The following is a 115,343-nucleotide window of genomic DNA, read 5'->3' as shown; positions in this document are numbered from 1 at the left end:
TTTTTTCTTCCATTTCGTAGATTACGCGGGCGAGAGGTGAGCGTGTTACACACAGTTGCTCTGCCGCACTGTTGATGCATTTCGCTTCAAAACAAACAATAAAGTATTTTAATTTTTTTGATATTAACAAATTCATCATTACCCCCGTTCAAAAGTTTCCTTCTTCAACAACATATTTGAAGATGATTGATGGGAAAATAATACCTTCCAGATCCCTCATATGTAGTAGCTGTCTGTCCGTGCTCCTGTGCAGGTCTCTCACAGGTAAGATACGCGATTAGCTATTATCCTTGGCTCAAAAATGGCTGACAGAATGCGCATTAATCGCACATTTCTGGATGGTAATAAGCAATGAGCGGCTCATGCTGATTCCGTCATTATTTTACCAGGCAAAATTTAGGGCGGCATACCAGAATATGATGTTGTTGTGCGTGTAATTTTTTATTTGATATTCGCTATTAGCAGGTACAGATAATAGCCGGTCTGTAGCAGGAGAGCAGTAAAATCAACCGCGGACATCTCTTTCTGACTGACTGTAATGTTTCAGGCGAGCAGACATGAAATCACAGGTATGCGTCAGTGTGCGACTGGCTATTTTTTGCCTAAAGAGAGGGGGTATTGACAGGAACGGGAAAGATAAACGCATCGGTCAGGATACGACAGATATAAAAAGAGCAAGTCTTTCGACTTGCTCTTTTCCGGGGTAATGTGCCACTCACATTGCTGCGGACTGGCGCATTTAAATTTTGGTCGGCACGAGAGGATTTGAACCTCCGACCCCTGACACCCCATGACAGTGCGCTACCAGGCTGCGCTACGTGCCGACGTGGAGGCTTATACTACCCGTTTTCACGCTGATTGCAAGCCGCGCCAGGCCGAGTGATTTATAAATAATCAATCAGTTAGCAATGAAGCGTTTTTCATCCGTCAGCACCTGCAGCAGCAGGCTGAGCTGCGGTTTATCGTCCTTCATTCGCTCGCCGCGCAGGTCATACATCCGGTAGTTGCCGTTGTTGTCCAGCACCAGCGTCATCTGCGGCGTCGTCACCGCCAGCGTATTGTTATCCGCGCTCACCACCCAGTTATTGCGGCGGGCAGGGGAGAAGAGATCTTCGCCCTGCGAATATTCATAAGCCGGTGTGCGCACATGCAACAGACGCTGCATCAGGGTCGTCATCACGTCCTGATGATCGGTCAGTTTCGTCACGCGCTGCGCAGGCGTGCCCGGCCAGTGGATAACCAGCGGCACCTGAATGCGCGAGCGATCCCAGCCGAAGCTCTCCTGCTGCTTGCCTAACGGAACGCCGCGGCCCGCCGTGATAATCACAACGGTATTATCCAGCTTACCGCTCGCTTTAAGCGACGCCAGCACGCGATCAATCTGCGTATCCACATTCCCCGCCGCGCGGGCGTAGCGGCGCGTAAAGGCCGCCTGCTGAGTATCTTCATCAATGTTGGTGCCATTGAAGGAGACCCATGAGAACCAGCGGTTATCTTCTGACGCGTATTTGTTGAGCCAGCTAATCCACTGCGACGCGGTTTGATCGTCGCCCTGCGGCTGTGTCGTCGGGAGTGAGAAGTCCGACAGCAGCGCCTGGCGGTACAGCGAACTGCTGAAACCATCTGACGCGAACAGGCCGAGCTGATACCCCTGCTGATTCAGCGCGGTGATCAGCGCCGCCGGAATACGGGCGGCCAGCACGCCATCCATGTAACCCGGCGAAATTCCGTAGAACAGGCCAAAAATGCCGCTATCGGTCAGATTCCCGGAGCTGAAATGCTGGGTGAAATTGATGTTGTCGTGCGCAAACTGCGCAAGCGACGGCATCTGTTTTTCAAAGCGCGAGTAGTTCAGGCCATCGACCGTAATCAACAGCACGTTATGCCCGGAGCCCATATCGCCGTAGCGCAGATCGCTCAGCGGATATTGTACGCTGACCGCCTCCGGATCGCCTTGCTCCACCAGACGGCGCTGATACTCCTGCGCGTCCAGCAGGCCATGTTTTTCCAGAAAACGGCGCGCCGTCATCGGGTAGGAGAGCGGGAGGTTCGCGCGCTGCATCGTGACCGGACGGTAGAAATTGGCATCGGCCCAGATATACATCACGTGCGTAGTCACAAACGAGGCGAAAAAGAGCGCGGCCACGGGGCGTGCGTACCGGCGGCGGCGCGTCAGGCTGCGCAGCTTCTGCCAGCTCCAGGTGGCGAACAGCATCTCGATAAGCAAAATCACCGGCACCGCGATAAACATCAGCTGCCAGTCGCGGGCCATTTCGCTTTGATCGGGGTTAATCACCACCTGCCAGACCACCGGATTGATATGCAGGTGGAAGCGGGTAAAGACTTCGCTGTCGACCAGCAGCAGCGTCATGCCGATGGTCGCGAGAATCGCCGACAGGAACCGCATCAGCCGTTGCGACATCACGATAAACGTGAGCGGGAACAGGATCAGCAGGTACGTGGCAAACACCAGAAAGCTAAAATGGCCCACCAGACTCACGTAGGAGTAAATCCGGCCCGTCAGGGTCGTGGGCCAGTCGGCGATAAACAGATAGCGGCTACCGAGGACAATGGAGAAGAGAATATTGAACAGGGCGAACCAGTGCCCCCAGCTGATCATCTGGGAGACTTTTTCGCGGTAGCGCTGACGGTTAGTCACCATAGCTTTTTAACGTTCTTCCTTAATGCGCGTTATCGTCGCGAATGGAGGACTGCAACGCCTCCGCGAAGGAGCGCGCCAGCGTCTTGCGCTGCGCGGGAGCCACGCTGTTATTGATAACATTGGTGACCATATTCCCAAGTACCATCAGGGAAAGGTCGGTCGGCGCCTTGTGCTTTGACAGCACGCTCGCCAGTTCAGTCAGTAATTCTTCAACGCGTTCGTCACTATAGCGGGATAGTTGTGGCATAAATCAACATCAGTTTGTTCAGGAAAGTCCAATATCTTACCGTAGCAGTGGCTTTATTTCCGCTTTTTTATCAGCGGTTGCGCAGGACGGCAGGCAGTGGTTGAATACGCCCCTGCCCAACAGGAGAGTTTATCATGAGTCTGGATATCAACCAGATTGCCTTACATCAGTTAATTAAGCGCGATGAGCAGAACCTGGAGCTTATCCTGCGCGACTCGCTGCTTGAACCTGGCAATACGGTCACGGAAATGATGGCCGAGCTGCATCGCGTCTACAGCGCGAAAAGCAAAGCCTACGGCCTTTTTAACGAAGAGAGCGAGCTTGCCGAGGCGCTGCGTCAGTGTCGTCGCGGCGATGAAGATTTCCTCGCGTTCAGCCGTGCGGCCACCGGCCGTCTGCGTGACGAGCTGGCGAAATACCCGTTCGCGGATGGCGGTATCGTGCTGTTTTGTCACTATCGTTATCTCGCGGTCGAATACCTGCTGGTGGCGGTGCTGAACAATTTAAGCAGCATGCGCGTTAACGAACAGCTGGATATCAGCACCACGCACTATCTGGATATCAACCACGCCGATATCGTCGCGCGCATCGATCTGACCGAATGGGAAACCAACCCGGAATCGACCCGCTACTTAACCTTCCTGAAAGGCCGGGTAGGGCGCAAGGTCGCCGATTTCTTTATGGATTTCCTGGGCGCGAGCGTGGGGCTTGATACCAAAGCGCAGAACCGCGGGTTGTTGCAGGCGCTGGATGATTTCACCGCCGAGGCGCAGCTCGATAAAGCCGAGCGCCAGAACGTGCGCGCGCAGGTCTACAGCTACTGTAACGAGCAGTTGCAGGCGGGCGAAGAAATTGCGCTGTCTGAGCTTTCCAAAGAGCTGCCGAGTTTTGGCGAGAAAAGCTTCCAGGAGTTTACGGCGGAGCAGGGCTATGAGCTGGAAGAGACCTTCCCGGCGGACCGCAGCACGCTGCGTCAGCTGACCAAATACGCCGGCAGCGGCGGAGGGCTTACGATTAACTTCGACGCCATGCTGCTTGGCGAGCGTATTTTCTGGGATCCGGCGACCGACACGCTGACCATTAAAGGCACGCCGCCGAACCTGCGCGATCAGCTACAGCGCCGGACGTCAGGCAAATAAACGTGAAATGAAAAAGGGCGGAATTTCCGCCCTTAATTTTTGCGCCTGAATTACAGGCAAAAAAAACGCCGCATAGCGCGGCGTTTTTTCTTCATTGCACTTACGCGCGAACGAAGTCGATGTGGTGCAGTTTCGGTTTGTACGGGTGACGCTGTACAGCCTGAACTTTTACTTTAACTTCTTTGCCATCGATAGCCAGAGTCAGCACTTCGCTGTAAAACTCCGGTTTAGCCTGCATGTTCATCACTTTGTCGTGGTCCAGTTCGATTGCAACCGGAGCCTCGGTGCCACCGTAAACGATAGCCGGGAACTTGTTGGCGTGACGCAGGCGGCGGCTCGCACCCTTACCCTGCTCTTTACGTACTTCAGCGTTGATAGTAAACATTGACATCTCTCTTAATAAAGAAACCTGTTACAGGCGACCCAGCAACAGGCAAATGACTGGCTTTGCGGATGCAAAAGCGGGCGGCATTATAGCTATTTGAGCGCGCAGGGGCAACGAAAACCGCCGCTACCCACGTAATTCATTGGCCCGGCGGAACCGCCCGTTATAATCGAACACCTTTTCACGCACCTGCCAGTACTGGCCTTTAAGCCTGGCCACCACGAAATCCGGATGACGCAGCAGCGCCTGCTGGGCCACGATATCATTAACCGTTATCCAGCGCAGCGGCACCCCCGGCGTGCGGGTGTGCGGGCGAATAAAAAGCTGTTCGAAGGCGGTGCGTTGCGCGGGCGTGTGCAGGCGAAAGCGTTCGCTGACGTCCGCGCCGTCCTCATCGTAATAGGTCACTTTCAGCCATTCGCCTTTCTCATCGGCGCCTGGCTGGAGCTGCATGCCGCCGCAACGCAGCACCAGCGCGTCTTTAAGCTTCAGCGCCGCTTTCAGCATGTCGTCCGGATCTACCAGCACCTTGTCGCATTCGCGGCAGCGCCGCGCAGCGATGTCGTTTTCCGCATTGCAGTGCGGACAGTTTTTAAAGCGGAAGCGGTAGTCGCACTGTTCACGGTGGCCCTCGTCATCTTCGAACCAGCCCTGGCAGCGGCGGCCGAAATGCTCGATAAGCGTGCCATCCGCCGTGGTTTTGCCCCAGAACGTATTGGCAAAACCGCAGGCGGGGCAGAAGACCTGCACCGGCACGTTGTCGCTTTTACCCTTCGGCGCGCCCACTTCCGGCGCGTAGAGATCGTGCGGGTTGCCCGCGTAATCAAGGATAAGGCAATCTTTTTTGCCCGGCGACAGCCGCAGCCCGCGCCCGACAATCTGCTGATAGAGGCTGACCGATTCAGTCGGGCGCAGAATAGCGATGAGATCCACATGTGGCGCGTCAAAGCCGGTGGTGAGTACCGCCACGTTGACGAGAAAACGCAACTGCTGGGCTTTAAACGCCTCAATAATCGCGTCGCGCTCGCGCCCCGGCGTTTCACCAGTGATAAGCGCCGCTTCGCCGGCAGGCAGCAGGCCGGTGATTTCGCGCGCGTGCTCGACGGTCGCGGCGAAAATCATCGCGCCGCGCCGGTCAGCGGCGAATTCCACAATCTGGCTCACGATATGCGGCGTGATGCGCTGCTGCTGTTTCAGCTCGCGGTTAAGGTCAGCCTCGCTGAACAGCCCGTTGCTCTGGGCCTGCAGGCGGCTGAAATCATATTGCACCACCGGCATATCGAGCCGCTCCGGCGGCGTCAGGTAGCCGTGTTTAATCATGTAGCGCAGCGGCAGCTCGTAGATGCAGTCGCGAAACAACGCTTTTTCATCGCCGCGCACCATGCCGTGATAATGAAACTGGTAAATCCAGCCTTTGCCGAGGCGAAACGGTGTCGCGGTCAGCCCCAGTAAGCGCAGGCGCGGGTTCTGCTTACGCAGGTGCGTGAGAATTTGCTGATACTGGCTGTCGTCATCATCGCTGATGCGATGGCACTCATCGACAATCACCAGCGAGAATTCTCCCTGAAAATGGTCGAGGTTGCGCGCCACCGACTGCACGCTGCCGAACACGACCTTGCCGTGGCTCTGTTTGCGTGCGAGACCGGCCGCGTAAATATCGGCCTCAAGCCCGAGCGCCAGATATTTCGCATGGTTTTGCGCCACCAGCTCTTTCACGTGGGCGAGCACCAGCACACGGCCGCGTGCGAGCCGCGCCAGTTCGGCGATCACCAGGCTTTTGCCTGCGCCGGTCGGCAGAACGATCGCCGCTGGCGCGTCGTGGCGGCGAAAATGGTTAAGGGTGGCATCCACCGCTTCGCGCTGGTAGGGACGTAAAGTAAAGGACATGGGGCCTGCAGAAATAGGGATCACGCTAATATTATGCCACGAATCATTTTCATCTTGTGAGCGGGCCATTGCCCGTTATACTGACGGCTCTGATTCCGCTTCAAGCATATTGACGGGCGCTTTGCCCGCCCCCGCGTCGGAACTGCATCAACAACAGGCTTATAAACGTAATGCGACTTGATAAATTTATCGCCCAGCAGCTTGGCGTCAGCCGCGCTATTGCTGGCCGTGAAATTCGCGCCAGCCGGGTCACGGTGGATGGCGAGATTGTAAAAGACAGCGCTTTTAAACTGCTGGCGGATCACGACGTCGAATATGACGGCAATCCGCTCATCCAGCAGAACGGCCCACGCTATTTTATGCTGAATAAACCGCAGGGCTACGTCTGCTCCACCGACGATCCGGATCACCCGACGGTGCTCTATTTTCTGGACGAGCCGGTCGCGCATAAGCTGCACGCCGCAGGGCGGCTGGATATCGACACCACCGGCCTTGTGCTGATGACTGACGACGGCCAGTGGTCGCACCGCATCACCTCGCCGCGCCACCATTGCGAGAAAACCTATCTGGTGACGCTGGAATCGCCGGTGGCGGATGACACCGCGGCGCTGTTTGCCAAAGGCGTACAGCTCAACAACGAAAAAGATCTCACCAAACCGGCGCAGCTTGAAGTGATCACCCCGACCGAAGTGCGTCTCACCATCAGCGAAGGGCGCTATCATCAGGTGAAGCGCATGTTTGCGGCGGTGGGTAATTACGTTGTCGGTCTGCATCGCGAGCGCATCGGGGCGATTGAACTCGATCCTGAGCTTGCGCCTGGCGAATACCGCCCGTTAACCGAAGACGAAATTGCCAGCGTTGGCATGCCGTCACGCTAATTTCAGGAGTCAACTGTGACCACCAGGCAGAATTCGTCGCTGGGTATTGTGTTTATTCTTGGCCTGCTGGCCATGCTGATGCCGCTCTCTATCGATATGTATCTCCCGGCGCTGCCGGTTATCGCCAGCGAGTTTGGCGTCGAGGCGGGCAGCGCCCAGATGACGCTCAGCACCTATATTCTGGGCTTTGCTATCGGCCAGCTTTTTTATGGGCCGATGGCCGACAGTCTGGGACGCAAGCCGGTTATTCTCGGCGGCACGCTGATATTCGCGGCGGCCGCCATCGCCTGCGCGCTGGCCCAGAGCATCGATCAGCTCATTTATATGCGTTTTCTGCACGGGCTTTCCGCGGCGGCGGCAAGCGTGGTGATTAACGCCCTGATGCGCGATATCTACCCGAAGGAAGAGTTCTCGCGCATGATGTCCTTCGTGATGCTGGTGACGACCATTGCCCCGCTGCTGGCACCGATGGCGGGCGGGGCGGTGCTGGTCTGGTTTAACTGGCACGTGATTTTCTGGATCCTCGCGGTGCTGGCGCTGCTCGCCTGCGCCATGATTTTCTTTCTTATCCGCGAAACGCTGCCGGTGGAGCGTCGCCAGAAGTTTCACTTTCGCACCACGCTTGGCAACTTCGCCACGCTGTTTCGCCATAAGCGCGTCCTGAGCTATATGCTGGCGAGCGGCTTCAGCTTTGCCGGCATGTTCTCGTTTTTAAGCGCCGGGCCGTTTGTCTATATCGAACTGAATCACGTTTCGCCGCAGCACTTCGGTTATTACTTCGCGCTGAATATCGTGTTTCTGTTCGTGATGACCATCATTAACAGCCGCTTTGTGCGCCGCGTGGGCGCGCTGAAAATGTTCCGCGCCGGGCTGTTTATTCAGTTTGCGATGGCCGTGTGGCTGGTGATTAGCGCGCAGTTTGATGTCGGCTTCTGGTCGCTGGTGCTGGGCGTGGCGGCGTTTGTCGGCTGTGTGTCGCTGGTGGCGTCCAACGCGATGGCGGTTATCCTGGATGAGTTTCCGCATATGGCGGGAACGGCCTCGTCGCTCGCGGGCACGTTCCGCTTCGGGATCGGGGCGATTATGGGCGCGCTGCTCTCTATGGCGACGTTCAACTCCGCCTGGCCAATGCTGCTTTCCATCTTCTTCTGCGCTACCTGTTCCATTCTTTTCTATCTCTACGCCAGCCGTCCTCGCCGACGCGCTGTCTGATCTTCTCGCGGGAGTATCACTCCCGCCTTTTAGTCACGCATTAAGTCCCTCTGGCGCGCTTTCTTGAGTCATTTTCGTTTCCTGAATGTAAAAATATATCGCGTAAAAAGTCACGGCCTTGTATTAAAAAAGGTTGTGTCGGGGCGCGTAACGGGGTACATATAGCGCCAAAATGCGAGCCAACGCACAAAATAACCGCCTCGCTGGTGAGGAAATAACCGGAGGATGCGGTGGCAATGAAACCGTTTTCTTTGTTGACACGATCACTTTTTGTCAACATGTGTTAATCTTTATGTGAATGACTTGTAAAATTTATGTTTCCGGGGACACTATCTTGAATACGCTACAACTCTCTATCGTTCATCGCTTGCCGCAGAGCTATCGGTGGCGGGCGGGTTTCGCCGGTTCAAAAGTTGAACCGATTCCGCATCAGGGCCCGGACTGCGACAACTGTCTGGTTGGCCTGCGCCTGTTAAGCCCGGACGGCGAAAAAGCCTGGCCGGTGATGCAGAAGCTCAGCCAGGCGCTGAGCGACATCTCGGTAGATTGTTCTGTTCTGGAGTGCGAAGGCGAGCCGTGCCTGTTCGTGAGCCATCAGGATGAGTTCGCGGCCACCTGTCGGCTGAAGAATTTCGGCGTGGCGATTGCCGAGCCGTTTTCCGGCCAGAATCCTTTCTGAGCCTCAGCGCAGCGTTAACAGCTCGCGCGTATAGGCCTCACGCGGGGCGGCGAAAACCGTCTGACAGTCGCCCTGCTCAATGACCTCTCCCTGACGCAATACTACCACCTGATGACACAGCGAGCGCACCACCTGCAAATCATGGCTGATAAACAGGTAAGCGAGCTGATGCTCTTGCTGTAGCTTTTTCAGCAGTGAAAGGATCTGCGCCTGTACGGTGCGATCGAGCGACGACGTCGGTTCATCCAGAATAAGCAACTCGGGTTTTAAGATCAGCGCGCGCGCGATGGCGATGCGCTGGCGCTGGCCACCGGAAAATTCGCTCGGGTAACGGTGGCGCGTTTCGGGATCGAGCCCCACTTCGCGCATCACATCAATCACCTGCGCCTCGCGCTCAACCGGGGTCAGCGCTGGCTGATGGACGCGCAGCCCTTCGGCGATAATGCTTTGTACGTCAAGACGCGGGTTGAGCGATGAGTTCGGATCCTGAAATACCACCTGAATGCGGCGGCGCAGCGGCAGCAGCGCGCGGCGGTTAAGCGTGTGCAGCGGATGCCCGTCGAAAACAATCTCGCCTTTTGAGGCGATAAGGCGCAGCAGCGCAAGCCCTGACGTACTCTTGCCCGACCCCGATTCGCCCACCAGCCCCAGGCTTTCGCCCGCATGCAACGTAAAGCTTAAATTTTTGAGCGCATGATGATAGCCCGCGACGCGCCGCAGCAGCCCGCGACGCTTCTCAAACGCCACGCTCAGCCCACGCACAGTGAGTAAAGGCACGGCAGGCTCAGGAAGCGGCACCGGAGAGCCGTCGGGTTCGGCGTTAATCAGGCGTCGGGTGTAGTCATGCGCGGGCGCGGCGAACAGCGCCGCGGCGCGGTTTTGCTCCACGCAACGCCCGTTCTGCATCACCGCCACGTTATCCGCCAGCCGTTTGACGATATTCAGGTTATGGGTGATGAACAGCAGCCCCATGTTGAGTTCGCGCTTAAGCTCCGCCAGCAGTTGCAGGATCTGTGCCTGCACCGTGACGTCCAGCGCGGTGGTCGGTTCATCGGCGATGAGCAGGGCCGGGCGGGTCAGCAGCGCCATCGCGATCATCACGCGCTGGCGTTCGCCGCCGGAAAGCTGGTGCGGGAAATCGTTCATCCGCTGCGATGCGTTGCGAATACCGACGCGCTCAAGGCAGGTGAGGATCTCAGCGCGCGCGGGCTCGCGACGCATTCCGCGGTGCAGCGACAGCACTTCATAAAGCTGTTTTTCTACGGTATGCAGCGGGTTTAAGGAAACCATTGGCTCCTGAAAAATCATCGCTATCTGGTTGCCGCGCACCGCGCGCAGTTCGCGTTCGCTGGCGTGCAGCAGCGACTGCCCCTGAAAGCGGATATCGCCCTGCGGATAAACCACCGGCGGCGACGGGAGCAGACGCAGCACGGAAAGGGCCGTGACGCTTTTTCCGGAGCCCGATTCACCCACCAGCGCCAGCGTTTCGCCCGGCTCAATAGCCAGCGACAGCGAATCCACCACCTGACGTTCAACGCCCCGCTGGCGAAACGCGATGGAAAGATTGTCGATGGAAAGCAGAGGGTGCGCCATATCAGACCGCCTTACCGGGATCGAAGGCGTCGCGAACCGCTTCGCCGATAAAAATGAGTAACGACAGTAAAATCGCCAGCGAGAAAAAGGCGGTGAGGCCAAGCCAGGGCGCTTCGAGGTTATTCTTGCCCTGCAACAGCAGTTCGCCGAGTGAGGGCGAGCCGAGCGGCAGCCCGAAGCCCAGGAAATCGAGCTCCGTCAGCACGGTAATTGAGCCGCACAGAATAAACGGCAGAAATGTCAGCGTCGCCACCATCGCATTTGGCAGCATATGACGCCAGATAATCGCGCGGTCGCTGACGCCAAGCGCCTGGGCGGCGCGGATATAGTCAAAATTGCGGGTACGTAGAAACTCGGCGCGCACTACACCTACCAGCGTCATCCAACCGAACAGCACGGTTATCAAAAGCAGCCACCAGAAGCCCGGTTGCACCACGCTTGAAAGAATAATGATCAGAAACAGCGTTGGCATGCCGGACCAGATCTCGATAAAGCGCTGGCCGAACAGATCGATTCTGCCGCCGTAGTAGCCCTGGATTGCGCCAACCGTAATGCCGATGGCGCTGGCGCAGAGCGTCAGCATTATCCCGAACAGCAAGGAGATGCGCGTGCCATACAGAATGCGCGCCAGCACATCGCCGCCGTTGGCGTCGGTGCCCAACCAGTTTTGCGCCGACGGCGGGGCAGGGAAGGGGTGATCCGACGCGAAATTAATCGCAGTGCCGCTAAAACGCACCGGCGCCCACAGCACCCAGCCTTTATCTTCCAGCCGCTGTTGCAGCCATGGGTCCTGATAATCGGCAGGCGTGGCGAGCGGCCCGCCAAAATCGCTTTCGCTGTAGTTATGGATAAGCGGGAAATACCAGCGGTCCTGATAATGCACCGCCAGCGGTTTATCGTTGGCGATAAGCTCGGCACAGAGGCTTAAGGCAAAAATTATCGCGAAAATCCACAGCGACCAGTAGCCGCGCCGGTTATGACGAAACCGCGCCCAGCGCGCCTGATTGACCGGATTGAGTCTTCTCATCCGCGCCTCTCGAAATCAATGCGTGGGTCGACAAGCGTATAAGTGATATCGCTCAGGATATTCAGCAGCAGGCCGACCAGGGTGAAAATATAGAGCGTGCCAAACATTACCGGATAATCGCGCGACACGGTGGCTTCGTAGCCCAGCAGCCCAAGGCCGTTGAGCGAGAAAATCACCTCAATCAGCACGGAACCGGTGAAAAACATGCTGATAAACGTGGCCGGGAAGCCCGCAATCACCAGCAGCATGGCGTTACGAAACACATGACGCCAGAGGATCTGCTGCTCGCCAAGCCCTTTGGCGCGGGCCGTTACCACATACTGTTTGCGGATCTCATCGAGAAACGCGTTGCGGGTGAGAATGGTGAGCGTCGCGAAACCGCCAATCACTGTCGCCAGCACCGGCAGCGTAATGTGCCAGAGATAGTCGGTAATTTTCTGATACCACGGCAGCGTGTCGAAATTAGCCGAGACCAGCCCGCGCAGCGGGAAGAGATCAAACCAGGTGCCGCCGGCGAAAACGACAATTAATAAAATGGCGAACAAAAAGGCAGGCACGGCGTAGCCGGTGATAATCGCCACGCTGCTCCAGACGTCGAAGCGGCTGCCGCTGTTCACCGCCTTGCGAATGCCGAGGGGAATCGACACCAGATAGATTATCAGCGTGCTCCACAGGCCGAGCGTGACCGAGACCGGCAGGCTGTTTTTTATCAAATCGATGACCGACGCGCTGCGAAACAGGCTGTCGCCAAAATCGAAACGCGCGTAATCCCACAGCATTTTCAGGTAGCGCTCATGTAGCGGTTTGTCGAACCCGTAACGGTGGGTGATTTCGGCGACCACTTCCGGGTCGAGCCCGCGAGCGCCGCGGTAGTGGCTTTCGTTAACGTTCATCACGCCGTTTTGCGGACGGCTGCTCTGCATCCCGCCGTTCTGAACGCCGGGGATGCCGCTGGCGCTGCCAAACTGGATAGCGGCAAGCGCCTGATCCACCGGGCCGCCGGGCGCTATCTGTACGATGAAAAAGTTAAGCGTGATGATGGCCCAGAGTGTCGGGATCAGCAGCAGTAAGCGGCGAAGCAGATAAGCGCCCATAATTCTCCTCAGCGCCGTGCTTCTGGCAGCGTGGCGGCTTTATTGACGTCATACCACCACGTATCAAAGCCAATCGTGTAGAGCGGGCTGGTGGCGGGGCGCGAGAATTTGTTCCACATCGCCACGCGATCCGCCGCGGCGTACCACATTGGGATCATGTAGTAGTTCCAGGTCAGCACGCGGTCGAGCGCGCGACCGAGTGGCAGCAGCTTCTGCTGATTGCCCTGGTTTGCGATAATCTGCGCTATCAGTTTATCCACCGCCGGGTTCTGTACGCCGGGGGTGTTCCACGAGGAGTCGATATAGTCCGAGGCCCAGCTTATCTGCAATCCGGTATCGGGCCAGGGCGACGCGCGATAGAGCGTCGGCATCATGTCGAAATCGCGTTTGCGCAGTCGGTTGGTAAGCTGCGAATTATCCACCTGACGGATGGTCATCGTAATGCCCAGCCGCGTCAGGCTGTGCTGGAAGGGTAACACCCACTGGTTATTGCCCTCCGAGCCCAGCAGCAGTACAAACGTAAACGGTTTGCCGGTTTCGCGGTTCACCAGCTTGTTATTTTTAAGCTCCCAGCCCGCGTCTTTCAGCAGCGCCAGCGCTTTGAGGAGATTCTCTCTGTCAAAGCCGTCGCCGCGCGACACCGGGGGCTCGTAGATGCGGGTAAAGACTTCAGGCGGCACCTCTTTTTTAAGCGGTGCCAGCAGGGTGAGCTCGTCGGCGTCAGGATAGTGGCGCGCCGCGTATTCGGTATTCAGAAAATAGCTGTTCGGCCGCCGCCAGGCTTTATAGAACAACACCTTATTCATCCATTCGAAATCAAAGGCGAGTGAAATCGCCTCGCGTACGCGGCGGTCGGCAAAGAAAGGCCGCTGAATGTTGAATGCCAGCCAGCGCGCGTCCTGCGCGGTGGTTTTTTCAAACTCGTCTTTGACGATATAGCCGCGGTCAAAATTACTGCCGGTATAGCGCGTCGCCCAGTTTTTCGGGCTGGTTTCCGGGCGGAAGTCATACGCGCCGGCTTTAAACGCCTCGAAAGCGACGTTGTCATCGAGATAGTAGTCGTAACGGATGGTGTCGAAATTCCAGCGGCCGCGGTTCACGGGCAGGTTAGCGGCCCAGTAATCCTTCACGCGGGAGTAGACGATATACTGCCCCATTCGCCACTGGCTGACGCGATAAGGGCCGTTCGCAAGCGGCGGTGTGGAGAGCGGATCGCTGAGCTTATGGTCGCGCCAGAACTTCTCCGGCATTACCGGCAGCGTCAGCAGACCGAGCATATTTTCTTTACCAGGCTGCCCGAGATCGATTCGCACGGTCAGTGGTGCGATGGCCTTTATCGTCGTGCCTTTGTAGTAAAGCCGGAACTGCGGCACGCCTTCGGTCATAAATTTCTGAAAGGTGTAGGCGACATCTTTTGCGGTAATGGACGAGCCGTCGTGGTTGCGCGCCTGCGGGTTTATCGTCACCTCTGCCCAGGAAAAGTCGTCCGGGTAGCGGATCATCTCGGCAATCAGCGGGTAGTAGCTGCCCGGCTCGTCGTCGGAACTGGTAAACAGTGAATCGTAGAGCGCTTCGGTGCGAACGCCGGGGTTGCCGCGCAGCGCGTAGCGGTTGAAGTTATCAAACGTGCCGATGGCGGCAAGCGTGATGCTGCCGCCTTTCGGGGCCGCCGGGTTGACGTAATCGAAATGGTTAAAGTTAACGACATATTTCGGCTCCCCGAGCACCGCCAGGGAGTAACTTTCATGAATGGTCTGCGCCTGACAAACAGCGCTGAACATCAGAACGAGCAAAACGAACGCGCGTGCAATCATTGAGGTGGTATGTCCTTCTCCGGGGCCTGAACGGGCGCGGTAACAGCATGGCTGCATAATAAGGGAGCCGCGCGCGATTGTGAAATAGCCCCGCGTTATGCGTCGGCTTCTTTCATGCTGGCAGGCAGATCGGCGGCACGCATCGGGCGACTGAAATAGTAGCCCTGTAAGAAGTTCACGCCACGCACGGTCAGCCATTTCGCCTGCTCCTGCGTCTCCACGCCCTCGGCAACTGTCGCCATATTCAGGCGTTTCGCAAGGCTGATGACGGCATCCAGTACCGGCGAGGTGATCGTTTCGGTGCCGATCGCATTCACAAACCCCCGATCGATCTTCAGGTAATCCAGTGTGAAGCGCTCAAGGTAGATAAGCGCGCTGTGGCCCGTGCCAAAGTCATCGACCGCGATTTCATAGCCTTGCTCATGCAGCCACTGAAAAAGATCCAGCGCTTCTTCCTCGCGGATCATGTCGCGCTCGGTTATCTCAAATACCAGCTGGAAATAATCCGGCGGCAGCGAGGCGCGCAACTTCTGAATATCCATTTTGAATTGCTCGGAATGAAGATGACCGGGCGCAATATTAATACCGAGCTTGGCACCAGGCGGTAGCGTCTGTTGCAGGCGTGGTACATCCTGGGCGATGAGCCTGAACAGGTGGCGGGTTAAGGGAACGATAAGTCCCTGGGCCTCGGCGAAATTAATAAACGCGTCCGGCGGTATCATGCCCGCGCTCGGGTGTTCCCAGCGCATCAGCGCCTCGACACCGCGGATCTGACGCGTGGCGGCGTCCACCACCGGCTGGTAAACCACGAAAAACTGATTGCGCTTGATGGCGCTGACGATCTCACGGCCCGATCGTGCGCGCAGCGCCAGCAGGATCACCGTCAGTGTGCCACCCAGCAGGCCAATTAATAAACCGAGCAGCAGTGCCAGATGGCGGTCTTCGGCGGGCATGGTGTCGCCATAGAGATAAAGCTTCAGCGGATAGCCCTGCACGCTTTCATTACGCAGCGGTGAGGCGGGCAGTTCATCTGGCGTCATGACCTTGCCAGAAAAAGTGGTCAGCGCCCTGTCTTTCGCTACCAGAGCCAGCCCGTTGAGATCGTTCTGGCGCGCGGTGTAGACCAGATACGGCGTGAGATTCACGTTAAGCGTAGTGACGATCCCACGGCCTTCCATCAGCGGATTGCCGAACCACATCACAATGGACGGTTTATCGGGCATCATTGGCGTGCCCGGAATAATGCTGATATCAACCGTTTTATGGGTGTCGATATCCGGAGCGAGATTGTGAAGCGGCAGGTGAAGCTTGCCGGTGGCGGAAGAGCAGTAGGCCGCGCCGTCTCTGACCAGTAAAAAAGCGCGTACGTTGAGGTTAAACGCCGCACGCGAAGTAAGCTCAGACGACACGGTGCCGCATTCCGCAAGGGTGAGCGGTTGCAGCGCGTCGGCGGAGGATTTCAGTTGTGCAAAATACGTATTGAGATAGTGATGAATATCCCGCGCCAGCAGATCGTACTGATTCTCACGCTGCTGATGCAGCCAGCCGCGGGCAGCGATTGTGATAATCAACGCCAGGGCCAGGCCTGTCGCAATACCGACCAGAATAATTTTACGGGGCGTGGACAGTGTTGATGCAAAAGGCGGACTGGATAACATCCTTTTTAGTTCCTGTGCGAGCAACTGGCGTGAAACCAGCTTAACAGAAAACCCGCCTGAGGTGAGGGGTTACAGAAGCGGCAAGAACAGAGACACAGACGAAAAAAACGCTGCATCAGCAGCGTTTTTTATTCAGTAAGGACGATCAAGGGAAATCGTCATACCGGATTAACTACGACTCAGTACGCGGCGCGCTTCGTTATAGCGCTTCTTCCAGTACGGTTCGTCCATATTGGAAATCATGACGCCACTGCGCGTGGACGCATGCACAAACTGATTGTTGCCGATGTAAATGCCGACATGACGGCCGGTAGATCCAGCGCGGAACAGCACCAGATCGCCGGAGCGCAACCGGGTACGATCGACCGGTTTGCCCATTTCCTGCTGCTCATACGTAGAGCGCGGGAGTTCTAAACCAAACTGTTCACGGAAAGTACGCTGCACAAAGCCGGAACAATCGATGCCGGTTTTAGTGCTGCCGCCGAGACGATAGCGCACGCCTTTCCAGTCAGCGTATTGATCCATAATGCGGGATTTCACATCCAGCGTACGGACCATCTGTTCGAATTCATCCTGAGAGGCTTGCAGTAACAGCCCGTCGTTTTCACCTACTGCATGCGTCTCAGAATGCATGTTTTTTGCGGTATTGGTGGAGCTACATGCTGAAAGCAAAACTGCCACAGCGACTGCGGGAATGGCCCGCATGATATATCTCAGGATTGGTTGAGATTTGACCATTATGTTTGTTTTCCCTTGAAGTCCTTAACGATAAAAATCGTTATAAAAAATGCTAAACGTGCCGAGACTAATGAGCTCTGGGGGGTAAGACAATTCCTGGTGAGCTAAATTGTGTGGTAGGCCACACTTTTTATTTGCATTACCAATAAATGCCCTTAAACCGCAAAACGCTCCTGAGATTACCTGAACAAACCCCATATGGCGAGTGGTTTTATTTATTTTTTTATAAGAAATTGTAATGCCCGGTATAGCAGTGGCAGAGAAAGGATAAGGAGTGATGAGTTGTTGTAAAAATAGACAACCTATTCATTTTTATGACGAATATATGAAAGTCTTGCGAAAGGCGTTCGGGAAGGTGTGTCTATAAAATAAACAGGGACCCTTAACGATCCCTGTTGAACATACTTTTAAAGTATTTATTAATTGTTATGAATTTGTTGTTTTTTTACCAGGCAGATGATTATTAAGCCAGGTAATTATTTTATCGCTAAGCGGCGTCAATAAAATCCACGGAAGACCAATAAAAACGATTGACAAAGAGCCAACGGCGATATCGGTAAACCAGTGCGCGCCAATCATCATGCGCGGGAGCGCGAAAACGCAGAATATCAGCAGGCCAAGCCCGAAAGCTTTAGCGCCGAAATAACGCCACATAAAACCCGCAAATATTAAAAGCATCATGCCGTGATCGCCCGGAAAACTGTCGGTCGAGGCGTCTTTGGTGGAGATCCCCACCATTTTGCCCACGCGCAGGCTGTCTTCAAAAGTCAGCGTCGGGCTCGGGCGCGACACCGGCAGCAGATGCCCAAGCTGGTTCAGCACCACCGCAGAAAGCAGCATCACAATGCCCATAATAATGATGTGGCGGCGGCCAGGCGGGGTGGCCTTGCGCCAGTACCAGAGCAGCAGCAGGCCCATCGCCAGCAGCGAGCAGCCGTCAAAGGCGCGATTATTCGTTATCGCCAGAAACCATAAAAAGCTGTGGCTGGTGGCGGCCAGCTGATTGAAAAAGTGGAAAATCCCGGCATCAAGGGTAAACCAGAATCCGGTCTGCGCCGGCGGATACCAGGAAAGAAAAAGGACGGCACCTGCCAGATTAAGCAGCAGGATCGCGGGGAAACGGGAAGTCATCATGGGCGTCTGAAGTTTCACAAAAGGGTAACGTTAAAGCGAGGTGTCTAAACGAAGCTTCAACAGAGCGGACTGAAGCGCGTTCCAGTCCGTTTCCGAAGCGGTAATCAGCTCAATGCGGCTGTCTGGCGGCGGCGCGCTCTGGGTTTCGATATGAAAATCCTGCCCCTGGCGGTTAATACGCACCAGCCCTTCAGGAATGCGCAGCACGCCTTTTACGCGCTCAGCCGGTGCCAGCCGCGCCCACTCCAGTATGCCGATAGTATCGAACACCGTATCGGCATCGAAAATCCAGCCGCAGGCGTGATGCCCCTGACCGCTGTTAAGACTACGACGCCAGCGCTGATTGCCCGGCAGGCTCAGCGCGGCAAGGCCGCTGCGTGTGGCATGTGAATGTGCATGATGCGCGCTGGCGGGCAGTTCGCGCAGGTTAAGACGCGGCTTATCAAGCAACGCCGGGTCGATTTCACCCTGGGTCGCGAACACCAGTTCCCGGTCGGCGGCATATTCGTCGCGCCAGGCGTTCAGCGCCGCAAGGCTTGCCGCATCGCTGCGATCCTGTTTATTGGCAACGATAATATCTGCCGCCGCCAGCTGGTCGCGGAAATTGTCATTGGCGACATATTTTTCATCCAGCAACTGACGCGGGTCGAGCAGGCAAAGCGTGGCGCGCAGATCAATGTAGGGTTCATATACCGCTGAGGTCAGCATATCGAGGATCTGCTTCGGATGGCCAAGTCCGGTTGGCTCAATCAGCAGGCGATCGGGTTTTCCCTGGCGCAGCAGGGTATTCAATCCAACCTGCATCGGCAGGCCGTTAACGCAGCACATGCAGCCGCCGGGGATCTCTTTTAACATCGCGCCGCTGTCGGCCATCAGCGCGCCGTCGATGCCGACTTCGCCAAATTCATTGACCAGGACGGCCCACTTTTCCGCAGGATCTTTATGGGCCAGCAGATGACGGATCGTGGTGGTTTTTCCGCTGCCAAGAAAACCGGTAATGAGACTGGTACGGGTCACGTGCGCTCCTGATAAATATCTGACGGGAATAAATCATCAGGCGACATTCTGGATAAAAATAATGGGCATGAGAAGAGAAAACGCGGACGGGCAGGCGCGCGTCCGCGTTAAAAGCATTCAGGGTTAAAAATCAGCGGCGTGCGAGCCGGGCAACCGCCTCTTTCGCGCCCAGACGGAACAGCGACTGCCAGGCGGCATTCAGCGTATGAATAAACAGCGGATGCTGCGGCAGATCTTCACCGAAGACTTCTTTGAGCGTCAGCAGCGCGCCGACGCGTTCATCTTCGCTGCTCGATTGTACCAGCGCCGCGATTTTTTCAGCGAGCGGGTCGCGTACGTCGACAGGCTGGCCGCGGTCATCTACGCCGCTGACGTAGCGCATCCAGCCCGCCACGCCAAGCGCCAGCAGCGACCATTCGCCCCCGTGCTGCAAATGCCAGCGCACCGAATCGAGCATACGCTGAGGCAGTTTCTGGCTGCCGTCCATGGCAATTTGCCAGGTGCGGTGCTTCAGCGCCGGGTTGGCAAAACGCGTAATCAGGCTGTCGGCATAGCCGGTAAGGTCAACGCCATTAATGCGCAGCGTCGGTGCCTGTTCGCGCAGCATCAACTGGCGCGCCGCGTCGCGAAAGTGTGTATCGTTCATGCAGTCGCTGATGTGCGCATAGCCCGCCAGATAACCGAGATACGCGAGAAAAGAGTGGCTGCCGTTCAGCATTCTTAATTTCATCTGCTCCCACGGCAGCACGTCATCCACCATCTGGACGCCCGCGTCCTCCCAGGCCGGGCGGCCCGCGACGAAATTATCTTCAATCACCCACTGAATGAATGGCTCACAGCTGATGGCGCACGGATCGGCAACGCCGAGAGCGTCGGCAATTTCCGCCAGCGATTCCGGCGTCGCGGCGGGTACGATGCGATCCACCATCGTGCCGGGAAACGTCACATGGTCGGCTATCCACTGCGCAAGGGCAGGATCGCGCTGATGCGCCATGCCGAGCACCGCTTCGCGCACCACATGGCCGTTATCAGGAATATTATCGCAGGAGAGCACGGTAAACGGCGCATGCCCGCGCTCGCGGCGGCGATGCAGCGCCTCAACCAGCAGACCAGGGGCAGATTGCGGCTGGTGCGGGTTTTCAAGATCGTGCGCGATGCGGCTGTTTTGCGTATCAAGCTGACCGGTCGCCGGATCGATGCAGTAGCCTTTTTCGGTAATGGTTAATGAGACGATAGCGACCTGCGGCTCGCAGAATTTCTCAATAATCGCGTCCATCCCGTCGAGCTTCGCGTTGAGGCATTCATTTACCGCGCCAATAATAATAGCCTGATTACCGTCAGCGCCTTTTTCCAGCACGGTATAAAGGTGATCCTGGGCGCGCAGCGCGCTCATCAATTCATCACCACTGAAAAGGCTTATCTCGCAGATGCCCCAGTCGCCGCCGTTCAGGTTAAGCACCCGGTCAGTCAGCAGTGCCTGATGCGCGCGGTGGAACGCGCCGAAGCCAAAATGCACGATGCGGGTTTGCAGGGCGCGGCGGTCATAAGTGGGGCGTTGGACCGAAGCAGGCAGCGTGGCGGAGGCGATATTATTCATTTCTCACATATCCTGATAACCATTATTTAACAAAATCAGTGTAAAGTTATATGACAACAAATTGAATTGGTGTGCCGTAAATATCCGGGGTTTGTGAGCTGGATCAATAGCGGACAGCATGTGGTTTGACGGCTTTAGGTAAACATGTATGGTAGTCATCATAGAGGTTAGTGATATTGGTATAACAACTTTTTAAGGAGAGGGCGATGGAACAAACCTGGCGTTGGTATGGGCCGAACGATCCGGTTTCGCTGGACGACATCAGACAGGCCGGAGCGACCGGCATCGTTACTGCGCTGCACCATATTCCCAACGGCGAAGTCTGGCCGGTGGGGGAGATCAAAAAACGTCAGGCGGAGCTGGCGCAGAAAGGCCTGACCTGGTCGGTGGTCGAAAGCATTCCGGTGCACGAAGATATCAAAACCCATACCGGCCAGTACGATCGTTACATCGCAAGCTACCAGCAGAGCATCCGCAATCTGGCGGCCTGCGGCATCGATACCGTCTGCTACAACTTCATGCCCATCCTTGACTGGACGCGTACCGATCTGGAATACACGCTGCCGGATGGCTCAAAAGCGCTGCGTTTCGATCACATCGCCTTCGCGGCCTTTGAACTGCATATCTTAAAGCGCGACGGCGCGCGTCATGATTACACCGACGATGAACAACGTCAGGCGCAGGACTATTTCAGCGCCATGAGCGAGGCGCAAATTGAGACGCTGACGCGTAATATCATCGCCGGTCTGCCGGGTGCGGAAGAGGGCTATACGCTGGATCAGTTCCGCGCCCGCCTGAGCGAATATGACCATATCGATAAGGCCGCGCTGCGCGACAACATGGCGTATTTTCTGAAAGCGATTGTCCCGGTGGCCGAAGAAGCGGGTGTGCGCCTGGCAGTCCACCCGGACGATCCGCCGCGCCCGATCCTCGGCCTGCCGCGCATTGTCTCCACTATTGAAGATATGCAGTGGCTGAAAGAGACCGTCGACAGCATTCATAATGGTTTCACCATGTGCACCGGCTCATACGGCGTGCGTGCGGATAACGACCTGGTGCGGATGGTTGAAACCTTCGCCGATCGCATTCACTTCACGCATCTGCGCTCCACCTGCCGCGAGGCGAACCCAAAAACCTTCCATGAAGCCGCGCATCTGTATGGCGACGTCGATATGGTCGCGGTGGTAAAAGCGATTCTGACCGAAGAGCAACGCCGTAAAAAAGCAGGCGATCTGCGCCCGATCCCGTTCCGTCCGGATCATGGCCACCAGATGCTTGACGATCTGCGCAAGAAAACCAACCCCGGCTATTCGGCGATTGGCCGCCTGAAAGGGCTTGCGGAAGTGCGCGGTGTGGAGCTGGCGCTGAAAAAAGTACTGTTCCCGGATTTGCTGTAACCGTCAGCGCCGCCATAAAAAAGCCCCGCACTGGCGGGGCTTTGTCTTTTCTCAGGGCGGCGATTACTCGGCGCGGCCCATATAGCGGCGCTCGGCGATATGCACGCGGATTTTCTCACCGGCGCTCAGGTATTCCGGCACCTGAATCACCACGCCGGTTGAGAGCGTGGCAGGCTTGGAGCGGGCGCTCGCGGAGGCACCTTTGATGCCCGGCGCGGTTTCGACGATTTCCAGATCCACCGTCTGCGGCAGTTCGAGCGCCAGCAGCTGGCCGTCCCAGGTCAGCACCTGCATGTCCGGCATGCCGCCTTCCGGCATAAACAGCAGCTCTTCTTCAATCTGGTCTTTGGTAAAGGTATACGGCGTATAGTCTTCTTTATCCATAAAGACATATTCGTTGCCGTCGACATAAGAGAAATCGACAAAGCGACGGGTCAGCGTAATGGTGTCCAGAATATCGTCGCCTTTAAAACGCTCTTCCACCTTCTGCCCGGTACGGACATCAGAGAAGCGCATTTTGTACAGCGTAGCCGCGCCGCGCGCGCTCGGCGACTGAATATCGATATCTTTCACAATCAGCAGTTTGCCGTTGTAATTCAGCACCATACCTTTTTTAATTTCATTCGCTCTTGGCATCGACGTGTCCTGTTAAGCTGGAATATGCAAAATATCGCGACAAGTTACTCGCGAGGCACGCGCCAGGCAAGCGGAATTACGTACATTGCGAGACGCACCGAAAAAGTCGCGCGCGGTGAGTTTTTCGACATCAGTGCTGTACCCGGCGAGGCAAAACGCTACAATGCCCGGCTTTCACGCGAGGAGCCGCCATGCCGAATTCCATCCGTCTCGTCCCGCCTGAAGAAACGGCTACCGTTTATCGTCTGATCCCGGAGTTTGCCGGACTGCATGATGCGCAGGTTATCCGCCAGCGTATCGGCGAGCGCGCCGCCTGCGCCCTGGTGGCGTATAACGGTGCAGAGCCGGTGGGCTTTACGCTCGGCTATGAATCGGCGCCAGGCTGATGCTGCTTTTCCGTAACGGTACCAGGTCATCGGGCTGGAAAAGAAGGGCGAGGTGGCAGACTACCGGCTGCTGCTTGAAAAATCACTGACCGACGCCTGAGCGTCGTCACGGAGAATGTATGGAATGTCGCCCCGACTGCGGTGCCTGCTGCACCGCACCGTCGATCTCAAGCCCGATCCCGGGCATGCCCGACGGCAAACCGGCCAATACGCCCTGCGTCCAGCTCGACGAACGCCTGCGCTGTAAGCTGTTCGGCTCGCCGCTGCGCCCGAAAGTCTGCGGCGGCCTTCAGCCTTCGAAAGAGATGTGCGGCGAAAGCCGCCACGAGGCGATGACCTTTCTTATTCACCTTGAGGCGCTGACCGCGCCTTAAACGTCCTTAATGCGCCACAAACACCAGACCGCGCCTGCGGTCATCGCCAGCGCCACATAAAACACCGCGTGGTAGTTGAGAATTTCCGCAATCACGCCCGCAAGCGATCCGGCGATGATCCAGCCCACGCGCGTGGTATTGGTGTACAGCGTGGTCGCCGCACCCGCCTGGCCTGGCATTAGATCCTGAAAATAGAGCATGCCGATACCGGCCAGAATGCCGATATAAATGGCATTCAGCAGCTGTAAAGCCAGCAGCAGCGCCGGGCTGTGCAGCGTCAGCATGCCGAGATAAAACAGCACGCCTGCCGCCACCGCGATCCGCATCAGAAAGCGTTTGCCGAATTTGCGGGCGTAGAAGCCTGCAATCAGCATCACCGGGATCTCAAGCCCGGCGGCCGCGCCCATCATCACGCCCGCCAGTTTTTCCGGCAGGCGCAGCTCGTTAATCAGATACAGCGGCATATTAATAATGTAGAGGCTGTTGGTGCCCCACATCAGCGTACACACCGAAAAGAGCAACAGCGCGTCGCGCCGGTTACGGCGCGGCGCTTCCAGCGGCGCGGCGGTCGCGAGCGGTTCTTTGCGCATCGACGGTAAAAAGCACCAGACCATCAGCGCGCACAGAACAAACGCCGCCGCGGCGCTGACATACATCACCTGAAAACCGAATCCCATCGCCAGCGCATACGCCAGCGGCGGCCCGACCACCCAGGCGAGCGACACCTGCGCGCGCAGCACCGAGCTGAACATCACCGCTTCGCGCCCGGTGCGATCGGCATGCTCGCGCGCCAGCGCGAACATCTGCGGGTTGGCGGTCGAACCAAAACTGCTCAGGAACACACCGACAAACAGCAAAATGAAATAGTTGCGGTTCCAGGCAAACAACAGGCACGCCAGCGCGCCCAGCAGGCAGCAGGCGAAAATCAGGGATTTACGGTCGCCCTTACGATCCGAGCGCCCGGCCAGAAACTGGCTGACGAAAATACCGATAATCGCGCTACCGGTAAAAAAGAAGCCGACCATCGCCGGACGCGCGTGTACCTCTTCCGTCAGAAACAGGCTCAGCGTCGGGGTTTGCAGCGCGCCCGCAATACCGGTGAGAAAAGCAACGATCAGAAACGAGGCTGATGTGAAATCGAGCGGACGCCGCGGGGCCGCGAGGGAGTCGTTTTGCATAGCGTAAGCAGTATCGGTAAAGAAGGGGCGGAGTTTACGCCTCTTGTCATTATTTGAACAGCAACCAGTCACCACGACGCCACAAAAAATCAAAATAGCATTTCATAATCATTTTGCCGCTTTGCTGAAGCGAGCTGAACCTTCCCGGAAAAAAGCTGAACCTGGCACCCGCCGCGTTTCACTAAGGGGTGAAATGTGCGGGATCTCTAATATTCAACATGTGAATAACGGCTTTTCTTGCACGCAGAGCGCGGAGAATGCAGACTTTCTTGAAACGTTTCAGCGTTGTCTCGTTTTGCTCATTTGGCGTGACAACGCTCTTTTTCTCACAACGGCTGAAACGATTCGGGTTCAGCAAGCGAGGAGACCATGTTCCAGTTATCTGTTCAGGATATCCATCCCGGCGCTCATGCCGGAGATAAAGAAGCCGCGATTCGTCAGGTTGCTGACGCGCTGGTGAAAGCGGGCAACGTCAGCGCCGGTTATGTTGACGGCATGCTGGCCCGCGAGAAGCAAACCTCCACCTTCTTAGGCAACGGCATCGCCATTCCCCACGGGACGACGGACACGCGTGACCAGGTGCTGAAAACCGGCGTCCAGGTGTTTCAGTTCCCGCAGGGCGTCGCCTGGGGCGACGATCAGGTAGCGTACGTCGCTATCGGCATCGCGGCCAGCTCCGATGAACACTTAGGCCTGCTGCGTCAGCTCACCCATGTGCTGAGCGACGATGCTATTGCTGAACAGCTGAAAACCGCGACCACCGCCGAAGAGCTGCGTGCGCTGCTCATGGGCGAGAAGCAAAGCGCGGGCATGAAACTGGACAACGACACCCTCACGCTTGACGTTGCGGCCACGAGCCTTGTGACGTTACAGGCGCTGAACGCCGGTCGTCTCAGCGAAGCGGGCGCGGTGGATGCGGAGTTCGTAAGCCACGTGATTAACGCTAAACCGCTGAACCTCGGCCAGGGCGTCTGGCTTGCTGACAGCGCGCAGGGCAACCTCGCCAGCGCAGTCGCGGTGAGCCGTCCGGCGCAGCCGTTCACGCAGGATGGCGAAAACGTCGGCCTGCTGCTGACGGTCGCGGTCGCTGACGATCAGCCGCTGCAGGTACTGGGCCGCGTCAGCGAACTGCTGATCGCGAACAAAGCTGACCGTCTGCTGAACGCCGACGCCGCCACGCTGCTGACGCTGCTGACCAGCGATGACGCGCCAGGCGAAGATGTGCTGAGCGCCGAATTCACCGTGCGTAACGAGCACGGCCTGCACGCCCGTCCGGGCACGGTGCTGGTGAACACCATCAAACAGTTCAATAGCGATGTGACTGTCACCAACCTTGACGGCACCGGTAAACCGGCGAATGGCCGCAGCCTGATGAAAGTCGTGGCGCTCGGCGTTAAGAAAGGCCATCGCCTGCGCTTTACCGCACAGGGCGACGATGCGCAGGCGGCGCTGGACGCCATCGGCGAAGCCATCAACGCGGGTCTCGGGGAGGGCGCAGCATGAGCAGACGTGTCGCCACTATTACTCTCAACCCGGCATATGACCTGGTAGGTTACTGCGCAGAGATTGAGCGCGGCGAAGTTAACCTCGTGCGGACCACCGGCCTGCACGCTGCGGGTAAAGGCATTAACGTCGCCAAAGTGCTCAAAGATTTAGGTATCGACGTCACCGTGGGCGGTTTTCTCGGTAAAGATAACCAGGACGGCTTTCAGCAGCTGTTCAGCGAACTTGGCATCGCCAACCGTTTCCAGGTGGTGCAGGGCCGTACCCGCATTAACGTCAAACTGACGGAAAAAGACGGCGAAGTGACCGACCTTAACTTCTCCGGTTTTGAAGTGACGCCTGCCGACTGGGAGCGTTTCGTTAATGACTCCTTAACCTGGCTTGGCCAGTTCGACATGGTGTGCGTCAGCGGCAGCCTGCCATCGGGCGTTTCTCCGGAAGCGTTCACCGACTGGATGACCCGTCTGCGCAGCCAGTGTCCGTGCATTATCTTCGACAGCAGCCGCGAGGCGCTGGTCGCGGGGCTGAAAGCCGCGCCGTGGCTGGTGAAACCGAATCGCCGCGAGCTGGAGATCTGGGCCGGTCGCAAACTGCCGGAACTCAAAGATGTTATCGAGGCGGCTCACGCGCTTCGCGAACAGGGTATCGCCCATGTGGTGATCTCTCTGGGCGCGGAAGGGGCGCTGTGGGTAAACGCGTCGGGTGAATGGATCGCCAAACCGCCGTCCTGTGACGTCGTCAGTACGGTCGGGGCAGGGGATTCCATGGTTGGCGGCCTGATCTACGGCTTGCTGATGCGTGAATCCAGTGAACATACCCTACGTCTTGCAACGGCGGTGGCGGCGCTGGCGGTCAGCCAGAGCAACGTCGGCATCACCGACAGGACACAGTTGGCCGCAATGATGGCGCGTGTCGACTTAAAACCCTTCCACTAACAGCAGGAGAGGCATAATGAAAACGCTGCTGATTATCGAGCCCGGGTGTGGACAGGCCCGCGCTTATATGGCGAAAACGCTGCTTGGTGCCGCCGCGCAAAAAGCACAGCTGGAATTAACCGATAACCCGAACGATGCGGAACTGGCGATTGTTATCGGCAGTGCCGTACCGGCAGACGCATCCCTGAATGGCAAAAAGGTTTACCTCGGCGATATTAATCGCGCCGTGGCGCACCCGGAGCTGTTTTTAAGCGAAGCGAAATCGAATGCGAAGGCGTATACCGCGCCTGTCGCCGCCGCGCCTGCGGCAAGCGTAAACGCCAGCGGCCCGAAACGCATTGTGGCGGTCACGGCCTGCCCGACCGGCGTGGCGCACACCTTTATGGCGGCGGAAGCGATTGAAACCGAAGCCAAAAAACGCGGCTGGTGGGTGAAAGTGGAAACGCGCGGCTCTGTCGGCGCGGGTAATGCGATTACGCCGGAAGAAGTGTCGCAGGCGGATCTGGTCATCGTGGCGGCGGACATCGAAGTGGATCTGGCGAAATTCGCCGGGAAACCGATGTATCGCACCTCGACCGGCCTCGCGCTGAAGAAAACCGCGCAGGAATTCGACAAAGCGGTGGCCGAAGCCAAACCGTATCAGCCGGCAGGCGCTGGCACTGTGGCGACCGATAAGAAAGAACAGGGCGGTGCAGGTCCGTACCGTCATCTGCTGACCGGCGTCTCCTATATGCTGCCGATGGTGGTGGCGGGCGGTCTGCTGATTGCGCTCTCGTTTGTGTTCGGTATCGAAGCCTTTAAACAGGAAGGGACGCTGGCGGCAGCACTGATGAAAATCGGTGGCGGCTCTGCGTTCGCCCTGATGGTGCCGGTACTGGCCGGTTATATCGCGTTCTCCATCGCCGACCGTCCGGGCCTCACGCCGGGTCTTATCGGCGGTATGCTGGCGGTCAGCACCGGTTCCGGTTTTATCGGCGGCATCATCGCGGGTTTCCTGGCCGGTTACGTGGCGAAAGCCATCAGCGGTAAAGTGAAGCTGCCGCAGAGCATGGAGGCGCTGAAGCCAATCCTTATCATTCCGCTGTTCTCCAGCCTGATTGTGGGTCTGGCGATGATTTACGTGATCGGTACGCCGGTTGCCAAAATCCTGGCGGGCCTGACCGCATGGCTGCAGGGCATGGGTACGGCGAACGCCGTCCTGCTGGGCGCTATCCTCGGTGCGATGATGTGTACCGATATGGGCGGTCCGGTGAACAAAGCGGCGTATGCCTTTGGCGTGGGGCTGCTGAGTTCTCAGGTCTATGCGCCGATGGCGGCGATTATGGCGGCCGGTATGGTTCCGCCGCTTGCGATGGGTATCGCTACCCTGGTGGCGCGTCGTAAATTCGACAAAGGCCAGCAGGAGGGCGGCAAAGCGGCGCTGGTGCTGGGCCTGTGCTTTATCTCCGAAGGCGCAATCCCGTTCGCGGCGCGAGACCCGATGCGTGTGATCCCTTGCTGTATCGTGGGCGGCGCGCTGACCGGCGCTATCTCCATGGCGATTGGCGCGAAACTGATGGCGCCGCACGGCGGTCTGTTCGTCCTGCTGATCCCTGGCGCTATCAGCCCGGTGCTGGGCTACCTGCTCGCCATTGTGGCAGGTTCGCTGCTGGCGGGTCTGGTGTATGCCTTCCTGAAACGTCCGGAAAGCGAACTGGCGGCGAAAGCGGCCTGATGCTGATAACTCCCTGCTCCGGCAGGGAGTTTTTTATCCCCCCTCTGTATTCCCCGTTACACGTCTTTTTTGCCCTCTGCGCCATTTGCGTCAACACTTAAGTCTTTGTATCGCTTAAAGGAGGACGCTGTGCTGCGCTCAATCGCCACGCTGTGTGTCGCCGGAACCCTGCCGGAAAAGCTGCGCGCCATCGCGCAGGCCGGTTTCGACGGCGTCGAGATATTTGAACCCGATTTCACGGAGTGGGGCGAAAGCCCGGCGCGGCTGGCTACGCTGTGCCGCGAGCTGGGCTTAACCATTTTTCTTTATCAGCCGCTGCGTAACGTTGACGGCGTGCCGCAGGAGGCGTGGCCGCAAACGCGCGAGCGCGCGTACCGCACGTTTGAGACGATGCGCGAAATGGGCTGCCGCAGTCTACTGGTGTGCAGCAATCTGGAGGCGGACAGCAGCGCCGATCCGGCGCGGCAGACGGAGGATTTAGCGCGCCTCGCGGAAATCGCGGCCGAGTTTGACGCGCGGGTGGGGTATGAGGCGCTCGCCTGGGGCCGCCATGTGAACCGCTACACGCAGGCCTGGGAGCGGGTGAGAGCCGTGGATCATCCGGCGCTCGGCCTGGTGTTAGACAGCTTTCACATGCTGGCGCGCGGAGATACGCTGGCGCTTAAGGACATTGCGCCTGAGAAAATCTTCTTTACGCAATTCGCCGATGCGCCGCATAAGGATTTACCGCTGGAGGCGTGGAGCCGCCACTTTCGCGCGTATCCGGGCGAAGGCAGCCTGCCGGTGGTGGATTTCGCGCGCACATTAATGGCGAGCGGATATCAGGGGCCGTGGTCGCTTGAGGTGTTCAGCGATGCGTGGCAGCGGGCACCCGCCGAAGAGAGCGCCCGCGCCGGGTTGGCTTCGCTGAACTGGCTTGCGGCGCAGCTTGAAGCGCCGCACCGCGAGGGAGAGGCGTAATTACGCCTGTGCGCCGCCCGTTTGCTGGGCCTTCAGCCAGGCGATTTCTTCATTCCAGATATCGGGATTAATGGTTTCCAGAATCAGCGGAATGTTGTCGAAATGCGGTTGCTGCATGATCCAGCGAAACGGCGTAAAGCCGATATTACCTTCGCCCAGGCTGTGGTGACGGTCGACGCGGCTTGCGAAAGTGCTTTTAGCGTCATTGAGGTGCATCCCGCGCAGATACTGAAAGCCGACGATGCGGTCGAACTCGGCGAAGGTTTTCTCGCAGTCTCCTTCGGTGCGCAGATCGTATCCCGCGGCGAAGGCGTGGCAGGTATCAATGCACACGCCGACGCGAGATTTGTCTTCCACCTGATCGATAATCGCCGCCAGATGCTCAAAGCGGAAACCGAGGTTGCTGCCCTGACCTGCGGTGTTTTCAATCACCGCCGTCACGCCTTCGGTTTTATCGAGCGCGATATTTACCGACTCGGCGATGCGCGACAAACACGCTTCTTCGCTTAACTGCTGGAGGTGGCTGCCGGGGTGGAAGTTCAGCAGCGTCAGGCCGAGTTGTGCGCAGCGCGCCAGCTCGTCGATAAACGCCGCGCGGGATTTCTCCAGCGCTTCCGGCTCCGGGTGGCCTAAGTTAATCAGAAAACTGTCGTGCGGCAGGATCTGACCGGGGCCGTAGCCATGCTGGCGGCAGGCGGCTTTGAACTCGTCGATGACGGCAGGCGTCAGCGCCGCCGCGCGCCACTGGCGCTGGTTTTTGGTAAACAGCGCAAAGGCTGTCGCGCCAATTTCTGCCGCGCGGGCCGGGGCGTTCGCCACCCCGCCCGATGCGCTGACGTGCGCGCCTATAAACTTCATCGTTTTCTCCTGTCATACCCGCAAAAGGGGGAACGTTTTATCATAGCGGACAGAGCAGGGAAAGGCGTGCCGCTTTATGCCAGCAGATGCGTGACCGCGAGATTAATCGCGCCACCGCCCACAATCAGCCAGACGAAGAGCACCAGCGCCATCAGCAGCGGACGCACACCGGCGTTTTTCAGCGCGCTGACGTGCGTCGTAAGGCCGAGCGCCGCCATCGCCATCGCGAGCAGAATGGTATCGAGCGTCACCAGCGTCTGCACGACCACCTGCGGCAGCAGATGCAGGGAGTTAAACGCCGCGACCACAATAAACAGCAGAGCGAACCACGGAATGGTAATCTTGCCCGCTTTCTCGCCATTGCGTGGAGAGAGCTGTTTTACCCGGCCTGCCAGCAGCAGAAGGAACGGGGCCAGCATCATCACGCGGAGCATTTTGGCGATTACCGCCGCGTTTTCGGTGTCCGGGCTGACCGCATGGCCTGCCGCGACCACCTGCGCCACTTCATGCACCGTTGAGCCGATATAAACTCCAAAGGTCTGCTCGCTAAACCACGGCGAAAGCCACGGCCACAGCAGCGGGTAGACAAAAATCGCGAGCGTACCGAAAATCACGACCGTTGCCACCGCCACGGTGACTTTGCTCGCCTGCGCTTTCACCACCGGCTCGGTCGCCAGCACCGCGGCGGCACCGCAGATGCTGCTGCCCGCGCCAATCAGCCAGCTGGTTTCACGGTCAAGCTTAAAGACTTTCTGCCCGAGCCAGCAGGCGAGAGTAAAGGTGCTGGCGAGCGTCAGGATATCAACAAGAATGCCGCTCGCACCCACATCGGCTATCTGCCAGAAGGTGAGACGAAACCCGTACAGAATAATGCCCAGGCGCAGCAAATGCTGTTTGGCGAACAGCACGCCGCCGTCGCAGTGGGTATGGATTTTCGGGTACAGCGTATTGCCAATAATCATGCCGCCGAGAATAGCCACGGTCAGCGCGCTAAAACCCGCGTTACCTACGGCCGGAATCGCGCCGATCCAGATAGCGGCGGCGGTGAGTAAACCGGTCAGCGCCAGACCCGGCAAGAAATGCATAAGCCCATGATGGCGTTCGGAATAAGTCAGTGTGGTCATAGCGTCCTCCTGTTATGGAATAAGCTTATGCCGTTCTGGTATAAAATTAAAATTGATTATATATTTATAATTAATCTTAATAAGTGGTAAGCACGGTTGCGTTCGCACGAGGTCATCATGCACATCACCTTACGCCAGCTGGAAGTGTTCGCCGAAGTCCTGAAAAGCGGCTCGACGACCCAGGCCTCTCAGATGTTGTCCCTCTCCCAGTCCGCCGTCAGCGCGGCGCTCACCGATCTGGAAGGCCAGCTCGGCGTACAGCTTTTTGACCGCGTCGGCAAGCGGCTGGTCGTCAATGAACACGGGCGGCTGTTATATCCGCGCACCGTGGCGCTGCTGGAGCAGGCGGGCGAAATCGAACGGCTGTTTCGCAATGACAATGGCGCTATCCGCGTTTACGCCAGCAGCACCATCGGCAACTATATTCTGCCGGAGATAATCGCCCGCTATCGCCGCGACTTTCCGGATCTGCCGCTGGAGATGAGCGTCGGCAACAGTCTCGACGTGGTGCAGGCGGTGTGCGATTTTCGCGTGGATATCGGGCTTATCGAAGGGCCGTGCCATATGGCAGAAATCGTGGCGCAGCCGTGGCTTGAGGATGAACTGGTGGTGTTCGCCTCGCCCGCAAGCCCGTTGCTGGAAGGCGAAGTGACGCTGGAACGGCTCGCCGCCATGCCGTGGATTTTGCGCGAGAAAGGCTCCGGCACACGCGAAATTGTCGATTATCTGCTGCTGTCACATTTGCCGCAGTTTCGCCTCAGCATGGAGCTTGGCAACTCGGAGGCCATTAAACACGCGGTACGCCACGGGCTTGGCGTGAGCTGCCTGTCGCGGCGGGTGATCGCCGAGCAGCTGGAAACCGGCTCGCTGGTAGAAGTGAAAGTGCCGCTGCCGCCGCTGGTGCGCACGCTTTACCGCATTCATCACCGACAAAAACATCTCTCCAGCGCGCTGGCGCGTTTTTTGCGCTATTGCGAACTCTGATTTCGCGGAGCGCGTCACACGGCGCGCTCATCATCAGTTTTTTTCCTCTCAACGCCCCGATTCGCTGCTTTACTTATAATCCTCGAGCGATCATGAAGCTCTCTTATAACCGCGTATTTCCACCAGGCGCTTAGCGGCAACTCTGCTACAATCGCGCCTCTTTTGATGGATGGGCATTATTTTTATATGGTTTCCGAATCTAAAACCACACAAGCGCCTGGGCTGCGTCGCGAATTGAAGGCGCGCCACCTGACCATGATCGCCATTGGCGGCTCCATCGGCACAGGGCTTTTTGTCGCTTCCGGTGCGACCATTTCTCAGGCGGGCCCGGGTGGCGCGCTGTTGTCCTATATTCTCATCGGTCTGATGGTCTATTTCCTGATGACGAGCCTCGGCGAGCTGGCAGCCTATATGCCGGTCTCCGGCTCGTTTTCCACCTACGGCCAGAAATATGTCGAAGAAGGCTTCGGCTTCGCGCTCGGCTGGAACTACTGGTACAACTGGGCGGTGACCATCGCGGTTGACCTCGTGGCATCACAGCTGGTGATGAGCTACTGGTTCCCGGACACGCCCGGCTGGATCTGGAGCGCGCTGTTCCTCGGCATCATGTTCCTGCTGAACGTCATCTCCGTGAAAGGCTTTGGCGAAGCGGAATATTGGTTCTCGTTAATCAAAGTCGCCACCGTGATTATCTTTATCCTGGTGGGCATCGCGATGATCGTCGGTATTTTCAAAGGGGCAGCGCCGGCCGGCTGGAGCAACTGGGCTATCGGCGATGCGCCTTTCGCGGGCGGTTTCTCGGCGATGATAGGCGTGGCGATGATTGTCGGCTTCTCCTTCCAGGGCACCGAGCTTATCGGTATCGCGGCGGGTGAATCAGAGGAGCCAGAGAAAAACATTCCGCGCGCGGTGCGTCAGGTATTCTGGCGTATCCTGCTGTTCTATGTGTTCGCAATTCTGATAATCAGCCTGATTATTCCGTACACCGATCCGAGCCTTTTGCGTAACGACGTGAAAGATATCAGCGTCAGCCCGTTTACGCTGGTGTTCCAGCACGCCGGTCTGCTGGGCGCGGCGGCGATTATGAATGCGGTGATCCTGACGGCGGTGCTGTCTGCGGGTAACTCCGGGATGTATGCTTCCACGCGTATGCTCTATACGCTCGCCTGCGACGGCAAAGCGCCGCGCATTTTCGCGAAGCTGTCGAAAGGCGGCGTGCCGCGCAACGCGCTGTATGCGACGACGGTTATCGCTGGTCTGTGCTTCCTGACGTCGATGTTTGGCAACCAGACGGTCTATCTGTGGCTGCTGAACACCTCCGGGATGACAGGCTTTATCGCCTGGCTGGGTATCGCCATCAGCCATTACCGTTTCCGTCGCGGCTATGTGTTGCAGGGCAATGACATTAACGATCTGCCGTATCGTTCCGGCTTCTTCCCGCTGGGCCCGATTTTCGCCTTTGTGCTGTGCCTGATTATTACGCTCGGCCAGAATTATCAGGCGTTCCTTGCGGACACCATTGACTGGGCAGCCGTTGCGGCCACCTATATTGGCATTCCGCTGTTCCTGATTATCTGGTTTGGTTACAAGCTGGTGAAGGGCTCCCGTTTCGTGCGTTACCGCGATATGGAATTCCCTGAACATCTGAAGAAATAAAGAAAAGGCCGCGCGATGCGGCCTTTTTTATGGGGTTTTTCTGTGGGACGGCGGGTGCGCTGCGCTTACCCGCCCTACATACTTGTCGCACCTTTATCGTAGGGCGGGTAAGCAAAACGCACCCGCCATTACTCTTATATAGTAGGGTGGGTAAGCGCAGCGCACCCACCGCGTACCGCATTACGACCTTTGAATCACACCCACCACACTCTGTTAACGCAGATGCTGCGCGTGGAAACGCAAATGCTCTTCAATAAACGTGGCGATAAAATAATAACTGTGGTCGTAACCCGGCTGCATACGCAACGTTAACGGCCAGCCCGCCTTGCGCGCGGCTTCGTCAAGCCGCTCCGGCTGAAGCTGCTCGCCGAAAAACGGATCATTGTCGCCCTGATCGATAAGAGTCGGGATCGCGTTTTCCGCAGACGCCTGCTCCATCAGCGCGCAGCTGTCCCACGCGCGCCACAGATTTTCGTCATCACCCAGATACGCGGTAAACGCTTTTTTGCCCCACGGCACCCCGGCCGGGTTCACAATAGGCGCAAACGCCGACACCGAGCTAAAACGCCCCGGATTTTTCAGCGCCATGATAAGCGCCCCGTGGCCGCCCATCGAATGCCCGCTAATCGCCGCTTTCGGTGCCAGCGTAAAGTTTTCCGCCAGCACCTGCGGTAACTCCTCGCTCAGATAATCAAACATCCGGTAATGCGCGGCCCACGGCGTCTCGGTGGCGTTCAGGTAAAAGCCCGCGCCTTTGCCGAGATCGTAACCGGCGTCATCCGCCACCGCGTCGCCGCGCGGGCTGGTATCCGGCATCACCAGCGCCAGTCCCAGCTCAGCGGCTACCCGCTGCGCGCCCGCTTTGGTAGTGAAATTCTCATCGCTGCAGGTCAGCCCGGACAGCCACCAAACCACCGGCGGCGGGGTCTGCGCGTCGGGCGGAAGATAGATGCTGAAGGTCATCGGGCAGTTAAGCACGCGGGAGTCGTGACGCCAGCGCTGTTGTAAACCGCCAAAACAGCGGTGTTCTTCGAGCAGTTCCATAGGGGCTCCTTTTGTTCAAACCCGGATAGTGCAGTCTAACCGTCAGGTGAGCAAGTTTCACTTCACCGGGCCGGGATCATAGCGCATCATATTGATAACTTTATTTTAACAAATGGAGGCGGCGTGGCGCTGCGTATTGCATTAACCGGCTTTCTGGCACTGGTGGTGGCAATGGGAATAGGGCGGTTCGCGTTCACGCCCCAGGTGCCGCTTATGGTGGGCGAGGGCGAACTGACGCTGACCACCGCGGGGCTTGTGGCCGCTGCCAACTATCTTGGCTATCTGGTGGGTGCCTGGGATGCCATGCGCGCGCATCGCCATGTGGAATACCGGCTGCATATGGGCGTCTGGGGCGCGGTGCTGCTGACGCTGGTTTCCGCGCTGGCGGACGGCCCGTGGTCGCACGGCGTGGTGCGCTTCGTGATTGGCTGCATGAGCGGCTGGGCGCTGGTGATGGCCGCGGGCTGGACTAACGAACAGCTCGCCCACCACGGCAGGCCGGGTTTGAGCGCGGCGGTCTTCGCAGGCCCTGGCGTTGGTATCACTATCAGCGGCCTGCTGGCGGTCTGGATCCACGGCGCGGCGCTCAGCGCCGCACAGGGCTGGGTGATTTACGGCACGCTGGCGTTCGCGCTGATTGCGCTTATCGCCCGTTATTTACCCCGCAAAGGCGAGCTGCACCGGGCGGATACGCCGCCCGCGCCGCTGGAACTGACGCCCGCGCTGAAAAGACTGGTCTGGAGCTATAGTCTCGCAGGCTACGGCTATATTCTGCCCGCCACGTTTTTATCGCAGATGGCGGCGGCGCGCTTTCCCGGCAGCCTGTTCGCTCAGTTCGTCTGGCCGGTGTTCGGCGCGGCGTCGGTTGTGGGCATTGCGCTCAGCATTCTCTGGCGAACGCGCGGTACGGCCTCACAGCGTCTCGCGATTGTTCTCTGGCTCCAGGGGCTCGGCGTACTGGCGGCGGCGCTGCTGCCGGGATTATCAGGGCTTGTGATCGGCTCACTTCTCGTGGGCGGCGGTTTCCTGTGCGCGGTGCAGCTTTCTTTGCAGTGCGGGCGCGAGCTGGCACCGTCGCACACCCGCTATCTCGCAGGTCTGTTGACTACCGGTTATGCGATAGGGCAGCTTGTCGGGCCGGTCACTTCAGCGCTCTCAAGCCACTTCACCGGCCAGCTTGAGCCCGCGTTGTGGCTCGCGGGCGTGGCGCTGTTTATCGGCGGCGCGCTGGTCTTCCGGCGTGCCTGAAAGGCCGCGACGATTTCAACAATTTCGCCCCGGCCACTGGATTATGTGCGTTAGCTCACGCACAATGAGCCCACGCTCAGCCCCGGCCGGGCAGAGTCTGGTTACACCTGCAGGAGAAAATAACGATGCCATCACTCAGTAAAGAAGCGGCCCTGGTTCATGAAGCGCTGGTCGCGCGCGGTCTGGAGACGCCACTGCGTCCGCCGGTCAACGAGCTGGATAACGAAACCCGCAAGCGCCTTATCGCCGGTCATATGACCGAAATCATGCAGCTGCTTAACCTGGATCTGAGCGATGACAGCCTGATGGAAACGCCGCATCGCATCGCCAAGATGTATGTGGATGAGATTTTCTCCGGCCTCGATTACGCCAATTTCCCGAAGATTACCGTTATTGAGAACAAAATGAAGGTGGATGAAATGGTCACGGTGCGCGACATCACCCTGACCAGCACCTGCGAACACCACTTCGTGACCATCGACGGTAAAGCGACCGTCGCGTATATCCCGAAAGACGCGGTGATCGGCCTTTCAAAAATCAACCGCATCGTGCAGTTCTTCGCCCAGCGCCCGCAGGTGCAGGAGCGACTGACGCAGCAGGTACTGGTGGCACTGCAAACGCTGCTTGGCACGAACAACGTGGCGGTCTCCATCGACGCGGTGCACTACTGCGTGAAAGCGCGCGGCATCCGCGACGCGACCAGCGCGACCACCACAACCTCGCTCGGCGGGCTGTTTAAGTCCAGCCAGAACACGCGCCAGGAGTTTCTGCGCGCTGTGCGTCACCACAACGGCTAAAACCCAGGATGACGAGAAATATCACCCTCGACGCGGTACGCGGTCTGGCGATCCTCGGCATCCTTCTGCTTAACATTACCGCCTTTGGGCTCCCGAAGGCGGCCTATCTCAACCCCGCCTGGTATGGCGATATCACCTCCCGCGACGCCTGGACATGGGCGCTGCTCGATCTCTTCGCCCAGGTCAAATTCCTCACGCTGTTCGCGCTGCTGTTCGGGGCTGGTCTGCAAATGCTGCTGCCGCGCGGTAAACGCTGGATCCAGGCAAGGCTTACGCTGCTGGCGCTGCTCGGTTTTGTACACGCTATTTTCATCTGGGATGGCGATATTCTGCTGGCGTACGGGCTGGTAGGGCTCATCTGCTGGCGCATGGTGCGCGATGCCCCGAGTGTGAAATCGCTGTTTAAAACCGGCGTGGTGCTTTATCTCATCGGGATTGCGGTGCTGTTGCTGCTCGGCATGATATCCGGCGAGCACATGAGCCGCTCCTGGACGCCGCAGGCGGCCGATCTCTTCTATGAAAAATTCTGGCGTCTGGAAGGGGGCATGGAGGCCGTGCGCAGCCGACTCGATCTGCTCTCTTCCATGCTGCTGGCGCTCGGCGCGCAGTATGGCTGGCAGCTCGCGGGCATGATGCTGAACGGTGCGGCACTGATGCGCAGCGGCTGGTTGCGCGGCGAATTCAGCCTGCGCCACTACCGGCGCACCGGTTTCGGGCTGGTGGCGCTGGGCGTGCTGATTAACCTGCCCGCGATAATCGTGCAGTGGCATCTCGGCTGGGATTACCGCTGGTGCGCGTTTCTGCTTCAGGCACCGCGCGAACTGGGCGCGCCGCTGCAGGCGCTCGGCTATACGGCGCTGGTTTTCGGCTACTGGCCGTGTCTGGCGCGCCTGAAACTGATGACCGCCGTGGCCTGCGTCGGGCGTATGGCGCTCACTAACTATCTGCTGCAAAGCCTTATCTGTACGACGCTCTTCAACCGCTTCGGCCTGTTTATGCAGTTTGATCGGCTCTCGCTGCTGGCGTTTGTCCCGGCGGTCTGGGCCGTTAATCTCGTGTTCTCCGTGCTGTGGCTGCGTTATTTCCGCCAGGGGCCGCTGGAATGGCTATGGCGGCGTCTGACGCGTCTCGCCGCAGGCGCACCGCAATCTGTATCATCCAGATAACGATCTGGATCACAATCGTTAACAAATCGTATGTAACCGTTTCCAGCGCTGTGATGCGCTTCACGCAGCGCATTCAGGCGCACTGCCAGAATAGCCACCTGACTTAACACAGGGGGTTTCTGTGAGACGCATTTCAGCTCTTCAGGGTGGTCGCCATGATCACCATTCGTGACGTTGCCCGTCTGGCAGGGGTCTCTGTTGCGACGGTCTCCCGCGTTCTCAATAACAGCGCGCTGGTCAGCCCGGAAACGCGTGAAACCGTCATGCAGGCGGTGACGCAGCTTGGTTACCGCCCGAACGCGAACGCCCAGGCGCTGGCCACCCAGGTCAGCGATACGATAGGCGTTGTGGTGATGGACGTCTCCGATCCGTTCTTCGGCGCGCTGGTGAAAGCCGTCGATGTCGTGGCGCAGCAGCACGGCAAATATGTGCTTATCGGCAACAGCTATCACGAGGCGGAAAAAGAGCGCCACGCCATTGAAGTGTTGATCCGCCAGCGTTGCAGCGCGCTTATCGTGCACGCCAAATCGCTTTGCGACGAGGAGCTTGCCGCTTTTCTTGAACAGGTGCCAGGCATGGTGTTGATTAACCGCATCGTGCCGGGTTACGCGCATCGCTGCGTGGGGCTTGATAATGTCACCGGCGCGATGATGGCGACGCGCATGCTGCAAAGCAGCGGCCATCAGCGCATCGGCTATCTCGCCTCCAGCCACCAGATTGATGATAACGACAAACGCCGCGAAGGGTGGCAGCGGGCGCTGGCCGATGAAGGCGTTCAGCCGCCGGAGGCCTGGGTCGGCACCGGTAGCCCGGATATGCAGGGCGGCGAGACGGCGATGGTGGAACTCTTAGGCCGCAATCTGCATCTCACCGCCGTGTTTGCTTACAACGACAGCATGGCGGCAGGCGCGCTGACGGCGCTGAAAGATAACGGCATTCTGGTGCCGCAGCATCTGTCAGTCATTGGTTTCGATGATATCCCGATCGCCCGTTACACCGATCCGCAACTGACCACCGTACGTTATCCGGTGGTCTCCATGGCGCGTCTCGCCACTGAACTGGCGCTACAGGGGGCCGCAGGAGCGCTGGATCCGACGGCTACCCACTGTTTTATGCCTACGCTGGTGCGTCGTCATTCCGTCGCGGCGCGGCAAAATGTGGAGCCGATCACTAGTTTATAAATGCGCGTGATGTAACCGCTTTCAATCTGTGAGTAAATTCACAGTATATTAACATTGCGCTGACTATGATGACGGCGTCTCATGGGCCTGAAACTTTATGTAACGGCGATTTAACACTGACGTTATCTGCCGCCCCTGAACGATAAAAAAGCTTTACTGGAAGCATTACCGAGCAAGGAAGTGTTTTTTATTAGTGAACTTCGGCATTCAGTAAGGTTTTTCTCCTTACCGTCCTGCCGCCCGTTTTTCACGATTGCTACCCTGCATAAAAACCGGAGATACCATGAATAAGAAGGTGTTGACCCTCTCTGCCGTTATGTCCTGCATGCTTTTTGGCACCGCGGCTCAGGCAGCCGACCGTATTGGCGTAACCATTTATAAATACGACGACAACTTTATGTCCGTCGTGCGCAAGGCAATTGAAAAAGACGCTTCCGCTTCGCCTGACGTTCAGCTGCTGATGAACGACTCCCAGAACGACCAGTCCAAGCAGAACGATCAGATTGATGTGCTGCTGGCAAAAGGCGTGAAATCTCTGGCGATCAACCTTGTTGACCCGGCGGCCGCAGGCACTGTTATCGAAAAAGCGCGCGGTCAGAACATCCCCATCGTGTTCTTTAACAAAGAGCCGTCCCGCAAAGCGCTGGACAGCTATGACAAAGCCTATTACGTGGGCACCGACTCCAAAGAATCCGGCATTATCCAGGGCGATCTGATTGCCAAGCACTGGAAAGCCAACGCGGGCTGGGATCTGAATAAAGATGGCCAGATCCAGTACGTCCTGCTGAAGGGCGAGCCGGGCCACCCGGATGCTGAAGCGCGTACCACTTACGTTATCAAAGAGCTGAACGACAAAGGCATTAAAACCGAGCAGCTGCAGCTGGATACCGCCATGTGGGATACCGCTCAGGCGAAAGATAAAATGGATGCCTGGCTCTCTGGCCCGAACGCTAACAAAATCGAAGTGGTTATCGCGAACAACGACGCCATGGCGATGGGTGCGGTAGAAGCGCTGAAAGCGCACAACAAATCATCTATTCCTGTCTTCGGTGTGGATGCCCTGCCGGAAGCGCTGGCGCTGGTGAAATCTGGCGCGCTGGCCGGTACCGTGCTGAACGATGCCAACAACCAGGCGAAAGCGACCTTTGACCTTGCTAAAAATCTGGCTGCAGGCAAAGGCGCGGCAGACGGCACTGACTGGAAAATTGAAAACAAAGTGGTGCGTATTCCTTATGTCGGCGTTGATAAAGACAACCTGGCGGAAATCACCAGCAAAAAATAATTGCAATGTATTTACGGGGCGCATTTTGCGCCCCCTTTAGCGTGCCATGCTCAGCCAACACACTCGCAGCCAGGTATAAATATGGTCAGCAATAATACGCAGTCGTCAGGCGAATACTTGTTGGAAATGACGAATATCAACAAGAGTTTTCCGGGCGTTAAGGCACTCGATAACGTTAATTTAAAAGTTCGTCCTCATTCTATTCATGCTCTGATGGGTGAGAATGGCGCGGGCAAATCAACGTTATTAAAATGTCTTTTCGGGATCTATCAAAAAGATTCCGGCAGTATTCTTTTCCAAGGGAAAGAAATTGATTTCCATTCGGCCAAAGAGGCGCTGGAGAATGGAATATCGATGGTGCATCAGGAATTAAACTTGGTATTACAACGTTCCGTCATGGACAACATGTGGCTTGGCCGTTATCCGACCAAAGGCATGTTTGTTGACCAGGAAAAAATGTATCTTGATACCAAAGCGATTTTCGACGAGCTCGATATTGATATCGATCCTAAAGCTCGCGTGGGTACGCTTTCTGTATCGCAGATGCAGATGATTGAAATCGCCAAAGCGTTCTCCTACGACGCGAAAATCGTCATTATGGATGAACCGACGTCATCTCTGACGGAGAAAGAAGTTAATCATCTCTTTAAGATTATCCGTAAGCTGAAAGAACGCGGCTGCGGTATTGTTTATATTTCCCACAAAATGGAAGAGATCTTCCAGCTGTGCGATGAAATCACTATCCTGCGCGATGGCCAGTGGATCGCCACCCAGTCGCTGGAAGGGCTGGATATGGATAAGATCATCGCCATGATGGTAGGGCGTTCTCTCAACCAGCGCTTCCCGGATCGTGAAAACAAACCCGGTGAAGTGATCCTTGAAGTGCGCAACCTGACCTCGCTGCGCCAGCCGTCGATTCGCGATGTCTCCTTTGATCTGCATAAAGGCGAGATCCTGGGCATTGCCGGTCTGGTGGGCGCGAAGCGCACGGACATTGTGGAAACGTTATTTGGTATTCGTGAGAAATCCGGTGGTACCATTAGTCTGCACGGTAAAAAGATCAATAACCATAGCGCCAATGAAGCCATTAATAACGGCTTTGCGCTGGTGACCGAGGAGCGCCGCTCAACGGGGATCTACGCTTATCTGGATATCGGTTTTAACTCCCTGATTTCCAATATTCGCAACTATAAAAGCAAAATCGGCTTGCTGGATAATTCCCGCATGAAAAGCGATACCCAGTGGGTGATTGACTCAATGCGTGTTAAAACGCCGGGTCATCGCACACAAATTGGTTCGCTTTCCGGCGGTAACCAGCAAAAAGTGATTATCGGGCGCTGGCTGCTCACCCAGCCGGAGATATTAATGCTTGATGAGCCGACGCGCGGCATCGACGTAGGCGCGAAATTTGAAATCTACCAGCTTATTGCTGAACTGGCGAAAAAGGGTAAGGGGATCATTATTATCTCCTCAGAAATGCCTGAGCTGTTAGGGATAACTGACCGTATTCTGGTAATGAGCAATGGCCTCGTCTCCGGAATTGTTGACACCAAAACGACGACGCAAAATGAAATTCTGCGTCTTGCGTCTTTGCACCTTTAATATCAGGGGCTCCTCATGAGTGCGTTAAATAAGAAGAGTTTTCTCACTTATCTGAAAGAGGGCGGTATTTACGTCGTTCTTTTAGTGTTGCTGGCCATTATTATTTTCCAGGATCCGACGTTTTTAAGCCTGTTGAACTTAAGTAATATTCTCACCCAGTCATCGGTGCGTATTATTATCGCGCTTGGCGTGGCAGGGTTGATTGTCACCCAGGGGACTGACCTTTCCGCAGGGCGTCAGGTTGGCCTCGCCGCGGTGGTCGCGGCAACGCTGCTGCAATCGATGGAAAACGCCAACAAAGTGTTCCCGGAAATGGCGACCATGCCGATTGCGCTCGTGATCCTGATTGTCTGCGCTATCGGTGCCGTGATTGGTCTGGTAAACGGCATTATCATTGCGTACCTGAACGTGACGCCGTTTATTACCACGCTTGGCACGATGATCATCGTTTACGGTATCAACTCGCTGTATTACGACTTCGTGGGCGCGTCGCCGATTTCCGGCTTCGATTCCGGCTTCTCGACGTTTACGCAGGGGTTTGTCGCGCTCGGTGGTTTCAGGCTTTCCTACATTACGTTTTACGCGCTGATTGCCGTGGCGTTCGTCTGGATCCTGTGGAATAAAACCCGCTTTGGTAAAAACATTTTCGCTATCGGTGGTAACCCGGAAGCGGCGAAAGTCTCCGGCGTGAACGTGGCGCTGAACCTGCTGATGATTTATGCGCTCTCCGGCGTGTTCTACGCCTTCGGTGGGATGCTGGAAGCGGGCCGTATCGGTTCTGCCACTAACAATCTGGGCTTTATGTATGAGCTCGACGCCATCGCGGCGTGTGTGGTGGGCGGCGTCTCCTTCAGCGGCGGCGTGGGTACGGTGCTTGGCGTGGTGACCGGTGTGATTATCTTCACCGTTATCAACTACGGCCTGACCTATATCGGCATCAACCCTTACTGGCAGTACATCATCAAGGGCGCGATTATCATTTTCGCGGTCGCCCTGGATTCCCTGAAATACGCGCGTAAGAAATAAGCGCGGTTACGCCAAAAAGCCTCCGCTTGCGGGGGCTTTTTTTATGGGCGGTGAGTGTGAATGATGGCGGGTGCGCTACGCTTACCCGCCTTACACTCAGAGTGAGCGTTGAGGATGATGGTTTTGCTCCGGCTTAAAAAAATCGGCCTCGCTGTGTCGCCGCAGGCCGGGGCGCACCGGATGGACCCGACCCATGGCCGGAGGGAATAAGGCGAGGCTTCCCCGCAGGGGCGATTTTCTGCCGGGAGCCGGGATTGCAAAGGGGGCGGCGGCGAGCCCCCTTTGCACGTTCGCGTGAGGGAAGCGCACATATCAGGATGACATTGTGGCGAACGTAACGAATTCACCGACCTGATATATTAAAAACTGGATGGTGGGTGCGCTGCGCTTACCCGCCCTACGGTGATGAAAGGAATTTGTAGGGTGAGTAAGCGCCAGCGCACCCACCGGGTACCAAGATGAAAGGAATTTGTAGGGTGGGTAAGCGCAGCGCACCCACCGGGTATAAAGATGAAAGGAATTTGTAGGGTGGGTAAGCGCCAGCGCACCCACCGGGTATAAAGATGAAAGGAATTTGTAGGGTGGGTAAGCGCAGCGCACCCACCGCACCTGCCACTGCGACGCTTATTTCTTCTTCTGTAATTCCAGCATCTGCTCGGGCGTCACGGCAGGGTAACCCTGCGCGTCGTCAGGCACTTCGTTAAGGGCGGGGATGGGCACCAGCGGGCCGAGGAAACGCGGTTCACGCTTAAAAATATAAAGATCCGCCAGCGCCCCTAAACGCGCGCCAAACTCACGCACGCGCACCGACAACATATTTTTTGGCGACGGCACGGCGTAACACTGCGCCTGGATGCCCATATGCAGCGCGATAAACAGCGCGCGCTCGCAATGGAAACGCTGGGTAATGATGATGAAATCGTTGGTATCGAACACCCGGCGGGTGCGCACGATAGAGTCGAGCGTGCGGAAACCGGCGTAATCCAGCACGATATCCGCCGGATCGACGCCTGCGGCAATCAAATCCTTGCGCATCGTCATCGGCTCGTTATAGCTCTGCTGGGCATTATCGCCGCTCAACAGCAGGTAATTCACCTTGCCGCTGTTATACGCGTTCAGCGCGCCCTGAATGCGGTAGCGGTAATACTGGTTAATCACGCCGGTGCGATAATATTTGGCGGTGCCGAGCACCACGCCCACCTGACGCCACGGTAAATCCTGTAGCTCGTCATAGACGTAAGGCGCGGTTTTCCAGCTGATCCAGCGGTCAAGGAGCAGCGCCGTTAACAGCAGTACGCCAATCAGGGCCAGCAGGCTGTATAACAAACGCTTTAACATTCAGGCAGCTCGAAACAATCAGAAAAGAGATTCAAGGCTACTTTACCCGCCGGGCAAGAGCAAGAATCGAACGACCGGTTGAAGCATTTTTCGCCGCTGCGGGCAGAACGCCCGCAGCGTTATTTCAGGCAAGCGTAACGAGTTCGAGATTCGTGAAGCCAAGCGCCTTCAGCGTCGCGGCGGTGGCGTCGCGCTGAACAATCGTTGCGTCGTCACGTTCGGCAAGCGCGACGCGCTTGATGTCCGCCCATGCGTAACCGTTCAGGCTCATCAGATTCAGCGCGGCCTGCAGCGGCGGCAGGGAAGGGTTGAACGCCGCGTTCTCGGCATAGCTGCCGGTAAAGATTTCACCATCGCGGGTTTCAATGGCCAATCCGGAAGGGGACTGGCTGTACGGCGCATGGCTGCGGTTGGCTGCCGCAATCGCGGCCTGCGTCAGCGCGTCGCCTTTCAGCGCATAGCCATGATTTTCCGTATCGAAAATCAGCGTTTTGATATCGAGATCGCGCGGGCCGAACGCGTCCGGCAGGTAATCGCCAAGCTGTGAAGGCGCGCGTCCGGGCAGGTTAATGCGAAGCGTCAGCCCGCTGTTAAGCTCATTCATAAACTGACGGCAGTGGCCGCAAGGCGTGTAGTTAACGGTAATCGCCGCAAGGCCGGTTTCGCCGCGCATCCAGGCGTGGGTGATGGCGCTCTGCTCGGCGTGAATCGTCTGCTGCATCGCCGCGCCGCGAAACTCCATATTGCCGCCGAAATAGAGATTGCCGCTAAGGCCACGGGCCACCGCGCCCACATTAAAGTGCGAGATCTCCGTTTGCGCGCAGGCGGCGGCTAACGGCAGCAGCGCAAACGCCAGCGCGTCATCGTCCAGCCCGCTCTGACGGCGAACGTCAGCGACCTGTTCGGCGTTCAGCATCGCCGGAAAATGAACATCAGCAATCAGTGGAGCCAGAGCGGCTTGCAGTGCCGCCGGCAGCTGTGCGAAGGCAGTTTCAAAACGTGGGTGCATGGCAAAGCCTCAAAAGAAGTAACAGGAAAAATAGTTTACGGCGCTCCTGAGGCTTTATATGTGATTTAGATCTCGCTGGCTATGCAACAAATGAAATTTAGAATGAAAATGCGCGACGTATCGCAAGTTTTAGCGCCATATCGCGAGAATAAGCGGGAACAGGAACGGGGCGACCAGCGACGTAATAATCCCGCAAATCACCAGCGCCAGCGAACTGAACGCTCCTTCCTGATAGTCCAGCTCCGCGCAGCGCGCCGTCCCGAGGGCGTGCGAAGCCGTGCCCATCGCGAGCCCGCGCGCGGATTTGGTTTTTATCCGCATCATATTCAGCAGCGTATGGCCAAACACCGCACCGAGAATCCCGACGAAAATCACGCAAACGGCGCTGATAGCGGGAATGCCGCCGAGGCTTCCGCCCACGGCCATCGCGATCGGCGTGGTGACCGATTTCGGCAGGACGGACGCCGCGATTTCCGGGCTTGCGCCCATCAGCAGCGCAACAGAAGTGCCGGTGACCATCGCCACCACGCTGCCTGCAAAGCAAATCGTGATAATCGACTTCCAGCGCGCGCGGATCTGGTGCAGCTGTTCATAGAGCGGGAACGCCAGCGCCACCACGGCGGGTTGCAGCAAATCATTCAGAATGCGGCTGCCCTGGAAATAGCGCTCATAAGGAATATGGGCCAGCATCAGAAACGGGATCAGCACCACCATGCAGACCAGCAGCGGATTAAGCAGCGGGCTTTTGAGCCGCGCGGCAAGCTTGCGGGCGGCGAAAAACACCAGCAGCGTCAGCGGCAGCGACCACCAGATATTCTGCATCATTTCTCATGGCTCCTTTCCTGGCCTACCACTTTGCGCTCGCCGTGCGCCAGATGCGCGCTCCAGCTCACCACCATAAATACCACCAGCGTACTGATAAAACAGGAGACGACCACCGGGCCAAACTGCGCCTGCAACACGTCGAAATATTGCATCACGCCAATACCGACCGGCACGAACAGCAGCGCCATATAGCGGATCAGCAGATTACAGGCGGGCTGTACCCATTTCGCGGGCAGGATCTGAAACGCCAGCAGCACAAAAAGAATCAGCATGCCGATGATGCTGCCAGGGATCGTAATCGGCAGCAGCGCGGCAATCGCAATGCCTGCATAGAGGCAGGCGTAAATCAAAACAAACGCGCGTACCAGTTGCCAGAGAGAAGTCAGCATTGTGCTCATAGGGGTCACCTTTAAACCGAACGCATTCATCATACAATTAAAATGAAAACTGTGCTACCGATCACAGGAGCCAGTTCAGCATACCTAAACTTTCGAGCCATCGCTCAGGTTCACAACGCGCCTTTCATGGCCGCAAAAATTTTTTGCGCGCCGTTACGCAAACCAGTAATGATCCTGTTGAAGCTATAGATTACAATCTATAAAACGCTCCTTGCCGTTCACGGTAGTCGCTAACGAACAGGGAGGAGCGCCATGTGGACTATTTACCTTACTCACGAGTTTGAGTGCTGGCTCACGAGGCAGCCGCAGCCGTTGCAGGAAGATGTGCTGGCGGCGCTGGGGCTTTTGAAAATCAAAGGTCCGCACCTCGGGCGTCCGTATGCCGATACGCTCAAAGGCTCGCGTCACGCGGGTATGAAGGCATTACGGGTTCAGCACGCCGGGCGGCCCATACGCGCCTTTTACGCTTTTGATCCGCACCGTTATGCGATTGTGCTGTGCGCGGCACAGAAAAAGGGCGATGAAAAGCGGTTTTACCGGGTCATACTGCGCGTCGCTGACAAACTGTTTAGCCACTATCTGAACCACCGGGAGGTATAGATGAAGACGTTTGATGAAGTGCTGGCGGCGCAGACCCCGGAGGCCCGCGCACGCATCGAAGAGAAAACGGCGCAGCTGCTGCTGGAAACCCATCTGTATGCGCTGCGCGAGGCGCTCAGCGTGTCGCAAACCGAGATGGCGCGCCAGATGGGTATCGCACAGCCGTCAGTCGCGGCTATCGAACAGCGCGGCAACGAGATGAAAATCTCGACGCTGAAGCGCTATGTCGAAGCCCTGGGCGGCACGGTGCGGCTGGATGTCGAGCTGCCGGACGGCCAGCGTTTCGGTTTTACGCTCTGAGCCAGCGCTCGCGCATTCCTTTCACGGCGGCTAGGCGCTACCATAGCGCCTCTTTTTTTAGCGGGTAGCGTTATGCGTGTTTTACTGGCGCCGATGGAAGGCGTGCTTGACTCTCTGGTGCGCGAACTGCTCACCGGGGTGAATGATTACGATCTCTGCATCACCGAGTTTCTGCGCGTGGTAGACAGCCTCCTGCCGGTGAAATCGTTTTATAAACTCTGCCCGGAACTCCATCACGAAAGCCGCACGCCGTCCGGTACGCGGGTGCGTGTGCAACTGCTCGGTCAGCACCCGCAATGGCTTGCCGAAAACGCCGCCCGCGCGGTGGAGCTGGGCTCCTGGGGCGTTGATCTCAACTGCGGCTGCCCGTCGAAGCTTGTGAACGGCAGCGGCGGCGGTGCCACGCTGCTGAAAGACCCGGATCTTATCTATCGCGGCGCGAAAGCGATGCGCGAAGCCGTACCTGCGCATTTACCTGTCACGGTGAAAATTCGTCTCGGCTGGGACAGCGGCGCGCGGCGTTTTGAAATCGCCGATGCCGTCCAGCAGGCGGGCGCGACGGAGCTGGTGGTACACGGGCGCACCAAAGAAGATGGCTATAAAGCCGAGCGGATTAACTGGGCGGCGATTGGCGAAATTCGCGAGCGGTTGACGATTCCGGTTATCGCCAACGGTGAAATCTGGGATTACGCCAGCGCGCAGGCGTGCATGGCGGAAACGGGCTGCGACGCGGTGATGATTGGCCGCGGCGCGCTCAACGTGCCGAATTTAAGCCGCGTGATTAAATATAACGAGCCGCGTATGCCCTGGCCGGAAGTGGTGCAACTGCTGCAACAGTACACCCGGCTTGAGAAACAGGGCGATACGGGCATGTACCACGTGGCGCGTATCAAGCAGTGGCTCGGTTATCTGCGCAAAGAGTACGCCGAGGCGACGGAACTCTTCAGCGAAATCCGCGCGTTAACCACCTCGGCGGCTATTGCCGACGCCATCAACCGCCACTGACGTTATTCGCCGTTCGCTATCAGCCGCTGAATAAATCCGCGTAACCACATCAACGCCGGATCGCTGTTATGGCGCTGATGCCACAGCAGCGCCACTTCAAACGGCGGCACGTCGAGCGGCACCGGGCTTGCCGAAAGCCCCCAGGCCGTTTGCCACATATCACAGAGCCCCGCGGGCACGGTCGCGAGCGCGGGCATCTGCATCAGAAGTCCCGGCAGGCCCGCGAAGTGCGGCGTGGTGTAGCAAATGCTGCGGCGCGCTCCCTGGCGTGCCAGTAGCGTATCAATAAGGCTGCTGGTCGCTTCGCGGTAGGTCACCATCAGGTGCGGTTCTCGCACGTAATCCTCAAGCGTCAGCGGGGCGGTGAGGCTGAGCTGCGACGGGTGCCAGAGCGTCACAAACGGCATGCTCACTAACACCTCGCGCTCCTGCCAGCGCGGCCCGGCCTGCGCCACGCTTATCGCCATATCCAGCTCGCCTTCCTCCAGACGGCGCGGATCGCTAAACGGCGAGCTTGCCACCACATTGAGCCGCACGCCGGGCGCGGCCTCGCGCAGCGCCGGGATCAGTTGCGGCATCAGCCACATCTCCACCCAGTCGGTCATGCCAAGCGTAATGGTGGCGCTCGCCTGCTGCGGGTGAAATTCAGCCTGCTGGAACAGCGCTGACTGAAGCTGCTCCAGCAGCGGCATCAGCTCGCCATGCAGGGCGACGGCGCGCGCGGTCGGCTGCATCCGGTGGCCGCTGCGAATAAACAGCGGGTCATCGAACATATCGCGCAGGCGCGCGAGCGCGCCGCTGACCGCCGGCTGCCCGAGATGCAGTTTATCGGCCGCGAGCGACACGCTCTGCTCGCGAAACAGCACCGCAAACGCGATGAGCAGGTTGAGGTCGATTTTGCGAAAATCGTTTTCTTTGATAGTCATTATGGCTCCAATCAATTGGAGTGATACTAGTGCGGCGTGGATACTTCAGCAAGTCAAATCAACGGGAGGACTATGATGAAAACTGCCGCAACCTTACTGGCGCTTTTCACTTTCGCGCTGGCCGCGCCGCTTGGCGCAGCGCCATTGCCTGTTAACAGCGCGCAGGCACCCGGCTATTACCGCATGATGCTCGGCGACTGGCAGATAACGGCTGTCTCCGATGGCACCGTGACCATTCCCGCCGACAAACTCCTGACCCGCATCACGCCTGACGCTCTCAAAACGCGCCTCGCCGATGACGCGCTGACGCCGCAGGTCGAAACCTCCATTAACGCCTACGTCATTAACACTGGCGATAAACTCATCCTGGTGGACAGCGGCGCGGGCGCGTTGCTTGGGAATAACGGCGGCCATCTGCCGGAAAACCTGCGCGCCGCCGGTATCGACCCGTCGCAAGTCGACACGGTCCTGCTGACGCACATTCACGCCGATCACTCCGGTGGCGTGCAGCGCGACGGTAAACCGGTCTTCCCGAACGCCACCGTGCGGGTGGACCAGCGCGATCTCGATTTCTGGCTCAACCCGGCGCATGAAAAGGAAGTGGAAGCCAGCCAGCGCCATACGTTTGCGGAATCGGAACGGTCGCTGCGCCCGGTCATCAGCGCCGGAAAGATGAAAGCGTTCCACGCGCCCGCGCAAATCATGCCCGACATTGAAGCGCTGCCCGCGCCCGGCCACACGCCCGGCAGCGTGATTTACAAAGTGACCCGCGGCGGTGAAACGCTTTTACTGTGGGGCGATATTATCCATGTGAAAGCGGTGCAGATGCCGCAGCCGCAGGTGGCGATTCATTTTGATGTCAATCAGGATGAGGCAGTGGCCATGCGGGAGAAAACGCTGAAAATGGCGGCGCAGAGCAACGCCTGGGTGGCATCGGCGCATATCGCGTTTCCGGGTATCGGCAAGATAAAAGCGCAGGGAGACGGGTATCGCTGGGTGCCGGTCAACTACAGCAGCCACGGCGCGAAGTAAGGTAAAGGGCGCCGTGGACAGGCGGCGCCCGGTACATCAGAAGATCATTTTAAATACGCCCGTCACCACTAACAGCCCAATCAGAAAAATAATCAGTACCGCCCACAGAATGATTTTCATCACTTACTCCTTATTGTCTTTGCGGGATCTCGTTGATCCATGAAGGTAATTATCAGTATAGAAGCTCCTGCAAAGGCGGCAGAAAAAAGTGAGGGGAGCGTTTTCGCCCGCCCGGCGCTGATTTTTCAGGCCTCGCTATACTTAACGCTTTAACGCAACTCCCGGAGGCACCATGAGTTCTGCAAACAAAGTGGCGATCGTCACCGCGTCAGATTCAGGCATCGGCAAGAAGTGTGCGGTATTTCTCGCAAGGCAAGGGTTCGATATCGGCATTACCTGGCACAGTGACGATAAAGGCGCGAAGGAGACCGCGCAGGAAGTGGAAAGCCTCGGACGGCGCGCTGAACTTATCCAGCTCAACCTCAGCCATCTGCCGGAGGGCGCGAACGCCATTCAGGCGCTTATCGACCGCTTCGGGCGTATCGACGCGCTGGTGAATAACGCGGGCGCGATGATCAAAAAGCCGTTTCTGGAGATGACCTTCGACGAGTGGCGCAGCATTCAGACGGTGGATGTGGACGGCGCGTTTCTCTGCTCGCAAATCGCCGCCAAAGCGATGGTGAAACAGGGGCAGGGCGGGCGCATTGTGAATATTACCTCGGTGCATGAACACACGCCGCTGCCGGAGGCGAGCGCCTACACCGCGGCCAAACACGCGCTCGGCGGGCTGACCAAATCGATGGCGCTGGAGCTGGTGGAGCATAACATTCTGGTGAACGCCGTCGCGCCTGGCGCTATCGCCACGCCAATGAACGACATGGAAGAGGGCGACGCGAAGCCCGGCTCGATGCCGAATATCCCGATGGCGCGCCCCGGCGAAACCGATGAGATAGCCAGCATCGTCGCGTGGCTCTGCTCGGAGGGCGCCACCTATACCACTGGCCAGTCGTTTATCATCGACGGCGGGTTTACGCTCGCTAACCCGCAGTTTAAGCCGAAGGCTTAATCCTCTCTGCTGCTGCGCTTGCGCCACAGCCAGCGCAGCAGCAGCACAATACCCACCGCCAGTACGACCCACACCAGCTGTTTCAGATGATGATCGAGGCGATGCAGCCACGGCTCTATCACCTGGCCGCCCACGTAACCGAGCGTGGTAAAGAGCGTCGCCCAGACCAGCGCCCCGAGGATATTCAGCGGCACAAAGAGCTTCGGCGGGACGCGGCTCGCGCCAATTAACAGCGGGCCGATAATACGAAAACCGTACATAAAGCGGGTGCCAATCACAAACCACGCCGGATGGCGCTGGATAAGCGCCTGCGCGCGGGCTATCTGCTTCTGCTTGCCGGAAAACCGCGCCAGCGCCCGGGTGCCGAACCGGCGGCCCACCAGATAAAGCACCTGGTCGCCAATCATGCCGCCGAGCGCCACCACCAGCACTACCAGCGGAAAGCGCAGCAGCCCTTCATGTGCCGCCACGCCGCCCAGCAGCGTGACGGTTTCCCCTTCGGCAAGGCTGCCCACCAGCAATGTCACATAACCGTACTGCTCAATCAGGTTATTGATATCCATGAATTCCACTACTCCCGTTTGTCAGGCTTTCTTCGCGCCACGCGCGAAACCGAAAGTATAACGCGCCCGCCGCGCCCTGCGCGTTCAACGGACTACCTGTTTTTGTGCTGTTTACTTTTTAATCTACAGGCCTGAATTATACTTACAGTACCCGTTCCGGGCGGTCTGAGTCAGGGGGCGTTATGAACCATGTCTGGGGGCTTTTGTCCCATCCTTTCCGTGAAATGCAGGTGATTCGCCACGAAAACGAAACCGTGACGCATCACTATACCCACCACGTACTCATCATGGCGGCCATTCCCGTGCTGTGCGCGTTTATCGGCACCACTCAGATTGGCTGGGATTTCGGCGACGGCAACGTCGTGAAGCTGTCGCTCTTTACCGGTTTTTATCTGGCGGTACTGTTTTATGCGCTGATGCTGGCAGGTGTCGCGGTGATGGGGCGGGTTATCTGGTGGATGGCGCGTGATTATCCGCGTCGTCCGTCGCTCGCCGGTTGTATGGTGTTCGCGGGCTATGTGGCGACGCCGCTCTTTTTAAGCGGCGTGGTGGCGCTCTATCCGCTGGTGTGGCTCTGCGCGCTGGTGGGGACGCTCGCGCTGCTCTACACCGGTTATCTGCTTTATGTCGGCATTCCGGCGTTTCTTAATATTAATCAGGAAGAAGGGCTGCGCTTTTCCGGCTCGACGCTCGCCATCGGCGTGCTGCTGCTGGAGGTGTTGCTGGCGCTGACCGTGCTGCTGTGGGGTTACGGTTATCGTCTCTTCTGACGTATGCCGCCGGTGTAAAAACCGGCGGCGCTGCGCCCGGCGTTGAATCTTCTGTAGCGGGAAACGCGAAGGCCGGAGTATCATGCCCGCGCCAGCCATCAATAGCTTTCACCGTTGGTGGCGGTGCGTTTAATTACGCGCGTGAATTCTTTTCCGAACTTTCGCCATGCCGACAAAAATTCGTCTTTCCCTGTTAAGTCTCGCGCTGCTGCTGGCCGCGCCGCTTTCCGCCCCGGCGCTGGCCGCCGCGAAAGCCGCCGCGTCGCCGCTTGCCGCCGCTGAGCCGCAAATTGCCTCCGGCAGCGCCATGATCGTCGATCTGCGCACCAATGAAGTGCTGTTCTCAAGCCACCCGGATCTGGTGCGTCCGATAGCGTCGATTACCAAAGTAATGACCGCGATGGTGGTGCTCGACGCCAGCCTGCCGCTGGATGAGATGCTGACGGTGGATATCAGCCATACGCCGGAGATGAAAGGGATCTATTCGCGGGTGCGTTTAAACAGCCAGATCAGCCGTAAAAATATGCTGCTGCTGGCGCTGATGTCGTCGGAAAACCGCGCGGCGGCAAGCCTTGCGCATCACTATCCGGGCGGCTACGACGCGTTTATCCGCGCCATGAACGCCAAAGCGAAAGCGCTCGGCATGCGCAATACGCATTTTGTGGAGCCGACAGGGCTTTCCATCCACAACGTCTCGACTGCTCGCGATCTCACGAAGCTGTTAATCGCGACCAAACAGTATCCGCTGATTGGCCAGCTCAGCACCACGCGTGAAGAGATGGCGACGTTTTCGAACCCGACATACACGCTGCCGTTCCGTAACACCAACCATCTGGTTTACCGCGATAACTGGAATATCCAGCTGACCAAAACCGGCTTTACTAACGCGGCGGGGCACTGCCTGATGATGCGCACGCTGATTAAAAACCGTCCGGTGACGCTGGTGGTGATGGACGCCTTCGGCAAATATACCCACTTTGCCGACGCCAGCCGCCTGCGCACCTGGCTTGAAACCGGTAAGGTACAACCGGTGCCTGAAGCGGCGCTGAGCTATAAGCGCCAGAAAGCGGCGCAAATGGCGAACAACAGCGTCGAGTAAGTTATTCCGGCAGCGTCCAGTCTCCCTGGTTGAGCGGACGCTGCATAATCAGCGTGTCGCGCCAGCCGCCGAATTTAAACCCGACGCTGCGCAAACTTCCCACCACTTCAAACCCCAGCAGCCGGTGCAGACGCGTCGAGCCGCGATTATTCTCGCCATCGCCAATCACCGCCATCAGCTGACGCCACGGGCCTTGCTCGCAGCGCTCGATAAGCGCCTGTAACAGACGGCTGCCGATACCGCGCCCGACCATGCTGGCGTCGATATAAATCGATTCTTCGAGGGTATAGCGATACGCAGGACGCGCACGCCAGGGCGATGCGTAACAGTAGCCGACCACAATGCCGTCCATCTCCGCCACAAGCCAGGGCAAGCCCTGCGCGGTGACGGCATTAACGCGCGCGGTCATCTCATCAAGCGTCGGGGGCGTTTCTTCAAAGGAGGCGCGGCCGTGTTCGACATGCCAGCCATAAATGGCGCGAATGGCGTCGATATCCCCCGGCGTAACGTCACGAATCGCGGCTTTTGATGCCGTGAGATTTTCCACAACAGCCATACCTGTATCCTCAAAAGACATGCCGCCGGAGGGCTCCGGCGGCATGGAGGATATATTATGCCTGTGCTTAAAAAGAAAACAGCCTGCCAGAATCAGCGGGCGGTCTGCTCCCCTGGCGTTTGTGCGATCCCATCCGGTTCACCCCAGTATTTCTGCTTTGAGGTTTTACCAATACCGGGGTTCATGCTGTTGGTCGGATCATTGGCCTTATAAAATTGTTTTAAGCTCTCCGGCGCTTCGTAGAGGTGGCCGACGTTATGCTCCGCCGGGTATTGCGCACCGCGCTCGCGCAGCAGCGCCAGCATCTCTTCTTTCAGCGCATGCACATCCACGCCTTTTTTGACGATGTAATCCTGGTGGAACACATGGCAGAAGAAGTGGCCGTAATAGAGCTTGTGCACCAGCTTGCTGTCAATTTCCGGCGGCAGGCGCTCGAACCACTCGGTGTCGTTGCGCCGCAGCGCGATATCCAGCGCCAGAATATCTTCCACTTCGTCAGCGTGCACCGCGTGATAACGCACCGCCGCGCCCGCCGCCGCAAAGCGGTGCAGAAACGCTTTGCTGCCTTCTTCCGCCGTACAGGCGAAGAAGTCGCCTTCGGCCTCTTTAAAGAAGCTCGTCAGCCAGCTGCGCGCTTCTTCAATGCCGTCGCCCGCCATTTTCAGCAGCAGATGGTGCTCATATTTATCGCGCCAGCTTTTCATGCGCGGCGGCAGGTGGCCGGGGAAAAGCCCGCCCAGTTTCTGCATTACGCGGTCGGTAAAGTGCGGTTTAACAAACGGCACTTTCTCAAGCCAGGCGTCGGTGCGGCCTTTCGCCGTGAAGAAGAACGGCATTTTGTCGGTGCCGAGCTTGTTGATCATCAGGAACGTATCTTTCCCGTAGCGCTCGGCGATGTCGTAGATATCGCGGTGCATATATTCACCGGCGACCGGCAGGCTTTGAAAATTTGCAAGAATATGGCGGCGGATCCGGGTCAGTACGTCAGGCTGATTGGTGCCGATATAAAACACCTCCTGGCGTTTTTCGGCTTCGAAAGTATCAAGACGCACCGCGAACACCGCGAGCTTACCGGCGCAGCCGGAGGCTTCAAAGAGCCGTTCGGGGTTGGCGTTGTAGCGCGCCGGACTGTCGGCCTCGATGTCGCGCACGCGCTCAATGTAATGACGATCAGACGCCTGGCGTTCGTCGTGGCGCACGGCGGTTGGGTCAATGCGGTCATCGTCAAGGCGGCCCAGGATCTGCTCCGGCGTCTGGCCGAGATCGATGCCCAGATGGTTCACCAGACGCAGCCGCCCGGTGTCGTCTATCTGCGCGAACAGCGCCATTTCGGTATAGGCGGGGCCGCGGTGCACCAGCGCGCCGCCGGAGTTATTACAGATGCCGCCCATCACCGACGCGCCGATGCAGGAGGAGCCAATCACCGAGTGCGGCTCGCGGCCAAGTGGCTTGAGCGCGCGCTCCAGCTGCCAGAGCGTGGTGCCGGGGTATGCGAGGATCTGCTCGCCGTTATCCAGCAGGTGCAGCTTATCGAGGCGCAGCGTGCTGATGATGATAATGTCGCGATCGTAGTCGTTGCCATTCGGCGTCGAGCCTTCCGTCAGGCCGGTGTTAGCCGCCTGCATCAGAATGATTTTGTCAGCGGCGACACAAACTTCCAGCACGCGCCATAATTCCAGCAGCGTGCCGGGAAAAACGACGGCCAGCGCTTCGCCCTGACCTGAGCGAAAGCCTTTGCGGTAACGGGCGGTTTTGGCCGGGTCGGTGAGAAGATGGCTGGCGCCGGTAATGCGGGTCAGCTCCGCGATAACCTCATGGTTACCGGAGGTTGGTGTCAGGATCATGTTCCACTCCTTGTGGCAGAGAAAACGCACGTCTCTAAGCATAGCCGCGAATTTCGCGACGAGTCCGAAAAGGTTGAAAAATCAGCGTATAAACTTGCGTTTGGCTTCTTCCCTGCTAAGGCTTATGGCACACTGCACACCTTATTCTTTGTGGCGGCAACGTTGCGGCTGCGTCTAAAAGAGAGTTAATCCTATGAAATGGCTTTGTTCTGTGGGTATGGCCGTGAGCCTTGCGCTGCAACCGGCCCTGGCGTCTGAACCATTTGGCGAGCATCCTTTGACGCCCGAAGCGCGGGATGCGTTTGTCACCGATTTACTCAAAAAAATGACGGTCGATGAGAAAATCGGCCAGCTGCGTCTGATTAGCGTCGGGCCGGATAACCCGAAAGAAGCGATTCGGGACATGATCAAAGAAGGTCAGGTCGGCGCGATTTTCAACACCGTCACCCGCCCGGATATCCGCGCGATGCAGGATCAGGTGATGCAGTTAAGCCGCCTGAAAATCCCGCTGTTTTTCGCCTACGACGTGCTGCATGGCCAGCGCACCATTTTCCCGAACAGCCTCGGGCTTGCCTCCTCGTTTAACCTCGACGCGGTAAAAACCGTAGGCCGCGTGTCGGCATATGAAGCCGCCGACGACGGTCTGAACATGACCTGGGCACCGATGGTCGACGTCACGCGCGACCCGCGCTGGGGCCGCGGCTCGGAAGGGTTCGGTGAAGATACCTATCTCACCAGCATGATGGGCAAAACGATGGTTGAGTCGATGCAGGGCAAAAGCCCGGCGGACCGCTATTCGGTGATGACCAGCGTGAAACACTTCGCCGCTTACGGCGCGGTGGAGGGCGGTAAAGAGTACAACACCGTCGATATGAGCTCTCAGCGTCTCTTCAACGACTACATGCCGCCTTACAAAGAGGCGCTCGACGCAGGCAGCGGCGGCGTGATGATTGCGCTCAACTCCCTGAACGGCACGCCAGCGGCATCCGACGGCTGGCTGCTGAAAGACTTGCTGCGCGGCGACTGGGGCTTTAAAGGCATCACTATTTCTGACCACGGCGCGATTAAAGAGCTGATTAAACACGGTACGGCGTCCGATCCGAAAGACGCGGTTCGCGTGGCGATCAAATCCGGCGTCGATATGAGTATGGCGGATGAGTACTACAGCAAATACCTGCCGAATCTTATCAAGAGCGGCAAAGTCACCATGGCAGAGCTCGACGACGCCACCCGTCACGTGCTGAACGTCAAATATGACATGGGGCTGTTTAACGATCCGTACAGCCATCTGGGGCCGAAAGACGCCGACCCGAAAGACACCAACGCTGAAAGCCGCCTGCACCGCGACGATGCGCGTAAAGTGGCGCGCGAAAGCCTGGTGCTGCTGAAAAACCGCCTGGAGACGCTGCCGCTGAAAAAATCCGGCACCATCGCGGTGGTGGGGCCGCTCGCTGACAGCAAACGCGACATGATGGGCAGCTGGTCTGCCGCAGGCGTGGCCGATCAGTCCGTCACGCTGCTGCAGGGCATGAAAAACGTCGCGGGCGATAAGGCCAAAATTCTCTACGCCAAAGGCGCTAACGTCACCGACGATAAGGGCATCGTAGACTTCCTGAATCTCTACGAGCCGGCGGTGGTGGTGGATAAACGCACGCCGAAGGAAATGATTGACGAGGCGGTAAACGTCGCGAAGCAGTCTGACGTGGTCGTGGCGGTCGTGGGCGAAGCGCAGGGCATGGCGCATGAGGCATCCAGCCGTACCGATCTCACCATTCCGCAGAGCCAGCGTGATCTTATCAGCGCGCTGAAAGCGACCGGCAAACCGCTGGTGCTGGTACTGATGAACGGTCGTCCGCTGGCGCTGGTGAAAGAAGATCAGCAGGCCGATGCGATTCTGGAAACCTGGTTTGCCGGGACCGAAGGCGGTAACGCCATCGCCGACGTGCTGTTTGGCGACTACAACCCGTCAGGCAAGCTGCCCATCTCCTTCCCGCGCTCGGTCGGGCAGATCCCGGTGTACTACAGCCACCTCAACACGGGCCGTCCGTACAACCCGGAAAAACCGAACAAATACACCTCGCGCTACTTTGACGAAGCCAACGGCCCGCTCTATCCGTTCGGCTACGGCCTGAGCTACACCACGTTCAGCGTTTCCGACGTGAAGCTCTCCGCGCCGACCATGAAGCGTGACGGCAGAGTGACCGCCAGCGTAACGGTGACCAACACCGGCAAGCGCGAAGGTGCTACCGCAGTGCAGATGTATCTCCAGGACGTCACGGCCTCCATGAGCCGTCCGGTGAAACAGCTGCGCGGCTTTGAGAAAATCACGCTGAAGCCGGGCGAAAGCCAGACCGTCAGCTTCCCGATCGATATCGACGCGCTGAAATTCTGGAACCAGCGCATGAAATATGACGCGGAGCCTGGCAAATTCAACGTCTTCATCGGGCTGGATTCCGCCCGCGTGAAGCAGGGCGAATTCGAACTGCTGTAAGCGGTTGTCGATTGTCAGAGGGCCGGGAAACCGGCCCTTTTTTATGCTCATCGCCCGTTAAAAAATGCCATTTCCCGTCTTTTCCCTTTCCCCCTGAGATTTATCAACTACGCTTTTCTCTTAAGCCCTTAGCGAAGCGGATAAAAGAGGAAAATCATGAGGCTAAAACTCTGGAGCGCGGCAGGCCTGGTACTGCTGGCGGCAGGCGCGCAGGCGGCCGAGCCGGTGAAAGTGGGCTCGAAAATCGACACCGAAGGCGCGCTGCTCGGCAACGTGATTTTGCAGGTGCTGGAAAGCCACGGCGTGAAAACGGTCAACAAAATCCAGCTGGGCACCACGCCGGTCGTGCGCGGAGCGATCACCTCCGGTGAGCTGGATATCTACCCGGAATACACCGGCAACGGGGCGTTTTTCTTTAAGCAGGAGAACTCTCCTGCGTGGAAAAACGCGCAGCAGGGCTATGAGAAAGTCAAAAAGCTCGACGCCGAACAGAACAAGCTTATCTGGCTGACGCCTGCGGCGGCGAACAACACCTGGACTATCGCGGTGCGTCAGGACCTGGCGCAGAAAAACAAGCTAATCTCGCTTGCCGACCTTAGCCGCTATCTGAAAGAGGGCGGGACGTTCAAACTCGCCGCGTCGGCGGAGTTTATCGAGCGCCCGGACGCGCTGCCGGCCTTTGAAAAAGCCTACCAGTTTAAGCTTAACCAGGACCAGATGCTGTCGCTCGCGGGTGGTGATACCGCGGTGACTATCAAAGCGGCGGCCCAGCAGACCTCCGGCGTTAACGCCGCGATGGCTTATGGCACCGATGGTCCGGTGGCGGCGCTCGGCCTGCAAACGCTCACCGATCCGAAAGGCGTGCAGCCGGTTTACGCGCCCGCGCCGGTCGTGCGCGAAGCGGTGCTGAAAGCGTACCCGGATATGCCGCAGTGGTTTGAGCCGGTCTTTAAAGCGCTGGATGAGAAAACGCTTCAGGAGCTGAACGCGCAGATCGCGGTAGAAGGGCTGGATGCCGGTAAAGTGGCGTCGCAGTGGCTCAAAGAAAAAGGACTGGTGAAATAACGCCACCGGCGTTTGCCTCGGGATACGTTTTGTCAATCAGATGCCATAACCGGGTGCTGGTGCTGCTGGCGGTCCTTCTGGCCGCCGCCGCCCTGTTGCCTTTTTTAAATTACGCGCCGAACCGGCTGGTCTCCGGCGCGCCGCTTGCTCTCTCCGGGCTTTTCCCTGCCGCCACGCCCGCATTATGGGCGCTGCCGGTCTTGCTCTGTTTACTCGCTTTTGTCCCCGGAAAACCGGGCGCGCTGCTGATTCTGGTTACGGCGCAGGCGCTTTTTATCACGCTGCTGGTGGTGACCGGCGAAGAGGCGACGCGGCTTGCCGAAACCGGCAGCCGTCTGGCGCGCACCTCGCCCGGCAGCGGCCTGTGGCTGATGCTCGCGGTCTCCTTACTTGCCGCCAGCGACGCCATCGGCAGGCTGACGCGCCAGCCGCTCGGGCGCTGGCTGTTACAGGTGCAGATCTGGATTGCGCCGCTCTGGCTTCTGCTGAGCGGTCATTTTGATGCGCTGTCGCTACTAAAAGAATACGCCAACCGCCAGACGGTGTTTGATGACGCCACCGCGCGCCACCTGACGCTGCTTTTCGGCACGCTGGCACCCGCTATTGTTATCGGGCTGCCGCTCGGCATTTTGTGTCACCGACGCCCGCGCTGGCAGCCGGGACTGTTCGCTGCGCTCAATATTATTCAGACGGTGCCGTCTGTGGCGCTCTTTGGCCTGTTGATGGCCCCGCTTGCGGGGCTGGCGCAGGCGTTTCCGGCGCTCGGCGCGCTGGGCGTCTCCGGCACCGGGCTTGCGCCTGCGCTGATTGCGCTCACGCTCTATGCGCTGCTGCCGCTGGTGCGCGGCGTGGTGGCCGGGCTCGGGCAGGTGCCCGACGCGGTGCGGGAGAGCGCCCGCGGGGTGGGAATGTCCGCCTGGCAGCGCTTATGGCATGTCGACGTACCGCTGGCGCTGCCCGTCTGGCTGCGCAGCCTGCGTGTGGTGGCGGTGCAGACGGTCGGTATGGCGGTGGTGGCCGCGCTGATTGGCGCAGGCGGCTTCGGCGCGCTGGTTTTTCAGGGGTTGCTTAGCAGCGCGCTCGATCTGGTGCTGCTTGGCGTTATCCCGGTCGTGGCGCTGGCGGTGGTGCTGGACGCGCTGTTTACGCTCGCCATCGGCGCGCTGGAGACAAAAAGAAATGATTGAATTTAAGCAGGTCAGCAAGTTTTACAACGGCGGCGCGGCGGTGAAAGACTTAAGCCTGACGTTCGCCGAAGGCGCGTTTTCAGTGCTTATCGGCACCTCCGGCTCCGGTAAATCCACCACGCTCAAGATGATTAATCGTCTGGTGGAGCACGACGCGGGCGAAATCCGCTTCGCGGGCGAGGAGATCCGCCAGTTTTCGCCCGAAGCGCTACGCCGGCGCATGGGGTATGCGATCCAGTCGGTCGGGCTGTTTCCGCACTGGACGGTGGCGCAAAACGTCGCGACGGTGCCGCAGCTGCTGAAGTGGCCGAAGGCGCGCATTCAGGCGCGGGTGGATGAACTGCTCGCGCTGCTTGGGCTCACGCCTGACGCATTTCGCGATCGCTACCCGCATCAGCTCTCAGGTGGCCAGCAGCAGCGCGTCGGCGTGGCGCGCGCGCTGGCGGCTGACCCGGAAGTATTACTGATGGACGAGCCGTTCGGCGCGCTCGATCCGGTCACGCGCAGCGCGCTGCAACAGGAGATGCGCCGCATACATCAGTTGCTCGGGCGCACGATTGTGCTGGTGACGCATGACATCGACGAGGCGCTGGGGCTTGCTGAGCATCTGGTGCTGATGGATAACGGCGAAGTGGTGCAGCAGGGCACGCCGCTGGCGCTGCTCACCGCGCCGCGCAATGACTTCGTGCGTGACTTTTTCGGGCGCAGCGAGCTTGGCGTGCGGCTGTTGTCGCTCAAACAGGTGGGGGATTTCATTGAGCCTGGCATGGTCGACGGCGCGCCGGTGGCAGAAACCTTAACGCTGCGCGAGGCGATGTCAGTGTTTGTCGAACGCCAGTGCGAAGCGCTGTCTGTGGTGGATGCAAACGGCGCGCACCGCGGCGTGCTGCGCTTTCGCCATCTGGTGAATCAGCGGGAGGCGCGGGGTGAATAGACTGCGCGATCCGCTGCTCTGGCTGGCGCTGCTGTTTGTCGCGCTGCTGCTGGCGATGCCGCACAGCGAAGGGCTGTTTCACTGGCTGTTTCCCGGACTGGCGCGCCCGGTCTATCTTCAGGAAAGCTTTGTCGCGCTCACGCTTTCGCATCTCGGGCTGGTGGCGGCGGCAGGCGCGGTGTCGGTCGCCTGCGGCGTCGCGGTGGGGATTGCGGTGACGCGCCCGTGGGGGCGTGAGTTTCGCGCGCTCGCCGAAACGCTCGCCGCCGCCGGTCAGACGTTCCCGCCAGTGGCGGTGCTGGCGATTGCGGTGCCGGTAATGGGCTTCGGGCGGGAGCCCGCGATTGTCGCGCTTATTCTTTACGGCCTGTTGCCGGTGTTGCAGGGCACGCTTGCGGGCTTAAGCGCGGTGCCGGAGGACGTGAAAGAGGTGGCGCGGGGCGTCGGCATGAGCCGCGCTCAGATCCTACGCAAAGTCGAGTTGCCGCTGGCGTCTGGCGTGATGCTGGCGGGGATACGCACGTCGGTGATTATTAATATCGGCACTGCCACCATTGCCTCCACTGTGGGAGCCAGCACGCTCGGCACCCCGATTATCATCGGCCTGAGTGGGTTTAACACGGCGTATGTGATTCAGGGTGCGGTGCTGGTGGCGCTGGCGGCGGTTCTGGTGGACCGGCTCTTTGAGCGTCTGGCGCGGGTTATGAACCGGAATGCAGGATAACGGTGTAGCCGGCCAGCATAACGCCGCCGATACCGCCAATGGCCATCAGGACCATGCCGGTGATAAGCCCGATTCTGACAAATTTCATGCGTTGCTCCTTATGTTAACCGCGTAAGTATACGGTGAAGCGCGCCTGTTAATGAACCTTTAAATGGTTTCCGGTTCATGGAGCGAGAAAATGGCGTGGCCCTGCGCATGCCAGGCGGCAATTTGCTCAAGCTGACGCGCCGCGGGCGGTTCGCCGCACCACACCAGCAGCGTTCTGCCAGGAAAGAGTTCAGGGCGCAGTTGCACCAGCGGTTGCGCCAGCACATCCACCCGCCAGCCTTTTTGCACCGCCACCCAGGCCGCGAGCCAGATTTGCGTCGCATCCTGATGATTCCAGCCGACCACCAGCGCGTCGTTGCCCGGCTTTTTCCATGCGGACTGCAGACAAAGCGCGATGTAGTTAATTAGAATGCCATCCAGCAGGCTTAAGAGCGCATGCAGCGTGGCGTGCTGTAGCTGCATCCGGCGGCGCAGCGGGGTGTAGAGATGGCGCACCAGCATCTGGGCCGGGTAGTCGCGTCCTAATTCGCTTACCCAGTGCCGCACCTGGCCCGGGTTGCCGCTGCGCAGTTTCGCAAGCAGCATCTCCTGGCGCTCGCGCCAGCCTTCCGGCTCATCGGCGCTGTCCTGGCTTAACAGGGTTTTGACTTTACTGACCTGAACGCCTTGCTCAATCCAGTGTTTGATTTCGCGGATACGGTCGATATCCGCCTCGCTGAACAAACGGTGGCCGCCGTCGGTGCGCACGGGTTTAAGCAGTCCGTAACGGCGCTGCCACGCGCGCAGCGTCACGGGGTTAACTTCACAGAGATCGGCCACTTCGCCAATCGTATATAACGCCATACTGGTTCTCTTCGGGGAATGGTACCCGTTAAATGTAGTAGGTGATGCACGAACCGGGAAAAAGAGTTTGTATCCTGTATCCCGCAGGCAAAAAGGCGATAACCACGACGCTGGACGAAAAAAGGGGAGATAAGCATCTCCCCTTCGTTTTATGGCGCTGCTGGCGCGCTGGGCGTCAGGTTATTTCACCTGCTGGCCTGGCTTCGCGCCGCTGTCCGGGCTTAACAGGAAGATATCTTTCCCGCCAGGGCCTGCGGCCATCACCATGCCTTCTGAGATACCGAAACGCATTTTACGCGGCGCGAGGTTCGCCACCATAACGGTCAGACGGCCAATCAGCGCTTGCGGGTCCGGGTAGGCGGAGCGGATGCCGGAGAAGACGTTACGTTTTTCGCCGTCCAGATCCAGCGTCAGGCGCAGCAGTTTGTCAGAGCCGTCCACAAATTCCGCGTTTTCAATCAGCGCCACGCGCAGGTCGATTTTCGCGAAATCGTCAAACGTGATGGTCTCCTGAATCGGGTTTTCCGCCAGCTCGCCAGTCGCAGGTGCCGTCGCCGCTTTCACTTCTTCTTTGGATGCTTCCACTAACGCCTCCACCTGTTTCATCTCAATACGGTTATAGAGTGCTTTAAAGCTGTTCACTTTATGGCCGAGCAGCGGGGCGTTTACGCCATCCCAGGTCAGCTCGACATTCAGGAACGCTTCGGCACGGGCGCACAGCTCCGGCAGTACCGGCTTCAGGTAGGTCATCAGCACGCGGAACAGGTTGATACCCATAGAGCAAATCGCCTGCAGATCGGCGTCGCGGCCTTCCTGTTTGGCAACTACCCACGGTGCCTGCTCATCCACGTAGCGGTTCGCGAGATCAGCAAGCGCCATGATTTCGCGGATAGCCTTACCAAACTCACGGCTCTCCCATGCCTCGCCAATCACGGCTGCGGCGTCGGTGAAGGTCTGGTAGAGCGCCGGATCAGCCAGTTCAGCGGCTAATTCACCGTCAAAACGTTTGGCGATAAAGCCCGCGTTGCGCGACGCCAGGTTGACCACTTTGTTGACGATGTCGGCGTTCACACGCTGCACGAAATCTTCCAGATTCAGGTCGATATCGTCGATGCGGGAGGAGAGCTTCGCCGCGTAGTAGTAGCGCAGGCTGTCGGCGTCGAAATGGTTCAGCCAGGTGCTGGCCTTGATGAACGTGCCGCGCGATTTAGACATTTTCGCGCCGTTGACCGTCACGTAGCCGTGGACAAACAGGTTGGTCGGTTTACGGAAACCGCTGCCTTCGAGCATTGCAGGCCAGAACAGGCTGTGGAAGTAGACGATATCTTTACCGATGAAGTGATACAGCTCGGCGTCAGAATCTTTTTTCCAGTACTCGTCAAAGCTCACGGTATCGCCGCGCTTGTCGCACAGATTTTTGAACGAGCCCATGTAGCCGATAGGCGCATCCAGCCAGACGTAAAAATATTTGCCCGGCGCGTTCGGGATTTCAAAACCGAAGTAGGGCGCGTCGCGGGAGATATCCCACTGCTGCAGGCCGGATTCAAACCACTCCTGCATTTTGTTCGCCACCTGCTCCTGGAGCGCGCCGGAGCGGGTCCACGCCTGCAGCATTTCGCTGAACGACGGCAGATCGAAGAAGAAGTGTTCAGAATCACGCATCACCGGCGTGGCGCCGGAAACGACCGATTTCGGCTCGATAAGCTCCGTCGGGCTGTAGGTCGCGCCGCAGACTTCGCAGTTATCACCGTACTGATCCGGGGATTTACATTTCGGGCAGGTGCCTTTTACAAAACGGTCCGGCAGGAACATGCCTTTTTCCGGGTCGTAGAGCTGCGAAATGGTACGGTTTTTAATAAAGCCGTTTTCTTTGAGGCGAGTATAAATCAGCTCCGACAGCACGCGGTTTTCGTCACTGTGCGTAGAGTGATAGTTGTCATAGCTGATGTTAAAGCCCGCAAAATCGGTCTGATGCTCTTTGCTCATCTCGGCAATCATCTGCTCCGGCGTAATGCCAAGCTGCTGGGCCTTGAGCATGATAGGCGTGCCGTGGGCGTCGTCGGCGCAGATGAAATTAACCTCGTGGCCGCGCATTCGCTGGTAACGGACCCAGACATCAGCCTGGATGTGCTCCAGCATATGGCCGAGGTGGATGGAGCCGTTGGCGTACGGCAGCGCGCACGTTACCAGAATTTTTTTCGCGACTTGAGTCATAGTGAGTATTACGTCTTCTGTGGCAAATGGGGCAGTCATAGTACCCGAATCCACCCGCGTTGAGTACCGCGCGGCGGCAAAAGCGCGCAAAAATGACGATAAACGCTCCTGTTCTACGCTCGTTATACATAATGAACAGACAGAATGCGTTAGCTTATTTTAAGGGAACCTCAATATAGCCTGCTTCCAGTCCTTTTACCTCAATACCTTGTACAACCGATTTACCGGTTTTAACTTCAATTTTTTTTATGGGGCCTTCCTCTGCAGCACGATAGTTTACCCATGTAACCCCGTTGATATCCTGATGCAGCGCCTCCGGGGGAACGGCAATTCCCTTCTCATTCATATAAAGTATTATCGCCAGATGTGCACTCATACCTATTCTGGCTCCTTTTGATGGCGTATCTACTGAAATGATGACATCGTAATAGACCGACATTCCTGAAGCATCTGCTGCATCACTCTGAACGGCAATAGCGCTGACATGACCCTCCAACTCTTCTCCGACAAATCCATCTCCGGTTATTTTTACTGGCATGCCTTCATGTATTCTATGTATGTCTGACTCTTCGACTTTTGTCACGACCTGCAAATGATCAAGACTGACAAGAGTTAAAAGGGGTGTTCCCTGGTTTACCGTCATTCCTGGCTGAATAACGATTTTTTTACTATTTTCCATCGGTGACTGTCGAACTATAACCCCTGCAAAAGGCGCTGTGATAATTTGGCGTTGAGATTGGGCGAGCAACATTTGAAATCGCGCTTGTGCATTAACCAGATTTAACCTGGCAAGTTCATACTCTTCACCCTGGCCTTTCAGTTCAATAACATTGAGTTCATCCTGAGAGGCGGATAAATCTTGTTGTTGAGAACGTAATTGCGCTTCAAGCGAATCAACCTCCATACGGGCAACGATGCCGCGTTTGAATAATAATTGCGTTTCCCGCAAATTTGCATATGTTGCATTCAAGCTATCCTGTGAGGCCTTTAAGGCTCTCCTGGCCCGGACAACGTCTGGGCTGTTGCTCCAGTTTTTTAATTGATGCAGTTCTCGCTGTGCCTTTAACAAATCTCCCTGTGCCTGACGTAACTGGATTTGAATTTGCTCAGGATTAATGTGAGCCAGTATCTGATTAGCCGCAACACGTTGACCTTCCTGTACCATTATTTCTTTAATGACACCTTCAAACGGAGCTGAAAGAGTTTGCTGACGTACTGCCTCAATACGCCCAACCAGTCCAATATTTTGCTCCAGCCTTTCTGGTCTTATCTGAAGCCAATTTTTATCAACGACTTGAACTTTTTGCTCATCTTCCTTTAGTAATATTAGCCCCAAGCCAGTAATAAATGCTATAACTAAAAAAAATAGTAAAAAAGGCTTCAGGCGCGCTGTTGTTAAATATTTAGATGCTAAAGGAAAATTAATCATTAATTGTTATGTCCCAACTTTGCAGGGTAGTACCCAGTTGCTGATCCAGTTCAGCCTGGGCATTAAGATAATTTATTAGCGTATTCAGACGCGCATTTTCAGCATTGCGAAGATCATTTTCATAACTCAATACCTGGAAGTTACTTGAACGTCCTACGGTAAGTTTCTCACGTTCGATCTCCAGCTTACGAAGGGATAGATCTCGAGCACGTTGCGAGATTTCATATTGCCGCCAGCGAGCGTTAATATCTCGCACTGCGTTCGTTACCTCTCGCTCCAGTTGCTGGTGAGCTTCGGCAAGCTGGATTCCACTGTTACGTACATTTACCCTGGCCTGTACTTCTGCCTGGTGGATACTCATGTCATTGACCGGTATTTCGACCTGTATGCCTACGTAGTTCTCCCATGTCCTGGATACCCCAGACTGATTATCTCGTCTGCGCACTTGATTCGCTCCACCAACAAGGGATACATCCCATTGGCTATTATTGTGAGCTACTGCCAGGTCAATATTTGCCTGCTCATTTTCAATAAGCTTAATGAGCCATTGCGGCTGGGAGTATTCTGCTTGCTTTATAGCCTGTACAACATCAACTTTTGTATCATGTGCCTGAAGTGATTCGGTTGCTTCTATTGGCGTGTTTAAATCGAGAGAGAGTAATTGCAATAACTCCAGACGCTTTGCGTCAAGGTCATTACGGGCTTGTTCAAAATTTAGTTCCTGAGAGGCAACCTCAGCTTCTGCCTGTACAATCTCAAATTCAGCCATTCTTCCTGCAGCAATCATTGCCCGGTTAACATCAACTAATTTATGTGATCGATTAAGAGATTCGCGAGCAATTTTTAGCTGCTCTTGTGCCTGCAATAATGCTCTGTAAGAAGTAATGATCCCGGTGACAGTTTGTGAAATTATTGATTTTAAATTAAGCCGGTTAATTTGCTCACTCAGTTGTGCCAAGCGAACAGGTGCTGTTGCAATATTTTTACCGGCACCACGCAGTAAAGGTTGAATGACAGTGATGCTGGCACCATCGTTTGTGGAAAAGCCAGCCATATTCGCTTTTGTATTAATATAGTTCCATCCAAGGCTTACTCTTGAACCATAAGGTGTCAGGATAGTGGTTTTTGGAGACACAGCCCCCTGACGATAACGGTCATCCTGGTTATATGTGGCAAGATAATTGCCGCTAAGCGTCAATTTCGGGTTGAATCTGTCTTGAGACACTGTAAGATCAAATTTCTGAGAAATACGGTTCAAATAAGCGCTACGTATAGCACGATTGTTTCGGAGTCCCAAATAAATAGCATCTCCCAATGTCATTTCAATTTTCTGTGCATGCAATGAGATGTCTGGGGAGTTAAAAGTTAAATTTTTTTCTTGCCCGGCAGAAACAGCCTGTTCATTTGAAAACAAATAAGCATCTACACTGACAGGCACAAATAGTATTGATATTGCTATTAAAATTTTAATCATCACGTAATGCCTGGACAGGAGATAAACGCGCCGCAGAGACTGCTGGCGATAGCCCAAATAAAAGCCCTGTAATTGCTGCGCCGCCAACACCCAGCATAAAACCTGAGGGATATAATGAGAAAGTTCCCCAGCCAGAGTAATAGACAAATAACCAGGCGGTAATAAGGCCCATAAGTGCGCCGGTAAGTGCTCCCAGACCAGTAAGAACGGTGGATTCAATTAAGAAAAGTAATGCGATATCTTTAGGTCTGGCTCCTAACGCTATACGGACGCCAATTTCACGACGCCTTTCAGCAACGTTCATCACCATAACATTCATAACACCGACTCCACCAACCAAAAGCGCTATTCCTCCAAGACCAGAAAGGAACCAGGAAAACAGGCGTGAATGTTTTTCCATACCTTTAAGTAATTGTTGAGGGAATTGTACGCTTATTTCAAAACCGGAAATTTTTTTTGCTAGCCAGTTGCGTAAAATATGGGCATTTTGAACGACGTGCTCATAATCATGATTACGAACAAGAACACTTGTAATGTATGGATTAGGAAATATACGACGCATACTGTCTATGGGCACAAAAATGGAATCATTAACGGAAAAAGGTACCAATGGGTTTTGCTCATCACTTTTGATTATCCCTATTACCTCGAAAAGGTACCCGGCAAGCTGAATATGATCCCCCGGCTTGATGTCTTTCCCTGCATTTTCCAATTGATTAGCGATATTTCCTCCCAGAACTGCATAAGTATTCCCCGTATCATATATGCTAAGAAATCGTCCCACTTTGAGATGCAGGCCCAAAACATCTGATAATTTATCAGTGCTCCCTATCGTTGTTACGTTCAATACTTGTCCTTTGAAAAGAGCATCTATATTTGCTGAGACTAAAGGGGCTACTGCAATTGTTTCAGGAATCAGTGTGTTTAAATCACTGGTATTTAAGGTTGTATTAACCGAAATTGTCTCGTTTCGATTACCAACAGGCAGTTGAATAGTCGCTGCAATCATATCGGTACCCATCCCCTTGAAGACGCTCATTGCCTGTAATTGCGCATTGTGACCAATATTTAGTAACGCAACGACGGCCATACAACCTATAGCGATTCCAATGAGAGCCAGAAATGCACGACGACCGAGGAGCCTTAAGTTTTCCAGAGATTCTCGTAAAATGTGTAAGCAAGATGGACCATAGACGAGTTTTAATTCTGAGTATATGAATGTATTGCGTTTAGCCGTTGGCATGAGATCTTTCACTGATAGTACCATCATGTACTTCTATACAACGAGACATACAGCCAGCAAGGTTTTTATCGTGCGTCACTAACAGAAGTGTTGTTTTTTCTGTTTGATTTAGTGACATTAATAAATTAATAATGCCTTCGGCATTTTTGCTATCGAGATTACCGGTAGGCTCATCGGCCAACAACAATATGGGTTCGCCTATTAATGATCGTGCGATAGCCACACGCTGGCGCTGCCCACCTGAGAGATCGGCGGGTTTATACTGGATTTTGTCGCTTAGCCCAACACGATTCAGCTGTATCTTCGCTGCCTTATAGGCATTTGATTTAGATACGCCGCGATAGAAAAGCGGTAATGCGACGTTATCTAATATTGTAAGGCGTGGTAAAAGATTATAGCTTTGAAAGACAAAGCCAATGATTTGGTTTCTGGCTATTGCTCTTATTTCACTATTAGCTTGTGACATTTCAGTGCCATTGATAAATACACTTCCAACATTAGGTTTATCTAAAAGGCCAATGATGTTGAGCAACGTGCTTTTCCCTGATCCTGAAGCGCCAACAATAGCGCAACTTTGACCATGGGGAATTGACAATGAAATGTTATTTAATATAACCTGCCGGGAAAGGTCTTTAGGATATGAATGAGAAATATTTCTCAGGCAAATTATATCTTTATTGTATTGAACCTCTGTCATTGTTCGTGATTTTATCTTTTCATCTCAACTCCATTTCTGAGAAATAAATGCGTCTAATAGTGTTTTGTTTTCCGGGAAAGAAGTGGTAAGGAAGCTCTGGGGATCATGGAGCAATTTCCCATCAACCAAACTGAAGCCATTTTTCAGTCCTTTCTCCGTGACAGTGAATACGCCATTGACGTTACGCCAGTCTGGTTCTTCCGTTTTTAATGTCACTTCACTGGCAGTTTCAATAATATAATTTTTTTGTCCTTTACCCTCGTAAGTAGCGAATTTAGCACCCAAATTTTGACCATTTACCACTGCTTCAAGGAAATCGAAATTGGCTTTGTGCGAAAATGAATAGCCTGCGTCTAATTCATAGTTCAAAAAGCCTGTGTCAAGAACGGAGCCGGAAAAGCCTTTACTACTTTTAATTCTTGTTGCAGTAGCAGTATCAGCTTCTGTAAATATGAAGGTTTGCTGATGTCCTTCCATATCAAACATGGTTCCATCATTGACGTTTGCCATTACACCGTTAAACATTCGATACGTTCCCAGGTCATGCGCTAAGTCGTCAACATATCTCAAGTCAGCACCCTCATTTTGAGCCTGCTCGTATAAGTCAGATAATATACTCCGATCTTGAGTAGTTAAAAAATTAACAGAAGACATATTCATGTTATTAACATTTAGCTGTGTTTGAACAGGAGGGGTAGAATCACTGTCACCAAAAAGGCGAGACATCATTATCCCTTTACCACTAAAGCTAATGTTCGCAATCGCTGACTCTGTATTTTCTTGTGTTCTGTTTAATTTAACAGGCTGAGAGGAAATGGTTTTCAAACGGGTGCCTGACGTATCCTGCATCTGTTTGTATGTTACGTATGATTGATTGATCATCATAATTGATATCCCTCTCGCCTGTGGTTAGTTAATTACATCTATTGGTACTTAGTAAGAAAACTCGACGGTGACGCTTTCGTTACGTGATTGCTGTAACGTCTCTGATGGTGCGCCTGTAACAGTATGGCGCAGAGAAATCCGACTGCCAGCATCGAAACGTACATCATTCAACGCCGTGGTTGATGATGAAGAACCGCTGCTTACCGGAATACAACGTGTTGGGCCTGACTGATAAGGTTGATATATGCATAATTCCGTCGTGTGCGTATAAGCAGCGGGATATGCGGCCGAATCAAAGCGAATCAGAGTCAATGTTTTGGTTGGGTTTGCAGAGCCTTTTTGGAAGTCAGCAACCTGGAATGTAAACAAGGTTGACGTAACAGGCGCTGTGCCAGCGGAGTAAAGACGGATTGAAGATGGCACTACTGTCTTTGTAATGGATCCCGTCGCAGCCATTGCAGGCAGAGAAGCAGCACATGCAGCCAGTGCTAAAGATAAATAAACAAGATTTTTTCTCATTGTTTTCCATATAAAATTCCATTTTTACACAGAACTGAGTATACCGTTCTGAGCCCTTAAGGTGCTTTTGCTTCCAATATTTGCAAAATAACCCTAAGTCTGGAGTAACGGCAGAGAATCCATTTACTTTAGCCACCAAAAATAATAGGTGACCAGGGAAAATCCCTTTTGCCTGCTCGCTTCATGGTTTTCTTATCTTCAAAGGCTGATTTAACACCATAGATAACACTTTTGGTAAGGAAGACGATGGGAACACCGACAAAAGACTTATCGCCAGATATGAAAACGTTATCGGCTATTTTCCTGATGTCGCTGGTTAATTTAACCGGCTGCTTGGCTGACCAGGCGACGTTTAATCGCGCCGGGGACATGCGCATTATCAATGGCGAGGTTTCTATTTATACCGCGCAGGCCGGGCCGGGGGATGTCTTTACGCAGTATGCGGTTTATTCCATCGATGACCCAAACCCGAAGCGCCACGCGGTGCTTTTACCTGCGTATCAGACCTGTCTGCCAAACGGCGCTTACCAGAAGGGTGAAGCGTGGGTGGCAGAGTATGTGCTGATGAAGCCCAGCGGTGAACTGCAAAAATACGCCGTATCGTTTACCTCGCCCTGAAGCCAGACGCCCACATGCCTGCTTTAGCGCACATCAGGCTAACCCCTGTGGGCGTTTAATGTCGTCTTACTCCCCGCGACTCTGTTATGATTCTATGACTGCAATTTATTAACATCAGAACAACAAAGGAGTCGGGATGAATTCGCAATCCCAGGCCAAATCCCCCGAGGCGCTGCGTGCGCTGGTCGCCGGGACGTTAGCCAATTTCCAGCACCCCACCCTGAAGCACAACCTCACGGCGCTGAAAGCGCTGCATCACGTCGCCTGGCTTGATGACACCATCCACGTCGAGTTACAGATGCCGTTTGCCTGGCGCAGCGGTTTCGAGGAGCTGAAAGAGCAGGTGAGCGCCGAGCTGCTGCGTTTAACCGGTGCCAGCGCCATCGACTGGAAACTGTCTCACAGTATCGCCACTTTAAAACGTGTGAAAAACCAGCCGGGCGTGAACGGCGTGAAAAACATTATCGCGATAAGTTCCGGTAAGGGCGGGGTAGGGAAGTCCTCCACCGCCGTCAACCTGGCGCTGGCGCTCGCGGCGGAAGGCGCGAAAGTGGGCATTCTCGATGCCGATATCTACGGCCCATCAGTGCCGACGATGCTCGGCGCGGAAGGCGAACGCCCGACCTCGCCGGACGGCACCCATATGGCGCCGATTATCTCTCACGGTCTTGCCACTAACTCCATTGGTTATCTGGTGACCGACGATAACGCCATGGTGTGGCGCGGCCCGATGGCGAGCAAAGCGCTGCTGCAACTGCTGCAGGAAACCATGTGGCCGGATCTCGACTATCTGGTGCTGGATATGCCGCCGGGCACCGGCGACATTCAGCTGACGCTCGCCCAGAACATTCCGGTGACCGGCGCGGTGGTGGTGACCACACCGCAGGACATCGCGCTTATCGATGCCAAAAAAGGCATCGTGATGTTCGAGAAAGTGGAAGTGCCGGTACTCGGCATTGTCGAAAACATGAGTATGCACATTTGCAGCAATTGCGGTCATCACGAGCCGATTTTCGGCACCGGCGGCGCGCAGAAGCTGGCAGAAACCTACCATACCCAGCTGCTGGGCCAGATGCCGCTGCATATCTCACTGCGTGAAGACCTCGACCGCGGCCAGCCGACCGTCGTCTCCCGCCCGGAGAGCGAATTCACCACGCTTTATCGCCAGCTGGCGGGCCGTGTGGCGGCGCAGCTCTACTGGCAGGGCGAAGTGATCCCGGGCGATATCGCGTTTCGCGCGGTGTAACGCCGGGTGCGTTTCGCGCCATGACAGACGCCTCCTCCGGGAGGCGTTTTTTATGGTCAGGATTTACGAAAATGCAGGAGCAGGTAAGCGCCCTCCGGTGCGTCGCCGTGCCCCTCCTGCACCCAGCCGTGACGGGCATAAAAGCGCAGCGCGCGTTCGTTTTTTTCAAGACACTTAAGCGCGCCGGTGCCGGTAAACCGCGCCTGCACGGCCTCAAGCAGCGCCGCGCCGACGCCGCGCCCCTGAGCGTCCGGGGCGACAAACAGGTGATGTAGAAAATTGTCGTTTTCGGCGATGGACGCAAACCCGAGCCGGTGACCGTCCGCCTGCGCCACCAGAATCGTTTCGCCAAGCGTGTCGGCGTCAAAATCCTCCAGTTGCCATTCGCTGCCATCAAGCCACGGCCAGCCTTCGCGCCGGGCGTGTAAATAGATCGTGCGTAAAAACGGACGATCGCTCTCTTCCCAGGGCCTGATCTCCACTGCGTTTTTCTTCATTAACGACACTCACTTACCGTTTTTTGGGTTTCTTCATAGAAAGTTATGGCACAGCAGCGTATTTTACGCGCTCTTAATTATCAGCGCGGAGCGTGGGCGTGTACGAGTTCAATCTGGTGTTATTGCTGCTCCAGCAGATGTGCGTGTTTCTGGTGATCGCCTGGGTGATGAGTAAAACGCGGTTGTTTATCCCGCTGATTCAGGTCTCGATTCGCCTGCCGCATAAGCTGTTGTGCTACGTCACGTTCTCCTGTTTTTGCATTATGGGCACCTATTTCGGGCTGCATATTCAGGATTCCATTGCCAATACCCGCGCCATCGGCGCCGTCATGGGCGGCCTGCTCGGCGGGCCGCTGGTGGGCGGGCTGGTGGGGCTTACCGGCGGTCTGCATCGCTATTCGCTTGGCGGCATGACCGCGCTGAGCTGCATGGTGTCAACGATTGTCGAAGGGCTGCTCGGGGGCATCGTTCATAGCTGGCTGATTCGCCGCGGGCGTACCGATAAAATCTTCAACCCTTTTACCGCAGGCGCGATCACGCTGGTGGCAGAGCTGGTGCAGATGGGCATTATTCTGCTGATTGCGCGCCCGTTCGGCGATGCGCTGCATCTCGTGCAAAATATCGCGGCACCCATGGTCGTTACCAATACCATCGGGGCCGCGATGTTCATGCGTATTCTGCTCGACAAGCGCGCCATGTTTGAGAAATACACCACGGCGTTTTCGGCCACCGCGCTCAAGGTTGCCTCCGCGACGGAAGGCATTCTGCGCCAGGGGTTTAACGTCGAAAACAGCATGAAGGTGGCGCAGGTGATTCGCCAGGAGCTGGAGATAGGCGCGGTCGCCATTACCGATCGCGAACAGCTGCTGGCGTTTACCGGCATCGGTATGGATCACCATCTGCCCGGTAGCCCGATTTCATCCCCCTGGACGCTACGGGCGATTGAGTCCGGCGAAGTAGTCTACGCCGACGGCAACGAAGTGCCGTACCGCTGTTCGCTGCACCCGAACTGTAAGCTCGGCTCGACGCTCGTTATTCCGCTGCGCGGCGAGAACCGCAAGGTGGTCGGCACCATCAAGCTGTATGAGCCAAAGCATCGTCTGTTCAGCTCAATCAACCGCACGCTGGGAGAAGGCATTGCGCAGCTGCTTTCCGCGCAGATCCTGGCGGGCCAGTATGAACGCCAGAAACAGCTACTCACCCAGTCGGAGATCAAACTGCTGCACGCCCAGGTGAACCCGCATTTTCTCTTTAACGCGCTGAACACGCTGATGGCGGTGATCCGCCGCGACAGCGATCAGGCCTGCCAGCTGGTGCAATATCTCTCAACGTTTTTTCGCAAAAACCTCAAGCGTCCGACGGATGTGGTGTCGCTCGCCGATGAAATCGACCATGTAAACGCCTATCTGCAAATTGAACAGGCGCGGTTTCAGTCGCATTTGCAGGTGAGCATGAACCTGCCCGATGAGCTGCGCCATATCCGGTTGCCCGCGTTCACGCTGCAGCCGATCGTTGAGAACGCCATCAAGCACGGCACGTCGCAGCTTTTAGGGCCGGGGGAAATCGCCCTGCGCGCCAGCCGCGACGACGATCATCTGGTGCTGGAAATTGAAGACAACGCCGGGCTCTATCAGCCCAACGCCGCCAGTAACGGCCTTGGCATGAGCCTGGTGGATAAACGACTGCGCGCGCGCTTTGGCGACGAGTGCGGCATTTCGGTCGCCTGTGAACAGGACCGCTTTACCCGAATTACCTTACGTTTACCGCTGGAGGGAACGACATGATTAGCGTGCTGATTGTCGATGACGAGCCGCTGGCGCGGGAAAATTTGCGCCTGCTGCTGAAAGAGGAGGCGGATATCGAGGTGGTGGGCGAATGCGCCAACGCCGTCGAGGCCATCGGCGCGGTACACCGCCTGCGCCCGGATGTGGTCTTTCTCGATATCCAGATGCCGCGCATCTCCGGCCTTGAAATGGTCGGCATGCTCGACCCCGACACCCGCCCGTGGATTGTTTTTCTGACCGCGTTTGACGAATACGCCGTGAAGGCGTTTGAAGAGCACGCGTTTGATTACCTGCTCAAGCCCATTGAGACCGCGCGCCTGCAAAAGACGCTCGCGCGGATGCGTAATGAACGCCGCGAGCAGGATATGACGCCCATCACCGAGCGCCAGGAGGCGCTGAAGTTTATTCCCTGCACCGGCCACAGCCGTATCTGGCTGCTGCAAATGGAGGACGTGGCGTTTGTCGCGAGCCGCCTGAGCGGCGTTTATGTCACCAGCAGCCAGGGGCAGGAGGGCTTCACCGAGCTGACGCTGCGCACGCTGGAGAGCCGCACGCCGCTGATGCGTTGTCACCGGCAGTATCTGGTCAATATGGCGCACCTGAAGGAGATCCGGCTGGAGGAGAATGGCCAGGCGGAGTTGCTGCTGCGCCACGGCCAGACGGTGCCGGTCAGCCGTCGTTACCTCAAAACCCTGAAAGAGGCGCTCGGGCTGCGCGGATAATCCGCAATTATCGCGGCGGTAAAATAAATGTTACCGCCCCGTACATCTTTTTCCTCGCTTGCCGATAACGGGAGGATATATCCGTATCAGGCAAAAATGAGGACTTTTTGATGGGCCTGCTTAAAGACTTTTCTATCCGCGCAGTGATGCTGACGGTGCTCGGCGTACTCTGTGTGTTATGGGCGGCCGTGGGCGTCTACAGCGTCTATTCGCTCTCGGCGATGGCCGATGGCAACCGCGTGGACCGCCAGCTGGTGTCGCAGATGACCGTGCTCAGCAAAGGCAACGATCAGTATTTCCGCTTCGTCACCCGTCTGACCCGCGCCATGGAAAACGGCACGCCGGACGCCAAATCGCTCGAATCCGCACAGCAGGCGCTCGACAACATGTCGCGCCAGCTCGACGCGTTTAAACAGCTTTCTCCCGGCCCGCTCGATCCGGCCGTATCACAACAGGTGATCGCCGACTGGCAGAAGCTGCTGGATGACGGCGTGATCCCGCAGATGAAACTGGCGCGTGAAGGCACGCCGGACGCGTACCGCGCCCATGCCGGCAAAGTGACGCCGGTATTCAGCCGCGCGTTTGGCGCGAGCGCCGAGAAATTCAACGCCGCGGCGGGCGCCAAGCTTGATGCCACCCGCGAGCGCGTCGACAGCATGACCGTCACCACCAAAACGGTGATTATTATCGCGGTGATTATCGGTCTGCTGCTTCTGCTGCTGACCGACCGCTATCTGGTGGCGATGCTGGTGAAGCCGCTGGAGAAGATCCGCAACCATTTCACGCTGATTGCCGGTGGAGACCTCAGCCAGCCGGTGGAGCCGTTTGGCCGCAACTGCGTTGGTAAACTGGTGCCGCTCCTGACTGCGATGCAGGATCAACTGCGCGAAGCGGTGAGCGCCATTCGCCACGGCAGTGAGAATATCTGGCGCGGTGCGTCGGAAATTTCGGCGGGTAATAATGATCTTTCATCCCGTACCGAAGAGCAGGCCGCGGCGCTGGAGCAGACCGCCGCCAGCATGGAAGAGCTAACTTCTACCGTGCGCCTTAACGCCGAAAACGCCCGTCAGGCGAGCGAGCTGGCGCATGCTGCCTCGGAAAACGCCGGTAAAGGCGGCCAGCTGGCGCAAAATGTTATCGAGACCATGCAGGGCATTTCCGGCAGCTCGAAGAAAATCGCCGATATTACCAGCGTAATTAACAGTATTGCGTTCCAGACCAATATTCTGGCGCTCAACGCTGCCGTGGAAGCGGCGCGTGCAGGCGAACAGGGCCGCGGCTTCGCAGTAGTCGCAGGTGAAGTGCGTAACCTCGCGAGCCGCAGCGCCGAAGCTGCCCGTGAAATCGAGGCGCTCATCACCGAATCGGTCGAGCGTATCGAGAAAGGCTCTGAGCTGGTTAACGCGGCGGGCGATTCGATGGCGGAAATCTATCGCGGCGTTTCCAACGTCAGCACGATCATCAAACAGATAGCCTCGGCGTCTGAAGAGCAGAGCAAGGGCATCTCGCAGGTGGGCGTCGCCATCACTCAGATGGATACCGTCACCCAGCAGAACGCCTCGCTGGTGGAGCAGGTGTCCGCCGCCGCCGCCGCGCTGGAGCGCCAGACCGAAGAACTGCAAAGCACCGTGCAGAAGTTCCGCCTCTCGGCCTGATATTCGTCGTCGTTGTCATAAAAAAGCCGCCTGTGAGGGCGGCTTTTTGGTTTATTCGCTGAAAAACGTTTTTGCTTGTTAGTTTCAGATTAAGTTAATAATGATTATATGAAACCCTTTAAGCTGACATGACAATATTAATTGTGGGTGTTATTCAGTCTATCTCACTGGCCGGGAGCCGTTAGAACAGGGATGATTAATTATTTAAAAAGAAGCCTGCAACTGGGTCGCCTTGTAGAGCATGGTCTTCAAAACAAGCGGCCCGAGGCACTGGAGCAGCTTAAAACGCAGCTCAAAGAACAAGTTCGTCTGCCCACGGGGTGGCGGAGCCTTGGGATGCCACTGGTATTGGCAATGGTTATGGCTGTACTTAGCTTCGCCATTCCCCAGGTTTCTTTTTGGGTGGCTATTTCGCAGAGTTTAGGGTTAGCAGAAAATGCATTCTTCATTGGCATGCTCGTCAGCAATTTTCTTTTTTGTGCGCTGATCATCCCTGCAATGACAGGGGTTGCAAGAGGATATCTCCGCGCCTTGCAGTTATGGCTGGCATTGGTGGCTATAGCGGTATTCGTTAGCGCGCTATTTTTTATCAGCGTGCTTGTGTCTTTACTTTCTTCCGAAGAAGTTGTGCGCTGGGATATTATTGGCGCTCTGCTGGGCATAATGTTTTCGGTATTCAGCGTGCGTTGTATCAATAGCAGGTTATTTATGGAAACCGTCGCCCTTGGCTTTTATAACCGTATTCTGCGTGAACAGACTAAATATCATGCTTACCCTTGAGGCGTAATGAAACGATAAACGTCCATCTGCGTACCCTTATGCTTTTAAATTAAATAAGAAAGACCCTCCTTAATGGAGAGTCTTTCTTGCTGTTTTACTCCAGCCCCAGCGCGGCGCTGAGATGCGCTATCTCCTTACGCCACTCGGCCTGCAGCGCGGGTTTCTGGTGGCGCGGTTTGCGTTCGAGATCGGCGTTGAGCCGCGTCTCCAGCTCAATCAGCCGCTCCAGCAGGCGCGCGTCACTGTGCTCATCGGGCGGTGCGGCGAGTGCCGCAGGTGCCTCATTCTCTGCCTCCTGCGTCGGCGCTGCGCGCAGACGCGCCAGCAGCGCTTCCATGTTGTGCCACTCGCTTAAACCGCCATCTTCCACGAGCCAGAAGCGGTTACAGCTTGCCTCCATCAGCGTTCTGTCGTGCGTCACCAGCAACAGCCCGCCTTGGAACGTTTGCAGCGTTTGCGCCAGCGCCTCTTTGCCTTCCATATCGAGATGGTTGGTCGGCTCGTCAAGCATCAGCAGCGAATAGCGCGCGAGCGACAGGCCGACAAACAGCAGGCGCGAGCGCTCGCCGCCGCTCAGCGTGTCGACCCGCTGCCCGTGCCGCGCCCACGGGAAACCGGCGCTGATAAGCGCAAGCTTACGCTGTTGCAACTCAGGCGCGAACGGCTCCAGCGCCTCCAGCAACGTGGCGTTATCCGGTAACTGATGCAGCGACTGATCGTAATACCCGAGCGACACGCGCGGATGGAAGGTGACGCCGGGAACCGTTTCCCCTGTTTGCCACTGTCGCCACAGCAGGCGCAGCAGCGACGACTTCCCGCAGCCGTTATGCCCGAGCAGCGCCACGCGATCCCCGCTTTTGAGCCGCGCCAGCGGCAGGGTAAAGAGCGTCGGCGCATCAGGAGCCGCGCTGACGGCCAGATCCTCCAGCTCAAGCAGGCGATCCGCCGCCAGCGCGTCGCCGGAGAGCGTCAGTCGCCAGCGGCTGCCCTGCGCCAGTTCGGTTTGCTCCTCTTTAAGCCGCGCCACCTGTTTTTCCATCTGTTTAGCTTTGCGCGCCAGATCTTCGTTGTCATAAACCTGTCCCCACGTGGCGAGCCGTTTCGCACTCGCCGTCACGCGGTCAATCTCTTTTTGCTCCGCTTTATAGCGCAGGGCATCGCTCTCATCCCGCGCCGCCAGCGCCGCGCGTGCCTGCGTACAGGGGAGATCGAACGCCTGGAGCTGACCGTCGCGCAATATCCAGGTGCGGTTGGTTACGCTGTCCAGCAGCGCGCTGTCGTGGGAGACCAGAATAAAGCTGCCGTTCCAGCGGGCCAGAAACTGCTCCAGCCACAACATCGTCGGGAGATCGAGATGGTTGCCTGGCTCGTCGAGCAACAGCAGATCGGGCGAGATAATCAGCGCCCGCGCCAGCAATAAGCGCGTGTGCTGGCCACCGCTAAGCGAGCCCGCCGTCAGCGACCAGGCCACCTCGGCAAAGCCCATATTTGCGAGCAACGCCTGCGCCCGCCAGGCGCTGCTTTCACGCTCGGCCTCAGGCAGCCTGGCCAGCAGCGCGTCCAGCAGCGTCTGCTGATGCAGTTCGTCGGGCAGATGCTGCTCCACGCGCGCCAGCAGGCAGCGCGCCGCGCGCGTCACAACGCCTTCGGCAGGCGCAAGGGTGCCGTCCAGCGCTTTCAGAAGCGTGCTTTTGCCGCAGCCGTTATGACCGATCAGGCCAATGCGGTCGCCTTTTTTCAGGGTAAAGGAAAGGGCGTTCAGCACCGGGCCAAACGGGGAATCAATGCGCAGGGAGTGCGCCGTCAGTAATGTGCTCATCGCTTACTCAGAATTTTCAGGCATAACAATGCCTCGTCAAACATCGCTGACGATAATCTGGTAAGCCCTGGAGAAGGGTGATGTGATGGGATCTTCGCTCAGGGTCCAGTTATCGCAGCACGATACCGGTAATGCCTGAGCTCTGGCGATCGCCAAAATGATGTGAATAGTCAAACAATTCACAGCACAGCATAAGAGTCCTCCTTTTTATTCATCAGGTTGATAGGTAGAGCGAGTGTAGCGGGCAGCGCGTTTAAGCACCACTACGCGTATTAAGGGGTGTGAGCGAAAAAACGTTTTGGAAAGGGGAGATATAAGACGCGCCTGAGCGTCGGGCCTGCTTCAGGCGCTAGAAGGATTAACGGTGGTAGAAAATATCGCCGTTCATGGCGCGCACAACTTTACCTTCGGCGTCGGTGATAAGTACGTAGTAGCCGCCCATGTAAGTCCAGTGTGTGCCGGCTTCCGGGGCGGGCAGGTTGCGGATCTGCCACTGTTTGATGTTGTACTGCTCGGTGCGGTAGAGGTCCGGCACGATGTCGCCAATGGTGTATTTTTTGGAATCGGAGTGAAACTCTTTCACTTCATAGCTATCGATAGATTTGGGTTTTACCACATCTGCGGCGAATGCAGAGGCCACCGACATCAACAGCACACCCGCTACGATCATTCTGGTTTTCAACATACCTTCTCCACATGTCAGGGCGCTGCGCCCCGTTGATTTTGTTACCGTCAGGCCGCTATCTTCCTGCGCCATTCCCGGCCGGGCAAGGCTAATTATGTATAAAAAAATGAAGCCGATAGCAATCGGCGCGGGGCTGATTTGGTGGGGCGTGCTTATGGGCTGCCAGAAGTGGTGGGTTATACTTATGTCATGATTGCAGGGATAATGAGATTATCATCCATCGGATTATTTATGATGAGTACAGAAGACGGCGTTCGGGCGTTAATAAAAAAGCATTTCTGGGAGATGGCGGATGAAGATTCGTTAAGTACCGGACAATATTCCGTCCTGCCAGAAGATGCGCACGCCTTCTTCGGGGAATACTTTGCTGTGTTCAATATGAATTATTCTTCCTTCGACTTCCGTAAATATTTTCCGCAAGAAGGGATATTTTTCCTGCCCAATGCGATTCTTCCCGACTATTTAAAAAGCGATAAGCATCAACCTGCGCCGCTTACCGTGAAAATGCTGATTGCCTCGGCAAAGGCGGGGCGCTGGATTGATGATTAGCGCATTGAACACTTGAGGTTGTAATGGCATTATCGGAAGTCATGTTAAGTGACTCTGCGGGTTCTGTTAGATCGTGACGCTGCAAGATCGTATAACGATTAATGATAGCAGTGACAAGGTCCTGGTCGTGGAAGACTGATATGAGATATAGTTTGATATTATTGTGTCTGATTACGGGTACGTGCGGAGCAACCCAAATGACGGGATTTGGCGCAAGGTATTACGATGATATTACCGATGTTTATTCTGATAATCATGAAACCGATAAAGATCTGGTGCCCGTTATTGCTATAGGAACCACCGAATACAAGTTTGAGGTTAACACGCTTGCAGCTATCGCTAAGAATGCCGGTGTAAAGGTAAATAAAGATAACCTAGCTTCCTGGATTTGCCTAAAATCAGGGGGCATCAATTATTGGTTTATTTCTGATAATGAGATGGGAGCGGGGGATTTAACCGCGGTGGCAATAGCGAAAGATGGATCGCCTTGTACACCTTACAAGGGAGTATTACAAGTATCCGTTAAGGCGCCTGTGTTAACGACTAAAGAAGAAACAGAAAAATATTTTAATCATAAGCCTAAGAAAGATATCGTTATGTACTACAAGGATGTCGCAAAATCAGGTGAATACACGCAAAGTAACAGCATCATGTACTATCTGAAAGATGATAAAGTTCAGGGGGTTGTTATTAGCCAGGGGACGACCAACTGACAGGCGTCTTAGCCGTAAGGTCAGGAGTCATTTTTAATGAAACTCTGATGCCTATTTCTTTATTAATCTTAAAACCAATGGTAATGCCTCTTACTACGTCACTTACGCTCCAGCACCGCATCAATGCATCAGGGACAATGAAATCACCAGCAAATAAAGCCGGGCAGTCTGTATTTTTCATACTTAAAGCTTTTATAAGCCCCTCAAACTGAGACACAGCCTATTTTTTAGGGTTGAGTCTTTGGCTTCCCGCTGGCATGATCCACAACAGAGAGTAATGTAGCGTTAATCGCAACGCTTTGATTTTGCAGTAAATGACTCGGGGTGCCCTTCTGCGTGAAGGCTGAGAAATACCCGTATTACCTGATCTGGATAATGCCAGCGTAGGGAAGTCAGATGCCTGTCCGGTATCCCGTCTTCGCGCCTGGCAGGAGAGAACCATGTCTTCTGACCTGCTTTGCGGCTCGCACGCCGCGCCTGTTGTCACCCAACTTCGCCGTCACGCGCCGCTGGTGCACTGCATTACCAACGATGTGGTGCAAAATTTCACTGCCAATGTCCTGCTCGCGCTCGGCGCCTCGCCCGCGATGGTGGTGGATACTGACGAAGCCGCGCAGTTCGCGGCCATCGCCGATGCCTTACTCATTAACCTCGGTACCCTCACACGCCCGCAGCAGCAGGCGATGCGGGCGGCTATTGACAGCGCCTGCGCGGCGGGCAAGCCCTGGACGCTCGACCCGGTCGCCGTCGGCGTGCTTACGCTGCGCACGGAATTTGCGCAGGAGATTCTGGCGCGTCGTCCCGCCGCCATTCGCGCTAACGCCTCGGAAATCCGCGCGCTGGCAGGCGAAAGCGGCGGCGGGCGCGGCGTTGACGCGACCGAAAGCGCGCACCATGCACGTGAGGCGGCCCGCTTACTGGCGCGTCGCAGCGGCGCGGTTGTCGCTGTGACCGGCGAGGTCGATTACATCACCGATGGCGAACGCACGGTCGCGGTCGAGGGCGGCACCGTGATGCTGACCCGCGTGGTGGGCACCGGCTGCGCACTCTCGGCGGTCGTCGCTGCCTGCTGCGCGCTGCCGGGCGATCGCCTGGAGAATGTCGCAACGGCCTGCTGGCTGATGAAGCGGGCGGGCGAACAGGCGCTGACCATCTCCCGTGGCCCCGGCAGTTTCGCCAGCGCGTTGCTGGATAATCTGCATGCGCAGGCGTTCGGAGGTGCTCATGAAACGCATTAACGCGCTCACCATCGCCGGCACCGACCCGAGCGGCGGCGCGGGCATCCAGGCCGATCTCAAAACCTTCTCGGCGCTCGGCGCTTACGGCACGTCTGTCATCACGGCGCTGGTGGCGCAGAACACCCGCGGCGTGCAGTCGGTCTACCGCATTGAACCGTCGTTTGTCGCCGCCCAGCTTGATTCAGTGTTAAGCGATGTGCGCATCGACACCACCAAAATCGGCATGCTGGCAGAAACGGATATCGTCGAGGCCGTGGCGGAGCGGCTATCACGTTACCGGGTGCGTAATATTGTGCTGGATACGGTCATGCTCGCGAAAAGCGGCGATCCGCTGCTGAGCCCGTCAGCGGTGCGCACGCTGCGCGAACGGTTGTTGCCGCAGGTGGCGATCATCACGCCGAATTTGCCGGAGGCGGCGGCGCTGCTGGAAACCACGCATGCCCGCAGCGAAGCGGAGATGCGCCAGCAGGGCGAGGCGTTGCTGGCGCTCGGCTGTGGCGCGGTGCTGATGAAAGGCGGGCATCTGGATGACGCCGAAAGCCCCGACTGGCTCTTTACCCGCGAAGGCGCGACGCGCTTTACCGCCCCGCGCGTCATGACGAAAAATACCCACGGCACGGGCTGCACGCTCTCCAGCGCGCTTGCGGCGCTGCGTCCGCAGTATGCTGACTGGGTTGAAACGGTGACGGCGGCGAAGGCGTGGCTCACGAAAGCGCTGCAACAGGCGGATAGTCTGGAAGTAGGGGAGGGCATCGGGCCCGTCCATCATTTTCATGCATGGTGGTGAACCGTGCCAGCAGAATTAGCTGAAAATGCGCTCAGGTCTGGCAATCTGTGCTAATCAAGTCCAGGCTAAGAGGGCCCAGCTAAGGCGTGGGTAAGGAATCTTATCGTCCGGCAGGTCACCGCCTGCCGACCATAACGGGAGCGTATGATGACTGATATTGCGCAGTTGCTCGGCAACGATGCCGATAGCCTGTTACAGCACCGCTGTACGACCATTTCCTCCGACCAGCTCTACCTGCCAGGGCCGGATTATGTCGATCGCGTGATGATCGATAACAACCGTCCGCCCGCGGTGCTGCGAAATATGCAGACTCTTTATAACACCGGTCGCCTTGCCGGCACCGGTTATCTGTCTATCCTGCCGGTGGACCAGGGCGTCGAGCATTCGGCGGGCGCGTCCTTCGCCGCTAATCCGATGTATTTCGACCCGAAAAATATCGTCGAGCTGGCGATTGAGGCGGGCTGTAACTGCGTGGCGTCAACGTATGGCGTGCTGGCGTCAGTCTCACGCCGCTATGCGCACCGTATTCCGTTCCTGGTGAAACTCAACCATAACGAAACGCTCAGTTACCCCACGCAATATGACCAGACGCTCTACGCGAGTGTCGAGCAGGCGTTCAATATGGGCGCGGTGGCGGTCGGGGCGACTATCTATTTCGGCTCTGAAGAGTCGCGCCGCCAGATTGAAGAGATCTCCGCCGCGTTTGAGCGCGCGCACGAGCTTGGCATGGTGACGGTGCTGTGGGCGTATCTGCGCAACAGCCACTTCAAGAAAGATGGCGTCGATTACCACTCCAGCGCCGATTTGACCGGTCAGGCTAACCATCTGGCCGCCACCATTGGCGCGGATATCGTGAAGCAGAAGATGGCCGAGAATAATGGCGGCTATACCGCGCTGAAGTTCGGCTATACCGACGAGCGCGTGTATAGCAAGCTGACGAGCGACAACCCGATTGACCTGGTGCGTTATCAGCTTGCCAACTGCTATATGGGCCGCGCGGGGCTGATTAACTCCGGCGGCGCGTCCGGCGGCGAGGCGGATCTCACCGATGCGGTGCGCACGGCGGTGATCAACAAGCGCGCAGGCGGTATGGGGCTGATTCTGGGACGTAAAGCGTTTAAGAAATCGATGGCCGATGGCGTGAAGCTGATTAACGCGGTGCAGGATGTGTATCTGGACAAGAAAGTGACTATCGCCTGACGGCGGTTAAGATTACGCATTAAAAAACGCGCCTGCGGGCGCGTTTTTTGTGGATGGGGTAATAAATGGTGGCGCGAGATAAACGGTGGGTGCGCTGCGCTTACCCACCCTACGAAACCACAAAAGCCACCGCTGATGCCGTATGTTTTCCCTTGCGGCTGCCCTTTGGCCGCGAGCCGGGGTGGTTAAGGGGGCGGCGGCGAGCTCCCTTAACACGTTCGCGTGAGTAAACATGACAGAGAGAATCCGCGTTGTGGCGAACGGAACAGGTCACCAGGCGTACATATTCCCGGGTTCCACGGTTCACCCGTATTGAACAGGCAATGCCTTTTATTTGACGGCGGTGCTGATGGTGGGTGCGCTGCGCTTACCCACCCTACGAAACCACAAAAGCCACCGCCGATGCCGTGTGTTTTCCCTTGCGGCTGCCCTTTGGCCGCGAGCCGGGATTGTTAAGGGGGCGGCGGCGAGCCCCCTTAACACGTTCGCGTGAGTAAACGTGAGAGAGAGAATCCGCGTTGTGGCGAACGGAACAGGTTACCAGGCGTGCATATTCCCGGGTTCCACGGTTCACCAGTGTTGAACAGGCAATGCCTTTTATTTGACGGCGGTGCTGATGGCGGGTGCGCTGCGCTTACCCACCCTACAGTTGGCTGGCGTTACGTTATGCTTCGGTGGATGCGCTGCGCTTACCCACCCTGGAACGTTTCATACCGTTGCATCTCTGGTAGGGCGGGTAAGCGTAGCGCACCCGCCGTCCCGAAAATCGCGATGCCATACATTCCTTTACTTAAGCAGCGGACAATCCGGCGGCAGGCGGCACTGCAGCGCGCCGGGCTCAACCACAATGCGGAAATGCTGTCCGCTCAGCGGCTCGCCGTCGAGGTTAAAGGTAATCTCATGCGGCGCGGTTATCTCAAACCAGGGCGAGGCACCATCGATAATATTCGGGCTCTCTTCCGGCTGCGTCAGCGTGGTAAACAGCGCAGGCAGCAACTCTTCGCCGGTAAAAATCCGCAAATGCAGCAGCCCGTCGTTAATCAGCGCCTCCGGGCACAGCTCCTGACCGCCGCCCGCCTGCCGCCCGTTACCAATGCCGATAACCAGCGCGTCGCCCTGCCAGTGAAAATGCTCGCCGCGAATTTCACAGCGATCCGCTTTCAGGGCGTCCATACGCATCAGCCCGTGGATCAGATACGACACCCCGCCGAGCGCGGCTTTTAAGCGCTCCGGCGTTTCAGTGGTGATGCGTGTACCGAAACCGCCCGTCGCCATATTGATAAACCAGGTTTTATCATTCACGTGCGCAATATCAATCGGCACCGCGCGGCCTTCAATGGCCAGCTTCAGCGCCAGTTCGATATCGTCCGGCACGGCGGCGCTGGTTGCGAAATCGTTCGCGGTGCCGAGCGGCAACAGGCCGAGCGCCGGGCGTTTTTCCTGCGTGACTCCCGCCAGCGCCGCTGCCACTTCATTAATGGTGCCGTCGCCGCCTGCCGCAATGACCGTCTGCGCGCCCTGGTCCGCCGCCTCACTGACATAGCGCGCCGCATCGCCTTTCTCCCAGGTCACGCGCACCTCTATCGGGTGGCCCTGGTCACGCAGCAGCTTCACGCTGCCGCGCAGGATCTCATTATCAGCGCTTTTACCATTTAAAATCAGAAACGAGCCGGGGGAACGGGACATGAATACACTCCTGTGAATACAGATTCACAGAGTTTATCGCAGAGTCTGGCGAGTCGCTTAAGAACTGACTGAAAGGATAAAAAAATAAGCCTGCGTAAGGGAGATTACGCAGGCTGAAGGAGGTGGTTCCTGGTACAACGGGCATTTATGGATTATGTTTTTCAGCGCCGTGGATAATAACCGCTTTAAACATAACGGTTTGTGATCCCATTCGAAGAAACATTCGCGCGGTAAAAATAACCCTTATAAATCATTTACCATGTGGATTTCTGGTGGTCTGGCCAGAGAAATTACGCATTAACAGCGCATAGTCCAGTGCTAAATCCTCTGGAACAGGCATCCAGATGGTGTATCCGTCTCCCGGTGCCACGTCCATCTTCTCGCCTTTCGCGTTTTCCATATGCTCAAGCGTAAAGCTGACGTTGCCCTGCGGCGTCATCAGTTCCAGGCTGTCGCAGAGAGAGAATTTGTTTTTCACCGCCACCGCAGCCAGCGCGCCGTTGCGCTCGCCGGTAAATTCGCCGACAAACTGCTGGCGGTCTGATACCGAGTAGCCATAGTCATAGTTCTGATAATCGTCGTGGGTGTGACGACGCAGAAAACCTTCGGTATAGCCGCGGTGCGCCAGGCCTTCTAGCGTCTCAAGGAGGCTCGGATCGAACGGTTTACCGGCGGCGGCGTCGTCAATGGCGCGACGATAGACCTGAGCGGTACGCGCGCAGTAGTAGAACGATTTGGTGCGGCCTTCGATTTTCAGTGAATGAACGCCCATTTTCGTGAGGCGCTCGACGTGCTGAATGGCGCGCAAATCTTTGGAGTTCATGATGTAAGTGCCGTGTTCATCTTCGAACGCGGTCATGTATTCGCCGGGGCGCTGCGCCTCTTCAATCATGAAGACTTTATCGGTCGGCGCGCCGATGCCGAGCGTCGGCTCGACGGTCTGTACCGGGATAGGCTCATGGATATGCACGATATTGCCGATGCTGTCTTCTTTGCCTTCCTGCACTTTATATTCCCAGCGGCAGGCGTTGGTGCAGGTGCCCTGGTTCGGGTCGCGCTTGTTGATGTAGCCGGAAAGCAGGCAGCGACCGGAATAGGCCATGCAGAGCGCGCCGTGAACGAAAATCTCCAACTCCATCTCCGGCACCTGCTCGCGAATTTCCGCAATCTCTTCAAGCGACAGTTCGCGGGAGAGAATGACGCGCGTCAGGCCCATCTGCTGCCAGAATTTTACCGTCGCCCAGTTCACCGCGTTGGCCTGTACCGAAAGGTGAATATCCATCTGCGGGAAGTGCTCGCGCACCAGCATGATAAGCCCCGGATCGGACATGATCAGCGCATCCGGGCCCATCTCCACCACGGGTTTGAGATCGCGGATAAAGGTTTTCAGCTTGGCGTTGTGCGGCGCGATGTTAACCACGACGTAGAATTTTTTGCCAAGCGCATGGGCTTCATTAATGCCGAGCTGCAAATTCTCGTGGTTGAATTCGTTATTGCGCACGCGCAGCGAGTAGCGCGGCTGGCCGGCGTATACGGCGTCGGCACCATAGGCGAAGGCGTAACGCATATTTTTCAGCGTTCCCGCAGGCGACAGTAATTCTGGTTTAAACATGTTGAACTCGTTCTGATGACAGGTCAGACCCGCTTCAACGGCGAAGCGGTCGGGGGCACGTTTACCCCCACGTTAAGGGCGGGAATTGTAGCGCCCGCGGCCTGGGCGTGCAAACCGTTATGGGGCTTATGGACGTGAGGCGGGTGCGCTGTGCTTACCCGCCCTACAAAAACCGGTTACGTGCTGCGTGATGGCGGGTGCGCTGCGCTTACCCGCCCTACAAAAACCGGTCACGTGCGGCGTGACGGCGGGTGCGCTTCGCTTACCCGCCCTACAAAAAACCGATTCGCATTCTGCGTAGGGTGGGTAAGCGTAGCGCACCCACCTCTGGAAAATGAAAAGCCACCGTCGATGCCGGGTGTTTTCCCTTGCGGCTGCCCTTTGGCCGCGAGCCGGGATGGTTAAGGGGCGGCGGCGAGCCCCCTTAACACGTTCGCGTGAGTAAACATGAAAGAGAGAATCCGCGTTGTGGCGAACGGAACGGGTCACCGGGCGTACATATTCCTGGGCCTGCGTTTCACCCGTGCAGGTAATCTCTACACCACCCGGCCGGCGTCGGCTTCCCAGCGGTAACCCACGCCGTACACGGCGCGGATAAAGGGCTGCTCGTCGTCCAGCGCTTCCAGCTTGCGGCGCAGGTTTTTGATATGGCTGTCAATGGTGCGGTCAGTCACCACACGGTAATCGTCATACAGATGATTCAGCAACTGCTCGCGCGAAAACACCTTGCCCGGCTCGCCGGAAAGCGTCTTCAGCAGACGGAATTCGGCAGGCGTCAGGTCGAGCGGCTTCTGCCGCCAGCTCGCCTGAAAACGCCCTTCATCGATAATCAGCGGGCTTTGGGCATCCTGCGCCTGCAGATCGCGCTGCGGCTTGCAGCGGCGCAAAATGGTTTTCACGCGCGCCACCACCTCGCGTGGGCTAAACGGTTTGCAGATGTAATCATCGGCACCGATCTCAAGCCCCAGCAGGCGGTCAATCTCTTCGATTCTGGCGGTCACCATCACAATCGGCACTTCCGAGAAGCGGCGAATTTCGCGGCACAGCGTCAGCCCGTCGGTGCCGGGCAGCATCAGATCCAGCAGGATTAAATCCGGCGGCGTCTGGCGCACATAGGGCAACACCTGATCGCCGTGGTTAATCAGCGTCGGCGCGTAGCTGGCCGCCCGCAGGTAATCCACCAGCAGCGCGCCGAGTTTTGGCTCATCCTCGACAACCAGAATGCGCGGGGTTTTATCGTTAATCGGTAACTCTGTCATACGTCTCCCGGAAGTACGGCATCAAGCGGTAAGGATACGGTGATGCTAACACCGCCTGATGATGAATGATCGGCATTAATCGTCCCGCCATGCGCCGCCACGATATTGGCGCAGATGGCAAGGCCGAGGCCCGAGCCGCCGCTGGCGCGGTTGCGCGAGCCTTCCGCGCGGTAGAAGCGCTCAAACAATTTTGACAGCTGCTCATCGCTTACGCCCGGCGCGCTGTCGATAAACCGCAGCACGAAACGCTGCGCCTGACGCTCACCCTGAATCAGCAGCCCGCCGCCCGCGTCCGTGTAACGCAGGCTGTTTTCCAGCAGATTATTAAAAAGCTGCATCAGCCGGTCGCGATCGCCAAAGAGCGTCACGTTTTCCGGCATCGACAGATTCAGCGTCAGCCCGCGCGCGGCAAAGCGCTCGCGGAACGCGCCCGCAGCCACTTCTATCAACGTCACGATCTCCAGCGGCTTTTTCTGGTAGGCGAGCGCGCCTTCGTCAGAGAGCGACAGCTGGTGCAGGTCATCCACCAGTTTGGTCAGCGTACCCACTTCGGCCTGCAACGAGGCGACCGATTCCGGCGTAAACTGGCGCACGCCGTCCTGAATCGCCTCCAGCTCGCCGCGCAGCACCGCCAGCGGCGTGCGCAGCTCATGAGAGATATCCGCCATAAATGCCTGGCGCATCTGCTGGTTTTTCTCAAGCGTGCTGGCGAGCTGGTTGAAATCCTGCGCCAGTCGGCCCAGCTCATCCTGCCCGGTGGCGACGACGCGGGTAGTAAAATCGCCCGCCGCCAGACGGTGTGTGCCTTCCACCAGTCGTTTTACCGGGGCGAGCAGGCCGCGTGCCAGCAGCAAGGTGGCGGCTGCCGCGAGCAGCGTCGAGAGCGCGACGATAAGCCAGCTGGTGCGCCGCTGCTGTTTATCGAAGTTGATATCGGTACTGCGCGTCAGCCGCTCCACCGGCGAGGCGATTACCCAGCCGACGCGTTTGCCGTCAACGACAATCGCGCGCCGCGCGCCATCCTGCGGCACCGGCGAGCGCGGGCCGACCAGCACATTTTGTTCGGCGTCCACCACCCAGAACTGCGTTCGCCAGCCGTGCGGCGGCATGTGGGGCGGCGGCCCTCGGTCTGGCGGCGGCGGGCCGTCGTGGGCGTTCTCCCGTTCAAAAGAGCGTAAAATCTGGAATATCATACGGTCGTTATGGCGCAGAAATCCCCAGTCGCCGTGCTGCTGGTACTGCTCGCTCAGTGCGTCGCTTAACAGGGCCAGACGTTGTTCGTTACCGTGTTTGATGTAGTCGATAAAGCCGCGCTCGAAGCTAAAGCGCACCGCCCAGTGCATCGTAATCAACAGCAGAATACAGGTGGCGAAAATGGCCAGAAACAGCTTGCCCGTAATGCCGGGCCGCCAGAACCTCATGAAGCACTCCTTTTGCGCCGCGCGATGACGGCGTTTTTACTGATGTCGTCAGGGACGCGGGCGAAGACCAGCGCCGGCAGGGCGATAATTAGCGCCATGCACAAATAGGTCCAGAAAAAGATGCCGTGGGCGTCGCCGCTGTCCGCGGCGAGCTGGTTATGCCCGAACGCGCCAAGCAGCAGGCCCGCCATGCTCACCCCAAGGCTCATCGAGAGCTGCATCACCATCGACAGCAGGCTGTTGCCGCTGCTCGCCATCTCATCGGGCAGATCGCGAAGCGTCAGCGTGTTCATCGTCGAGAAACGCACCGAATTCACCATCCCCTGAAAAAGCATGACTACCGGCAGCAGCCAGTACCAGCCCGCCAGCGCCACGCCCATAAACAGCAGGGTCACGAGCGCAAGCGCAAGCGTGGAGGCCACCAGCACCCGGCGGTAGCCAAAGCGGTTTACCACCTGCACCACAATGCGTTTGATCCCCATACTGCCAAGCACCATCGGCATCATCATCAGGCCGGCGTGGAACGGGGAGAAGCCGAGGCCAATCTGTAAAAAAACCGGCGTCATAAACGGCAGCATCCCGCTGCCGATGCGCCCGCATAAGCTGCCGAACAGCCCCAGTGAAAAGGTGCGGGTATTGAAAAGCCGCAGGCTGAACAGCGCCCGCTCGTTGCCGCGCGCATGCCACAGGTAAAGCAGCGTGGCCGCGCTGCCGCCCGCCACCAGCGCGCCAAGCCCGGCAGGGGAAAGACCAGTGCTGCGATAGCCGTCAAGCGCAATCGTCAGCGCCGCCATGCCGAAGGCGAGCAGCAGAAAGCCGGAGAAATCGAAGCGCCGCGTTTGAATGGTGTAGTTCGGCATCAGCCAGAGCGTCGCGGCGGCACCGGCAATGCCCACCGGCAGGTTGATTAAAAAGATCCAGTGCCAGGAGGCGTACTCCACCAGCAGCCCGCCGAGCGCCGGGCCGAGCAGCGGCCCCACCTGGCCGGGGAGCGTCACAAACGTCATCGCGGCCATATACTGATCGCGCGGGACGATTTTCATCACCGTCAGCCTGCCGACCGGCACCATCATCGCGCCGCCGATGCCCTGTAACACGCGCGCCGCCACCAGCTCATTGAGCGTTGAGGACTGCGCGCAAAACAGCGAGCCGAGCGTGAACAGCACAATCGCGGTGAAGAAGATGTTGCGCACCCCGACGCGATCCGCCAGCCAGCCGCTCGCGGGCAGCATCACCGCCACCGTCAGCACATAAGAGACGATAACCATGTGCATCCGCAGCGGGCTCTCCCCGAGGCTCGCGGCCATTGAGGGGAGAGCGGTATTGACGATAGTGGTATCCAGCGCCTGCATAAAAAAGCCGAAGGCGACGATCCACAATTGCCAGCGCACGTTCTGGGGCAGGTCGGTCATAAATTATTCGCTCGCGGTCAGGGTGTCCTCAGGTTTCGCCCGGCGCGTAAAACGCAGGCGCAGTCGGTCGAAGAAGAGATAGACCACCGGCGTGGTATAGAGCGTCAGCAACTGGCTCATCACCAGCCCGCCGACGATCGTAATGCCGAGCGGCTGGCGCAGCTCCGCGCCGTCGCCGCTTGCGATCATCAGCGGCAGCGCGCCGAACAGGGCCGCCAGCGTCGTCATCATAATCGGGCGAAAACGCAGCAGGCAGGCCTGGAAAATGGCGTCGCGGGCGCTGAGCTGGCCGTTGCGCTGGGCCTCCAGCGCGAAGTCCACCATCATTATCGCGTTCTTCTTCACGATACCAATCAATAGCATAATACCGATAAGCGCGATGAGGCTAAACGGGGCGTCGAATGCCTCCAGCGCCAGCAGCGCGCCGACGCCCGCCGACGGCAGCGTGGAGAGAATGGTGAGCGGATGCACGTAACTCTCATACAGCATCCCCAGCACGATATAGACCGTGGCGATGGCCGCGAGAATTAAGATCACCTGCGAATTCATCGTCTCCTGGAACACCTGCGCCGTACCGGCGAAGCTGCCGCGCACCGACGACGGCACGCCAAGCGAGGTCATCGTACGGGTGATGGCGTCACTGGCCTGCGAGAGCGACACGCCGGTTGGCAGGTTAAACGCGATGGTCGACGCCGCCGACAACCCCTGATGGTTAACCGACAGCGGCGCGTTGGCGGGCTGCCATTTCGCAAACCACGAGAGCGGAATCGGCTTGCCTTCGCTGTTCATCACGAACATCTGATCCAGCGCGCTGATATCCTGGGTGTAACGCGGGTCAACTTCCATCACCACTTTGTACTGGTTAAGGGGCTGGTAGATGGTCGAAATCTGGCGCTGGCCGAAGGCGTTATTGAGCAGGCTGTTGGCGTCCTGCACGCTGATGCCAAGCCGCGCCATCGATTCGCGGTCATAGACCAGGCTCATCTCCGCGCCGTTGTCCTGTTGATCGGAGTTCACGTCGGCAAGCTGCGGCAGTTTCGCGAGCGCCTGGCGGATTTTCGGCTCCCATTCGCGCAGCGCCGCCAGATCGTCAGACAGCAAGGTGTACTGATAACTGGCGTTCGACTGCCGCCCGCCGACGCGGATATCCTGCACCGCCATTAAAAACAGGCTCGCGCCCGGCTCACGCGCAAGCTTTTTACGCAGCCGGTCAATCACCTGCTGGGCGCTTTCGGTACGCTCGCCGAGCGGCTTGAGGGAGATAAACATCATGCCGCTGTTCACCCGCGAGCCGCCGGTAAAGCCGGTAACGTTATCCACCGCCGGATCTTCGCGAATGATTTTCATGAAATCCTGCAGTTTGCCGCGCATCGCCTGGAACGAGATGCTCTGGTCGGCCTGAATGCCGCCCATCAGCCGCCCGGTGTCCTGCTCCGGGAAAAAGGTTTTCGGAATGGAAATATAGAGCCAGATATTCAGCGCGATGGTGGCGAGCAGCACCAGCCCGACCAGCCGGGCGTGGTTCAGCACCCAGCCGAGCGAGCGGGCGTATCCGCCCTGCAGCGCCAGCAACAGGCGATTGACGCCGACGCGACTGCGGGTCTCTTCACGCGGTTTGGCCTTCAGCAGCCAGCCGCACATCATCGGCGTGAGCGTCAGCGACACCACCAGCGAAATCCCGATGGCCACCGAAAGTGTGATGGCAAACTCCTGGAACAGCCGCCCCGGCAGCCCGCCCATCAGCAGCAGCGGCAGAAAGACCGCCACCAGCGACAGGCTCATGGAGAGCACCGTAAAGCCCACTTCGCGCACGCCCTGTAACGCCGCCTGGAGCGGTTTGACGCCCGCTTCAAGGTGGCGCGAGATATTTTCCAGCACCACGATGGCGTCATCCACCACAAAACCGGTGGCGATAGTCAGCGCCATTAACGAGAGGTTATTCAGGCTGAAACCGCACAGATACATGGCGGCGAAGGTGCCGATAAGCGATACCGGCACCGCGACGGCAGGAATGAGCGTTGCGCGCCCGGAGCGCAGAAACAGGAACACCACCAGAATTACCAGGCCGACCGAAATCGCCAGCGACTGCTCCACTTCCGCCAGCGACGCGCGAATGGTCGGCGAGCGATCCTGCGCGATTTGCATGTCGATGGCGGCGGGGATGGTGTCGCGCAGCTCCGGCAGCGCGGCACGGATGCGGTCCACCGTCTCAATAATATTGGCTTCCGGCAGTTTGCGGATCATCAGCAAAATGGCCGGTTTGGCATTGGTCATGCCCGCGTTGCGCACATCCTGCACCGAATCGGTCACGGTCGCCACGTCGCGCAGATGCACTGCCGCGCCGTTGTTATAGTGAACGATCAGCGGCTCATACTCGGCAGCGGTTTTGAGCTCATCATTGGTCTGCAACTGCCAGCGGCGCTGCGCGTCTTCTATCGCCCCCTGCGGACGGCGTACGTTGGCGTTGCTGATGGCGCTGCGCACCGTATCCAGCGAGACGCCCTGGTTAAAGAGCGCCTGCGGGTTGAGCGCCACCCTGACGGCGGGCAGCGAGCTGCCGCCCACGTCGACATCCCCCACGCCGTCAATCTGGGCGATGGTCTGGGCAAGCTGCGTCGAGGCGTAATCATAAAGCTCGCCCTGGGAGAAGGTGTCCGAGGTGAGCGTAAGGATCATGATCGGCGCATCGGACGGGTTCGCTTTGCGGTACGTCGGGCGCGAGGGCATTCCGCTCGGCAACAGGCTTTGCGCGGCGTTGATCGCCGCCTGTACGTCGCGCGCCGCGCCGTTGATATCGCGGTCAAAATTAAACTCCAGAATGATGCGTGTGCTGCCAAGCGAGCTGGTGGAGGTCATTTCGTTGACGCCCGCGATGCGCCCGAGCGAGCGTTCAAGCGGTGTCGCGACCGACGACGCCATCGTCTCCGGAGACGCGCCCGGCAGCGACGCGCTCACCATAATGACCGGGAAATCGACCTGCGGCAGCGGGGCCACCGGCAGCAGCCGGAAGCCCAGCACGCCGCAGAGCGTCACCGCGATGGAGAGCAGGATCGTCGCCACCGGACGGTAGATAAAGAGCGCGTAAAACTTCACTTACGCCTCCTCTTCACGCGCGGGCAGACGGCGGCGCACGGCGTGGCCGAGGCGGTCGAACAGCAGATAAATTACCGGCGTGGTAAAGAGCGTCAGCACCTGGCTTACCAGCAGGCCGCCGACCATGCCGATGCCGAGCGGACGGCGCAGCTCCGCGCCAACACCGGTGCTGAGCATCAGCGGTAGCGCGCCGAGCAGGGCGGCGAGGGTGGTCATCAGGATGGGCCGAAAACGCAGCAGACACGCCTGGTAAATGGCCTCGCGCGGCGTCATGCCCTGTTCACGCTCGGCGGCCAGCGCAAAGTCGATCATCATGATGGCGTTTTTCTTAACGATGCCTATCAGCAGAATAATGCCGATGATGGCGATGACATCCAGCTCGGCACCGGCGATAAGCAGCGCCAGCAGCGCGCCAACGCCTGCGGTGGGGAGCGTCGAGAGAATGGTAATCGGGTGGATAAAGCTCTCATACAGCACGCCGAGCACGATGTACATCGCCACCACCGACGCCAGAATCAGCCAGAGCGTGCTGCCAAGCGCCGCCTGGAAGGCGAGGGTGCTGCCCTGGAACTGGGTCGTTATCTCAGCCGGGAACGCCAGATCGGCTTCCGCCTGAGTGATGGCGTCTACCGCGTCGCCCAGCGAATAGCCGTCCGGCACGTTAAACGAAATGGTCGTCGACGGGAACTGATCGAGATGGTTAATCGTAAGCGGCCCGAAGCGCTGCTCGACCTTCGCAATCGCGCTGAGCGGCACCATGCCGCCATCGCTGCTGGTAAGACGAATACTGTCAAGCGCCGCCAGGCCCGGCGTGGCGGTGGTGTTATGCTCAAGCACTACGCGGTACTGATTGGCCTGGGTATAAATGGTCGAGATGAGGCGCTGGCCAAAGGCGTTATAGAGCGCGTTATCGACATCGCTCATGCTGATGCCAAGACGGCTGGCGCTTGCGCGATCCACATTCACATAAGCCACAAGGCCGTTGTCCTGCCAGTCGCTGCTGACATCCGCGAGCTGCGGCAGCGTTTGCAGCCGGGCAATAAGCTTCGGCACCCAGGTGCTGAGCGCCTCCAGCGAATTGGCCTGGAGCGTGAACTGATACTGCGTGCGGCTCACCTGGGTGTCGATGGTGAGATCCTGAATCGGTTGCAGGTAGAGTGTGGCACCCGGCACGCGGCTCGCGGCCTCCTGAAGGCGCGCAATCACCGTCTGCACGCGGTCGTCACGGTCATCGAGCGGCTTTAAGTTGATTTGCAGCCGTGCACTGTTGAGCGACGGATTCGTGCCATCGACGCCGACAAACGAGGTGAGGCTCTCCACCGCCGGATCTTTCAAAATGACATCCGCCACCGCGCGCTGGCGCTCAGCCATGCTGGCGAACGAGACCGACTGCGGCGCCTGCAATGTACCCTGGATGATGCCGTTGTCCTGCACCGGGAAAAAGCCTTTCGGGATGAAAATCCACAAAAGCACCGTCAGCGCGAGCGTGCCAAGCGCGACGCCGAGCGTCAGCCACGGGTGGTTCAGCACGCGCTTAAGCAACTGGCCATAGCGGTCAATTACCCGATTAATCACACGTTCTGAGGCCCGCGAGAAGCGATTCTGTTTGCGCAGCGATTCATGGCTTAACATGCGCGCGCACATCATCGGCGTCAGCGTCAGCGAGACGACAGCGGAGATCAAAATCGCCACCGCCAGCGTCACTGCGAATTCGCGGAACAGACGGCCCACGATATCGCCCATAAACAGCAGCGGGATCAGCACGGCTATCAGCGAGAACGTCAGGGAGATAATGGTAAAGCCGATTTCGCCTGCGCCCTTGAGCGCGGCGGCCAGCGGCTTTTCGCCTTTTTCGATATAGCGCGAGATATTTTCTATCACCACGATGGCGTCATCCACCACGAACCCGGTGGCGATGGTCAGCGCCATCAGCGTCAGGTTGTTGATGGAGAAATCGAGAAACACCATCACCGCAAAGGTGCCGACCAGCGACAGTGGTACCGCCACCGCCGGGATAATGGTCGCCGGAATATTGCGCAGGAACAGGTAGATGATCATCACCACCAGCGCTATCGCCAGCATCAGCTCAAACTGCGTGTCGTTGACCGACGCGCTGATGTTGGTGGTGCGATCCGTCAGCACTTTCACCTGCACCGATTTCGGCAGGCTTTCCGTGAGCTGCGGCAGCAGTTTCTGAATGGTTTCGGCGGTGGTGATGATGTTAGCGCCCGGCTGGCGCTGGACGTTCATCACAATCGCAGGCTGTTTATTGGCCCAGGCGCCAAGCCAGGCGTTCTCCGCGCCTTGCTCCACCGTCGCCACGTCGCCAAGGCGCACCGGCGCGCCGTTTTTATAGGCGATGATCAGGTTGCGGTATTCGTCGGCGGATTTCATCTGATCGTTGGCGGAGAGCGTCACCGCGCGCTCCGGCCCGTCGAAACTGCCTTTCGCCGAGTTGACGTTTGCGCTGGTGATGGCGGTGCGCACGGTTTCGCTGTCAATGCCCAGCGACGCCAGCGCCTGCGCATTCAGTTTTACCCGCACCGCCGGACGCTGGCCGCCGGAGAGCGTCACGAGGCCCACGCCCGTCACCTGCGAGATACGCTGCGCGACGCGGGTTTCCACCATATCTTCCACCTGGGTCATCGGCAGCGCCGATGAGGTGACCGCAAGCGTCATGATTGGCGGGTCCGCCGGGTTCACTTTGCTGTAGACCGGCGGGTTAGGGAGATCGTCCGGCAGCAGGTTGGTGGCGGCGTTAATGGCGGCCTGCACCTCCTGCTCGGCAACATCCAGCGGCAGCGTGAGCTGGAACTGTAACGTCACCACCGACGCGCCGCCCGCGCTTTGCGAGGCCATCTGCTTTAAGCCTGACATCTGGCCGAACTGGCGCTCCAGCGGCGCGGTGATAGCAGACGTCACCACATCGGGGCTGGCACCGGGGTAGAGCGTCACCACCTGAATTGTCGGGTAGTCCACTTCCGGCAGGGCGGAGACCGGCAAAAAACGATAGCCGATGATGCCAGCAAGCAGGATAGCCACCATCAGCAGCGTAGTGGCCACGGGACGCAGAATAAACAGGCGGGACGGGCCGCCGGTGGCGCTCGGAGGTAACACCTGCATCAGGAACGCGCTCCTTTGGCCGCGCGTGCGCTGTCGGTCGGGCTGCGCTCGCCGCGTTCAGGTTTCGCGTTATCGGTGGCCGTTTGCGCTTCTACTACATCCACCTTCGCGCCTTCGGTCAGGCGGTCGATGCCGTCCGTCACCACGCGATCGCCTGCGGAAAGGCCTGCGGTGATCACCACGGTTTCGCTGTTCTGAATGCCGGTCGTGACGGTGTGCTTACTCACTTTGTTGTCGTCGTTCAGCACCCAGACAAAGTGGCCTTCGTTGCCCATCTGCAACGCGGCGGTCGGGATCACGACAGCGTTCTGCTGCGTATCAATCAACATGCGGGCGTTAACGAACTGGTTTGGAAACAGCGCGTCATCCTCATTGGCGAAGCGCGCCTTGAGCTTAATCGTGCCGGTGGTGGCGTCTATCTGGTTATCCAGGCTTAACAGCTCACCGGTGCTGAGCTTTGTGCTATTAGTGCGATCCCAGGCTTCCACCGTCAGGGCTTTCCCCGCCTTTTGCGCCTGCATCACGGCGGCGATATCGCTCTCCGGCAGGGTAAAGACCAGATCAATCGGGTGCGTCTGGGTCAGCACCACAATGCCGGTGGTATCACCACTGGAGATCTGGTTGCCGATATCGACCTGTTTTAAGCCGACACGCCCGTCAATCGGCGCGGTGATGCGGCTCCAGTCGAGCTGTAACTGCGCGCTGGCGACGGCGGCTTCGTCGGCTTTCAGCGTGCCTTCGGTTTCGCTGACCAGCGCCTGCTGGGCATCGAGCTCCTGGCGTGAAACCAGGTTCGTTTTACCAAGCTGCTGATAGCGCGCCAGATCGCGACGGGCGTTGGCAAGCGTCGCGCGGTCTTTGGCGAGCTGCCCCTGGGCCTGGGCGAGCGCCACTTTAAACTGGCTCGGGTCAATCTCCGCGAGCAGATCGCCCGCTTTTACCTGCTGGCCCTCTTTAAAGTGAATCGCCATTAGCTGACCGTCCACGCGGCTGCGCACCGTGACGGTGTTCGCGGCAGTGATAGTCCCAAGCCCTGTGAGATAGCGCGGCACCGCCTCGCTGCGCGCGGTGGCGGCCTGTACTGGGGCTTGTGCGCCGCCCATGCGCATCGCGGCGCGACCGCCTGCGTGTGTCGTTTTACCTGATGGCGCATCCGTGGCGGCGTTACGCCAGTAGAGGAGCGCGGCAATCGCCACGACCACGATGCCGGCGATGGCCCACCCGCGCTTTTTAACCGTGCTTTTCATAAGCAGTACGTCTTCTTTTCCTGAAACGATTAGGCGTAATGATACAAGTTTAGTCAGCCCTGACCGCAGAAAGATGGAGGAAATATGAAACACCGTTTAGAACTGTCTGAATCGCTCAGGTTTTACGAGACGTCTCGCAGCGCTTGTATCTCTCTCTGGTGGGCTCATAAAACCGCTTTTAAAGTATGGTTTTATCTGTGGATATAAACTATAGTTTATGAGGGATGGGTATGGCATGGACGGTGATTTTTACCGATCGTTTTAACGACTGGTATCAGCAGCAGCCCGAAGGATTACAGGATCGTATCGCCGCGCTCTTATGGAACTTACGTTATTCCGGCCCGCTTGTCGGACGCCCGCTGGTCGATACGGTGAAAGGTTCGCGTTATCCCAACCTGAAAGAGCTACGTGTGCAGTATGGCGGTGAGCCCTGGCGCGTCTTTTTTGCGTTTGACGCTGAACGTCAGGCCGTTGTGCTCTGCGCAGGCAATAAACGAAGCCAGAAACATTTTTATGACGCCTTAATCAGGCAGGCTGAAGAAGAATTCTTCCTGCATGTGCAAGCGATGGAGAGACGAAATGAAAACTCTTGATGACGTAATGGCGGGCTTTTCCCCGGAACGGCAGGCAGAAATCCTGCGCATGGCAGACGAAATCGCGCTGGAGCACGGCCTGCCGCGCATTCGCGAAGCGCGGGCGTTTTCGCAGCAGCAACTGGCGGAGATAATGGGCGTGACGCAGCCCGCTATCGCCGCCATTGAGCAGCGCGGTAAGGAGATTAAACTGCTGACGCTCAAGCGCTACGTTGAAGCGCTGGGCGGCAAGCTCTCTTTACTGATAGAGCTGCCCGAAGGCAGCAAAGTGATCCCCGTCTGACCGCGCCGGTTACTGAAACACCACCTGCGCCCAGCGCGCAAGACCCGCGGTGACGGAGCCGAAATCGTCGCCGCCCTGTACCGGAATGCCCGGCAGTTGCGCCTGCAGCGCCTCGCGGATGAGCGGTGAACGCGCGCTGCCGCCGGTGAGATAAATAACATCGGGGCGAGCGTTGCTTGCCTCAAGCGCCAGCGTCACCTGCTCAAGGATACGCTGTAGCGGCGGGTTGAGCGCCAGCGCGAGCGCCTGCTGTGTAATTTCCTGGCTCAGTTGCGGCTCAATAAACGGCAGCGCGGTCTGGCAGAGCGGGGACTGCGAGAGCGCGATTTTGCTCTCTTCCGCCGCGCGCACCAGACGGTAGCTCAGGCGTTGCCGCCACACTTTTTGCAGTAGCGCCACTTTTTGCGGCTCGCGGGCGTCGCGGGCTAAATCCGCCAGCAGGCGTCCGCAGGCGGCGCTGTAGAACTCGCTCTGCGCTGGCACGTCGTTAATCGCGCAGGCGTTCCACCATGGGAGCACCGGCAGCGCGGTGCCTTTTTCGGTTTCGCCGCCCATGCCGAGCAGCGGCATCAGCTGTTTAAACGCCAGCGCGATATCCAGATCGTTACCGCCTACGCGGCAACCGCTGTGGCCGAGAAGGCTTTGATCGCGGTCGCGGCGCGCGCGCCACTGCGGGCCCATCAGCAGCAGCGAACAGTCGGTGGTGCCGCCGCCGATATCCACGACCAGCACGCGCTGCTCTTCGCTCAATGTGGCTTCAAAATCGAGACCAGCCGCGACCGGCTCATACTGAAACACCACGTCGCGAAAACCGGCGCGGTGCGCCGCGCGCTCGAGGATCCCCTGCGCCTGACGGTTGGCGTCATCGCCGCCGAGTCCCTGGAAGTTGATCGGACGGCCAATGACCGCCTGGTCAATCTCCGCGTTCGCCTGTTGCTGAGCCGCCTGGCGAATATGCACCATCATCGCGCAGACCAGGTCTTCAAACAGCGCGACCTGTTGCGGCTTCAGCCCGCTGGCACCGAGAAACGACTTCGGCGACTTCACGAACCAGACCTCTTCCGGGTCGTCCATGTACTGGCGCAGCGCGCTCAGGCCGAACTGCACGCTGCCCGGCGTCACGTCGATGCTCTCTTCGCGGTTATAGCTCACCGCGCGGCGCAGCAGCGCCTGCGTCTCCGCGCCGCTCGCCTCGACATTCTGATGGCGATAAAGCCATTCGCTTACCGCCTCGCGCACCGGCGCGCCAATCATGGATGGCAGCAGCGTCGAGCCCTGCTCAAGCGGCAGCATTTGCGGCACGCCGTCGCGCATTATCGCGACAGAACAGTTGGCGGTGCCGTAGTCAAAACCGATAAACATTCACATATTCCCCATGCCGTGAAGAAGGGGGGCGACTTTAGCGAAATGTCGCGTCGGCGGCAAATGGAATAACTGCGCAAGGCAAAAAAAGGGCGTAGCGATTAAGCTTTAGAAATCAAAAACAAAGGAGACGCTATGTTTACGCTTCGCTATCAGCCGCCTTACGACTGGCCGTGGATGTTACGCTTTCTGGGCGATCGTGCCGTGGCGGGCATTGAAGAGGTGAGCGAAAACCACTACCGACGCACGCTGGCTATCGGCGGGCATCAGGGCTGGTTTAGCGTCACGCCGCACCCGGCGCACGCAATGGTGACGCTTGAGATGAGCGATGGCTTGCTGCCGGTGGCGGAAGAGGTGCAGGCACGCGTGATGCGGCTGTTGGATCTGCGTTTCGACCCGACGCCAATGCTGGAGACGCTCGGGCCGCTCGCCGCCGACAGACCAGGCTTGCGGCTGCCGGGGTCGGTGGATGTGTTTGAGCAGGGCGTGCGCGCGATTCTCGGGCAACTGGTGAGCGTGGCGATGGCGGCGAAGCTGACCGGCAAAGTGGTGCAGGCGGTGGGGATGCCGCTTGAAGATGGCACCGGCTGGCGGTTTCCGACGCCTGAGGAGATGGCGCGCGCCGAGCCTGCGACGCTGAAAGCGCTCGGCATGCCGCTGATGCGCGCCGGGGCGCTTATCCAGCTCGCCCATGAACATCTGGCCGGGCGGTTTCCGCTCACCTGTCCGTCCGATGTCGCCGCGGGCGTGAAAGCGCTGACGCAACTGCCAGGTATCGGCCCCTGGACTGCAAATTATTTCGCGATGCGCGGCTGGCAGGCACCGGATATTTTTCTGCCGGACGACTATCTGATTAAGCAGCGTTTCGCACCGATGACGCCTGCGCAAATTCGCCGCTATGCCGCGCGCTGGCAGCCGTGGCGTACCTACGCGCTCCTGCACGTCTGGTACGCCACGGCGTGGCAGACGCCAGTCAGTGTATAGCGAAATAGCTGGTGGCAAGACGCGCGCTCAGCGCCTGCGTCTGGGCCACCGTTTCGCCAAACACCAGATCGATGCCGACATTCGCGAGCGTTTCCAGCAACGACTGCTGGTCGGCAGGCCCGGCGATAGTTTGCAGGCCGAGGCGGCGCGCGTTACCCATCACAATCGTCAGCAGCATTTCGTCCATCAGGCTGGCATGGGCGTCGGCCACCAGATCGCTTGCCACCATAATGTAGTCGGCACACGAGGCGGAGAGATGTTCAAAAACCTCCAGCTCTCGACCGATATGGCTCAGTACAACCCGACAGCCCGCTTCACGCAGGCGCGCCAGCTGACGGCGCGCCTGCGTGGTATCCTGCATCAGCACATCGCTATCGATAACCAGATGCAGCAGGCGCGGCGGCAGCGGGCTCGCGGCGAGCTGCGCCAACAGCGCATCGAGACGCTGCGCGTTTAATAGCGTCGCGCCGGAGAGCGTGAGCGCCACGCCGACGCCTTTTTGCGCCACGCTGGCGGCGTGATCCCGGAAGAAATCGGTCATCATGCGCGTATCCAGCGCCTGCATCAGCTCAGGATCGTTAAGCCCCGCGCGGAAGCTGTGCTCTTCTATCATTTCGCCTTCGCTGGTCCACAAGCGCAGCGACAGCAGCCAGAAGCTGGCGCTTTCCGGCACACGCGGTGAGGCGACGGGGCGCACCATCAGGACATGATGATGCTCATTGATCATGCGTTGCTGCTCCTGGGCAGTCAGCGTGCCGCGACCGCTGTGGAGTTGTTGCTGGTGCGGCTCGTAGACCGTCACCACGCCGCGCCCGGCGTTTTTCGAGGTATAACAGGCGATATCCGCCTGCGACATTACGTCCTGCGCCTGATTATTCGAGGCGTCGATAATCGTGATCCCGGCGCTGGCGCCGATGCGGTGCAGGCGGCTCTCCCAGACAAACGGGTATTCGTTGATGGCCGCCACAATGCGCTCGCAGATGGTGCGGGCGTTCTCCAGGCTGCAATCCGGCAGCAGCAGGCCGAACTCATCGCCGCCGAGACGCGCCAGCACGTCGGTGGTGCGCAGCATTCCGAGCATCAGCGAGGCCAGTTCACGCAGCAGGGCGTCGCCCGCCGCATGTCCGGCCGAGTCGTTCACCGCTTTAAAACGGTCGAGATCGATATAGACCAGCGCGTGGCGCTGATGGGTGTCGCTAACGCTTTGCAGTAACCGCTTGAGGTGTGTCTCAAAACTGACGCGGTTGGCGAGATGGGTGAGGGCGTCATGCGAGGCGCTGTAGCTCAGCTGGCGGAGCATTTTGCGCGACTCGGTCACGTCATGGATAACCAGCACCGAGCCGATATTTTCCCCTTCCAGCGTACTGAGCGGCGTGATGGTGTAGTGGATATCGTAATTACCGCCGCTGCGGCAGTGCAGCACCACGTCCTGTTCAATGCCGGTCCCGGCGTGCGTGGCTTCGCCGCTGTGAATATCGTCCAGCAGCGGGCCGTTATCGCCAAAAGTGATGCGCAAAATCGTCAGGATTGACTGACCAATCGCCTCTTCCTGACGCCAGCCGCTCATCTTCTCGGCGACCGGGTTCATAAAGGTGACGTTCATATCGACATCGGTACAAATCACCGCTTCGCCGATGGAATCGAGCGTGATATGCAGGCGCTCTTTCTCCTGGAACAGCGCCTCGTTGAGCTGTTTCACCTCGGTCATGTCCATATTCACGCCGAGCAGACGCTCCACTTCACCCTGCTTATTGAGCACGCGGTTGGCGAGCGCGCGAATGTGGCGAACGCCGTTTTTCACCTGAATGCGAAACTCAAGTTTAAACGGCATGCGCGCGCGTAGCGCCTCCTGAATCGTGGCTTCCGCGTGGGCGACATCTTCTTTCAGCAGCCGCGATTTCCACAGCTGATACGTGGGGCGCGTATGCGGTGGCACTTCGTAAAGCTCAAACATGCGCTGATCCCAGGCGAGCACGTCGGTGCCAAGCTCCCACTCCCAGATGCCGATGCCGCCCGCTTCGTTGGCAAGCGTGATGCGCTCCATCAGGCGCTTGTTCACCCATTCGGTGCGCTTGAGTTCGGTAATATCTTCAACCTGGGCGATAAAATAGAGCGGTGAGCCGTCGCGCTGGCGCACGATAGAGACCGCCAGCAGTGCCCACACCACATCGCCCGCGCGGGTGTAGTAGCGTTTTTCGAGCGAGTAATTGTTTGTTTCGCCGTTTAGCAGCTTCTCCACCTGTTCCATATCGGCATGCAGATCTTCAGGGTAGGTGAGCTGCTGGAAGCTCATGTGCGCGAGTTGCTCAGGCGTATAACCGAGAAAGTTACAGAGCGCCTTGTTGACCTGCAAAAAGCCGCCTTCTGTGGAGACCAGCGCCATGCCGATGGCGGAATACTCCATCGCGTTGCGAAAGCGCGTTTCGCTCTCGGTAATCAGCTTGCGCTCTTCGCGCGAGGCGTACATCACCATGGTCATGACGTTCGCGGGCAGCAGAATCATCAAAAACGGCAGCCACGGCGCGTTGACCACCATGCCCTGATGGGGCAAATCCAGCAGCGCGGGGTTAGTGGCAATAACGAAAGAAACCATCATGACAGTGGCGAGAAAGACGGTAAACGCCTCGAGGCGCGGCAGGCGAATCGCGCTCCACATCAGCAGCACAATCACAAAAGTAAATGGCCACGGCATATAGTGGAGCGCGAGCCAGCTGCACAGCAGCGTGACGCACAGCGTCGCCAGGCTTTCGGCCAGCAGGCGGGGGCTGCGGTGGCGCAACAGATAGCGCGCTTTAAACAGCAGGCCGAGCGGCACCAGCGCCAGCGCGCCGATGGTTTCCGATAAGATCCACACCAGCGCCAGGCGCAGCGTCACGTGACCCTCGCTGATGGCCGCCAGCAATAAGCCGCCTACCAGCGGCGGCACCACGGCGCTGGCGAATGCCAGCCGCAGCCAGTTATTTAAGTTTTTAAGCGGGTTATACCAGGGCAGCAGTTTGCGCAACAGTATGGCGCCCACCAGCGCTTCGACGATGTTTATCGCGGTATACGAAAGCTCAAGGTGCCCAGGCGGGAAGAGCGTCAGCGTCGCGAGCACCGTGCCTGCGCCGCAGACCAGCGCAATCGGCACCCACAGGCGCAGGGCGTGGCGAAAGAACGCCACCATCATAATGGAGGTCGGGAACCACAGCGGGGCCAGCAGCGTGTCGAATAGCGTCAGCTCAAGCGAGAAGAGCGTAAAAATATAAGTCAGCAAGCCAAGACTGACTAAACGCAGCAAAGGATGCGGCGTGGCCGCCAGCTCCTGCTTGTTCTTTTTTTTAATCATTACCACATAATCCGCATAGGCATTGCCGTCAGGTGCAATACCCGAACGCATCAGGAAAAATGTTTCGGTTATGCTAGTACAAACAATTTACAATTCCTATGGCGTCTGCTCATAAATTAACTGTGGTGAATAATAAAAAGCGCACCGCTCCGTTTGCGCCTCGCTTAATCCCTGTTTGCGCAGCCAAAAACAGGGCTTTTCACCTGCCATGCGCGACAGAATTTGCGCACTTATTCTCACGATTGCAGCATCGACTGGTATCAATTTCGTGAAATCCCTATAATTGCCGCGTCTGACGCGACGGCGTCACCCTTCCTTTTCTCTTTATTATGTAAACCAGGTCGCTAATTTATGACTGACAAGTCCCATCAATGCGTCATCATCGGCATCGCCGGCGCATCGGCTTCAGGTAAAAGCCTTATCGCAAGTACCCTCTATCGGGAGCTGCGTGAGCAGGTCGGTGATGAACACATTGGTGTTATTCCAGAAGACAGCTATTACAAGGATCAAAGCCATCTGTCCATGGAGGAGCGGGTTAAAACCAACTACGACCATCCGAACGCGATGGATCACAACCTGCTGTTTCAACACCTGCAAATGCTCAAAGCAGGTAAACCCATCGAGCTGCCGGTTTACAGCTACGTGGAGCACACCCGTACCGCGCAGACGGTACATATCGAACCGAAAAAGGTGATTATTCTGGAAGGGATCCTGCTGCTCACCGACGCGCGTCTGCGTGAAGAGATGAATTTCTCGATTTTCGTCGATACCCCGCTCGATATCTGCCTGATGCGCCGCATTAAGCGTGACGTCAACGAGCGCGGCCGTTCTATGGATTCTGTGATGACGCAGTATCAGAAAACGGTGCGCCCGATGTTCCTGCAATTTATCGATCCTTCCAAGCAGTACGCCGATATCATCGTGCCGCGCGGAGGTAAAAACCGCATCGCTATCGATATTCTCAAGGCGAAAATCAGCCAGTTCTTTGAATAAGCTGCGTTTTGCGTGTACCGTTCCAGAAGTTACCCTCAGGCTTTCGGCATATGCCGGAAGCCTGAACACATCAGGAGAGTGTAATGCGTCTTTGTGACCGAGATATTGAAGCCTGGCTGGATGAAGGCCGACTGGCGATAACCCCGCGTCCGCCGGTGGAGCGCATTAACGGCGCCACGGTGGATGTGCGTCTTGGCAATAAATTCCGCACCTTCCGCGGCCATACCGCTGCGTATATCGATTTAAGCGGCCCGAAAGATGAAGTGAGCGCGGCGCTCGATCGCGTGATGAGCGATGAAATCGTGCTTAACGACGGCGAGGCGTTTTTCCTGCATCCGGGCGAACTGGCGCTGGCGGTGACCTATGAGTCCGTCACGCTGCCGGCGGATCTGGTCGGCTGGCTCGATGGTCGTTCGTCACTGGCGCGGCTTGGATTGATGGTGCACGTGACCGCGCACCGTATCGATCCAGGCTGGCAGGGCTGTATCGTGCTGGAGTTCTATAATTCAGGTAAGTTGCCCCTGGCGTTGCGCCCAGGCATGTTGATAGGCGCGCTCAGTTTCGAGCCGCTTTCCGGCCCGGCGGCGCGGCCTTACAACCGTCGCCAGGATGCGAAATACCGCGATCAGCAGGGTGCTGTCGCCAGCCGTATAGACAAAGACTAAGCGCCCGCGGGCCGGTCTGCAGAGGATGCCATGAGACGAGTTCTGACCACGCTGATGATCTTACTGGTGGTGTTTTTCGCCGGTCTCTCCGCGCTGGTGATGCTGGTAAATCCCAACGATTTTCGCAGTTACATGATAAGCCAGGTGGAACGGCGCAGCGGCTATCAGCTCAGGCTGGACGGCCCGCTGCGCTGGCACGTCTGGCCGCAGCTCAGCATTCTCTCAGGCCGGATGAGTCTCACCGCGCCGGGGGCCAGCCAGCCGCTGGTCAGCGCCGATAACATGCGCCTCGACGTAGCGCTGTTTCCGCTGCTCTCGCATCAGCTTTCGGTACGTCAGGTCATGCTGAAAGGCGCGGTGGTTCAGCTCACGCCCCAGAGCGAAGCGCGGCATGAACCCGGCGCGCCAGTCGGGCCGAAAAACAGCGCGCCGCCGGTGGAAGATTCCCACGGCTGGTCGTTTGATATCGCCCGTCTTAAAGTCGCGGACAGCGTGCTGGTGTTCCAGCATAAAGATGATGAGCAGATCACCGTTCGCAGCATCAATCTGCAAATGGAGCAGAACGAGCATCACGACGCGCAGCTTGAGCTGAGCGGCAAAGTGAGCCGCGACCAGCGCGATTTAACGCTCTCCTTGAGCGCTGCGCTCAATGCAGCCGACTATCCGCAGACGCTGAGCGCCACCGTTTCTCAGCTCTCCTGGGAACTGCGCGGCGCGGATCTGCCGCGCGATGGCATTGTGGGCAACGGCACGCTCCAGGCCCGCTGGCTTGAGGGTGACAAACGGCTGGAATTCAGCGCGCTCAACCTTAAAGCTAACGACAGCCAGCTCGCCGGGCAGGGGAGCGTGACGCTTGGCGACACGCCGGGCTGGGATCTCGATTTGCATTTCAGCGCGCTCGATCTGGAAAAACTGCTTGCGCCGGACGCCGCCACGACCACCGCCGTCGCCCAGCAGGGCCAGCAGAGTGCGCGCCCGCGCCCGGTGATTGCCAATGAAGTGGAAGAGGCGCCTTATACGGGGCTGCGCGGTTTCAACGCCAGCGCCACGATTAAAGCCGACAGCGTACGCTGGCGCGGGCTGACCTTCAGCGACGTGAACGCGCAGATGCGCAACCAGGCGGGGCTGCTGACGCTCTCTGCGCTCAGCGGTAAGCTTGGCACGGGCGAGCTGTCGCTGCCGGGAACGCTGGATGCGCGTGACGATGTGCCGCAAGCGCGTTTTACGGTTAACGCGAAAGAGATTGAGGTGGGCGATATCCTGCACGCCTTTAACTATCCTATCGCGCTGACCGGTAAAATGAGCGTTGACGGTAAGTTTCAGGGCGACCGCATCGACGCCCAGGCGTTTCGTGAAAACTGGGAAGGCGAGGCGACGCTCGCGCTCAAGGGCAGCCGCATGGAAGGGCTAAACTTCCAGCAGCTCATCCAGCAGGCGGTGGAGCGCAGCGGCGGCGGCGTGAGCGCACGTGAAGATTTCGACAACGCCACCACGCTCGACAGCTTCACCACGCACGCGACGCTGGATCACGGCGAACTCACGCTTGATGAGATGCTGGGGCAATCGTCGCTGCTGGCCTTAAGCGGCGAGGGCACGCTCGATCTGGTGCGTGAACAGTGCGACACACGCTTTAAGGTTCAGGTGACGGACGGCTGGAAAGGCGACGACAAACTGGTGCAGTGGCTGAAAACCACGCCGGTGCCGCTGCGGGTTTACGGCCCGTGGAACGCGCTTAACTACAATCTTCAGGTTGACCAGTTACTGCGTAAACATCTGCAGGATGAAGCGAAGCGCCGTCTGAGTGACTGGAGCGAGCGTCACAAAGACAGCAGTGACGCGAAGGATGTGAAAAAACTGCTCGATAAGCTCTAAGAGCTATCACACAATAACTCACACAAAAAAGCGGCTCTGATGGCCGCTTTTTTTATGGCGTTACGCCGCGCCGGGCGACAGTTCCTGCGGTGCGGTCTGCGAGGTTATCTGCACCTTCTGGATGCGGTGATGTTCCACTTCCAGTGTTTTTAACTGGTAATGTCCCACCTGAAGCGTCTCGCCCACGCCCGGAATGTGTTGCAGATACTCCATCATCAGCCCCGCGAGCGTATGGTATTCGCGCTTCTCATCCAGCGGCAGCGGCACATACTGAACCAGATCCTCCAGCGGCATATGGCCGTTGGCCGTCCAGCTGCCGTCGGCGTTTTTCTGGATGTCGTGGCGCGCGTCAATCTCTTCCACTTCGTTCGGCAGATTACCGGCGATAGTTTCCATTACGTCGCTTAACGTCACCACGCCTTCCACCGAGCCAAATTCATCGACCACAAAGGCGAAGTGAGTACGGGCGTTGCGGAACTGCTCCAGTGCTTTTAAAAGCGGCAGCCCTTCCGGGAAGACCAGCGGCTGGCGCACCAGCACGCGCAGATCCAGCGGCTCGCCGCGCAGCGACTGTTGCAGCAGGTCGATGATGTGCACCACGCCAAGCAGATCGTCTTCATCCTCGTCGCTGCGGATCACCACGCGGGTGTGCTGATTACGCTCCAGCAGCGCGCGCACCTGCGCCTCGGGGGCGTTGATGTCGATATGCTCGACGTCATGACGGGAGGTCATAATACTGCTGACGGTACGCTGGTTAAGGTTCAGTACGCGCTCAATCATCAGCTGTTCCTGACGGTTGAACAGCGGATGGTTGTCGTAATCGGCAATCAGTGACGCCGTCTGCGGGTCGAGATCGGCGTCTTCTTTCTTGCCGCTGATAAGGCGCATCACCGCTTCCGTGGTGCGCTGGCGCAGCGTCTGGTTGGCGGTGGAGAGAAAACGACGGCGGTTGAAAATCGCCAGCTGGTTGAGCGCTTCAATAATGATGGAAAAGCCAATCGCCGCGTAGAGATAGCCTTTCGGAATATGAAAGCCGAAGCCGTCGGCTATCAGGCTAAAGCCAATCATCAGCAGGAAGCTGAGACAGAGAATCACAATCGTTGGGTGATTGTTCACAAAGCGCGTCAGCGCCTTGCTCGCCAGCAGCATCAGGGAGACGGCGATAATCACCGCCGCCATCATCACCGCCAGGTGATCCACCATGCCGACGGCGGTAATCACCGAATCGAGCGAGAATACGGCATCAAGGATGACAATTTGCGCCACCACCGCCCAGAAACGGGCGCCGCGCCGCTGCGTCGGGTTTTCGGTATCTTTGCCTTCAAGCCGCTCGTTGAGTTCGACGGTCGCCTTAAACAGCAGGAACAGGCCGCCCAGCAGCATAATTAAATCGCGGGCGCTGAAGCTGAAGCTTTTTATTGTCAGCAGCGGCGTAGTAAGCGTCACCAGCCACGACACCGAGGCCAGCAGGCCGAGTCGCATTATCATCGCCAGTATCAGGCCGGTGACGCGCGCGCGGTCGCGCTGGGCGGGGGGCAGTTTTTCAGCAAGGATGGCGATAAACACCAGGTTGTCGATTCCGAGCACCAGCTCCAGCACAATCAGCGTGGCCAGACCTGCCCAGATAGAGGGGTCGGCAATCCATTCCATATGAGGTCAGTTACCTTTTAAGATAAATAGCAGTCTGATGATCCTGGATAAGTCGCGCTTAAAATGCAACGCGAGGCAGAATTATCTTAACGATGTGGTGTGGCGGGAAATTAACCAAAAATGGCAAATAAATGCTAATTAATAGCCAGATGCCATATTCTGGTCATAATGAAAAAGAATGAAATAATAATATTACCCGGATATTTCTTAATTATAATGTCTGCGTAGTTTAACCGCCCCTGCCTGTCAACATGAAGAAAATCCTAAAAGTAATAAAATGGGGCGTTCATATTATTCTTAAAAACAGCACTGCAACGGTGCGTTAACTTGCCTGGTAAAACTTTAGCTGCAACAATCCATTCAGCATTTCTTATTCCCACCGGCACACAAGGATTTATCTTTGTGCGTTCTGGATGAGCAGTGCGCCAGCGTAATGAACCGTCTCTTTCAATAAGATAAATCCAATTGGAAGAGGCTTCACAGGGGTGTGTCAATATAACCGTCTGTTTTTGCAGTAGATTGGTAACTGAAAGCCAAGGGCGGTAGCGTGCCTGAAGTCTGTCAATTAGCCTCAATTATTCTGTCAATAGTATATGGGTAAATAAGCGACTTTTAGGAATGATTCCAGTTATATTCTGGCGCCTGACGCCGCATTCTTGATGCAGGAACAAGCGGTACGGTGGCTTATTTAAAGGGTCAGAATAATTACTCTGCCAAAGTGATAAAAATTCAATGATGAAATCCAGACTGAAATTGATGCCTTTATTGGTGTCTGTAACCTTGATGAGCGGTTGCACTGTTTTTCCCGGCAGCAATATGTCAACGATGGGAAAGGACGTGATCAAGCAACAGGATGCAGACTTTGATCTTGACCGGATGGTGAACGTATATCCGCTAACGCCGCGACTGGTAGAACAATTACGTCCTCGTCCGAATGTGGCCCAGCCGAATATGTCTCTCGACCAGGAGATTGCCAACTACCAGTATCGCGTAGGGCCGGGCGACGTACTGAACGTCACCGTCTGGGATCACCCGGAACTCACCACGCCTGCGGGCCAGTACCGTAGCTCCAGCGACACGGGTAACTGGGTCCAGCCGGACGGCACCATGTTCTATCCCTACATTGGTAAAGTCCACGTGGCAGGCAAAACGCTCGCTGAAATCCGCAGCGATATTACCGGCCGTTTAGCGCAGTACATCGCTGACCCGCAGGTGGACGTTAATATCGCCGCATTCCGCTCGCAGAAAGCCTATATCTCAGGCCAGGTGGCGAAATCGGGCCAGCAGGCCATTACCAACGTGCCGCTGACCGTGCTGGACGCCATCAACGCCGCGGGCGGCCTGACGGATGCCGCCGACTGGCGCAACGTCGTGCTGACCCATAATGGCCAGGAGCGCCGCATCTCCCTGCAGGCGCTGATGCAGAACGGCGATTTGAGCCAGAACCATCTGCTCTATCCGGGCGACATCTTATTCGTCCCACGTAACGACGATCTGAAAGTCTTCGTGATGGGCGAAGTGAAGAAACAGAGCACGCTCAAAATGGACTTCAGCGGCATGACGCTGACCGA

The 115,343-nt window shown here is 57.4% G+C and carries 101 protein-coding genes, 1 tRNA gene and 1 riboswitch (2 of these 103 running past the window's edge); of the genes, 50 read left to right on the top strand and 52 right to left on the bottom strand.

Annotation, left to right across the window (positions count from 1 at the left end):
• From ACUW6V_RS04410 to ACUW6V_RS04395, 4 genes are all read right to left on the bottom strand, one after another.
• Positions 1 to 139, bottom strand: the 5' portion of a protein-coding gene (locus tag ACUW6V_RS04410) for a LysR family transcriptional regulator (protein ID WP_015386491.1). Its footprint begins 752 nt before the window's first position; the window shows 139 of its 891 coding nt (coding positions 1–139); its start codon is at positions 137 to 139; its stop codon lies beyond the left edge, outside the window.
• Positions 140 to 747: 608 nt separating this feature from the next.
• Positions 748 to 824, bottom strand: a tRNA-Pro gene (locus tag ACUW6V_RS04405).
• A 74-nt stretch (positions 825 to 898) separates the two neighbouring features.
• Positions 899 to 2,662 (bottom strand): LPS biosynthesis-modulating metalloenzyme YejM, encoded by a 1,764-nt coding sequence (yejM, locus tag ACUW6V_RS04400; protein ID WP_014728472.1) that lies wholly within the window; start codon positions 2,660 to 2,662, stop codon positions 899 to 901.
• A 19-nt stretch (positions 2,663 to 2,681) separates the two neighbouring features.
• Positions 2,682 to 2,909 carry a YejL family protein gene (locus ACUW6V_RS04395; RefSeq protein WP_004387431.1) on the bottom strand — a complete coding sequence of 76 codons (228 nt, stop codon included), beginning with the start codon at positions 2,907 to 2,909 and terminating at the stop codon, positions 2,682 to 2,684.
• 134 nt (positions 2,910 to 3,043) lie between these two features.
• On the opposite strand from ACUW6V_RS04395, the gene yejK reads away from it, so the two are divergent.
• A complete protein-coding gene (gene yejK, locus ACUW6V_RS04390; RefSeq protein ID WP_004387432.1) occupies positions 3,044 to 4,048 on the top strand; it encodes a nucleoid-associated protein YejK in 1,005 nt (334 codons plus the stop codon).
• Positions 4,049 to 4,148: 100 nt separating this feature from the next.
• On the opposite strand, the gene rplY is transcribed toward yejK, so the two are convergent.
• Positions 4,149 to 4,433, bottom strand: a complete 285-nt coding sequence (gene rplY / locus ACUW6V_RS04385; RefSeq protein ID WP_004387433.1) for a 50S ribosomal protein L25 — start codon at positions 4,431 to 4,433, stop codon at positions 4,149 to 4,151.
• 126 nt (positions 4,434 to 4,559) lie between these two features.
• Positions 4,560 to 6,320, bottom strand: coding sequence for a DEAD/DEAH box helicase (locus tag ACUW6V_RS04380; protein WP_454038043.1), 1,761 nt, complete (start codon positions 6,318 to 6,320; stop codon positions 4,560 to 4,562).
• A 170-nt stretch (positions 6,321 to 6,490) separates the two neighbouring features.
• On the opposite strand from ACUW6V_RS04380, the gene rsuA reads away from it, so the two are divergent.
• The 3 genes from rsuA to ACUW6V_RS04365 all read left to right on the top strand — a co-directional run bounded on the left by rsuA (position 6,491) and on the right by ACUW6V_RS04365 (position 9,089).
• A complete protein-coding gene (rsuA, locus tag ACUW6V_RS04375) occupies positions 6,491 to 7,198 on the top strand; it encodes a 16S rRNA pseudouridine(516) synthase RsuA (protein WP_105578690.1) in 708 nt (235 codons plus the stop codon).
• A 15-nt stretch (positions 7,199 to 7,213) separates the two neighbouring features.
• Positions 7,214 to 8,410, top strand: coding sequence for a Bcr/CflA family multidrug efflux MFS transporter (locus ACUW6V_RS04370; RefSeq protein WP_007890789.1), 1,197 nt, complete (start codon positions 7,214 to 7,216; stop codon positions 8,408 to 8,410).
• A 334-nt stretch (positions 8,411 to 8,744) separates the two neighbouring features.
• Entirely contained in the window at positions 8,745 to 9,089 is a 345-nt protein-coding gene (locus tag ACUW6V_RS04365; RefSeq protein ID WP_007795025.1) for a YejG family protein, read from the top strand.
• 3 nt (positions 9,090 to 9,092) lie between these two features.
• On the opposite strand, the gene yejF is transcribed toward ACUW6V_RS04365, so the two are convergent.
• From yejF to ACUW6V_RS04320, 9 genes are all read right to left on the bottom strand, one after another.
• Positions 9,093 to 10,682, bottom strand: coding sequence for a microcin C ABC transporter ATP-binding protein YejF (gene yejF / locus ACUW6V_RS04360; RefSeq protein ID WP_454038042.1), 1,590 nt, complete (start codon positions 10,680 to 10,682; stop codon positions 9,093 to 9,095).
• Between the two features lies 1 nt (position 10,683).
• Entirely contained in the window at positions 10,684 to 11,709 is a 1,026-nt protein-coding gene (locus tag ACUW6V_RS04355; protein WP_014728476.1) for a microcin C ABC transporter permease, read from the bottom strand.
• Entirely contained in the window at positions 11,706 to 12,803 is a 1,098-nt protein-coding gene (locus ACUW6V_RS04350; RefSeq protein WP_004387440.1) for a microcin C ABC transporter permease YejB, read from the bottom strand. The genes ACUW6V_RS04355 and ACUW6V_RS04350 overlap by 4 nt, the downstream gene beginning before the upstream one ends.
• Before the next feature lie 8 nt (positions 12,804 to 12,811).
• Positions 12,812 to 14,617, bottom strand: coding sequence for an extracellular solute-binding protein (locus ACUW6V_RS04345; protein ID WP_454038041.1), 1,806 nt, complete (start codon positions 14,615 to 14,617; stop codon positions 12,812 to 12,814).
• A gap of 95 nt (positions 14,618 to 14,712) precedes the next feature.
• On the bottom strand, positions 14,713 to 16,275 hold the full coding sequence (locus ACUW6V_RS04340; protein ID WP_454038040.1) for a cyclic di-GMP phosphodiesterase: 1,563 nt from the start codon (positions 16,273 to 16,275) through the stop codon (positions 14,713 to 14,715).
• Between the two features lie 168 nt (positions 16,276 to 16,443).
• Positions 16,444 to 17,013 (bottom strand): bifunctional murein DD-endopeptidase/murein LD-carboxypeptidase, encoded by a 570-nt coding sequence (gene mepS, locus ACUW6V_RS04335; RefSeq protein ID WP_004387441.1) that lies wholly within the window; start codon positions 17,011 to 17,013, stop codon positions 16,444 to 16,446.
• Positions 17,014 to 17,439: 426 nt separating this feature from the next.
• Positions 17,440 to 18,147, bottom strand: a complete 708-nt coding sequence (locus ACUW6V_RS04330; protein WP_104671328.1) for a phosphatase PAP2 family protein — start codon at positions 18,145 to 18,147, stop codon at positions 17,440 to 17,442.
• A 30-nt stretch (positions 18,148 to 18,177) separates the two neighbouring features.
• Positions 18,178 to 19,164, bottom strand: coding sequence for a CobW family GTP-binding protein (locus tag ACUW6V_RS04325; protein WP_105573787.1), 987 nt, complete (start codon positions 19,162 to 19,164; stop codon positions 18,178 to 18,180).
• Positions 19,165 to 19,294: 130 nt separating this feature from the next.
• Positions 19,295 to 20,761, bottom strand: a complete 1,467-nt coding sequence (locus ACUW6V_RS04320) for a mannitol dehydrogenase family protein (protein ID WP_454038039.1) — start codon at positions 20,759 to 20,761, stop codon at positions 19,295 to 19,297.
• A gap of 206 nt (positions 20,762 to 20,967) precedes the next feature.
• Between ACUW6V_RS04320 and uxuA the strand changes: the two genes are divergently transcribed.
• Positions 20,968 to 22,158: a mannonate dehydratase gene (gene uxuA / locus ACUW6V_RS04315; RefSeq protein ID WP_454038038.1), complete on the top strand. Its 1,191-nt coding sequence runs from the start codon at positions 20,968 to 20,970 to the stop codon at positions 22,156 to 22,158.
• A 63-nt stretch (positions 22,159 to 22,221) separates the two neighbouring features.
• Here uxuA and yeiP read toward each other — a convergent pair whose 3' ends face one another.
• Positions 22,222 to 22,794, bottom strand: a complete 573-nt coding sequence (gene yeiP, locus ACUW6V_RS04310) for an elongation factor P-like protein YeiP (protein ID WP_004387446.1) — start codon at positions 22,792 to 22,794, stop codon at positions 22,222 to 22,224.
• A gap of 191 nt (positions 22,795 to 22,985) precedes the next feature.
• Here yeiP and ACUW6V_RS04305 point away from each other — a divergent pair, with 191 nt between their 5' ends.
• Together ACUW6V_RS04305 and ACUW6V_RS04300 are read left to right on the top strand one after the other, a co-directional pair.
• Positions 22,986 to 23,180, top strand: coding sequence for a hypothetical protein (locus ACUW6V_RS04305; RefSeq protein WP_454038037.1), 195 nt, complete (start codon positions 22,986 to 22,988; stop codon positions 23,178 to 23,180).
• 119 nt (positions 23,181 to 23,299) lie between these two features.
• On the top strand, positions 23,300 to 23,554 hold the full coding sequence (locus tag ACUW6V_RS04300; RefSeq protein ID WP_004387449.1) for a YkgJ family cysteine cluster protein: 255 nt from the start codon (positions 23,300 to 23,302) through the stop codon (positions 23,552 to 23,554).
• On the opposite strand, the gene setB is transcribed toward ACUW6V_RS04300, so the two are convergent.
• A complete protein-coding gene (gene setB, locus ACUW6V_RS04295) occupies positions 23,551 to 24,732 on the bottom strand; it encodes a sugar efflux transporter SetB (protein ID WP_454038036.1) in 1,182 nt (393 codons plus the stop codon). The two genes, ACUW6V_RS04300 and setB, sit on opposite strands and share 4 nt — an antisense overlap.
• A 369-nt stretch (positions 24,733 to 25,101) precedes the next feature.
• Between setB and fruB the strand changes: the two genes are divergently transcribed.
• The 4 genes from fruB to ACUW6V_RS04275 all read left to right on the top strand — a co-directional run bounded on the left by fruB (position 25,102) and on the right by ACUW6V_RS04275 (position 29,844).
• Positions 25,102 to 26,235, top strand: coding sequence for a fused PTS fructose transporter subunit IIA/HPr protein (gene fruB, locus ACUW6V_RS04290; RefSeq protein WP_007869392.1), 1,134 nt, complete (start codon positions 25,102 to 25,104; stop codon positions 26,233 to 26,235).
• Positions 26,232 to 27,170, top strand: coding sequence for a 1-phosphofructokinase (fruK, locus tag ACUW6V_RS04285; protein WP_004387452.1), 939 nt, complete (start codon positions 26,232 to 26,234; stop codon positions 27,168 to 27,170). Before fruB ends, fruK begins: the two co-directional genes overlap by 4 nt.
• 16 nt (positions 27,171 to 27,186) lie before the next feature.
• Positions 27,187 to 28,884, top strand: a complete 1,698-nt coding sequence (fruA, locus tag ACUW6V_RS04280; protein WP_110868557.1) for a PTS fructose transporter subunit IIBC — start codon at positions 27,187 to 27,189, stop codon at positions 28,882 to 28,884.
• Positions 28,885 to 29,013: 129 nt separating this feature from the next.
• Positions 29,014 to 29,844 carry a sugar phosphate isomerase/epimerase family protein gene (locus ACUW6V_RS04275; protein ID WP_454038035.1) on the top strand — a complete coding sequence of 277 codons (831 nt, stop codon included), beginning with the start codon at positions 29,014 to 29,016 and terminating at the stop codon, positions 29,842 to 29,844.
• Here the strand turns inward: ACUW6V_RS04275 and nfo are convergent, their stop codons facing one another.
• Positions 29,845 to 30,702: a deoxyribonuclease IV gene (gene nfo, locus ACUW6V_RS04270; protein WP_454038034.1), complete on the bottom strand. Its 858-nt coding sequence runs from the start codon at positions 30,700 to 30,702 to the stop codon at positions 29,845 to 29,847.
• Positions 30,703 to 30,776: 74 nt separating this feature from the next.
• Positions 30,777 to 31,826, bottom strand: a complete 1,050-nt coding sequence (locus tag ACUW6V_RS04265) for a YeiH family putative sulfate export transporter (RefSeq protein ID WP_097565873.1) — start codon at positions 31,824 to 31,826, stop codon at positions 30,777 to 30,779.
• 117 nt (positions 31,827 to 31,943) lie between these two features.
• Here ACUW6V_RS04265 and yieE point away from each other — a divergent pair, with 117 nt between their 5' ends.
• Together yieE and ACUW6V_RS04255 are read left to right on the top strand one after the other, a co-directional pair.
• Positions 31,944 to 32,810, top strand: coding sequence for a DNA-binding transcriptional regulator YeiE (gene yieE, locus ACUW6V_RS04260; protein WP_007851261.1), 867 nt, complete (start codon positions 31,944 to 31,946; stop codon positions 32,808 to 32,810).
• Positions 32,811 to 32,996: 186 nt separating this feature from the next.
• The gene (locus ACUW6V_RS04255; protein ID WP_004387458.1) at positions 32,997 to 34,466 is read left to right on the top strand and encodes an amino acid permease; all 1,470 of its coding nucleotides are present in this window, start codon (positions 32,997 to 32,999) and stop codon (positions 34,464 to 34,466) included.
• A gap of 213 nt (positions 34,467 to 34,679) precedes the next feature.
• On the opposite strand, the gene fghA is transcribed toward ACUW6V_RS04255, so the two are convergent.
• A complete protein-coding gene (gene fghA, locus ACUW6V_RS04250; RefSeq protein WP_105574512.1) occupies positions 34,680 to 35,510 on the bottom strand; it encodes an S-formylglutathione hydrolase in 831 nt (276 codons plus the stop codon).
• A gap of 123 nt (positions 35,511 to 35,633) precedes the next feature.
• Between fghA and ACUW6V_RS04245 the strand changes: the two genes are divergently transcribed.
• The 7 genes from ACUW6V_RS04245 to mglC all read left to right on the top strand — a co-directional run bounded on the left by ACUW6V_RS04245 (position 35,634) and on the right by mglC (position 43,812).
• Positions 35,634 to 36,758, top strand: coding sequence for a YbfB/YjiJ family MFS transporter (locus ACUW6V_RS04245; RefSeq protein ID WP_004387460.1), 1,125 nt, complete (start codon positions 35,634 to 35,636; stop codon positions 36,756 to 36,758).
• Between the two features lie 125 nt (positions 36,759 to 36,883).
• On the top strand, positions 36,884 to 37,555 hold the full coding sequence (folE, locus tag ACUW6V_RS04240) for a GTP cyclohydrolase I FolE (protein WP_004387461.1): 672 nt from the start codon (positions 36,884 to 36,886) through the stop codon (positions 37,553 to 37,555).
• 8 nt (positions 37,556 to 37,563) lie between these two features.
• Positions 37,564 to 38,721 (top strand): DUF418 domain-containing protein YeiB, encoded by a 1,158-nt coding sequence (gene yeiB / locus ACUW6V_RS04235; protein WP_454038033.1) that lies wholly within the window; start codon positions 37,564 to 37,566, stop codon positions 38,719 to 38,721.
• 155 nt (positions 38,722 to 38,876) lie between these two features.
• Positions 38,877 to 39,902, top strand: coding sequence for an HTH-type transcriptional regulator GalS (gene galS / locus ACUW6V_RS04230; RefSeq protein ID WP_012124276.1), 1,026 nt, complete (start codon positions 38,877 to 38,879; stop codon positions 39,900 to 39,902).
• A 283-nt stretch (positions 39,903 to 40,185) separates the two neighbouring features.
• Entirely contained in the window at positions 40,186 to 41,184 is a 999-nt protein-coding gene (gene mglB / locus ACUW6V_RS04225; RefSeq protein ID WP_004387464.1) for a galactose/glucose ABC transporter substrate-binding protein MglB, read from the top strand.
• An 81-nt stretch (positions 41,185 to 41,265) separates the two neighbouring features.
• Entirely contained in the window at positions 41,266 to 42,786 is a 1,521-nt protein-coding gene (mglA, locus tag ACUW6V_RS04220) for a galactose/methyl galactoside ABC transporter ATP-binding protein MglA (RefSeq protein ID WP_004387465.1), read from the top strand.
• Between the two features lie 15 nt (positions 42,787 to 42,801).
• Positions 42,802 to 43,812: a galactose/methyl galactoside ABC transporter permease MglC gene (gene mglC, locus ACUW6V_RS04215; protein WP_004387466.1), complete on the top strand. Its 1,011-nt coding sequence runs from the start codon at positions 42,802 to 42,804 to the stop codon at positions 43,810 to 43,812.
• Positions 43,813 to 44,436: 624 nt separating this feature from the next.
• On the opposite strand, the gene sanA is transcribed toward mglC, so the two are convergent.
• From sanA to ACUW6V_RS04195, 4 genes are all read right to left on the bottom strand, one after another.
• Positions 44,437 to 45,150: an outer membrane permeability protein SanA gene (sanA, locus tag ACUW6V_RS04210; protein ID WP_007794951.1), complete on the bottom strand. Its 714-nt coding sequence runs from the start codon at positions 45,148 to 45,150 to the stop codon at positions 44,437 to 44,439.
• Between the two features lie 124 nt (positions 45,151 to 45,274).
• The gene (gene cdd / locus ACUW6V_RS04205) at positions 45,275 to 46,159 is read right to left on the bottom strand and encodes a cytidine deaminase (protein WP_014728494.1); all 885 of its coding nucleotides are present in this window, start codon (positions 46,157 to 46,159) and stop codon (positions 45,275 to 45,277) included.
• Positions 46,160 to 46,288: 129 nt separating this feature from the next.
• Complete coding sequence (locus ACUW6V_RS04200; protein ID WP_007869369.1) at positions 46,289 to 46,984, bottom strand: CidB/LrgB family autolysis modulator; 696 nt, start codon at positions 46,982 to 46,984, stop codon at positions 46,289 to 46,291.
• Positions 46,981 to 47,382, bottom strand: a complete 402-nt coding sequence (locus ACUW6V_RS04195) for a CidA/LrgA family protein (RefSeq protein ID WP_007869367.1) — start codon at positions 47,380 to 47,382, stop codon at positions 46,981 to 46,983. Before ACUW6V_RS04195 ends, ACUW6V_RS04200 begins: the two co-directional genes overlap by 4 nt.
• 252 nt (positions 47,383 to 47,634) lie before the next feature.
• Between ACUW6V_RS04195 and ACUW6V_RS04190 the strand changes: the two genes are divergently transcribed.
• The 3 genes from ACUW6V_RS04190 to dusC all read left to right on the top strand — a co-directional run bounded on the left by ACUW6V_RS04190 (position 47,635) and on the right by dusC (position 49,287).
• Entirely contained in the window at positions 47,635 to 47,982 is a 348-nt protein-coding gene (locus ACUW6V_RS04190) for a type II toxin-antitoxin system RelE/ParE family toxin (RefSeq protein WP_454038032.1), read from the top strand.
• Positions 47,983 to 48,282 (top strand): helix-turn-helix domain-containing protein, encoded by a 300-nt coding sequence (locus ACUW6V_RS04185; protein WP_007776551.1) that lies wholly within the window; start codon positions 47,983 to 47,985, stop codon positions 48,280 to 48,282.
• 72 nt (positions 48,283 to 48,354) lie between these two features.
• Positions 48,355 to 49,287 (top strand): tRNA dihydrouridine(16) synthase DusC, encoded by a 933-nt coding sequence (gene dusC / locus ACUW6V_RS04180; protein ID WP_032988286.1) that lies wholly within the window; start codon positions 48,355 to 48,357, stop codon positions 49,285 to 49,287.
• A gap of 2 nt (positions 49,288 to 49,289) precedes the next feature.
• Here the strand turns inward: dusC and ACUW6V_RS04175 are convergent, their stop codons facing one another.
• The gene (locus ACUW6V_RS04175) at positions 49,290 to 50,213 is read right to left on the bottom strand and encodes a LysR family transcriptional regulator (protein ID WP_054624201.1); all 924 of its coding nucleotides are present in this window, start codon (positions 50,211 to 50,213) and stop codon (positions 49,290 to 49,292) included.
• A 72-nt stretch (positions 50,214 to 50,285) separates the two neighbouring features.
• Between ACUW6V_RS04175 and ACUW6V_RS04170 the strand changes: the two genes are divergently transcribed.
• On the top strand, positions 50,286 to 51,245 hold the full coding sequence (locus ACUW6V_RS04170) for an MBL fold metallo-hydrolase (RefSeq protein WP_454038031.1): 960 nt from the start codon (positions 50,286 to 50,288) through the stop codon (positions 51,243 to 51,245).
• A gap of 36 nt (positions 51,246 to 51,281) precedes the next feature.
• Here the strand turns inward: ACUW6V_RS04170 and yohP are convergent, their stop codons facing one another.
• Positions 51,282 to 51,365, bottom strand: a complete 84-nt coding sequence (gene yohP, locus ACUW6V_RS04165; protein WP_000691708.1) for a small membrane protein YohP — start codon at positions 51,363 to 51,365, stop codon at positions 51,282 to 51,284.
• Positions 51,366 to 51,537: 172 nt separating this feature from the next.
• Here yohP and ACUW6V_RS04160 point away from each other — a divergent pair, with 172 nt between their 5' ends.
• Positions 51,538 to 52,311: an SDR family oxidoreductase gene (locus ACUW6V_RS04160; RefSeq protein WP_054624203.1), complete on the top strand. Its 774-nt coding sequence runs from the start codon at positions 51,538 to 51,540 to the stop codon at positions 52,309 to 52,311.
• Here ACUW6V_RS04160 and ACUW6V_RS04155 read toward each other — a convergent pair.
• Entirely contained in the window at positions 52,308 to 52,874 is a 567-nt protein-coding gene (locus ACUW6V_RS04155) for a DedA family protein (protein WP_054624204.1), read from the bottom strand. The two genes, ACUW6V_RS04160 and ACUW6V_RS04155, sit on opposite strands and share 4 nt — an antisense overlap.
• 182 nt (positions 52,875 to 53,056) lie before the next feature.
• On the opposite strand from ACUW6V_RS04155, the gene ACUW6V_RS04150 reads away from it, so the two are divergent.
• Positions 53,057 to 53,644, top strand: a complete 588-nt coding sequence (locus ACUW6V_RS04150; RefSeq protein ID WP_007776512.1) for a Yip1 family protein — start codon at positions 53,057 to 53,059, stop codon at positions 53,642 to 53,644.
• 166 nt (positions 53,645 to 53,810) lie between these two features.
• Positions 53,811 to 54,743: a D-alanyl-D-alanine endopeptidase gene (gene pbpG / locus ACUW6V_RS04145; protein ID WP_004387795.1), complete on the top strand. Its 933-nt coding sequence runs from the start codon at positions 53,811 to 53,813 to the stop codon at positions 54,741 to 54,743.
• Between the two features lies 1 nt (position 54,744).
• On the opposite strand, the gene ACUW6V_RS04140 is transcribed toward pbpG, so the two are convergent.
• A complete protein-coding gene (locus ACUW6V_RS04140) occupies positions 54,745 to 55,299 on the bottom strand; it encodes a GNAT family N-acetyltransferase (protein WP_015386497.1) in 555 nt (184 codons plus the stop codon).
• Positions 55,300 to 55,391: 92 nt separating this feature from the next.
• A complete protein-coding gene (dld, locus tag ACUW6V_RS04135) occupies positions 55,392 to 57,143 on the bottom strand; it encodes a D-lactate dehydrogenase (protein ID WP_454038030.1) in 1,752 nt (583 codons plus the stop codon).
• 193 nt (positions 57,144 to 57,336) lie between these two features.
• Between dld and bglX the strand changes: the two genes are divergently transcribed.
• The 5 genes from bglX (at position 57,337) to ACUW6V_RS04110 (ending at position 63,544) form a co-directional block, all read left to right on the top strand.
• The gene (bglX, locus tag ACUW6V_RS04130; protein ID WP_454038029.1) at positions 57,337 to 59,634 is read left to right on the top strand and encodes a beta-glucosidase BglX; all 2,298 of its coding nucleotides are present in this window, start codon (positions 57,337 to 57,339) and stop codon (positions 59,632 to 59,634) included.
• A gap of 156 nt (positions 59,635 to 59,790) precedes the next feature.
• Positions 59,791 to 60,699 (top strand): glycine betaine ABC transporter substrate-binding protein OsmF, encoded by a 909-nt coding sequence (gene osmF / locus ACUW6V_RS04125; RefSeq protein ID WP_454038028.1) that lies wholly within the window; start codon positions 59,791 to 59,793, stop codon positions 60,697 to 60,699.
• 29 nt (positions 60,700 to 60,728) lie between these two features.
• Entirely contained in the window at positions 60,729 to 61,886 is a 1,158-nt protein-coding gene (locus ACUW6V_RS04120; protein WP_454038027.1) for an ABC transporter permease, read from the top strand.
• Positions 61,879 to 62,820 (top strand): ABC transporter ATP-binding protein, encoded by a 942-nt coding sequence (locus ACUW6V_RS04115; protein WP_454038026.1) that lies wholly within the window; start codon positions 61,879 to 61,881, stop codon positions 62,818 to 62,820. The genes ACUW6V_RS04120 and ACUW6V_RS04115 overlap by 8 nt, the downstream gene beginning before the upstream one ends.
• Positions 62,813 to 63,544 carry an ABC transporter permease gene (locus ACUW6V_RS04110; RefSeq protein ID WP_007869323.1) on the top strand — a complete coding sequence of 244 codons (732 nt, stop codon included), beginning with the start codon at positions 62,813 to 62,815 and terminating at the stop codon, positions 63,542 to 63,544. Before ACUW6V_RS04115 ends, ACUW6V_RS04110 begins: the two co-directional genes overlap by 8 nt.
• On the opposite strand, the gene ACUW6V_RS04105 is transcribed toward ACUW6V_RS04110, so the two are convergent.
• The 9 genes from ACUW6V_RS04105 to ACUW6V_RS04065 all read right to left on the bottom strand — a co-directional run bounded on the left by ACUW6V_RS04105 (position 63,522) and on the right by ACUW6V_RS04065 (position 72,896).
• Entirely contained in the window at positions 63,522 to 63,632 is a 111-nt protein-coding gene (locus ACUW6V_RS04105) for a protein YohO (RefSeq protein ID WP_004388656.1), read from the bottom strand. The genes ACUW6V_RS04110 and ACUW6V_RS04105 overlap by 23 nt on opposite strands.
• Before the next feature lie 59 nt (positions 63,633 to 63,691).
• Entirely contained in the window at positions 63,692 to 64,435 is a 744-nt protein-coding gene (locus tag ACUW6V_RS04100) for a MerR family transcriptional regulator (RefSeq protein ID WP_004388657.1), read from the bottom strand.
• Positions 64,436 to 64,615: 180 nt separating this feature from the next.
• Complete coding sequence (gene metG / locus ACUW6V_RS04095) at positions 64,616 to 66,649, bottom strand: methionine--tRNA ligase (protein ID WP_454038025.1); 2,034 nt, start codon at positions 66,647 to 66,649, stop codon at positions 64,616 to 64,618.
• Positions 66,650 to 66,803: 154 nt separating this feature from the next.
• Complete coding sequence (locus ACUW6V_RS04090) at positions 66,804 to 68,078, bottom strand: efflux RND transporter periplasmic adaptor subunit (protein ID WP_076727347.1); 1,275 nt, start codon at positions 68,076 to 68,078, stop codon at positions 66,804 to 66,806.
• Entirely contained in the window at positions 68,071 to 69,642 is a 1,572-nt protein-coding gene (locus ACUW6V_RS04085) for a TolC family protein (protein WP_454038024.1), read from the bottom strand. Before ACUW6V_RS04085 ends, ACUW6V_RS04090 begins: the two co-directional genes overlap by 8 nt.
• Complete coding sequence (locus ACUW6V_RS04080) at positions 69,545 to 70,822, bottom strand: ABC transporter permease (protein WP_454038023.1); 1,278 nt, start codon at positions 70,820 to 70,822, stop codon at positions 69,545 to 69,547. The genes ACUW6V_RS04085 and ACUW6V_RS04080 overlap by 98 nt, the downstream gene beginning before the upstream one ends.
• Positions 70,782 to 71,492 (bottom strand): ABC transporter ATP-binding protein, encoded by a 711-nt coding sequence (locus ACUW6V_RS04075; protein WP_069682995.1) that lies wholly within the window; start codon positions 71,490 to 71,492, stop codon positions 70,782 to 70,784. Before ACUW6V_RS04075 ends, ACUW6V_RS04080 begins: the two co-directional genes overlap by 41 nt.
• Before the next feature lie 24 nt (positions 71,493 to 71,516).
• The gene (locus ACUW6V_RS04070; protein WP_097565820.1) at positions 71,517 to 72,377 is read right to left on the bottom strand and encodes a hypothetical protein; all 861 of its coding nucleotides are present in this window, start codon (positions 72,375 to 72,377) and stop codon (positions 71,517 to 71,519) included.
• A gap of 48 nt (positions 72,378 to 72,425) precedes the next feature.
• Positions 72,426 to 72,896 (bottom strand): hypothetical protein, encoded by a 471-nt coding sequence (locus tag ACUW6V_RS04065; RefSeq protein ID WP_454038022.1) that lies wholly within the window; start codon positions 72,894 to 72,896, stop codon positions 72,426 to 72,428.
• A 279-nt stretch (positions 72,897 to 73,175) separates the two neighbouring features.
• Between ACUW6V_RS04065 and ACUW6V_RS04060 the strand changes: the two genes are divergently transcribed.
• Entirely contained in the window at positions 73,176 to 73,514 is a 339-nt protein-coding gene (locus tag ACUW6V_RS04060) for a putative T6SS immunity periplasmic lipoprotein (RefSeq protein WP_239984461.1), read from the top strand.
• A gap of 136 nt (positions 73,515 to 73,650) precedes the next feature.
• Positions 73,651 to 74,760, top strand: coding sequence for an iron-sulfur cluster carrier protein ApbC (gene apbC / locus ACUW6V_RS04055; protein WP_007776471.1), 1,110 nt, complete (start codon positions 73,651 to 73,653; stop codon positions 74,758 to 74,760).
• Between the two features lie 56 nt (positions 74,761 to 74,816).
• Here the strand turns inward: apbC and ACUW6V_RS04050 are convergent, their stop codons facing one another.
• Positions 74,817 to 75,257, bottom strand: coding sequence for a GNAT family N-acetyltransferase (locus ACUW6V_RS04050; protein ID WP_007776469.1), 441 nt, complete (start codon positions 75,255 to 75,257; stop codon positions 74,817 to 74,819).
• 98 nt (positions 75,258 to 75,355) lie between these two features.
• Between ACUW6V_RS04050 and ACUW6V_RS04045 the strand changes: the two genes are divergently transcribed.
• The 4 genes from ACUW6V_RS04045 (at position 75,356) to ACUW6V_RS04030 (ending at position 80,198) form a co-directional block, all read left to right on the top strand.
• Positions 75,356 to 77,041 (top strand): sensor histidine kinase, encoded by a 1,686-nt coding sequence (locus tag ACUW6V_RS04045; RefSeq protein ID WP_007889684.1) that lies wholly within the window; start codon positions 75,356 to 75,358, stop codon positions 77,039 to 77,041.
• Complete coding sequence (btsR, locus tag ACUW6V_RS04040; RefSeq protein WP_004388669.1) at positions 77,038 to 77,763, top strand: two-component system response regulator BtsR; 726 nt, start codon at positions 77,038 to 77,040, stop codon at positions 77,761 to 77,763. The genes ACUW6V_RS04045 and btsR overlap by 4 nt, the downstream gene beginning before the upstream one ends.
• Before the next feature lie 110 nt (positions 77,764 to 77,873).
• The gene (locus ACUW6V_RS04035; RefSeq protein WP_032988304.1) at positions 77,874 to 79,418 is read left to right on the top strand and encodes a methyl-accepting chemotaxis protein; all 1,545 of its coding nucleotides are present in this window, start codon (positions 77,874 to 77,876) and stop codon (positions 79,416 to 79,418) included.
• Positions 79,419 to 79,610: 192 nt separating this feature from the next.
• Positions 79,611 to 80,198 carry a hypothetical protein gene (locus ACUW6V_RS04030; protein WP_104658265.1) on the top strand — a complete coding sequence of 196 codons (588 nt, stop codon included), beginning with the start codon at positions 79,611 to 79,613 and terminating at the stop codon, positions 80,196 to 80,198.
• 94 nt (positions 80,199 to 80,292) lie between these two features.
• Here ACUW6V_RS04030 and ACUW6V_RS04025 read toward each other — a convergent pair whose 3' ends face one another.
• Positions 80,293 to 82,017, bottom strand: coding sequence for an ABC-F family ATP-binding cassette domain-containing protein (locus ACUW6V_RS04025; RefSeq protein WP_105605429.1), 1,725 nt, complete (start codon positions 82,015 to 82,017; stop codon positions 80,293 to 80,295).
• Positions 82,018 to 82,375: 358 nt separating this feature from the next.
• On the bottom strand, positions 82,376 to 82,702 hold the full coding sequence (locus ACUW6V_RS04020; RefSeq protein WP_007851199.1) for an RcnB family protein: 327 nt from the start codon (positions 82,700 to 82,702) through the stop codon (positions 82,376 to 82,378).
• Positions 82,703 to 82,933: 231 nt separating this feature from the next.
• Between ACUW6V_RS04020 and ACUW6V_RS04015 the strand changes: the two genes are divergently transcribed.
• The 5 genes from ACUW6V_RS04015 to fbaB all read left to right on the top strand — a co-directional run bounded on the left by ACUW6V_RS04015 (position 82,934) and on the right by fbaB (position 87,189).
• On the top strand, positions 82,934 to 83,251 hold the full coding sequence (locus ACUW6V_RS04015) for a DUF1493 family protein (RefSeq protein ID WP_032975357.1): 318 nt from the start codon (positions 82,934 to 82,936) through the stop codon (positions 83,249 to 83,251).
• 197 nt (positions 83,252 to 83,448) lie between these two features.
• A complete protein-coding gene (locus ACUW6V_RS04010; RefSeq protein WP_234004306.1) occupies positions 83,449 to 83,964 on the top strand; it encodes a hypothetical protein in 516 nt (171 codons plus the stop codon).
• Positions 83,965 to 84,274: 310 nt separating this feature from the next.
• Positions 84,275 to 84,371: riboswitch (TPP riboswitch) on the top strand.
• A 33-nt stretch (positions 84,372 to 84,404) separates the two neighbouring features.
• Positions 84,405 to 85,202 (top strand): hydroxyethylthiazole kinase, encoded by a 798-nt coding sequence (gene thiM / locus ACUW6V_RS04005; RefSeq protein WP_454038021.1) that lies wholly within the window; start codon positions 84,405 to 84,407, stop codon positions 85,200 to 85,202.
• The gene (gene thiD / locus ACUW6V_RS04000; RefSeq protein WP_004386506.1) at positions 85,189 to 85,989 is read left to right on the top strand and encodes a bifunctional hydroxymethylpyrimidine kinase/phosphomethylpyrimidine kinase; all 801 of its coding nucleotides are present in this window, start codon (positions 85,189 to 85,191) and stop codon (positions 85,987 to 85,989) included. The genes thiM and thiD overlap by 14 nt, the downstream gene beginning before the upstream one ends.
• Positions 85,990 to 86,136: 147 nt before the next feature.
• A complete protein-coding gene (gene fbaB, locus ACUW6V_RS03995; RefSeq protein ID WP_004386507.1) occupies positions 86,137 to 87,189 on the top strand; it encodes a class I fructose-bisphosphate aldolase in 1,053 nt (350 codons plus the stop codon).
• Positions 87,190 to 87,975: 786 nt separating this feature from the next.
• Here the strand turns inward: fbaB and yegS are convergent.
• The 8 genes from yegS to ACUW6V_RS03955 all read right to left on the bottom strand — a co-directional run bounded on the left by yegS (position 87,976) and on the right by ACUW6V_RS03955 (position 102,042).
• Positions 87,976 to 88,875 (bottom strand): lipid kinase YegS, encoded by a 900-nt coding sequence (gene yegS / locus ACUW6V_RS03990; protein ID WP_004386534.1) that lies wholly within the window; start codon positions 88,873 to 88,875, stop codon positions 87,976 to 87,978.
• A gap of 250 nt (positions 88,876 to 89,125) precedes the next feature.
• A complete protein-coding gene (gene trhP / locus ACUW6V_RS03985; protein WP_454038020.1) occupies positions 89,126 to 90,487 on the bottom strand; it encodes a prephenate-dependent tRNA uridine(34) hydroxylase TrhP in 1,362 nt (453 codons plus the stop codon).
• Positions 90,488 to 91,023: 536 nt separating this feature from the next.
• Positions 91,024 to 91,746, bottom strand: a complete 723-nt coding sequence (gene baeR / locus ACUW6V_RS03980; protein WP_004388202.1) for an envelope stress response regulator BaeR — start codon at positions 91,744 to 91,746, stop codon at positions 91,024 to 91,026.
• The gene (gene baeS / locus ACUW6V_RS03975; protein WP_007902990.1) at positions 91,743 to 93,167 is read right to left on the bottom strand and encodes an envelope stress sensor histidine kinase BaeS; all 1,425 of its coding nucleotides are present in this window, start codon (positions 93,165 to 93,167) and stop codon (positions 91,743 to 91,745) included. The genes baeR and baeS overlap by 4 nt, the downstream gene beginning before the upstream one ends.
• Positions 93,164 to 94,579 carry an MFS transporter gene (mdtD, locus tag ACUW6V_RS03970; RefSeq protein ID WP_175567678.1) on the bottom strand — a complete coding sequence of 472 codons (1,416 nt, stop codon included), beginning with the start codon at positions 94,577 to 94,579 and terminating at the stop codon, positions 93,164 to 93,166. The genes baeS and mdtD overlap by 4 nt, the downstream gene beginning before the upstream one ends.
• A 3-nt stretch (positions 94,580 to 94,582) precedes the next feature.
• Positions 94,583 to 97,672, bottom strand: coding sequence for a multidrug efflux RND transporter permease subunit MdtC (gene mdtC, locus ACUW6V_RS03965; protein ID WP_454038019.1), 3,090 nt, complete (start codon positions 97,670 to 97,672; stop codon positions 94,583 to 94,585).
• Positions 97,673 to 100,795: an MdtB/MuxB family multidrug efflux RND transporter permease subunit gene (locus ACUW6V_RS03960; RefSeq protein WP_032988316.1), complete on the bottom strand. Its 3,123-nt coding sequence runs from the start codon at positions 100,793 to 100,795 to the stop codon at positions 97,673 to 97,675. It abuts the gene before it with no gap.
• Positions 100,795 to 102,042: an MdtA/MuxA family multidrug efflux RND transporter periplasmic adaptor subunit gene (locus ACUW6V_RS03955; protein ID WP_069682326.1), complete on the bottom strand. Its 1,248-nt coding sequence runs from the start codon at positions 102,040 to 102,042 to the stop codon at positions 100,795 to 100,797. The genes ACUW6V_RS03960 and ACUW6V_RS03955 overlap by 1 nt, the downstream gene beginning before the upstream one ends.
• A 230-nt stretch (positions 102,043 to 102,272) precedes the next feature.
• Between ACUW6V_RS03955 and ACUW6V_RS03950 the strand changes: the two genes are divergently transcribed.
• Positions 102,273 to 102,635 carry a type II toxin-antitoxin system RelE/ParE family toxin gene (locus ACUW6V_RS03950; RefSeq protein WP_004388208.1) on the top strand — a complete coding sequence of 121 codons (363 nt, stop codon included), beginning with the start codon at positions 102,273 to 102,275 and terminating at the stop codon, positions 102,633 to 102,635.
• Positions 102,622 to 102,918: a helix-turn-helix domain-containing protein gene (locus ACUW6V_RS03945; protein WP_004388209.1), complete on the top strand. Its 297-nt coding sequence runs from the start codon at positions 102,622 to 102,624 to the stop codon at positions 102,916 to 102,918. Before ACUW6V_RS03950 ends, ACUW6V_RS03945 begins: the two co-directional genes overlap by 14 nt.
• A 9-nt stretch (positions 102,919 to 102,927) precedes the next feature.
• On the opposite strand, the gene yegD is transcribed toward ACUW6V_RS03945, so the two are convergent.
• The gene (gene yegD / locus ACUW6V_RS03940) at positions 102,928 to 104,280 is read right to left on the bottom strand and encodes a molecular chaperone (RefSeq protein ID WP_088274648.1); all 1,353 of its coding nucleotides are present in this window, start codon (positions 104,278 to 104,280) and stop codon (positions 102,928 to 102,930) included.
• Between the two features lie 135 nt (positions 104,281 to 104,415).
• On the opposite strand from yegD, the gene alkA reads away from it, so the two are divergent.
• Positions 104,416 to 105,264, top strand: coding sequence for a DNA-3-methyladenine glycosylase 2 (gene alkA, locus ACUW6V_RS03935; protein WP_014728526.1), 849 nt, complete (start codon positions 104,416 to 104,418; stop codon positions 105,262 to 105,264).
• On the opposite strand, the gene ACUW6V_RS03930 is transcribed toward alkA, so the two are convergent.
• Positions 105,254 to 108,643: a diguanylate cyclase gene (locus tag ACUW6V_RS03930; protein WP_012124318.1), complete on the bottom strand. Its 3,390-nt coding sequence runs from the start codon at positions 108,641 to 108,643 to the stop codon at positions 105,254 to 105,256. The two genes, alkA and ACUW6V_RS03930, sit on opposite strands and share 11 nt — an antisense overlap.
• A 300-nt stretch (positions 108,644 to 108,943) precedes the next feature.
• Here ACUW6V_RS03930 and udk point away from each other — a divergent pair, with 300 nt between their 5' ends.
• The 3 genes from udk (at position 108,944) to asmA (ending at position 112,122) form a co-directional block, all read left to right on the top strand.
• Positions 108,944 to 109,585: a uridine kinase gene (gene udk, locus ACUW6V_RS03925; RefSeq protein WP_004386755.1), complete on the top strand. Its 642-nt coding sequence runs from the start codon at positions 108,944 to 108,946 to the stop codon at positions 109,583 to 109,585.
• Positions 109,586 to 109,668: 83 nt separating this feature from the next.
• Positions 109,669 to 110,250 (top strand): dCTP deaminase, encoded by a 582-nt coding sequence (dcd, locus tag ACUW6V_RS03920; protein WP_004386756.1) that lies wholly within the window; start codon positions 109,669 to 109,671, stop codon positions 110,248 to 110,250.
• A gap of 30 nt (positions 110,251 to 110,280) precedes the next feature.
• Positions 110,281 to 112,122, top strand: a complete 1,842-nt coding sequence (asmA, locus tag ACUW6V_RS03915; protein ID WP_454038018.1) for an outer membrane assembly protein AsmA — start codon at positions 110,281 to 110,283, stop codon at positions 112,120 to 112,122.
• Positions 112,123 to 112,182: 60 nt separating this feature from the next.
• Here the strand turns inward: asmA and ACUW6V_RS03910 are convergent, their stop codons facing one another.
• Positions 112,183 to 113,772 (bottom strand): TerC family protein, encoded by a 1,590-nt coding sequence (locus ACUW6V_RS03910; protein ID WP_046377192.1) that lies wholly within the window; start codon positions 113,770 to 113,772, stop codon positions 112,183 to 112,185.
• Between the two features lie 732 nt (positions 113,773 to 114,504).
• On the opposite strand from ACUW6V_RS03910, the gene ACUW6V_RS03905 reads away from it, so the two are divergent.
• Positions 114,505 to 115,343, top strand: partial view of a polysaccharide export protein gene (locus ACUW6V_RS03905; protein ID WP_004386759.1) — the 5' portion only. It continues 301 nt past the right edge of the window; only the first 839 of its 1,140 coding nucleotides appear in the window; it begins with the start codon at positions 114,505 to 114,507; the stop codon falls past the right edge of the window.

The organism is Cronobacter sp. 153480017-3, assembly GCF_053627815.1.
This window is presented reverse-complemented; position numbering and strand designations above follow the sequence as displayed.

Coding starts and splice junctions, on each gene's coding strand:
- yejM (WP_014728472.1), bottom strand. CDS start 2,662: ATGGTGACTAACCGTCAGCGCTACCGCGAAAAAGTCTCCCAGATGATC.
- ACUW6V_RS04395 (WP_004387431.1), bottom strand. CDS start 2,909: ATGCCACAACTATCCCGCTATAGTGACGAACGCGTTGAAGAATTACTG.
- yejK (WP_004387432.1), top strand. CDS start 3,044: ATGAGTCTGGATATCAACCAGATTGCCTTACATCAGTTAATTAAGCGC.
- rplY (WP_004387433.1), bottom strand. CDS start 4,433: ATGTTTACTATCAACGCTGAAGTACGTAAAGAGCAGGGTAAGGGTGCG.
- ACUW6V_RS04380 (WP_454038043.1), bottom strand. CDS start 6,320: ATGTCCTTTACTTTACGTCCCTACCAGCGCGAAGCGGTGGATGCCACC.
- rsuA (WP_105578690.1), top strand. CDS start 6,491: ATGCGACTTGATAAATTTATCGCCCAGCAGCTTGGCGTCAGCCGCGCT.
- yejF (WP_454038042.1), bottom strand. CDS start 10,682: ATGGCGCACCCTCTGCTTTCCATCGACAATCTTTCCATCGCGTTTCGC.
- ACUW6V_RS04355 (WP_014728476.1), bottom strand. CDS start 11,709: ATGAGAAGACTCAATCCGGTCAATCAGGCGCGCTGGGCGCGGTTTCGT.
- ACUW6V_RS04350 (WP_004387440.1), bottom strand. CDS start 12,803: ATGGGCGCTTATCTGCTTCGCCGCTTACTGCTGCTGATCCCGACACTC.
- ACUW6V_RS04345 (WP_454038041.1), bottom strand. CDS start 14,617: ATGATTGCACGCGCGTTCGTTTTGCTCGTTCTGATGTTCAGCGCTGTT.
- ACUW6V_RS04340 (WP_454038040.1), bottom strand. CDS start 16,275: ATGTTATCCAGTCCGCCTTTTGCATCAACACTGTCCACGCCCCGTAAA.
- mepS (WP_004387441.1), bottom strand. CDS start 17,013: ATGGTCAAATCTCAACCAATCCTGAGATATATCATGCGGGCCATTCCC.
- ACUW6V_RS04330 (WP_104671328.1), bottom strand. CDS start 18,147: ATGATGACTTCCCGTTTCCCCGCGATCCTGCTGCTTAATCTGGCAGGT.
- ACUW6V_RS04320 (WP_454038039.1), bottom strand. CDS start 20,761: ATGAATAATATCGCCTCCGCCACGCTGCCTGCTTCGGTCCAACGCCCC.
- uxuA (WP_454038038.1), top strand. CDS start 20,968: ATGGAACAAACCTGGCGTTGGTATGGGCCGAACGATCCGGTTTCGCTG.
- yeiP (WP_004387446.1), bottom strand. CDS start 22,794: ATGCCAAGAGCGAATGAAATTAAAAAAGGTATGGTGCTGAATTACAAC.
- ACUW6V_RS04305 (WP_454038037.1), top strand. CDS start 22,986: ATGCCGAATTCCATCCGTCTCGTCCCGCCTGAAGAAACGGCTACCGTT.
- ACUW6V_RS04300 (WP_004387449.1), top strand. CDS start 23,300: ATGGAATGTCGCCCCGACTGCGGTGCCTGCTGCACCGCACCGTCGATC.
- setB (WP_454038036.1), bottom strand. CDS start 24,732: ATGCAAAACGACTCCCTCGCGGCCCCGCGGCGTCCGCTCGATTTCACA.
- fruB (WP_007869392.1), top strand. CDS start 25,102: ATGTTCCAGTTATCTGTTCAGGATATCCATCCCGGCGCTCATGCCGGA.
- fruK (WP_004387452.1), top strand. CDS start 26,232: ATGAGCAGACGTGTCGCCACTATTACTCTCAACCCGGCATATGACCTG.
- fruA (WP_110868557.1), top strand. CDS start 27,187: ATGAAAACGCTGCTGATTATCGAGCCCGGGTGTGGACAGGCCCGCGCT.
- nfo (WP_454038034.1), bottom strand. CDS start 30,702: ATGAAGTTTATAGGCGCGCACGTCAGCGCATCGGGCGGGGTGGCGAAC.
- ACUW6V_RS04265 (WP_097565873.1), bottom strand. CDS start 31,826: ATGACCACACTGACTTATTCCGAACGCCATCATGGGCTTATGCATTTC.
- yieE (WP_007851261.1), top strand. CDS start 31,944: ATGCACATCACCTTACGCCAGCTGGAAGTGTTCGCCGAAGTCCTGAAA.
- ACUW6V_RS04255 (WP_004387458.1), top strand. CDS start 32,997: ATGGTTTCCGAATCTAAAACCACACAAGCGCCTGGGCTGCGTCGCGAA.
- fghA (WP_105574512.1), bottom strand. CDS start 35,510: ATGGAACTGCTCGAAGAACACCGCTGTTTTGGCGGTTTACAACAGCGC.
- folE (WP_004387461.1), top strand. CDS start 36,884: ATGCCATCACTCAGTAAAGAAGCGGCCCTGGTTCATGAAGCGCTGGTC.
- yeiB (WP_454038033.1), top strand. CDS start 37,564: ATGACGAGAAATATCACCCTCGACGCGGTACGCGGTCTGGCGATCCTC.
- galS (WP_012124276.1), top strand. CDS start 38,877: ATGATCACCATTCGTGACGTTGCCCGTCTGGCAGGGGTCTCTGTTGCG.
- mglB (WP_004387464.1), top strand. CDS start 40,186: ATGAATAAGAAGGTGTTGACCCTCTCTGCCGTTATGTCCTGCATGCTT.
- mglA (WP_004387465.1), top strand. CDS start 41,266: ATGGTCAGCAATAATACGCAGTCGTCAGGCGAATACTTGTTGGAAATG.
- mglC (WP_004387466.1), top strand. CDS start 42,802: ATGAGTGCGTTAAATAAGAAGAGTTTTCTCACTTATCTGAAAGAGGGC.
- sanA (WP_007794951.1), bottom strand. CDS start 45,150: ATGTTAAAGCGTTTGTTATACAGCCTGCTGGCCCTGATTGGCGTACTG.
- cdd (WP_014728494.1), bottom strand. CDS start 46,159: ATGCACCCACGTTTTGAAACTGCCTTCGCACAGCTGCCGGCGGCACTG.
- ACUW6V_RS04200 (WP_007869369.1), bottom strand. CDS start 46,984: ATGATGCAGAATATCTGGTGGTCGCTGCCGCTGACGCTGCTGGTGTTT.
- ACUW6V_RS04195 (WP_007869367.1), bottom strand. CDS start 47,382: ATGAGCACAATGCTGACTTCTCTCTGGCAACTGGTACGCGCGTTTGTT.
- ACUW6V_RS04190 (WP_454038032.1), top strand. CDS start 47,635: ATGTGGACTATTTACCTTACTCACGAGTTTGAGTGCTGGCTCACGAGG.
- ACUW6V_RS04185 (WP_007776551.1), top strand. CDS start 47,983: ATGAAGACGTTTGATGAAGTGCTGGCGGCGCAGACCCCGGAGGCCCGC.
- dusC (WP_032988286.1), top strand. CDS start 48,355: ATGCGTGTTTTACTGGCGCCGATGGAAGGCGTGCTTGACTCTCTGGTG.
- ACUW6V_RS04175 (WP_054624201.1), bottom strand. CDS start 50,213: ATGACTATCAAAGAAAACGATTTTCGCAAAATCGACCTCAACCTGCTC.
- ACUW6V_RS04170 (WP_454038031.1), top strand. CDS start 50,286: ATGATGAAAACTGCCGCAACCTTACTGGCGCTTTTCACTTTCGCGCTG.
- yohP (WP_000691708.1), bottom strand. CDS start 51,365: ATGAAAATCATTCTGTGGGCGGTACTGATTATTTTTCTGATTGGGCTG.
- ACUW6V_RS04160 (WP_054624203.1), top strand. CDS start 51,538: ATGAGTTCTGCAAACAAAGTGGCGATCGTCACCGCGTCAGATTCAGGC.
- ACUW6V_RS04155 (WP_054624204.1), bottom strand. CDS start 52,874: ATGGATATCAATAACCTGATTGAGCAGTACGGTTATGTGACATTGCTG.
- ACUW6V_RS04150 (WP_007776512.1), top strand. CDS start 53,057: ATGAACCATGTCTGGGGGCTTTTGTCCCATCCTTTCCGTGAAATGCAG.
- pbpG (WP_004387795.1), top strand. CDS start 53,811: ATGCCGACAAAAATTCGTCTTTCCCTGTTAAGTCTCGCGCTGCTGCTG.
- ACUW6V_RS04140 (WP_015386497.1), bottom strand. CDS start 55,299: ATGGCTGTTGTGGAAAATCTCACGGCATCAAAAGCCGCGATTCGTGAC.
- dld (WP_454038030.1), bottom strand. CDS start 57,143: ATGATCCTGACACCAACCTCCGGTAACCATGAGGTTATCGCGGAGCTG.
- bglX (WP_454038029.1), top strand. CDS start 57,337: ATGAAATGGCTTTGTTCTGTGGGTATGGCCGTGAGCCTTGCGCTGCAA.
- osmF (WP_454038028.1), top strand. CDS start 59,791: ATGAGGCTAAAACTCTGGAGCGCGGCAGGCCTGGTACTGCTGGCGGCA.
- ACUW6V_RS04115 (WP_454038026.1), top strand. CDS start 61,879: ATGATTGAATTTAAGCAGGTCAGCAAGTTTTACAACGGCGGCGCGGCG.
- ACUW6V_RS04105 (WP_004388656.1), bottom strand. CDS start 63,632: ATGAAATTTGTCAGAATCGGGCTTATCACCGGCATGGTCCTGATGGCC.
- ACUW6V_RS04100 (WP_004388657.1), bottom strand. CDS start 64,435: ATGGCGTTATATACGATTGGCGAAGTGGCCGATCTCTGTGAAGTTAAC.
- metG (WP_454038025.1), bottom strand. CDS start 66,649: ATGACTCAAGTCGCGAAAAAAATTCTGGTAACGTGCGCGCTGCCGTAC.
- ACUW6V_RS04090 (WP_076727347.1), bottom strand. CDS start 68,078: ATGATTAATTTTCCTTTAGCATCTAAATATTTAACAACAGCGCGCCTG.
- ACUW6V_RS04080 (WP_454038023.1), bottom strand. CDS start 70,822: ATGATGGTACTATCAGTGAAAGATCTCATGCCAACGGCTAAACGCAAT.
- ACUW6V_RS04075 (WP_069682995.1), bottom strand. CDS start 71,492: ATGACAGAGGTTCAATACAATAAAGATATAATTTGCCTGAGAAATATT.
- ACUW6V_RS04070 (WP_097565820.1), bottom strand. CDS start 72,377: ATGATGATCAATCAATCATACGTAACATACAAACAGATGCAGGATACG.
- ACUW6V_RS04065 (WP_454038022.1), bottom strand. CDS start 72,896: ATGAGAAAAAATCTTGTTTATTTATCTTTAGCACTGGCTGCATGTGCT.
- ACUW6V_RS04060 (WP_239984461.1), top strand. CDS start 73,176: ATGAAAACGTTATCGGCTATTTTCCTGATGTCGCTGGTTAATTTAACC.
- apbC (WP_007776471.1), top strand. CDS start 73,651: ATGAATTCGCAATCCCAGGCCAAATCCCCCGAGGCGCTGCGTGCGCTG.
- ACUW6V_RS04050 (WP_007776469.1), bottom strand. CDS start 75,257: ATGAAGAAAAACGCAGTGGAGATCAGGCCCTGGGAAGAGAGCGATCGT.
- btsR (WP_004388669.1), top strand. CDS start 77,038: ATGATTAGCGTGCTGATTGTCGATGACGAGCCGCTGGCGCGGGAAAAT.
- ACUW6V_RS04035 (WP_032988304.1), top strand. CDS start 77,874: ATGGGCCTGCTTAAAGACTTTTCTATCCGCGCAGTGATGCTGACGGTG.
- ACUW6V_RS04030 (WP_104658265.1), top strand. CDS start 79,611: ATGATTAATTATTTAAAAAGAAGCCTGCAACTGGGTCGCCTTGTAGAG.
- ACUW6V_RS04025 (WP_105605429.1), bottom strand. CDS start 82,017: ATGAGCACATTACTGACGGCGCACTCCCTGCGCATTGATTCCCCGTTT.
- ACUW6V_RS04020 (WP_007851199.1), bottom strand. CDS start 82,702: ATGTTGAAAACCAGAATGATCGTAGCGGGTGTGCTGTTGATGTCGGTG.
- ACUW6V_RS04015 (WP_032975357.1), top strand. CDS start 82,934: ATGATGAGTACAGAAGACGGCGTTCGGGCGTTAATAAAAAAGCATTTC.
- ACUW6V_RS04010 (WP_234004306.1), top strand. CDS start 83,449: ATGACGGGATTTGGCGCAAGGTATTACGATGATATTACCGATGTTTAT.
- thiM (WP_454038021.1), top strand. CDS start 84,405: ATGTCTTCTGACCTGCTTTGCGGCTCGCACGCCGCGCCTGTTGTCACC.
- thiD (WP_004386506.1), top strand. CDS start 85,189: ATGAAACGCATTAACGCGCTCACCATCGCCGGCACCGACCCGAGCGGC.
- fbaB (WP_004386507.1), top strand. CDS start 86,137: ATGACTGATATTGCGCAGTTGCTCGGCAACGATGCCGATAGCCTGTTA.
- yegS (WP_004386534.1), bottom strand. CDS start 88,875: ATGTCCCGTTCCCCCGGCTCGTTTCTGATTTTAAATGGTAAAAGCGCT.
- trhP (WP_454038020.1), bottom strand. CDS start 90,487: ATGTTTAAACCAGAATTACTGTCGCCTGCGGGAACGCTGAAAAATATG.
- baeR (WP_004388202.1), bottom strand. CDS start 91,746: ATGACAGAGTTACCGATTAACGATAAAACCCCGCGCATTCTGGTTGTC.
- baeS (WP_007902990.1), bottom strand. CDS start 93,167: ATGAGGTTCTGGCGGCCCGGCATTACGGGCAAGCTGTTTCTGGCCATT.
- mdtD (WP_175567678.1), bottom strand. CDS start 94,579: ATGACCGACCTGCCCCAGAACGTGCGCTGGCAATTGTGGATCGTCGCC.
- ACUW6V_RS03960 (WP_032988316.1), bottom strand. CDS start 100,795: ATGCAGGTGTTACCTCCGAGCGCCACCGGCGGCCCGTCCCGCCTGTTT.
- ACUW6V_RS03955 (WP_069682326.1), bottom strand. CDS start 102,042: ATGAAAAGCACGGTTAAAAAGCGCGGGTGGGCCATCGCCGGCATCGTG.
- ACUW6V_RS03950 (WP_004388208.1), top strand. CDS start 102,273: ATGGCATGGACGGTGATTTTTACCGATCGTTTTAACGACTGGTATCAG.
- ACUW6V_RS03945 (WP_004388209.1), top strand. CDS start 102,622: ATGAAAACTCTTGATGACGTAATGGCGGGCTTTTCCCCGGAACGGCAG.
- yegD (WP_088274648.1), bottom strand. CDS start 104,280: ATGTTTATCGGTTTTGACTACGGCACCGCCAACTGTTCTGTCGCGATA.
- alkA (WP_014728526.1), top strand. CDS start 104,416: ATGTTTACGCTTCGCTATCAGCCGCCTTACGACTGGCCGTGGATGTTA.
- ACUW6V_RS03930 (WP_012124318.1), bottom strand. CDS start 108,643: ATGCGTTCGGGTATTGCACCTGACGGCAATGCCTATGCGGATTATGTG.
- udk (WP_004386755.1), top strand. CDS start 108,944: ATGACTGACAAGTCCCATCAATGCGTCATCATCGGCATCGCCGGCGCA.
- dcd (WP_004386756.1), top strand. CDS start 109,669: ATGCGTCTTTGTGACCGAGATATTGAAGCCTGGCTGGATGAAGGCCGA.
- asmA (WP_454038018.1), top strand. CDS start 110,281: ATGAGACGAGTTCTGACCACGCTGATGATCTTACTGGTGGTGTTTTTC.
- ACUW6V_RS03910 (WP_046377192.1), bottom strand. CDS start 113,772: ATGGAATGGATTGCCGACCCCTCTATCTGGGCAGGTCTGGCCACGCTG.